This is a genomic window from Geomonas sp. RF6, from assembly GCF_021044625.1.
Classification (GTDB): domain Bacteria; phylum Desulfobacterota; class Desulfuromonadia; order Geobacterales; family Geobacteraceae; genus RF6.
This window is the reverse complement of the sequence record NZ_CP087999.1, coordinates 3,627,058-3,740,026: the sequence shown is the minus strand read 5'-3', so window position 1 is coordinate 3,740,026 and position 112,969 is coordinate 3,627,058. Positions and strand designations below refer to the sequence as shown.

Sequence of the window (112,969 nt, the reverse complement as noted above, 5' to 3'; positions counted from 1 at the left end):
TGTTGCACGTCATGACCCGCAGCAGGAGATCGCCAGGAGCGAGAGTGTACGGGTGGAGCGGGAGGCAAAGCCCCATGACGGGACCGATGACCCAGAGGAGGCACAGCAGCGGCAGCCAGATCCAGCGCCTGGCGACAAAGAGTGCTACGACGGTGAGGACGATCCCCGGCAGGAGCCACATGGCCTGGGGGAGGTAAAGATTGAGTGCGCCGAACCAGAAGCGGTCGGCGCCGAAGCGGTTGAGCACCGATATGGCGGCGAGGAGCGCTACATAGAGCAGAGAGAAGAAGATGAACCAGGAGAAACCCATTCCGTGACCTTTATGCTTCATCCTGGCCGCACTCCCATCGCATCTCCACCCACCCTACTTCCTGAGCGCCTTGATAACGAGGACGCGCAGCCTCCCCGGACCCGTGTTCTTCCAGCCGCGCATTACCTGGGCCGGCACCTCTACCGCGGCGTCCTGCGTGACCATCCTCCTTTCCCCTCCGACCTCCAGCTCCCCAGAGCCCTCCACCACGAAGAATACCACGTCAAAGGGATTGGCATGTACATCGAGCCCCTCCCCCGGCGCAAACTCGAGATGGATCAGCTCGAGGTCCTCACGGACGCAGAGCTTTCTCGCGTCGATGTTGATGGGGACCCTTTCTGCGGATCCGAGCTCCACGATCTTCATACTTCCCTCCTCTACTCATTGCGCCTTCATGCAGGCCATATATTGCATCATGCCATGGCAAATGCAAGAGCGTGTCACTCACAGCACCCTTTTCGCCCTGTATAAAGAACTCATAGTACGAAAAGACCCCCGGCGCAGTGAAGGCCGGGGGTCGGGATGGTACATCCGGGGAGCCTCCTCATACACGAGCTAGTCGAGAAGGATGTGGTCTCCACGGTTTTTGAGCTGATCCAGTTCAGGTACCACAGCAGCCATGTCCTTGAACCACTTCTCGTTGCTCTTGATGGCTGCCCTCAGATCAGAATACCAATTCAACTGCACCTGGTGACCGCAGTAGGTGCAGGTATCGGTTGCCGTATCGCCGGTCGGTATTGCCTCATAGATGGTGTAGTAACCACATGCGTGACATTTCTGCCGATGCAGAATCGGATCGATCTTTTTCTCGATAATCATGGTCTCTTCCCCTCGTCAGCGTGCTTTTGGTTGTCACCTTGACTGACCATATACCATTTTGTATGAGGCGACGTCAACCCGGCAGGCTCAGGGGCGAGCTCCCACATAGGACGCTGCCCTTGTCTTGTCGTCGCTGCTGACCAGATCCGTCACCGCAGCATTCTGGATCGTCAAGGCGACGCTGTTGTCCAGGAGCCCGTTGTCGGCCAGGTCGATGGAGTCGTAGATGAGCCTCCGTGCATAGAACGAGTTGTGGGTGTACGCCCCTCCTTCGCTCCAGAGGAGACGGAGGTTGAAGGCGGCGCCCATGAGATCGCTGCCTTTGTACGCTGCCGGGGAACCGGCTGCGTACAGGCTGTTCCAGGTCTTGTAGGCAGTCCCCGGGGCCTGCCCCCCCTCTTCCGCAACGGAGAAGAAGTAGGGGGCGCGGGAGGGATTGAAATGGATACCCTTTCCTGCGAGGACCCCTCTCAGCACCCGCAGCGAGGAGAGGTACTGCTGCTTCTTGCCGTCAAGCACCGCAGGGTTGTTCAGCGGGATCGGCCTCGTCGTGTTGTCGTGGCAGTAGGAACAGACGTCGTCGAAACCGGTGATTTTGGTGATGGTCCCCCCTGCACTGGAGACGGCAGAGAAGACGTGCGGCTTGGGCGTCCACATGTGGCACGTCACGCACGAGCCGGGGTTGCCGTCCCCGACGGACCAGTGGATGTAGTTCAAGGGGCCCGTGTAGCTGCGCCCGTTGAACTCGTACCCGCTCTTCGCGAAGAGTATGCCGGCAGCTCCCATCCCGTGGGGATCGATGAGGGGTGTGCTGTTCCAGAACTCCCCCTGGGCCCCTGCCGCGCTCACCAGGGCCTTCAGCGTCGACCCGGCTGCGGTGCCGCTGTGGCAGGCGATGCAGTTGTTGGAGGCGCCTGCGTCATACCCCATCGGCACCGCATTCAGCACGCGCCCGGCGCCCGCTCCGCTGAAGTTGTAGTAGGCGGTGACGGCGGGGATGTCGCGCCTGGAGTATGCCTCTGCGGTCACGTTGAGAGTGACAGGGTCGACCGTGTTGTACGACCTGAACGGGATGGGGTCGTGGCATGTCGAGCAGGCAATCATCTCTCTCGTCCGGTCGTCAGAGCTCCCCCATGCGTGGATGTCCTGGAAATTGGAAGTGACGTAGTTGATGTAGCCGGTTGTGGTATGGCACCTGACGCAATCCTTCGCCGCTGAGTTGGCGGGTGTTGCGGGAGCAGGGGTCCCCTCCAGCTTGAAGTCGTAACTCATGTACGCCGGCGCACGGCCGTCCCCCTTCCCGCTGCGAGCCCACTCTCTCGTCGCGTCGTAGATCTCGAAGGAGACGGTCCCGTCTCTGTCGACTTCGTTGTGGCACTGCGGGCACCCCAGGTTCTTGGTGATGTACTGGGCGCTGCTCGAATTGGAGAAGTGCGGACGGCTCGCATTGGACATGAAGGTGTGGGGGTTGTGGCACTCCCTGCAGTGGGGCGCCAGCACGGCGAGCGCATTCTGGTGGATGGCTCCGGCACCGAAGACCGAGCTGTGGCAGCTGGTGCAGATGTTGAAGTCGGCCTTGACGGAGTGGTCGGCATGGCAGCCGGCGCACCCCTGACTGTGCGGGGAGGAGGAAACTTCCGCCACGGCCGTAGCGTGGCACCCCTGGCAGGCATTTGCGGGGTTAGTGAGATAGGGGTGCCCAAGTGTGCCGTCGGGGTTGTGGCAGTTGGAGCAACTGACCCCTGCAGAGAGGTAATGGTCCGACTCCCGGAAGGCTCCCACCAGAGCACTGTCGCGGTTGGCGTGGCAGGAGGTGCAGACGCCTGAGTCGTAGGCGGACTGCGTCATGACGGTTATCTCCGGGGAGGTAGCGCTGCTTGTGGCACCGTGGGCGGAGGTGATGGTGACCTTCACCGAGTACGTCCCGGTGGCACTGGCGCTGAAGGTGGCAAGGGGGGAACTGCTCTGTCCCGCCGGGGAGATGGTGACTTTGGAGGCATCGCCGGAGGCGACGCTGAAGAGGTAGCTCAAGGGGGGGTCATTGGTGCTGGAGGCCGAGGCGTTGAGGGAGACGGAGGCTTCCACCGGTGCCGTCGTGGAGCCGACGACGATGTTTGCGCTCGCCCGGGGAATGAGAGCATAAGTCGCGCTGACTGTCTGGCTTGAGTTGGTGATGGTGTAGTTGTAGATGACAGGAAGGGCACTGCTGCCGCTCCACACGGTGGAGTTCCCGACTCTCAGCGAGGTAACGGTGTAGTCGGTATTGGGGCTCGCGCTGATCTTCACAACCGCGCCTGTTTTAAGCCCCGACAGCGACGTCTGGGAAATTGCACCGACAGTCGGAGCCGTCTGCTGTAGGGAAAGGGTTCCTCCCGCCGACTGGCTGGCGGTGACCGTATAGCTTGCGGAGGTGAAATAGGCGATCAGTGTGCGGGATGACCTCCCTCCCTGAGGCACGGTCACAGCGCCCCCAGCGGGCGGAGTGCCGAGAGAGGTCCCGTCGAGGGTGACGAGGGAGACGGAATAGCCGGAGGATGGGGTGACCGTGACGGTGGTGTCACCGGTGGGGACGTAAAAGTAACCGGTACCTGATGAGACAGTCTGCGTCCCCCACGTTATTTTCCCGGAAGGACTACCGATCTTCGCAGTGATGGTCCAGGCATTGGCCAATGCCGGAAAAGAAGACAGCAGCAAAAGTACAAGCAGTAGCTTTTTCATCATACCCTCCTCTTTTGGTTGAAACGACATCGCCACAAAACTTACACTTTAATAAAAACTAAAAAAGTAGAACATTCTGTGGGAAAAGCAACCAGAAAATCAGAGAGTACGGCAGAGAATTGAGCCGCAGTTAGCGGACTCAGGGAGAGGGTATAGGAACTCCTGAAGGACCAGAGGATCAGGAGCTCGGCGTAACGGCGGCGAGGCTTTCGAGGAAGGCGGGAACCTTCTTTTTGGAAACCTTGGCGAGCTTCCGCATCAGGTCGAAGGGAACCCTTTCGAGTCGATGTACACCCTTGAGCTCCTCGATGAAGGTGAGCCACAGGTGGGCCGTCATCTCCGCATCGGCGAGGGCGCGATGATGCACGCCGGTGGTTTTGAGCTTCTTGTAGCGGACCAGCGATTCCAGCGAGTGGCTCGGAGCATCGGGATAAAGGCGGCGCGAAAGGAGAAGGGAACAGGCGAACTCCTGCTTGCGCCGCAGGTTTATGCGGCACAGCTCGTTGTCGAGGAAGCGCCCGTCGAAGCTCGCGTTGTGGGCGACGAGGTGGTGGCTCTCCATGAAGGAGGCGAAGCGCGCCATGACCTCGGCGGCGGGGGGGGCGTCGGCGAGCATCTTGTTGGTGATGCCCGTGTAGTTTTCGATGAAGGGGGTGATTCTCATTCCCGGGTTCATCAGGCTCTGGAAGCGGTCCACGATGCGGTTGTCGCGGATCAGCACCGCCCCGATTTCTATGGCCCTGTCACCGCGATCCGGAGAGAGTCCCGTTGTTTCAAAGTCGAGAACGACGACCGAATAATTCCCCACAGCACTTCCCTGCCTTCATCGCAACCTCGCTCCCTTTCCAGAGGCGGGGTTGCGACAGTACCAGCAAGTCTGCGGAGAGGCAACAGCATTTTTCGGTCGATCCGGCTATTCCCGAGTAACTGTGTTTTCTGTCCCTCAATGGAGAAGGCGCGGAAAAGGGGGACGCAATCTGGCCAGAAGAGGAATTTCGGCTTAAACTAGGGATCGGAGAATTCATTATCTGAATCAGGAGGAGAGACTGTATGAAAGCCAACATTGTCGTGAAGTTCATCGCTGTATTTTCCACCGCCGCTTTCCTGGCCACCGGCTGCGCCACCGATCAGCAGGGACAGGGAGGGGAATTCGGATACAAGAAGACGACGATAGGTGCAGTCAGTGGCGGCGCAATCGGAGCAGGAATCGGCGCCCTGGCCGGAGGAAAGAGCCACCGCGGGCGCAATGCCGCGATCGGCGGGTTGAGCGGTGCCGTCGTGGGGGGCGCCGTCGGTTTATACATGGACAAGCAGGCGGCAAAGCTGAAGCAGCAAATGCCGGAAGCGGAAGTCGTGCGTGACGGCGACAAGGTGTACGTGGCGCTCCCGTCCGGGATCCTCTTTGATCTCGGCAAGGACGCACTGAAACCGGCGGCGAGAGATTCGCTGGCAAAGGCCGCTACCACCCTCAGGACCTCCGAGACCAACATCATCATCGAGGGTCACACCGACTCGACCGGCAACAACTCCATCAACCAGCCGCTGAGCGAGAGGCGTGCGAGGAACGTGATGAACTTCCTGGCAAGCAACGGAGTACCCGCCTCGAGGATGACCGCAGTAGGATACGGCTCGAGCCGCCCGGCGGTCCCGAACGACACGGAAGCCAACAGGGCGCTGAACCGCAGGGTGCAGCTGGAGATAAGCCCCAACGAGAGGCTGAAGGCGCAGGAAGGGAAAGGGACCGGGACAGGCAACAACTAGCGCAGTGGTAGAATGAAAAACTGCCGGGAACGCCTGCGGCTTATCCCGGCCTACGTTGAAATGTAGGCCGGAATAAGCGGCAGCGTTTCCGGCAGTCTATTTTCTCCCACCAAGACTTCCCTCCCAGCCTACCCCATCACCGCCACCCCCACCAGCCGACCGACGGCGAAGGTGGCACCCGCCGCTATCAAGCCGAACGCCACCTGACGCATTCCCGAATACCAGATCGAGCGACCGGTAAAGAGGGTGATCGCCGCGCCGATGGCGAAGAGCCCTACCGCACTGAAAGCCGCGCTGACGACTACCGCCGTCATTCCCTCCAGAAAGAGGAACGGTATGACAGGAACAATCGCGCCGACGGCAAAGAGAAGGAAAGAGGTAAAGGCCGCCTCCCAGGCGGACCCTCCCAATTCCTCCGGATCGACCCCAAGCTCCTCGCGCACGAGTGTGGTCAGCGCGTTCTCCCGGTCCGCCATGATGCGGGTGGCAAACTGACGAGCCACCGACTCCTCCATCCCCCGCGCCTGATAGATCAGCACCAGTTCCTCGATCTCTTCCTCCGGAGCGTTCTCTATCTCCTCCCGCTCTGTCTCGATGTGCTTCTGGTACAGCTCGCGCGAACTCTGCACCGAGATCCACTCCCCGAGCGCCATGGAGATTGCCCCGGCAAGGAGGCCGGCAAAGCCGGTGAGGAGAATGTTGCGGGCGGAGAGGGCCGCCCCCGCTACCCCCATGATCAGGTTGAAGTTGGAAAGGAGGCCGTCGCTCGCGCCAAGCACCGCCGCCCGCAGGGCGTTCCCCCCCGCCATTCTGTGGCGACCCTCGAGCTGCGCCACCGCGCTCCCTCCCAGCCCCGCAGCCGAGTTTTCCCCGATCTGGCGTAGCACGCGTGCGTGAGACTGCTCCGTGGGGATGAGGTCCGCGGCGTCCGCCTGCCCGGCGTAGTCGCTGGAAGCTGCGTTCTCCTTTGCCGTGAGGGTGGGAATGACGACCTGCGCGCCGAAGCGGCCGGCGAGCCAGGCGAGGATACGGGTCCGCGTTGTCGGGCGAAACGGCGGAACGGCGCCGCCGGCGACATCCAGCTTCTGTCCCCAGAGATCCGCATGCCCCTCCTCCGCTTCGGCGAGTCTGCGGTACACCTCCGCGAGATTCCCGTTCTCTTCCTTCTCCGCAAGAGTTCGGTAGAGAAAGGCGCTGTTCCTTTCCTCCTCCAGATTCTGAAGGTACCGCTTCCGCTCGGTGCTGGCATCGACACTATTCATGAACGCTCCTGTAAAGTGCAGGTACAGACGGTGAGGTTGCCAATGTCAGTGAGGCAACGCCCAATGACAGAGGAGGATATCCCAGCCAACGGGATGCGCAAGATTAGCACAGCCAAAGAGGGAACATCAAATTGTAAACGGGCAGAGATCAGACCTCAGGCGTGAAGCGTGCGGACAAAGCTGTCGATGACGCGGAATGTCTCCGCCGGCTTCTCTTCCTGCGGGTTGTGCCCGCAATCCTCCAGCACTTCGAGCCTCGAGCCGGGAATTGCCTGCACCAGCCTTTGCCCCTGCGAAAGAGGGACGATGTGGTCGTGCCTCCCCCACAGAAGGAGAACCGGAAGGCGCAGATCGCCATAACATCTGGTCAGCTCCTCGCAGTCGGGCGGAACAAGTTGACGGCAAGTCGCGACCAGCGCCCTTTTGGAGTCCCTGTCGCGATAGCAGGGGGCGTAGCGGCGCACGTGTTCCCGATCGACGAGGCGGGAGTCGTGGTAGGCAGCCCTCAGCCCCACCTTCACCCATATGTCAGGCGCGTAGAGGGCAACGAAAAGGGGGCCCGCCAACGGGAGCTGGAACACCTCCGCCATAAGGGGGAGACGCTGGATGAACCCCGGCCCTGCCATAACCACCATGGCGGGAAAAAGCCTCTCCCTCCCCTGCCGCATCGCCTCGATGGCGGCGACGAGAACGACCGCGCCGCCAAGGGAGTGCCCCACCGGAACGATCCCCGCCACACCCTCCCGCTCGATGAAATCGAGGAGCCTGTTGGCGTGCGCCTGGATGGAGTAGTCCGCGCCCCTCGGCTTGGAGGACTCGCCGGAGCCGAGGAGATCGACGAGATAGACGGTGTACTCTTCAGAGGGGAAAAGGGGAACAATGTCGATCCAGCATTCCGACCGGGCCGCCAGCCCGTGGAGGAGCAGGACGCGCTTTTCTCCGCTGCCGTAGACGCGGTAGCGCAGGATTTCGCGGGGGGAAAGGGTACATTCGCGAAGAGGTGCTTTCATAGGGGAAAGTGTATCATGACCGGAGAGTCTGCCGCAGGAGCCCGCGCCCGCTCCCGTGAGCGTGAGGAAGGAGACGGTGCGAATCTCGCGCCATCCATTGACGCGGACCAGCAAGAAGAGAGAGAATCTCTGAAACGAGACTCAGGAGGATCGCATGAGCGCAAACGATTTCGCCGTGGTGCACGACATGCCGTTGCCGTACCTGCTATCCCTCCCGGTGAAGTCGGGGGAAGCCGCAGCCCCCTTTCCGGTCTTCATATTTCTCCACGGGTATGAGGAAGGGCCGCCGATGGAACTGCGCGACGGGATCACCGCCCACGGCCCGTTGCGGCCCGGCAGCTCTCCCCTTGCCACCAGCGAATTCATCGTTGCAGCACCGCAGCTTCCTGCGCGGGGGGACCTCTGGCGCTTCGAGGCGGAGGCGGTCCGCGACATTGTCCACCAGATGCACACCCGCTACGGGGGAGATTTCCAGCGCACCTATCTTTCCGGTTTCAGCTTCGGAGGGAACGGCGTCTTCGACATCGCGCTGCGCCTTCCGGATCTGTGGGCGGCACTGTGGCCGGTGGACCCGACCCGTGTGCCGGAGTCGGATCCGGGGCTGCCTGTCTGGCTCTCCTCCGGCGACGCATCCCGGCCGCGCAGCAGGCAGTTCATCGCCCGCCTCCAGCTCGAAGAGCCGCACACACCATCGCAGCAGCGGGTGTACGCCGACGAGGGGCTCGACCACGTCGGGACCGCCACCTCGGCCTACCGCAATGACGGCATCTACCGTTGGCTCCTCTCTCAGCACCGCAAAGAGTGATGCGCCCTCCATACCTCGCATTCACGTACCACTTTAACGGAGGCGGCCGCCACCCCGCTGGAGCACAGGCTTCCCAGCCTGTAGCCGCGGCAAAAGCCGCGTCCTTTGTGGCGGCCCGCCGCCATCGCAGGCAAGATGCCTGCGCTCCAGCGCAACGGCCCACGGTGCCCTCACCCTACCTGTAGTGCTGTGGCCGCCGTCGCAGCAGCCGCCCGCGAGATGCTGCTTAAAGTCACGGTGGCCGCCGAACCCGCGCTGGAGCACAGGCTTCCCAGCCTGTAGCCGCGGCACGAGCCGCGTCCTTGGTGGCGGCTCCCGCCGCCATCGCAGGCAAGATGCCTGCGCTCCAGCGCAACGGCCCACGGTGCCCTCACCCTACCTGTAGTGCTGTGGCCGCCGTCATCGCAGCCGCCGGCGAGAGACTGCAATCCCGAAATTGCGCCCGCACCCGCCTTTTCCCCGCCATTCTCCTTTTCCCTAAAGATTCCGGTATCGAGCCCGAAGAGGATGATGCCGCCCCCCACCGTTGCTGCAACCGGTTCCAACTGCGCGGACACACTGATGTTCCCTGCCCAGAAGGGTGTAAATAATGACCTATCCTGCTTTATCGATAACCAAAATAACCACGCTGATCGCGGTTCTTCTCGCCTGCGTCATAGCGACGGTCCTCCCCGCCGGTTATTTTGCCGTCTCCTACGAGAACCTCGCCGGTCGTCTCGAAGCAGAAGCAGAGATGAACGGCAGAATGGTGAACCGCTTTTTGCGCGAGATCCCGGCCCTCGACCACTACTACTCCCTGCGCCTGCACGAGCTCCTCTCCCTCCGCCCGAAGCACGGTCCTCCCGAGATACGGCAGCTGCTCGACATGGACGGCAACGAGCTCGCCAGCACCGGCACAACTCTGACGCCGCCGCTATTGCAGCGCCATTACCTCATCATGGAGAAGGGAAAGCCGGTCGCGCGCCTCGAAATCAGCGCGAGCTACCGCGAGGTCCTCGTCGACTCGGCGGCCGTCGCGGCTCTCGGCATCATACTCGGCATCACCCTCTACCTCGGGATGCGCACCTTGCCGCTGAGAGCCGCGGCAAAGGCTGAGGAAGCCCTCACCGAGGCGAACGATTTCCTCTCGCAGGTCATGCAGAGCAGCACCAACGGGATCTTCGTCCTCGACACCCAGCTCGTGGTGATGATGGCGAACCCGCGCGCAGGCGAGCTTCTCGGTTTCGACGAGGAGGCGATGACAGGGCGCCCTTTCCTCGACCTGCTGCCGGAGAAAGAGGGGGCGCTGCTGGAGCCGCTGCGCAAGGTCCTGGAAGGTGAGGCGCCGATGGTGCACTTCGAGATGGAGGTGCAGTGCGATCTCCCGACGCCGACCGTGATATCGTGCGGCGCCGCGCCGGTCATCCGGGGAGACGCAGTGAGGAGCATCGTCATCTCCGCGGAGGACATCACGGAGCGCAAACTCGCCGAGGAGCACATCCTGCACATGGCCTACTTCGACGATCTTACCGGCCTCCCCAACAGGACCTTTTTCAGCGACCAGGTGGAGTCGGCGCTGGCCCTCGCCCAGCGAGCGACCGGGAAGGCGGCGATAATGCTCGTCGACCTCGACAACTTCAAGAGGATCAACGACACCCTGGGGCACCGCCTGGGGGATCAGGTCCTGAAGACCGTTTCCGAGCGGCTGAAGAGATCACTGCGCAAGTCCGACCTGCTGCACCGCCCCGGCGCGAGTGACGACGTGGAGATAGTGGCGCGCTTCGGCGGCGACGAGTTCACCATCCTTCTGGGAATTATCAAGGATGACAACGACCCCGCCATCGTCGCCCAGCGCGTCATCGAGGCGTTCGCCGAGCCGATGCCGCTGGAGGAGCACGAAGTCTTCGTCACCATGAGTATCGGCATAAGCATCTACCCGAAAGATGGCACGACGCTCGACATCCTCCTCAAGAATGCCGACACCGCCATGTACAAGGCGAAACTCGGGGGGAAGAATCGCTACCAGTTCTACCGCCATAGCATGAACGAGAACGCGCTGGCCCGTCTGACCCTGGAAAACGGCCTGCACAAGGCACTGGAACAGGGGGACTTCCTCCTGTACTACCAGCCGAAGATGCATCTTGCTTCCGGAGAGATCACCGGGGTCGAGGCGCTCCTGCGCTGGAAGCATCCGGAGATAGGGATGATTTCGCCGCAGGAGTTCATCCCCATTGCGGAGGAAAACGGACTGATCGTGCCGATAACGGAATGGGTGATCGCCGAGGCGTGCCGGCAGGTGAAGGCGTGGCAGACGGAGGGATATCCCCCGCTCGCAGTCGCCGTGAACATCTCCACCCACCTCTTCATGCAGGAGAACCTGGTCCGGATCGTCCAGAAAGCGCTGGAGGCGAGCGGACTTGAGCCGAAATACCTCGAGCTGGAAATAACCGAGAGCGTCATGTTGCAGGAGACCAGCCATACACTCGGGATTCTCGGCCGACTGCAGCAGATAGGGGTCTTCATCAGCATCGACGACTTCGGTACCGGCTACTCCTCCTTCAGCTATCTGAAGAAGTTGCCGGTCAACGCCATAAAGATCGACCGGTCGTTCATAAAGGACCTGTCGAACCACCGGGAGGACGTCGCCATCGTGAAGGCCATAATCGCCACCGGGCAGAGCCTCGGCCTGAAGGTGGTGGCGGAAGGGGTGGAGACTGTGGAGCAGCTGCATTTTCTGGCGGCGCAAGGGTGCGACGAGATGCAGGGGTTTCTCCTCAGCAAGCCGCTCCCTCCGGACCCGATCGCCGGGTTCGTCGCGCAGCGGCATATGCAGAAGGCAGGATAACGCTCACCTCCCGCTGCCACGTTTCGCCCTGATGTCCTATCACCTGCAGCGCTTCATTCCGGATCAACCGGGTGAGCGCATCGACCGCTGAAAGAGAAGGAGCTGAAGCCCACATGCTGGAAGGTAAGGCCGCCACCGGCCGCGACAACTATTTCGATCCCACCCTCGAACGGAAGGCGGTAAAGATCCTGCCGGGGGAATTCTTTGCCACCGCCGACGGCACCGCCATCACCACCCTTCTCGGCTCATGCGTCTCGGTTTGCCTCTATGACGTCACAAGTGGCGTCGGCGGGATGAATCACTTCATGCTCCCGGAGATCCTCGCAAACCAGGGCGCAACGCGCTGCGATCCGAAGAACTCCACCTGCAGCGAGGCATGCTCAACCCGCTACGGCGCGTGCGCCATGAAGCACCTGCTCGACTGGCTCTACAGTCTCGGAGCGCAGCAGTCGCGGCTCGAGGCAAAGGTGTTCGGGGCGGGGCGCGTAATGGCGGGAAAGAGCCACATCGGCGAACAGAATGCGGCCTTTGCCATCGGTTATCTGAGGGAAAGGAATATTCCGGTCAGGGCCACGGACCTCGGGGACCACTACCCGCGGAAGGTTTTTTTCCTCCCCGCCACCGGCACGGCATATGTGAAGAGGCTTCATCCGCAGGAGAGGGACTAAGGCTAAGCAAAGGCAAAGACAGAACCCACCGCAAAGACGCAAAGAGCGCAAAGAACTGCGCGCAAAGGAAAGGCTGAAAGAGAGATAGGGGCTACGGTCTATGCCGTATTGCCTGCCGTTTCCAGGGTCATCTCTCCCCGCATGTAAAAGAGCAGGCAGCGTGTATGTAATCTGCGAAATGTGCGTAATCTGCGGACAAGATTGCTTCTCTTTGCGGATTTTCCTTTGCGTCCTTTGCGCCTTTGCGGTGGGTGTTGGCAGTTGTCACTTGATCCACACCGTCTGCACGTTGGTAAACTCCCGGATGCCGTAACGCGACAGTTCCCGCCCGAACCCGGAGTCCTTTATCCCGCCGAACGGAAGGCGCGGGTCGCTCTTCACCATGCCGTTCACAAAGACAGCCCCCGCCTCGATCCGCGCAGCGAGTGCCTCCCCTTTCGCCGTGTCACGCGTCCATACAGAGCCGCCGAGACCAAAGGGGGTGTCGTTCGCCACCTCTATCGCTTCCTCGTCGTCCCGCACCGGAATGACGGAGGCGACGGGACCGAAGAGTTCCTCGTGGTACGCCCGCATCCCAGGGCGCACCCCGGAGAGGACCGTCGTCGGGTAGAAAAAGCCGTCCTTGTGCGGTATCATGCCGCCGAGTGCGAGCTCGGCGCCGTGCTGCACCGCGTCGAGCACCTGCTCATGCAACGCCTCGCGCAGGTCGCCGCGCGCCAGCGGCCCGACCTCCGTCCTCTCCTCCATCGGATCCCCCACCACGAGAGAAGCCATGGCCGTCCTGAAGCGATTGAGGAACGGGCCGTACACGCTCCTCTCCACGATGAAGCGCTTCGCCGCGATGCAGCTCTGTCCGGAGTTGAAGCACCGCGCCTTCGCCGCGATGCGCGCCGCGCTGTCCAGATCCGCGTCGTCGAGTACCACGAAAGGATCGCTCCCCCCTAGTTCCAGTACCGATTTCTTCAACAGCTCCCCTGCCCGCCTTGCCACATGCCGTCCGGCATCGCTGCTTCCGGTGAGTGAGACCGCGCGCACGAGAGGGTTTTCCAGCACCTCTTCCGCGTGGCTCGAGCTCACCAGGAGGGTGCGGAACACGTCCTCCGGAAATCCCGCGCGCACAAAGACCTGTTCTATGGCAAGCGCCGTAAGAGGCACGTTGGAAGAGTGCTTCAAAACCGCGGTATTTCCCGCCATGAGCGCCGGCGCGGCAAAACGGAACACCTGCCAGAAGGGGAAGTTCCACGGCATGATCGCCAGCACGACACCTAAGGGGCGAAAGGCGACATAGGCCGCGGAGCCGTCGCTGTTGGCGCTCTCCGGCGCCAGCATCGCCTCCGCATTCTCCGCGAAGTACTCGCACCCCCAGGCGCACTTCTCCACCTCATCGCGCCCCTGTCTTATCGGCTTTCCCATCTCCAGCGCCATGAGCTGGGCAAATTCGTCCCTGTTGTGGCGCAGCACCTCCGCCGCCCCCTTCATGACCGCCGCACGCTCCGCAAAAGAGGAGTTGCGCCATTCCAGCCACGCCTTGTGCACCTGCGAGACGACATGAGCCGTCTTTTCAGCGGTCCACTCCTCGAAAGTATCCAAAACCTTCCCCGTTGCAGGATTGATCGATTGAATCGCCATACCGAAAGTCTCCTATCCGACTAAAGCCCCCTTTACGCCTTCCTCCCCTTCTTTCCCTTCACCCACTTCAGCAGATCCTGGACCTCCAGCGCATTCAAGAGGTCCTTCTTTTCAAGCCACCCGCGCTGTGCGACTGAAATACCGTACGGCAGATGGTCAAACTGCAGCGCCGCGTGGGTGTCGCTGCTGATCGCCAGCCGTACCCCCAGCTCCTTCGCCCTGCGCACGTCGCGGTCGTTCAGGTCGAGGCGGAAGGGGTAGCTGCTGATCTCCAGAGCCGTCCCCGTTTCCCGTGCCACCCGGAGGACTTCCTCCATGTCCACCGGATACGGCTCCCGCTCGCCGATGAGCCTCCCCGTGGGGTGGGCTATTATGGCAACCCACGGATTCCTCATCGCCCCCACGAGTCGCGCGGTGTTCTGCTCTTTTGAGAGGTGAAAGCCGGTGTGCGCTGCGGCGACGACGAATTCGAGCTTTTGCAGCACCTCATCCGGATAGTCCAGGGTGCCGTCATCATGGATCTCCATCTCCGTCCCGCGCAGCACCGTCACCCCCGATTGAGTCTTGTTGAAGGAGGCGATCTCCTCCCCCTGCTCCATAAGCCGCTCGATGCTGAGACCACCGGTCACGGCCAGTCCTCTTGAATGGTCGGTGACCGCAATGTACGAAAGTCCCCGCGCCATGGCCGCAGCCGCCACGTCCGCTATGGTGTGGGAACCGTCGCTCCAGCGGGTGTGCACATGAAGGTCGCCCCTGAGATCCGAGAGGGTCACCAGCTGCGGCAGCGTCCCTGCGAGGGCAGCTTCCACCTCCCCCTGATCCTCGCGCAGCTCCGGCGGGATGAACGGCAGGTCGAGCAGGCGGTAGATATCCTCCTCGTTCTCGCCGCCGAGCCGGTGCACGCCGTCCTCCTGGAATACGCCGTACTCGTTTATGCGCAGCCCGCGCTTCACCGCCATTTCCCTCAGCCGCACGTTGTGCTGCTTGCTTCCGGTGAGGTAGGCAAGGGCCGCCCCGAAAGAGCTGGGATCGACCACGCGCAGGTCGACCTGCACCCCTTCATCGATCGTAACGCTGGAGCGTGTGGGGCCGCGCATCATGATCGTCTCGATCTGGGATAGATTGACGAAGACTTCCATCACGGCCGCGGGCACCGGGGCTGTCGCCACTATGTCTATGTCCCTGATCGTCTCCCTGCGGCGTCGGATGCTGCCGGCGATCTCGATGCGGTCCACCTGCGCCCGCTTCTGCAGCTCCTCCACCAGCGCACGAGCCGCCGGGAGCATTCTCCCGAGCGGGTAACGCTCCCGTCCCCGCTTGAGCGAACGGATGCCGTTGAGGATCTTTTCCTCCGTCCGTTGCTGGATGCCGCGGATCCCCGCCAGCCTGTGTTCGACGGCCGCCTTCTCCAGCTCCTCGATGGTGCTGATACCGAGCGTGTCGTAGAGGAGCTTCGCGGTCTTTGGGCCGAGGTCGGGAATGGCCAGCATGGAGTGGAGCCCCGCCGGCACCGTCGTCTTCAACTCCTCGAAGGCCGCGATCTTTCCGGTCTGCAGGTACTCCTCGATCTTCGCGGCGAGATCCGCCCCTACCCCCGGTATCTCCAGCAACTCCTTGCGGGAGAGGTTCTCCAGACTCTGCGAAATCCCCTCGAGGTTGAGAGCCGCCTTGCGGTACGCCCTGATTTTGAAGACATTGTCATCCTTGATCTCGAGGATGCTGGCCATTTCGGAAAAGATGCGGGCGATCTCGCGGTTTTTCATCGTCACCTCCGACACCGGCGGGGCGTCCCTCCCCCCTGGTAATTTTATCCCTTTCGGTATCGGCTCGTCGCGGAGGAAACGCAGGAGAGGGTAGGAGCTAATGCAGAGCTTTAGAGGTGTATAGAGAAGCGCCTGTTGCAGCAGATTTTTTTTGGCAAAAAATGCTTTACAGGAGCGGTGGGAGGGGTACAATAAAAATCAGCCTGTTTCCGAAAAGGTAACCTGGAAGAAATTCCAGCGACACAAAGCCAAGGACCCGAAAGTAAAACACAGGTGGCCTGGCTACCGAAGAAACAGGCGACATTTTAAAAAGGCCGCCCATTGAAAAATGGACGGCCTTTTCGTTTGGAACTTCTCTGGAGCGTCTGACTGGAAGTCCCCCCTCCCTCGACGGAAGGGGGACAGGGGGTGGGTGAAGCTGCCGCCGGGGTCGGTGGTGGCGCCTCCCCCCCCACCCTGTCCCTCCCCCGCAAGGGGGGAGGGGGCGCTCAAGGGTCCCGCCCAGTCCGCCCAGTCCGCCCAGTCCGCCCAGTCCGCCCAGTCCGCCCAGTCCGCCCAGTCCGCCCAGTCCGCCCAGTCCGCCCAGTCCGCCCAGTCCGCCCAGTCCGCCCAGTCCGCCCAGTCCGCCCAGTCCGCCCAGTCCGCCCAGTCCGCCCAGTCCGACCTGTCCGACCTGTCCGACCTGTCCGACCTCGTCCGACCTACAGGAGACAGGCTGCAGCGAGGAGGGCCGCCGAATTTGCGGCAGCCGCGCTCCAGAAGGTGACCTGAAAGGAGCGCTTGCTGCACTTGTGACGAAAAATCTGCTGCGCCAGCAGTGCCCCCGGCCATCCACCGGCAAACGCTATGATCTGCAGATACACCTCGGGAATGCGGCGCGCCCCCATCTTTGCCGCTACCTTGTCGACGCCATAGGCAACAACGGCAACTGCGCTTGCCGCGACATACAGGTGTACAACGCCGGTCGCCATCATCCCAGACGCTCCGCCACCGACGCCCTCAGACCCTCCTGAAGGGTGGGATAGCGCAACGTCACACCCAGCCGCTCGATCATTGCCGTGTTGTCCACGATCCGTGTCTCGCTGACGTAGGAGTACATGAGGGGAGAGAGCACCTGCCGCGCCTCGGTCAGCGAGACCTGCGGCTGGCGCGGTTCCCCGAGCGCGTCGGCGCAGGCGTTGAAATAGGCCGTGATGCTGCTCGGATTGCCATCACTGACATTGAAGATGTCGCCGTCACTCCCTTTTTCTGCGGCCGTCACGCATATCTGCGCGAGATCGTCCGCATGGATGCGGTTGCTGGGACCGGCATCCGCCTCCCTCAGGAGCGGCTGCCCCTGCCGTATCTGCATGAGCGGCAGCATCTCAGGTCCATAGATCCCGCTCACCCTGAGAATCACGAGCGCCGCACCGCTCGCAGCAGCATATCCGCGAAAAGCATCCTCCGCATCGAGACGGCGCTTCCCCATCGCCGACGGCGGGTCTGTGGGGGATGATTCAGTCACGACACCTCCACGGGTCTCACTGTAGACGGAAGTCGCAGAGATATAGACGATAGTCGCCGGCGGCGCGTCGGCCGAAATCAGCGCGGAGCAAAAATTGCGCGCGCGGGTATCGCTGAAACCTCCACCGGGAGGGGGGACGAAGTAGTAGAGGACGGTTCCCTCCATCTGCGGCAGGGTCAGATCCGAAGCCTCGTCGAAGCTGCACCTGTGGACGAGAAATCCGTCGTTCTCCAGCGCCGCCTGGTGCTCCGGCGAGCGCACCATGCACGTCACCGTCGCGCCCCTCTCTCTCCAAAGCCGCGCCACACGCGTCCCGATCCGGCCACATCCTGCGATGACTACCTGTTGCATAATCTCTCCTCTGGTCGAGCGTCTGCACCGACTATCCTCTTCCAAAACATGAAAGGAGATAATTGCTACTTTATGCGGCGCAGGTCAACCTTTTCGTAAGGGAGAGTGTTCTTTGGGGGGAGCTACGTGCTGTAGACAGGAGGTCACGCCCTCCCCTTGCCGGAAGTGCATGACGCCGTCTCGATTCAGGAATGGAGGAATGCGATGACGGAACTGAGGAAAAAGGTGGGATTCTCCGCGTGCACCCAATGCCCCGCATCCGGTACGGAGACGACGTAGGCAGCCGGGAAGAGGTGCTTTATCCGGGAGACATCCTCCTGCCTGATGTAGTTGGAGTTTTCCCCTTTCATAAAGAGCGTGGGGCCGTCGAAGGCGCGCCCGGCGGGAATGCCCTTCACCAGGTCGCCGTAGTTGCGGGCGATAGCTTTCAGGTTGAGGCGCCAGGCAAAGCGGCCCCTTTCGTCTGCTACCAGGTTCTTCAAAAGGAAGAGTCGCGTAGCCGAGTCCTTGATGGCAGAGGAGAGCGCATGGTCCACCTCTTTCCGCTCGGTGAAGCGCTCCGGGTGAAGGGATAGCATCGCCTCGAGGATCTCCCGGTGCTGGGGGTTGTACTCCTTCGGAGACATGTCCACCACCACCAGTTTTTCCACCAGCTCCGGCCACGTCACGCTGAATTGCATCGCCACCTTCCCCCCCATGGAGTGTCCAAGGAGAAATATCCGCGACAGCGACTGCTCCTCGACAAAGGCGTGAAGGTCTTCGGCCATGGTCGCGTAGTCGAAGTCGTCAGCGTGGGGCGATTTGCCGTGGTTGCGCAGGTCGAGCGCAAAGACCCGGTAGTGGCGACCCAGTTCCTTCCCGATGGTCCGCCAGTTCTCCAGCGAGCCGAAAAGGCCGTGCAGGATTACCAGCGGATGCCCTTCCCCGTACGTCTCGTAGTTCAGGCGCATCTGGCTCTTCTCCTGGTTTTCTTCAGTGATGGCGTCCGGCATAGATGAACCCGCCCGCCGTCGCGTACCCCAATTCTACGATGAAGCGCTTCTTTGTCATCCCCTGGCAATCGAGGATGACTTACTCCCTCGCCGCGACGCCCACCGGCTCAGCTTCAGAGACCGGAAGAGTTCCCGCGCCCTAATGTTGCAGATCCGCTTCCTGTGCCAGCTCGTGCACGATCTCCCGCAGGTGGTCGATATGGAACTGCACATGATAGTGGCCGAGCCCGCCGATCAATCCTTCCAGTGTCGGGTTCTCCCCCAGGGGTGAGTCTTTCAGCATCGGAATTCGGGCGGTGCGGTCAAGCTGCTCATCATCGAGCGTCGCAGCGAACTGCGCCATGGTGTCGTATTCCCTCTCCACCTCGACGAGGAGCTCGGCAAAGCTCATCTTTACCCGCCGCTCGGAATAAAAGGGGTTTTCAGCCTCCATCTCTATCGTTGGCATCTCGGTGTCGAGAAAGGCGCGCAGCGAGGGCATGTACCCTACTCCATCCGGACCTGCCATGTGCGAAAGGATCTCCTTTGGAGACCACCGTCCCGCGGGGGCGCGGGCGGCCATATCCTCGTCAACCTCCATGCAGACCTTCTTCAACAGCTCCATTTTCTGCCTGATTCCCTGGGATAGCTGATATCCGCTCATAGTTGGCATGTGATGCCACCTCCTTTTCCGCTGATCCTGCCCCCGAAGTCGGGGGGTGGAGCGCCTTGCAGACTGGCTTCACCTTCTCTAGTAACAATACCATCGCGGGAAGGGGTAACTGCAATGATGAAAGTGGGATCAGCTTCAAGGCGCGATAAAAAGCGGTGCTGCGGGGTGTGATAAACTTCTAGAAGTGCTGGGAATGCAGCACCTCAGGAGCCGGCATGACCGCAGCAAGATCAGATGACGAGGCCCACCCGCTCTCTGTTTCCCCGGAAGAGGAGCGAAAGATTGAGGAGGCGACCAGCATCGCCGCCATTGTTGTGCACGAGGCGGTCCGCAAGGAGGGTGAAGCGGAGCTTGGCCGCCCCTCCTCGGCTCTTGCCTGGTCCGGCCTCGCTGCGGGCCTCTCCATGGGGTTTTCCCTCGTCGGCGAGGGGATTCTGCACGCCCACCTCCCCGACCTCCCCTGGCGCCCGCTCATCGGAAAGTTCGGCTATACCATCGGCTTTCTCATCGTCATCCTCGGACGGCAGCAGCTCTTCACGGAGAACACGCTCACCGTCATCCTCCCCCTCTTGTATCGCAGAGATCGGAGCACTCTCTTCAACGTGATCAGGCTGTGGACTATCGTGCTCCTGGCCAATCTGCTCGGGGTGTGGCTGTTCACGCTGGGACTGCGTGAACCGGTCTTCGATCCTCACGTGCTGCAGAGTTTTGCCACCATCGGCCACGAAGCGATGGCTCCCGGCACGAGTGCAATCTTCTTCAAGGGGATTTTCGGCGGGTGGCTGATCGCCCTGATGGTGTGGCTCCTGCCGGGGGCGGACTCATCGCGCGTGGCGATCATCATAATCATCACCTACCTCGTGGGGCTTGGGAAGATGTCCCACATCATCTGCGGATCGGCGGAGACCCTTTACCTGGTGACGACAGGCGCCCTCCCCTTCGTGGAGTACCTTACGCACTACATGCTGCCGACCCTCGCCGGCAACGTCGTAGGCGGAGTCGCGCTCGTCGCCGCGTTGAACCATGCACAGGTCATCTCGGGCAAAAGAAAGGGGGGAAACGGCAACAACAAGTAGGTCCCCTCCACCCCCATTATTTCGAGGTGCCGATCCCCTTCTCCAGGAGAAAGTCGAGGAACGCCCGATTGGCACGGGAAAGGTATCCGTGCTTCTTCCACCCGATCAGCAGATCGAGATACAGCGGCGGGTCGAATGAAACACTCTGCAGTTCATCATCTTCCGCAATGACCATTTCCAGGAATACGGAAATCCCCAGCCCGTTCTGGACCAGCGGCTTTGCCAACGAGAAGAGGTTCGTCTCGAATGCGATCTTCGGCGTCACCCCGGCCTCCTTCAGCACCTCGAGAATGAGCTCCCGCAGGTAGTACCCCTCCTGGTACATGATAAGGGGCTCCGACGCCAGTTCGCGTGCCGTCAGGCTCTTCCTCGACGCCAACGGGTGCGACTTCGGCAGACAGATAATTACTTCTTCGCGTAACAGCCTTTGCATCTCCAGCGTCTCGGGAAAGCTCGCCCCGGCGATCACCCCGAGGTCGAGTTCCCCCTGCAGGATCATCTTCTGAATGCTGGAGGCACCCTCTCCCGAAACCGTGATGTTGAGCCCCGGGTAGCGGCCGATGAAGTCGCGGATGATCTGCGGGAAAAAGTATGCACTCAGCATCGGCGGGATCCCTATACGCACCTCCCCCTTCGCGACACCTCGCAACTCCTCCATCTCCGCCTCGGTCGCCGCCACCTCATCGAGGATCTTCTCCGCATGCCGCAGAAAGATGGCTCCTTCAGCAGTTAACTGTGCCCGCCTCTCCTGCCTGTTGAAGAGAACCAGATCGAGCTCATCCTCGAGCTTCTTCATCGCCATGCTCACCGCAGGTTGCGCCACATGCAGCCGTTCCGCCGCCTTGGTGAAGCTGCTTTGCCTGACGATCTCCACGAAAAATTGCAGTTGCCGAAGTTCCATCCCGCCCCCTATCATAACTACAGCTTATACTATACATAAATATTATATATTTTATTTATGGATGTGGCACTGGTATTGTTGAGGTCATCGGAAACTGGAAGCGCTTCTACAGTGGTGAAATCTTCAGCAAGGCAGGGGAAAAGAATGGGTAAGGTAGAAAAGGGGAGCCGCACCTTCCGGACGATAAACCTCGCGTTCTTCGCGGCAGGATTTGTTACCTTCGTGACGCTGTACGACGTGCAGCCGCTGCTGCCGGTCTTCTCCAAGGAGTACGGAGTGCCGGCGGCGCTGGCGAGCCTGCCCCTCTCTCTTTCGACGGCGGCACTCGCAGCAACCATGCTGGTCGCCGGGACCTTCTCTGAATGCTTCGGGCGCAAGCCGGTGATGGTCGCCTCCCTCTTCATCACCTCCATTCTGGCGCTCATCACCCCGCTCACGCAGAGCTTTCCCACCCTCCTCGGGGTGCGGCTGATACAGGGCGCCGTGCTGGCGGGACTTCCTGCCGTTGCGATGGCCTACCTCAGCGAAGAGGTGGCGCCCTCGTCACTTGCAGCCGCCATGGGACTGTACATCGGCGGAAATGCCGTCGGGGGGATGACCGGGCGTATCTTCACCGCTTCCGTCACCGACCTCTTCTCCTGGCGCGTCGCGATCGGCGCCATCGGCGTCATCTGCATCGGGCTCTCCTTTATCTTTGCCAGGAGCCTCCCCCCTTCCGTCCACTTCCGCCGCCAGACTTTCAAGGTCTCCTACCTTTTCACGTCCCTCTACAGGCACCTGCGCGACCCCGGGCTCCTCTGCCTGTACGGCATCGCCTTTCTCCTGACCGGCGGCTTCGTCACCATGTACAACTACATCACCTTCCGCCTCCTGGGGACGCCGTACCACTTCAGCCACACGACGGTGAGCTGGCTCTTCCTCGTCTACCTCATCGGTTCCTGGAGCTCCGCCTCGGCCGGCAAGGTCTCACGCCGTCTCGGCAGGGACAAGACCCTTGTCTTTGCCATCACGCTGATGGGTGTTGGCGCGACCATCACGCTGGCTCCGGAGGTCCCCGCCATGGTGTGCGGGATGGCCGTCTTCACCGCCGGCTTCTTTGCCGCCCACGCCACCGCCTCCAGCTGGGTCGGGAGCCGGGCAGCCACCGCCAAGGCGCAAGCCTCCTCCCTCTATCTCTGCTCCTACTACCTCGGCTCCAGCATCTCAGGGACGGTCGGCGGCGTCTTCTGGTCGACGGAGGGGTGGAGCGGCGTGGTCGCCCTGATTTGCAGCCTCGTTGCAGTAGGCGGCATCGTCGCCGCAGTCCTCTCACGGGTCGTGGCACGAGAGGAAGCTCCCCACGGTGAAGAGCCAGCGGGACTTGCGCTCCGTTCCGGCAACTGATCACGCAGCAAAAGGGGGACAGGCAACTTTTCCACGCGCCCGAAAGGCGGAAGGGGGACAGGCAACTTTTCTATGGAAAAGTAGCCAGTCCCCTTTTCCTCTGGCACCGGCTATGGGACGTCTCCCCTTGTCTTTCTCGCCCATCCGGCATATCATCCACTTTTCGTTGCGCCAGCGTACACTCCCCATGAACAGCAAGGAGCACTTCTGAAAATCTGGATCGATGCCGATGCCTGCCCGCGGGTGATCAAGGAGATCATCTTCCGCGCGTCCGAACGCCTGAAACTCCCCGTCCAGCTCGTGGCAAACAAGAGCCTGGCGAAGCACCACACCACTCTCATACAGTCAACTGTCGTAGCTGACGGTTTCGACGTGGCCGACGACTACATCGCCGAAAACGCCGCCGCGGACGACCTCGTCATCACCGCCGACATCCCCCTCGCCGCGCGGGTCGTCGCCAAGGGGGGTGTGGCTCTCGACCCTCGCGGCGAACTCTACACCGAAGAGAACGTGGGGGAGCGGCTCGCAATGCGCGACCTGATGGCGGAGTTGCGCGGCAACGGCCTCGTCACCGGCGGCCCGAGCCAGTTCTCCCTCACCGACCGCCAGCGCTTCGCATCCGCTCTGGACCGTCTTCTCACCCAAATGACCCGCGGCAAAGGACCACGTTAATGGCACTCCCCTCAACAGTTCACAAAGCTTCCATCCAGCTCTCCGACATCGACCGCGGCGTCTACGAATCCTTGCAGGCGACCGTGGCACGGCATCCCTCAGAAACGGCGGAGCGCCTGGTCGCGCGGCTCCTCGCCTACGCCATTTTTCACGAAGAAGGGGTGCAGTTCACCAAAGGGATCTGCGTGGGGGAGGAGCCGGATCTCTGGAGCAAGGAGGCTGACGGGCGGGTGCTGTCGTGGATCGAGGTGGGTGTGCCGGAGCCGGAAAGGGTGGCAAAGGCCGCGCGGCACGCAGGACGCGTAGCGCTTCTGGCCTGTGGCAACTCGCTGCCGCATTGGGAGCGGCATCACCTGCCGAAGCTCGTGGGCGTGGGGAATCTGACGGTCGCGACGGTCGAGCAGGCCTTCATCAACCGTCTCGCCGCCCTCGTGCAGCGTTCCATCAGCTGGGAGATAACCATAACAGAGGGTACTGTCTATCTCCAGATCGGCGGCGAGTCGCTGGAAACACCGATAGCAGTGCACTGCGGAGCTCGGTAGAAAAAGGGGAGTGCCCCCAATCCCCCCTGCCCCCCCTTCGCAAAGGGGGGAACGCGAGGTCTCGTGCGGCCGTTAGTGGCGCGGGGCAGAGGATTGTGTACTGTAGGCCGGAATAAGCAAAGCGTTTCCGGCATAATCTTGGCAGTTATGCGGAGGAAGACGCCCTCTTCAGGCTCCTACCCCTTCAGCATCGCCTCCAGCCGGTTCAGCCCTTCCGCAATATTCTCCATGGAGTTCGCATAGGAAAACCTGAGGTACCCTTCCCCCCCTTTGCCGAAGTCGATCCCGGGGGTGACGCCGACGTGCACCTTCTTGAGGATCTCGAACGCCAGCTTGTATGAGTCCTCCGAAATATGGCGGGCATTGGCAAAGACGTAGAAGGCGCCGGTCGGCTCCACAGGAATCCCGAAGCCGATCTCCCGCAGGCGGTCGATCATGAAGCGCCTCCTGCTGTCATAGATTCCCCGCATCCTCACCACGTCTGCCTGCGCTTCCTTCAGAGCTGCGATGCCGCCGATCTGCGCCACGGAGTTCGGAGCCAGGAAAAAATTCTGCTGCAGCTTCTGCAATGTCGGCACAAACGCCTTCGGCGCGATCAGGTAGCCGAGCCGCAACCCCGTCATGGCAAAAGCCTTGGAGAACCCGTTCAACACGAAGGCGCGGTCGGTGAATTCGAGCACCGTGTGCTCCTCCCCGACGTAATTCAGCCCATGATAGATCTCGTCCGAGATCGCCCACGGCCCCATGTTGCTGATGGCGCGCATCCGGTCCGCCGACAATACCGTGCCGGTCGGGTTGCACGGCGAGTTCATGAGGATCGCCTTCGTCCTGTCCGTTATCTTCTCGCGGATCGCCTCCGGCCGGTACTGGAAACCGTCCTCCTCGTATACCGGAACGGTCACCACCTTTCCGTCCAGAAATTTTATGAAGTTTGGGTAACAGGCATAGTGTGGGTCAGAGATGATAACCTCGGAACCTTTCTCGAGGATCATGGAGAACATGCTGAACATGGCAGGCGATGTCCCCGAGGTCACCACAACCTGCTCCGGATGCACCTGCACGCCGTAGGTGTTGTGGTAGTGCTCAGCAATCGCCTCCCGCAGCTCGATCATCCCCAGGCTGTGGGTATAGTGGGTGCGGCCGTCCTTCACCGCCTTGCAGATCGCCTCGCTTACGCACTCCGGCACGTCGAAGTCCGGCTCCCCCACCTCGAGATGGATCACCTTGTGGCCGGCCCTCTCCATGCTCTGGGCCTCTTCGAGCACATCCATAACGATGAAGGAAGTCAGTTCATCTACTCTGGTAGGAATCGTGGTAGGAATCATATTCACCCGTTACCTCTAAAGATTGAGACCCTGCACCGGCTGTGGTGACAGGGCCTTGTTGATTCTGCGGTTGCGCCGTTCCCGATCGGAAGCCCGGACTAACTCGGTCGCGACGCGGTCCCTCTGTCAGTGAGAATGGGGGCGCCGTGGCGCCAGTCGCGGTTCATGGAAAAGAGGGGCAAGAGCTGCTGGCTCCATACTCCGAATGAGCCGAGCCGCTTGTCCAGCGCGTAGGCATTCTCCCTGATCATTTCCTTCGACGGCACTCCGTCCTTCCGGGCCAGGATGACCCTGTTCACCTTGCGGAGACTGAAAAACCTGCCAAAGACAGACTCGTACGTCTCCGATTCCCGATCGTACAGCCGGCTGGAGGACCAGGTATTCGCGGCCAGCACACCTTCCGGCGTCAGTACGCTCTTCACCTCCGTCAGAAACTCCCGTGTCAGCAGGTGCTCCGGGATGTACTCCTGCTCGAAAGCATCGAGCATGACAATGTCGAAACTCTCACCCTCCCGCGCCGCGCGGCGCACGAAGGCCCGGCCGTCCTCCTCTGCAACGCGGACCCTGTCACTCACGCGGAAGCCGAAGTACCTCTGCGCCACGCGCACCACGGCAGGGTCGATCTCCACCGTATCGATCTCCGCTTCGGGAAATATGGCGGAAAGTGTCGTCGCCAGAGTCCCCCCTCCCAGCCCGATGATGAGGATCCTTCTCGGCTCCGGGTGCAGATACAACGCGGCAAGCATCATCTTCGTGTAATTGAAGACGAGGTGCCCGGGATCTTTCAGCGAAATGCAGGTCTGGCGCGGGGCGCGCTCACGCCCGAAACGGATGCACCTCTCCCCTTCGCTCTCGTACACGGTGATCTTGCGGTATATCGAGGGCTCCGTGTGCACGACCTTTTCTGGTCCTTTTGCGCGTCCGGGCGCTGCCATAAAATCTCCACCATGTGCTACTGCCGCCGGCTCCCTCCCCTGAAACAGCGGGAAAAGAGTACCTGGCAAAGGTTTCGCCACATCAAACGATGCACATGATCAAGTAACATACCTCCCCGACCAAAAGCAACCCATTCTGCTCCTGCGCCTCATGTCGGTCCGAAGGGCCGATAGAAGGCATACCAACCGTCGTTGGAAAAGGTCAATGCAGCACTGTTTCCCGTATCTTGGTACACTTATCATAGGCTCGGGTGTTCCTCTGTCCCGCAGAAAGGTACCTGCCGAGGTAAGCACCGGAGCAGCCATACGGGAGGAGGCACCGTCAAAGTGGACACCACCTGAGATGCCCCCCAAAGAAGGTATCAAGGAGGTTTAGTGATGGAAATGGACATGGAAAGAGACGATAGCAGCAGCATGACCGCGCTTATGGCATTTGTGATCGGAGCTGCCGCTGGTGTGGCGTTGGGGTTGTTGCTGGCGCCCAAGGCGGGTGAGGAGATGCGCCAGACGATCAAGGACGTCTCCAGGGACGCCATGGACAAAACGAGGGAGACGGCTGAGATGATGCAGGAGAAAGCCAGATCCATGATGAATCGCGGCAAATCCGCCGCCGAGGAAGGAATGGATATGGTGCGGGAAAAAGCTCAGGAATTTCGCGGGACCCGCGAGGAGCGGACCGAGAACATCGTCGATCCCTTCAGGAACAAGATGTAGAAACCGCGCTTGTGACCTGCTCAGCTAGACAACATCCACCTACCACTGCAGGCGGCGGGGTCCTCCCCCGCCGCCGTCGTATTTCAGGAGTCTTTCTGCGCGCCAATTCCTGACGACCCCCATCGTTGACCCATTCAAAGCCGGTAACTGTCGAATCCTCACCTCCAACCCAAGCCGGAGGGAGCACTAGATCTTCAGCCCGATAAGCGGCCAGATGAAGACGACCGAGGCCATGAAGAGGAGCCAGGAGATCGCCATGATCACCAGACCGGAGACGATGATGTCGCGGCTCTTCAGGTAGCCGGAGGCATAGGCGATGGCGGTGGCAGGGGTCCCCATCGGCAGGCAGTAGGCGAGACCGGCGGGGAGCGCGATGGAAAGGGTCATGACCTTCGGGTCCATCCCGGTGGTCTGGCAGAGTCCCATCCCCACCGGCATCAGTATGGCGACGACCGCCGCGTGGCTGATGCACTCGGTAAGGACGATGGCGACGAGGGAGATGATGGCGATCACGGCGAGGGGTGAGTCGTAATACCCCATCCCCTTCTTGACGATCCACACCGCTGCCCCCGTCTTCTCCAGTGCCGAGGCCAGAGCGATGGTGCCGCCGTACATGAGGATGATCCCCCAGTTGACGTACTCCTCGATCTTTTGCCAGGAGACCACCTTGAAGGTGAAGAGTGCCGCGGCGGCGAGGATTGCGATGGCGGCAAGTCCCGTCTTCTCGCCGAGGGTGATCCAGCAGCACACGGTGACGACCATGACGAGTGCCGTCAGCATCTCATCGTATCCCATCTTCCCCATTTCCAGCCTTTTGTGGTTCAGAAACTTCCTCCCCACCTCCACGTCGGTCAGGTCTGGGGGAAAGAACTTGAGGAGGATGATGAAGGCGATCACCAGGAGCGGGATGACGATCATGCACGCGGCAATAGTCCAATCGATGAAGGAGAAGTGAAGCCCTGTGGCCTCCTTCAGAAGGCTGGCGGCAAGGGGAGCGCGCGCCCCGCCGAGGAAGGTGGCGATACCACCGATGATGCACCCCCAGGCAAGCGACATGAAAAGGAGCCGGCCGAAGTTGCTCTTCCCCTTCTCCAGCTGCAGCGCGGTGGAGATCTCGGTCACGACCGGAAAGAGCATCGCCGCTACCGCATGCTCGCTCATGATGAAGGAGAGAAATGCCGAGAGGAGAAAGACGGTCAGCCCGAGGCTTGTCGGAGTCTTCCCGAACTTCGCGAGCATGGCGCGAGCGAGGCGCGCCGATATACCCGTCCCGGTCATGGCTGCAGCGAGGATGAAGGCGCCGAGAATGAAGAAGACCGCCTCGTTGCCGAACATGGAGTAGGTCTTCTTCGCGTCCATGATCCCCAGAAGGGGGAGCATGACCATGGAGAGAAGCGCCGTCACCGCGATCGGGAGGAGACCGGAGATCCAGAAAAAGATCGTAGCACCGAAGAGGACGAGGGAGCGGTACCCTTCCGGCGAAAGCCCCTGCGGCGGGGAGAGGCGCAGCAGGATGGCCACTACAACCGCGAGCGCCGCCATGACCTGGTAACGCGCGGTCTTGTCCAGAAGGATGAGCCACATCGGGCGGTTGTCTATCTTGAGGGGCTTGTCGAAGAGCTGATTTTGATCGTTGTTCATCTGCGTGACGTCTTTCCCTTCTTGCTGCACGGCGAGGGGCGGCACCCCGGCTGATTGGAGGGGCTTACAGCCCCGATGACGCGTACGACTCCTCTACCTGCTTCACCCTGAGAATCCGCCTCAGGTCGGAAGTGGCGAGGAGGCGCTTGTCGTCGACCATGTCGATGAAGCCGCGCATGGCACCGCGCCCCGAAACCCGCACGAAGGGGGTGGAAAGCAATACCAGCGGCAGCAGCGGCTTTATCAGGGCCTTCTTCCCTCTCCATCCGTGATGGAGATGGTCGAAGGTGGCGTACAGCTCTTCCGCCGGCATCTTCGCCGCCCCTGTGCAGAGCCTGACGAGCGGAACCACCCCGAGTGACAGGAGGGTATCGATCCCCGCCATCGTAGAGGTCACCGGCTCCTGTCCCACCGTCAGCGTCGAGGTTACCGACCAGCGGGGAAAGACCGAACGGGCGTGATTCAATGCCTCCAGACGCGTCTCCACCTCGGTGGAGCGGCCGTCCGCGAAGGAGGTAAGGGGGATATCGACAATGTCCACACCGGCGGCGTAGGCACGCTCGACCTGTTCAGCAGACGCCGCCCACGGGAGTCTTCCCATGAGGTGAGCGTTGAAGTTCTTTTTTATGACCCTGGCCAGGCTCTCCCCTTGCGGAAAGCGTTCGCTCCCCCCGAAGGTGAGATGAAAAAGAGAGGCGTTGCACTGGTAGTGGCTCTCGTACAGAGTTTCCAGCGTCTCCCGTTCGGGAAGGTTGCCGCCGACGAAGAAGACGCTGTCCTCCCGCCGCAACTCGTCGGGAGAAGGATCACGGGGATCCAGGGAGACGAGCTCCCGCAATTTGTTCTGGTCGATCTTCATTTCACTCTCTCATCCCGACGGTACATGATGGACGGTGATTGGATCTCACCCGTCCTCTAGTACTCTACCCAACAACTAGGGCATCCGGAAGATACTGAACAAAATCAAAACGGTCAAGAAAAATATATACATTGTCTACCTGAGTAGTAGACTAAAGGGCAACGGTAGCCGTTATGTAGGCTGGAATAAGCGCGAGCGTTTCCGGCACGCCGTCCGCGCCGACGCCAGGTACGCCTGAGGCTTCTGCCGCCCTACCTCATGGCTCTCCTGGATCCGCCCCCGGAGACGGAAAAGCCCCGGTAGCGTCTGCCACCGGGGCTTATTGTAACACTGCAGGAGAGGAAGGAGTTACTTCGCGTCCGTCATGTACCACGCCGCGTCCTCACCCATGCCGGCGACCAGCGACTCCACGGCCACCGCATAGGTGACCCAAGGGTTACGGTCGATGTACCGGTTCACCATGTAGGTGCCGATGACTTTACCGCTCCCGCCATCCTTTAGCCGACAGGTCGTCATCCCCCTCCCGGTCAAGGTCATCGCTATCCCCGGATCGATTAGAACCAGCTTCGGCTCCACAACCAGGGTCCTTGAATCCGCCTTTCCGCCGAAAAGGGCCTTGTCGAAGTAGGTGGTCTTGGGCAAGGTCTTGCTGAACCCGTCGTTAAAAAGCTTCGTATAGAAGGCTTTCGACTTCTTGAATGCCTCGATGTCTGTGCTGCTCATCTTGTCGAACGACACTTCGTCAAAGGAGAGCGGTTTTACCAAAACCTTTGTGTACGGGGCGAGCACCGTGTCCTTCTTCGGAGGGAACGTCGAGCATGCGGCAGTGGTGAGGGTGAGCAGTCCGGCAAGAAGCAGCGACAGCAGTTTCATAATTTTCTCCTTTGACAGAATTAACAAACGACCACCCAGTACAACAAAGCGTGCGTGATGTCAACCTTGTCTACACTGAGACACCATCCCCGCTGTCTTGCCATTTCTGGTCCGCAGAGTACGATTAGCATTGATTTCTTTTAATTTCCGGATCGGAGGGGGCGAATGAAACGGGGGATGCCATGGGGATCTTGCATCATGTGGCTACGCTGCGCCAGAGAGGAGGCCGTAACCCTCTCCCGGTCAAGAAGTCTCCGACGAAGAGTCACACACTACCGCTTTTTGTGCTCATCCTCCTTTCCTGCATCGTCGGGTGCTCCATCGGGAGCCACATCTTTTCGAGCAAAAAGGAGGTAAGGGAGACGCCGGGGACGTACGGGCTGCGCTACCAGGATGTGTGGTTCACGTCGGCAGACGGGGTACAACTCAATGGCTGGTACATCCCGGGGAAACCACAGGTCCCCCCCCTCCTCTTCTTCCACGGCAATGGCGGCAACCTCTCGGACAACGTGCCGTACGTCAGGCTGCTGCACGACCGCGGTTTCCCGATCTTCATCTTCGACTACCGCGGTTTTGGCAAAAGCCGCGGCAAGCCGCTCGGAGAAAACGACTTGTACAACGATGCTCGGGGAGCCCTCACTTTTCTCTCAACGATGGGGTGGCGCTACGAAAACACGATCTTCTACGGCCAGTCCATGGGGGGCGCGGTGGCGCTGCAAATGGCTCTGGAGAAGCAGCCCCGCGCGCTGGTGCTGGAAAGCTGCTTCACCACACTTTCCGACATCGTGAAACACCTCGCGCCGATCCCTTACTACGTTCTCTTCTGGTGGTGCTTCGACCTCGGCTTCGACAACGTCGCGAAGATCCAGCAAAACAGGGTGCCGGTCTTTGTCATTCACGGCACGAAGGATGCTGTTGCGCCGGTGGAGATGGGGCGGCGCCTCTATGCCAAGGCGCAGCAGCCGAAGATGTTGTACATCGTCCCGAACGGCAGGCACTGCGACGCGCAGGAGGTGGAAGCCACCTCCTACCTGCAGGCATGGTCGAAGTTCCTCGGGACGCTGCAGACAAGGACCGCAAGCCGGAAGTTGAGCAAGCGCTAAAGGGCACGGATGTTTGACTTTTCAGCAGCTTTGGGTCATGATAACTCGCCGCCCATGGAGGGCGCCCCTCCTCCAAATACCGTCCGGGCTGCTTGAAAAGGAAAGTCGATGATCTGTCCGTTGTCCCTCGCCCATTTCTTTGCACTGGGCGCGTTTCAGATCTTCACGCTGCTCATCTTCATCAATCCGCCCCTTTCCCCTCTGCCACTTTTGATCTTCCTCGCCCTCTGCATCGCGGCCCCCTTTTTCCCGCAATTCAGCTTCTTTTTGCCGATCACCAGCAAGGGGAAGAAAGACGGGCGCGGAGTCGCGCTGACTTTTGACGACGGCCCCGATCCCGCCACCACCCCCGCACTCCTGGAGCTTCTGGCACGGCACGGCGCAAAAGCCACCTTTTTCGTCACGGGGGTACGCGCCGAGCGCTATCCCGAGTTGATCCGCGCCATCCTCGACGGCGGGCACTCCATTGGAAACCACTCCTTCAACCACTCACCGTTCCTGATGCTGAAAGGGAGCGGCACGCTGCGGCGAGAGGTCGCCTCCGCACAGGAGGTCCTGAAAGGGTTCGGCGTCATCCCCCTGGCGTTTCGCCCGCCGGTCGGGATAACAAGTTCGCGGCTGTGGCGAGTTCTGCTGGAGCAGGGGATGTTCTGCGTCAACTTCAGCCTCCGCGCCTGCGACAGGGGAAACCGCCGGACGAAGGGGCTCGCGCGCAAACTCCTCGCCAAGGTGCGCCCGGGGGACATCGTCCTCCTGCACGACATTTCGCCGCGAGAGGGGGACGTGCCGTATCTGCTGGGGGAGTTCGAGGCGTTTTTGAATGGGGTGAATGCTAAGGGGCTGGAAATCCTCCCCCTCGCGCAACTGATCGGCAAGGAAGTCATGCAAGACGCTTCCGGAGCCGACCCGCATGCCGCAAAGCTCTTCTACGACGGCCTCGCGGCGACCTACGACGCCGAGCAGTTCGGCTCCGGCGTCTCCCTTTCCCGCACGACCGAGTGCCGCCTCTTCGAAGCACAGGTCCCAATCCTCTTCTCCGGCTGCGACCGCGTGCTGGAGATCGGCGCGGGCACCGGCATCTTCACCGTGCAGATCGCCAGAAACTGCCGCGAGGTGGTGGCGGCCGACATCTCCCGCAACATGCTCGATCTTCTGGAGCAGAAAGCGCAGAAAGAGGGGATCGAAAATATCCGGACCGTGCAGGGGGACGCGGAAAAGATGGAATTGCACGGCCCCTTCTCGCTCGCCTGCGCATTCTCGGCGCTGGAATACCTGACCGACCTCCCGGGATTCGTGAAGAAGATCGCCGCCGAGCTCGAGCCCGGTGGCGCCGTCTACTTCATCACCGCCAGAACCTCATTCTTCAGATTCTTCACCCAGATCGGAAACGCCATGCGGCAGGGGCTCTGGCTCAAGTCGCACTCCCGGCGGCAGATCGAGAAGATGCTGAAGGATGCCGGATTCGAGAAGATCTCCATATCTTCCCACCTCCTGAAGTGCGGGATCAACGGCGGTATGCTTCTGGAGGTCACAGCCCGCAAGCCGCTCGGGGATGCCGGCCGGAGGGAGAAGTGACCGAGTCGCATCCGGAGGTGCCGGCGCCGCGGACGCTCGTGGTGATACCGCTCTATAACCATTCCCAGACGGTGAGAGGGGTGGCCGAAAAGGCACTCGCCGCGGGTTTTCCTGTGCTGGTGGTGGACGACGGGAGCACAGACGCCGGTCTGGAGGTTGTGAAGGACCTGCCGGTGCAGCGACATCATCTGGCGGTAAATGCAGGGAAGGGAAGCGCGATCCTCGCCGCCGCAGCTGTCGCGGCCGAGCAGGGGTTCGAGGCGATATTGACCATCGACGCCGATGGCCAGCACGACCCTGCCGACGCCCGATTGCTCGTCGAGGCAGCTGCCGCGGACTGGCCGTCACTGGTCATCGGCGCGCGCCGGATGGATAAAGAGGATAATGTCCCCGCCTCGAGCCTCTTCGGCAGGGACTTCTCCAACTTCTGGGTCCGTCTCGAGTGTGGCCAAACCCTTCCCGACACCCAGAGCGGCTACCGGCTCTATCCAGTCGACTTCCTCGTCGGGGGTCGCTTTTTCTCCAGGCGCTACACCTTTGAGATAGAGGTGCTGGTGCGCGCGGCATGGGCGGGGCTGCCGATCAGTTCCGTCTCCGTCTCCGTGTATTATCCGCCGGGGGAGGAGCGCATATCCCACTTTGACAAGTTCAGGGACAACGTGCGCCTGACCTGCCTGCACACCTGCCTGGTGACCCGCTCCCTTCTCCCCTGGCCGCAGCGGCGGCTGTACCGCAAGTCGACCGGGACCGAGCTGCGGCCGAGCATCCTGCGACCGGTCGCGTTTTTCAAGGCGATCAGCAAGGAGCACTCGAGCCCCGCGCAGCTCGCCGCCGCCGCCTGGATCGGCATCTTTCTGGGCGCGCTGCCGATAATCCCTTTTGGGATCGCGGCGATCGTGTACACAGCCCACAAGATCCACCTCAACAAGGTCGCCGCCGTCGGCGCGAGCAACCTCTGCATCGCCCCCTTCGTGCCCCTTCTTTGTGTGGAGGTAGGGCACCTGTTGCTGTATGGTGCGCCGCTGGAAGATTTCAGCAAGCAGACACTCCTGTACGAGCTGCATCACCGGCTCCTCGAATGGCTGATAGGCTCACTCCTGATCGGCCCCCTCCTCGGCGCCCTCGGCGCAGCCCTCACGTATCTCGTAGTCAACTGGTTTAGAAAGAGAAAGAGCGGCAATCGCTGAAAAAGACTTCTTCCGTGATTATGCGGAGCATCGAAGATTTCCTCAGGCACTGCACGAGAAGTCGCGTTCACCCCTTCGCGCAAAGGTTCATCAGGGAATTCCGGGGGAGCGTCGGTACATTGCCAGGAAGCACTGCAGAAGGCCTAACGTTCCCCCCTTTGCGAAGGGGGGGCAGGGGGGATTTGATCTTCAAGTCTCCTCACCCGTTTAACAGCACGTCTCGGTCGTCGAACCGCGGTGCTGCGGCAGTCTAAAGATCAACGACACAGGCCCCACCACTTTTTTGCAAATTGCCCTGACCACAAACAGTTGCGCCGGTTTCAGGACGGTCCTCGCCAAGTCGCAAAGGGGGGGACGCGAGGCCTCGTGCGGCCCTTCATTGGAACATACTACGACCGAATTCTCGCATGAGCCTTCGCGGCGAAGGGGGAACGTTAGGCCATCTGCAGTGCTTCATGGCAATACTACTCATTCCTAAATGAACCTCAAAAAAAAGGGACAGGCTACTTTTTCCTCTTCAGAAAAGTAGCCTGCCCCCTTTTTACTGTGCGTGCAGGTGGACTAGAAGTAGCGTCCGGCCTGGAGGACGACCGCATTTACTCCGCGGTTTTCGTGGTAGAGATTCCCGTTGGAGATATGGTGCGTGCGCAGCGACATGAAGGGGTTCTTCCCGTCCTTCTGGGGCATCTCCACACCTACCCCGAGTATCGGATTGAAGTTGAAGTGCAGCCCCTGCCCCTGCACCCTGAACTGGGTGTAGATGATCCCGATCCCCCCCTCTATGTACGGGCGGAAGGTCGGATTCGGACGGAACCAAGGGTAGTACATGGCGAACATGTTCGCTGACACCATGGCATTGGCACTGGGCGTGATGGTACTGCCCGCTGCCCCTTCAATCTTGAAGCGCAGCTCCTTGCGCGCGGTGTTGCGCCAGATGCTCGCGTAGTCGTAGATAGCGAAGACTCGCGCCATGGCATAGGTAAGATCTTCCTGCGGATCGAACACATAGCCGTACTCCAGCGACACGCCGTGCTGGGTCGGCAGGCGCTCGTCGGCAGGGGCGGACTTCACCTCTCCAGCGACAGGCGCTGTCGGGGCCTCCGCGGCGGCAAACGATACGCCGGAAAGACAGACGAGACAAAGTGCAGTTGCAAGTCCTGCACGAAAAGGTGCCCTCAGCTTCATACACAGTTCCTTTCATCACATAACATTCCCGCCTCCTTGACGGAGACAGGGTACATCGTTCTGCTACAGCCGCGACATCTGGACCACCCCGCATCCCCCTGTCCCGGACTCCGTGACGGTGCAGATGTGACCTGCCTCTATCCCCTCTACCCCTCCGGCAGCACCTTTTCCTGCGACAAACCGCCCCTCTTTCAGCATCAGGGCAGCAATGGCGATATCAAACGCAGCTCCCGCCGGGGTACTGCCGTATATGCCGGCATACTCCCCAAGGCAGCGCCCTTCAGGGATGCCGCCACTTTTGCGGAACGATCCTTCCCCACTGCCTCTTACGATGAAGTACGGGTCACGGGCGGCAACGGATTGAGCACAGCTCCGGCCGATGAAGACGTCGTCGATGGCGCAATACCCGCCCTCCTCAGCTTCGTCCCGCCCCAGGAGGAAAAAGGCAGCCCCCTCACCCGGGATCGTCCTCCCCGCCGCACCGGTCTGACTCCTGCGATGCCAGAGGTAGCCAACGAGCTCAGAGATCTCATCAATCGCACCAAAGAGGACCTGGTCCACCCTCCCCTCCGCCAGCCACTGCCGCGCACTCGCAAGAGCCGAGGGAACGGACATATCGAACTGGCTTACGGTAAGGCTCGGCCCCTTCACCCCAAGCATCATGGTGATATAGGCCGCGGCGGCGTTGTGGACGGAGTTGGCAAAGTGAGTCGGCGAGGCGAGAGCGTCGCCGTCTGCGATCACCGAGTCGAGAAAGGAAAAGGTCGTGGTCGTCGCCCCATAGCCGCTGGCGATGACGAGGCCAAGGCGGCTGAGATCCTGCCCCAGCATCCGGCCATCCTGCAGCGCCAGAGAGGAGCCGAGGAGCGCGAGCTTTGAGTAGTGGTCGATGCGCCGCAGCGCTTTTTTCGCTACAAACTCTTCCAGGCGCGCGGTCGACGCCCGCAATGCCGGTATCTGCACCGGGCCGGAGCCGGTGGGGACGGTGAATTCCCCCGGCACGACGCTCCCCCCCTGCAACGCCGCGGAGAGGTCCGCCACACCGCACCCGAAGCCGCCCGCCACCCCTATTCCCCGCACGATCATGCGCATGGCGCCTCCTCCCCTTTTGCCAGGACGATGACGGAGTTGCTGCCGCCAAAAGCGAGGGATTCGGAGAGGGCGACTGAGCCGCCGATCTCGGCCGCTTCCGGAACGGGAGTCCCCCCCAGCTCGGGGTCGGGTGTCCTGAACCCGGCGTTCCCGGGGATGCGCCCGCGCTCCAGGCAGGCGACCGTGAAGACTGCTTCGATCGCTCCCGCAGCCCCCAGGGTGTGGCCGGTATATCCTTTCGTGGAGATAAAGGGGACGCCCGGCAGTACGTCCGCGAGGACGCGGCTCTCCACCCTGTCGTTATCGGGGGTGCCGGTGCCGTGCGCATTGACGAAGGCGATCTCGCCGGGAGCTGTGCCGCAGCAGCCAAGGGCTTCCGCCAGGGCACGGCGCAACCCGTCGCCGTCCGGCTTCGGTGCGGTGAGGTGGTGGGCGTCGCAGGCGGAGCCGTAGCCGATGAGGAAGGAGCGAGCCTTCTTCGAGCGCCGCGCCCGCACCACTTCCGATTCGAGGACGAGCATCCCCGCCCCTTCCCCGAGATTCAGCCCCTTCCGATCCCTGTCAAAAGGCCTGCAGGGGGAGTCGTCGGTGATCATGAGGGAGATAAAGCCGTTGTAGGTGATGCGGCCGAGCTCGTCGGCGCCGCCGGCGATGACGACGTCGCAGATGCCGCCGCGGATCCAGGAGGCGCCGATCCCCACGGCGTCGGTGCCGGAGGCGCAGGCGTTTACCACGGTCTGGCAGGGGCCGTCGAAGCCGAATTCCCCGGCAATGACTTCCGCAGGGTTGCTGCGCAAGATGCGCTCGATCGGCTCCAGGTCCGGGTCGATCCCGGCGCGGTACTCGCGGCAGAAGACCTCGTTGTTGAAGGCGCTCCCGACCGTCGTTCCGACGCAGACACCGACCCGCAACCTCTCGAGCTCCGCGGGCGCAAGTCTTGCGTCAGCGAGCGCCTCCCGTGCCGCGTGGACACCCAGCGCCGCCGTGCGCAGGATCTCGGGCGGCTCCTCGAATCCCGGTATCTCGAAGACCGGATAGGCGGTGGAGTGGCTGCTGGAATAACGGGTCGGCGGACGCGGGTCCCGCTCCCCACGGTAGAGCGTCTCCAGGCACTCGGGGACGCTGGCGCCTGCGGCGCAGATGCATCCGATCCCGGTGATGGCTACCTGCCAGGGGCGGCTCATGCGGAGAGGCGCGCCTCGATGTAGGCAGCAAGCGCGTTCACAGACTGGAAGGCGGCACGCCCTTCCTCCATGTCCTTTATCTCGACGCCGAAATGCTTCTGCACCAGCACCACCAGCTCTACCGCGTCGAGGGAGTCGAGCCCGAGCCCGTCGCCGAAGAGAGGCGCGTCGTCCTCGATCTCCTCGGGGGTCACCTCTTCGAGATTGAGGTCCTGCACCAGAATCTTTTTCAGCTTTTCCTTGGTATCCATGAGATCTCCTTGATCTGTATAATTGGTTGCTCGGTCCGACTGGTCCGACTGGTCCGACTGGTCAGACCAGTCCGACTGGTCCGACGGGTGCCCACATGTCGTAAAAATTGAAAAACTGGTACGGACGCTCCTCGACAAACTCCTCGAGGGCGCGCACAAACTCCTCGGCGTAGGGGCGATACGCCTCGCCGCGCCTCCCCAGCCCCTCCGGCACCCGCATCACGCGGGCCACCTGGAGACCATACTTCCCGCGAGCGACCGTGTGCGGGAAGATCACCGCCACCGGCGCTCCGGTGGCGGACCCCAGCATGTATGGGCTGAAGGGCACCTCTATCGGGTCGCCGAGGAAGGGGACCGAGAGGCAGCTCCTCTTCCCCCCCATCATCCGGTCCCCCATGATGCTCAGCACCTCCCCATTCTTCAGGACCTGCAGCATCTCCAGGGAACCGCCGAGTGCCGTCGCGGGGTCGATGAAGCGGTACGGCGCCTCCCCCCCTCCATGCTCGAAAAACTGCCGGTCGACGTCACCCTCTTCGCGGTGCATCACGAGGCTCACCGCGCTCCCCAGGTGCGAAAGGCTGGACATGGCGAGTTGCCAGCACCCCACATGCGCCGTCACCAGGATCAGCCCGCGCCCCTCGGCAAGGAGCGCCGCCAGCGCGGCGCGTGCCTCCAGACTGACGGAGAGGTACTGCGGCCCGAGTATCCCCAGCACCGCCCGGTCCACCAGTACCCGCCCGACGCCAAAGCTCATGCGGTAGCTCCCCCACCAAAGCCCGAGCGTCCCGTGCCTCGGAAACCTGCGCCTCAGGTAGTGCATGGAGCGGTTTCGCACCGAGGGTCGAAAGAGGGTGTAGTAGAGGACCACGAAGACGAGCAGGAAGTCTGCTGCCCACCGCCCGCCGAAGCGGATCAGCGTGTAAAAGACCCGGTGCTGCCAGTCGGCCCCGATGCTGCGGCTCGTCCACTTCTTCCCCGGCTGCTGTGCATTGCTAGCGGCCACCGGAAATCACCCCTCCGGCTCGAGATAGCGCTCGGTGTTGCGGGTGAACTTCAAAAAGCTCCCCATGTTGCCGATGAAGCGCTGCCAGCTGTGCGGCGAGCGCCACAGCATCGCCACGTACCCCCAGAGCACCTTCGGCCGCTTGAAGTGGTTGCGGTAGAACTCCTGGAAAAGCTCCTCCAGGCGCTCCCTCGTCATCCCCTTTGTCACGAAGAGAAAGTTCATGCAGTCCATCTGCTCCCAGTCCTCGTTGAACTCGCCGAGCTCGTGGATCCGGTCGTAGATCGGCGACCCGGGAAAAGGGGTGAACTTCGCCAGGTTGAAGTCGTCGATCGGGAGGGAGAAGACGTAGTCCATGCTGCGCCGGATGCTCTCTTCCGTTTCTCCCGGGAGCCCGATCATCAGGAGCCCCTTCGTGCGCATCCCGGCGTCCTTTATCATGCGGATCTTCCGGGCCAGGTGGTCCAGGTCGGCGTTCTGCCGGTGCTGGGCGAGGAGCTCCGGATCCCCCGTCTCGATCCCCAGGCTCATCATCCAGCACCCCGACCTCTTCATCAGCGCCAGAAGCTCCGGGTCGATGTGCTCCGCGCGCACCGCGCAGTTGTAGGTCATCCCCAGGGGGCGGTCGATCATGAGACGCGCGAACTCCTCCACCCTCTTGCGGTTGAAGGTGAACTGGTCGTCGTAGAAGTTTATGTGCCGCACCCCGAAGCGCTCCCTCAGGTAGCGCAGGTGCTCGTACAGGTAGCTTGCCGAGTTGTAGCGGAAGGAACGCCGGAAAACGGAGCGGTCGCAATAGCTGCACGAATAGGGGCAGCCGCGGCTGGAGATGCAGCTCGTATTCGGTGTCTTCGGGTAGTTGAAGATCGGCAGCATGTACGACGTGGGGAACCCTTCGAGCTTCTCGTACGCCGGGAAAGGGAGGTCGTCGAGCTCGAGGAGCTGATCGGGGTAGCCGGTGAAGCACCCCTCCGCCCCCCCGCCGGGACGATAGATGATCCCCTTCACCGAGGCCGGGTCATCGAGCCCCTTCTCCATGAGCTGCGCCATCGTCTCCTCCCCCTCCCCGATGACGGCGATGTCCATGCCGCGGAAGCGCGGGAAGAGCTCCTCCTTCAACGCAGAGACGTGGGGTCCCCCGAAGACGGTGGTGATCCCTGGGACGATGCTGCGCGCCATCTCGGCGATGCGTATCCCGTCCAGAAAGGAGGAGGTCGTGCAGCTCAGCCCCAGGAAGGCGGGACGCTCCGCCTTCAGGTAGTCGCAGATCGCCCGGTCGGAGTCGGGGCGGGCGTAGCAGTCGATGATGTCGGCGGACATGCCGCGCCTCTCCACGTAGGCCGCGATGCTGGCGAGACCCAAGGGGGGCATGATGTTCGCGAGGCGGGAGATGTCGTGCCCTGCCGCGTCGGACCGGTACCCCAGCGGGTGGACCAGCAGTATCTTCTTGTTGTTCAGCATAAAGCTAACTCCGATGCCGAAAACGTCCGGCTCCCTTCCTACGGCTGCGGGAATTTTATGAGCGTGTCCCAGAGAAGCCCGCGGTACCCGAAGCGGTGCATGATGGAGAGCCTCTTTTGCCCTTCCTCCGGCGGGAAGATCCGGTCGCGCCGGCCGCGGAACGCCTCGGTGATCGTCTCGTTCATGACGGCACCGTCGACTCCGGGTGAAAGGTAGTAGGCCGGCTCCAGCAGGGAGCCCCCCTCCGGGAGCACCCCCTCGCGCACCGCGCGGTCAAGAAGCTTCGTACCCGGGAGGACCCTGATCCCGGAGAAGGCGCATACCACTGTGTGCTCCAGGAGCTCCAGGTTTGCCACCCCCTCCGCCACTGTTTCCGGGGTCTCCCCCGGTCCGCCGAACATGACGAAGTGCGCGCACGGTAGCCGCTCTGCGACGCAGGCGCGGTTGACCTCCAGGGCGTCGGCAAAGGTGAATCCCTTTTCCAGCCCCTCTAGAGTCGTGTCGCACGCCGCGTCGGTGCCGAGCTCCACCGCATAGAGCCCTGCCCGCTTCATGAGGGCGATCTCCGTCCTGCCGATCCCGGCGGGGCGCATGTAGCAGCACCAGCGAAGCGAAACGCCGCGGGAGAGGATCTCTTCCACCACCTCCATGTAGCGCCCCTCGCTGTCGTTGAAGATGGAATCGGTGAAAAAGACCGTCTCCATCCCGTGGTCGACCTGGATGCGCACCAGGTCATCTACCACCGTCTTCGGGTCGCGATGGCGGTACCTCTTCCCCTCCAGCGTGGGATAGCTGCAGTAGACGCAGTCGTACGGGCAGCCACGCTTCGTCTGCAGGTTGATCATCCCGCTCTCCGCACGGTAGAACGCGATCAGCTCCTCCGAGTACAGAGGGGACGGCACCGCAGGCCCGCAGAGAAGCGACTCGTTTCGCACCAGCCTCGGCGCCGCAACTCCCTTTTTCAGATCGTCGACAAGGCGGCATATCAGGCGCTCCCCCTCGCCCACCACGCCGTAGTCCGCCCCGGTGTAGCGAAGGAGCTCCTCGGGGAGAATGGAAAAGGCGGCCCCTCCGATAATGACCGGTGCGCGCGATACGCTCCGGACCGCGCCTATAACGTCGCGGACCTCCTCCGCATAGCCGGTCACGCTCAGGGAGTCGCAGTTGTCCAGGTTGCGCATGGAGACGCAGACAAAGTCGGGATTCCATTCCTTCAGCCGCTCGCAAAGGAGTTCCCGCGACTCTCCCGCGACGAGCATGTCGAACTGTTGTACCTCGTGCCCCGCCGCCGAAAGCGCTGCGGAAATGGCGGCCAACCCCAAGGGGTACACCGGGTACGGCTCGCGGGTCACGTTGGTGGAGATGAGGAATATACGTCTCAAGGGGTTACCGTTTCCTTTCTTTCCGGTCCACGTCTCAGAGCCAGCGCACCCCTTACCAGATCAAAAAAGGATGAAACCGGCGCACCGTCGAAAGAGACCGTGCCGTCCATACCGAGGGAAACTTTCCCGTACCCCTCCTCCTGCGGCTCTTCCGCCGAAAGGAGGATGAAAGCAGCCCCCGGCTGCAGCGGGAGGCTCTTTTCCATCCCCTCCGGCACCGGCAGGTCGCAGATTCCGGCAAGAGCCGTCCCGGCATCCCCTATCGCCATTTCTTCCAGGGCGAGTCGCAATGGGGTCACCCCCCCACCCTCCCCTTCGTTTACCGCCATGAGAGAGCCGGTGAGCCCAAACTGCAGCGCCGCCTCGCCGAGGAAGCAGTTCGCCAGCGTAAAGGCAAAGAGATTCGGGCTCGCCAGCGCTCCCCCCTCAAGGAGGACGGTCTGGAAGTACTCGCTGTCGGTGGCAAGACACCCAAGGACGGTGGCGGCGAAGACGGAGACCGGGCGCTTCTCGCTCCACTTCTCCAGCCCGGCGTCGCGCAATGCGAGGGCAACGGCGGCAAGGCCGAGCTTTGAATACTCCGACTGCCGCCCGAAGCGCTGGTTCGGCTCGTCGAAGACATCTTTGCGCGAGAGGCGGGGAAGCTCTCCGCTTCCGGGGAGAAAGTCACTTCCCCCTTTCCCCATGCCGATCCCGCCGGAGGTTACCCAGCCGATCCCGGTGATAAACGCCTCCATTACGGCTCCTCCCTGCGCAGCACGACTGCCGCATTGACGCCGCCGAAGCCGGAGTTGGTGCTCAAAAGATAGCTCCCGGCGATGGGGCGCGCGGTGGCGCCAACCATTTCCTCCCCACCCGCCTCCGGCTCGAGAAGCCCGGTCGTCGGCGGCAGGAGTCGCTCCTGCAGGCACCGGACTCCGAGTGCGATCTCGATCCCCCCGGCGGCACCGAGGGTGTGCCCTATCGCGCCCTTCACCGAGTGGACCGGGAGGGTGCGCTCTCCGAAGAGGGCGCGGAAGGCGGTGAGCTCCATCTGGTCGTTGTACACCGTTCCGGTGCCGTGGGCACTGACCGCTGCGACATCTCCCGCCCCGATAGAGGCACGGCACAGCGTCTGCTGCACGGTCTGGATGAGCCCGCAGGCGTCGCGCGCGGGGGCAGTGATATGCGTCGCGTCATTCGCGGCACCCCACCCCGCCACGGTGGCAAGGACCGGGAGTCCCTCGGCAGCGGCCCGCTCCCGGCTGGTAAGGAGGAGAACAGCCCCCCCTTCGCCGAGGGAGAGCCCCCTGCGGCTGCGGTCAAAGGGACGGCAGCGCTCCGGGTCGAGCGCCTGGAGCGCCGAGAAGCCGGAGAAGACAAACTCGCTCACGAGATCCATGCACACAACCAGCACCGCCTCGGCGCGACCGGCCGCAATAAGCGCTGCGGCGCGCGCCACGGCAAGGGTGGAGGAGGCGCAGGCGGCGTTTATGTTCATCCCCGGGTCGGAGAGCCCCAGCCGCGCGGCAAGCCATTCCAGCACACCTTTGGTGGCGAGCGATGCCGCATCCGGAGCCGCGCCGTCGCGCAGCGACTCCAGCACGTCGATCGACCCCTTCGTGGTGGCGGTGACAAGGAGGGCATCGCGGGGGACCTCGCCAAAGCCGTCCAGGAGCATCTCCAGGAGCGGGTAGAGCAACGAGGCGGCGGCGCCGCGCTCCAGCCCCTCGATCCAGGAGGCGCTGGAGGAGAGGTAGCGCCCGGTGGCGAAGCGCTCCACGGGGCGTACCGCGGTCGCGCCGCAAAGAGAGCCCTCCCAGAGGGCGTCCACCCCGGCGCCGAACCCTGTCAGCACACCCGTCTTGCAGATGCACACTTCCCTCATGAAAGCTCCCCCGCCTGCCAGCGGTCGAGGAAGTCCCTGATGAAGGGGGGCGGGATGAGGAGGACATTCTGCTCCGTGTCGACCATCATCTGCACCGTGTACCCCGTCGTCGTCACCTCACCCTCACCGTTTCTGATGATGAACTCGAAGTTCAGGCGAGCCGCCGGGGTCCAGTGCAGGATCCCCTCTATGGTGAACGGTTCCGGGAAAGAGAGGGGACGGAAATAGTCCACGTGCATCTTCTTGATGGGGGTCAGGAAGCCGTTCCGGTAGCAGTCGAGATAGCCGACGCCGTACTTCGCGCCGAAGGCGACCCGGGCGTCCTCGAAAAAGCTGGGGTAGCGGCCGTGCCACACGATGGCGAGAGGGTCGACCTCCTCGAAGCGGACCTGCCGCTCCACGGTCACGCTCAGCGAAGGGGGCGCCCCCTCCTGCTTCGGGAAATAGTGCTTGCTCATGCCACACTCTCCACCGGGTGCAGCTCCAGGAGAAAGGCGGCGGCGGTCTTCCCCTCCACCGAGAGCTGCGCGTCGTACAGGGCCTTCCCGCGCACGGTGCGCGGCCGGCAGGAGACCGCCACTTCCTGGTTCGGCCGCACCGGATTCATGAACTTCGCGTCCTCCACGGCCACCAGGCGCTGCTTCGCGCCGAGATGCTCACCCATGAGGGAGACCACCGTCAGTATCTCCACGACCGCGGGGAGGATGGGAAATTGCGGAAAGTGCCCCGCAAAGCCGGCGAAGTCGTCGCTGAAAAGGTAGCTGCGGCTGACGGTTTCTTCCTCCACCGTCAGCGGGCCGAGCGCCGATTGCCCTATCTGTTGCACGATCTTACTCATCGGTCTTTTCCACGCTTTCTATCCAGAGTGTGAGGCGGTAGCCAGCCTCGGAGTCATCGAGCACGATGCCTGTGGGGACCGGTATCCCCTGCAGCCGTTCGTACTGGTAGTAGCGGACCCGCCACGATTCCCCTCCCCCCTTCGAGCTCTTCTCGAGGAGCTGCGCCTCGGGGCCGCCGAGGAGGAAGCGGAGCATTTTGTCCCCTTCACTCCGGGTGAGCTCGTAGCTGTCGGAACCGGTCTTCAACCGGTCGGAGGGGAGCGGCTCCGGGGAGAGGAAGATGCGCCTCACCGAGGTGCCGACCGCATCGGCGAACCCGGGGTACTTCGCGAGATCCGGGATGATCGAATGGGGAGTCGTCTTCTCCCGGTCCACCGAGATGTCGTACAGCTTCACCCCGAGGTCGTTCATCCCCACCAGCCGCGCGGTCTTCCGGACCGGGTCGAGCTTCATGATGCCGTCCAGTGGGACCTTCATGCCGCGCAGCTCGAAGAGCGCCGACTGGCGAAGGAGAAGCGTGTCGCGCCCCTTCGTCCAGAGCCCCGCCGCGAGCTCGGCCGCGCTCTTTTGCACCGTCGGGACGGCGGGGGTCTCCCTGAAGGGGACCGAGCCGCAACCGGCGACAAAAAGGAGAAGTGCCAGTACCAGCCGCTTCATGACTCCTCCTCCCGGCACAGAGCCGGAATCACCAGGAGCGCCGCGGGGATCCCGGTCCCGATCCCCAGAAGGACCGTCATCCCGATCGAGTGCATCGAGGGGTGGCGGGCAAGAGCCAGCGCCCCGAGCCCGGCAAGGGTGGTAAGCCCGGAGACGAGGACGGCGCGGTCCGCCGCATGGGTGGAGCCTTCCGTGAGCCGGCAGACGGTGAAGATCCCGTAGTCCACGCAGAGCCCGATGATGAGGATCGTCGCCGCGATGTTGAAGATGTTGAACTCCATCCCGAGCATCCCCATGATCCCGAGGGAGCACACGAGCCCGGTGACCACCGGCACGAGCACCAGTGCGATCCGGCGCGGGTTGCGGAAGATGATCGCCACCAGCGCGAAAACCAGTATGCAGGTGATGGTGAGGTAGCGGGTGAAGTCGTGCACGATGGCGCCGCTCATCTGGGTGGCAAAGCGGGTCTGCGACACCAGCCGCACCCCCGGGATCCCCTTCAGCTCTTCGCTGAGGCTCGCTATCGCCTCCGGCGTGTCGGGGACCATGGTAAGGACCCTCACGCCCCCCGGGGAGCGCACGATCAGGGAATTCACCAGCTCCTCCATCCCCGCGGCGCGCATCCCCTCTTCCGTGGCGGCGGGGGGAGGAGTACTCAGCCTCTCCAGGAACGGCTTGAATGCGTCGCCGGAGAAGCCGAGTGCCTCCCCTTCCCTGCCGAGATCGGCGGCAAGGCGCGCGGCGCGCCCATCCTTCCAGTAGGAGATCCAGCGCTGCCGGTTCTCCTCCTGAAGGGCGGAACTCGGCAGGAGGGGCGCGATACTCACCAGCTCACCCGGGGCGAAGCGCTTGCCGAGCCGCGCGAAGAGCCTGTCGTTCACCGCGAGAGCGGCATCGAGATCGGGCCCCTCTGCAAAGACGAGCGCCTTCCCCCGCACATCCCCCCAGGTCTTCGCGACCTGATCCTCGGCTTCTTTCAGCTCCGACGTCACCATGCTGACCGCGCTCAACTTTCCGTTGAAGCGCACCTTCGTCGTCTGCCAGCCGCAGAGGAGAAGGATCCCGAGCCATACACCGATCACCAGGCGGCGCGGCAGGCGCGGCATGAGATCGAGCCGGGCGGCAGGGACGGCAGCTTGCGGCAGCGGCTTTACGAGGTGCGGCAGCACCACCAGCGAGATCGCCACGGAGGCGACGATGCCGATCATGGAGTATATCGCGAGCTCCCGCTGCCCGGGGAGCGCCGAGATCATCATTACGCCAAAGGAGAGGAGCGTCGCCGCGGCGCCAAAAAGAACGGGGCGCGCCACCTCGCCGGTGATGGTGCCGATATCCTTCCCCCCCTGCCGGCAGGAGAAGTAGATGAGCATGGCGTATTCGTCGGCGATCCCCAGCAGGACTCCGCCAAAGCCCAAGGTAAGCGCGTAGACGTTGCTGTCGAGGCACGCCATGACGCCGGATGCGATCACGAGGATCGAGCTCGGCACCAGAAAGACAAAGACCGCACTCAGGGAGCGCAGGAAGAAGAAGTAGATCCCCAGCACCGCCACCGAGGTGACGGTGAGGATGAGGGCGAGGTCCCCTTTTATGGTGTCCGCGTTCACCAGCGTGTAGCGGTGCCCGGAGATCACCGTCGCGCTCACCCCCTGCGGGAGGCTCTTCGCGACCCCCTGCCTGATCCGCTCCAGGAGTTTTCGGGAGCCGTCCGAATCGGTCATCGATACGGTGGAGTCGAGGACCACGAGGGCGTTCTTCCCGTCGGCGCTCATGAAGTGGTTATCGACCAGCCGCAGGTGCGGGATCATGTTCAGGAAGCGCATCTTCTCCATGGCGACCGCCGAGAAAGAGAGCGGGTCGTTCTGGATGCTCCCCTTCAGGGCCCACCCCTCCGGGGAGAGGAGCGACTCATAGCTCGCGCGCAGGCGTTTCTGCACCTCCGCCCCCGTGCTCATCGTCCCGAGACGGGAGAGCTCTTCCTCCCCTGCGAGGCTCCCCAAGGTCGATCCGAGCCAGCGGAAGAGGCCCCCTGCTGCGCTGTCGGGACCGGTCGTCACCTTGGAGACTCCGGCGCCCGCCAGCGAGGCGGCGAGACGGTCGGCGGCGGCCGAAAGGGTCGCGGGGTCGGTCCCCTCTCCTCCACTCAGGGTAATCACCACCTTCCGGGTGAAGGGGGCGAGCTGCAGGAGCTCGAAGTCCTTGGCGACGCTGGAGCCGTCGTCCGGGAGCATCGCGGCGATGTCCTCCTCGATGTGCAGCCTGGTGGAGGCAAGGGTGGCGAGGATCACCAGCAGGATCGTGGTGCCAAAGAGCGCGCGGCGCCGGGTCGCCAGGAAGCGGTACAGGCGCTCGAAGATCGTGCAGGAGGGAACCGGCATCTAGAAGAGGTCCGCCTTCAGCGGCTTGTTAACCGCCGTGTTCACGAACTTTATCCGGGTGAAGTCGCCGTCCTGCTCGTGCACCTCGACTGTGCGCACGTAGCGGCCGTCGGGGCTGAAGCTCACCAGGAGATAGCGCAGGAAACCGGCGGTCGTCGCGGAGGTAGGCTCCAGGCGCAGCGACACCGGCGCATCGTCCAGAACAGTTATGCGGTACTCCTTCTGGATGCGCGCAAAGTCCGCCTGCGCCCAGGAAAGGAGCTGATCCGCCACGAGCTTCATGACCGGCTCCTGGCTTATCTGGAACGACTCGGTGCGGCCGGTGTGCGCGTGCCACCGCCTCCCCTTGTCCCCCTTCAGGACGAACCCGGAGGCGACAGGCGCGGTGATTTCCCAGCGCAGCTGGTCCGGCTTGTTGAAGTTGAAGCGCCCCTTGGAGGAGACGACCGTCTTGAACATGCTCAGGTGCTTTTCCTGCACAAAATCGCTCGAAAGGGTGCGCACGCCGCTGGCGGTGCGCTGCAGCTGCTGAAAGACGCTCTCGGGCGGTGCCTGCGCGGCACCGGTCACCTGCGCGCCGATGGAAAAGATGAAGAAGAACGTTGCAGCAATTGCGATGAAGAGGTATCTCATGCCTTACCCCCTGCGCCCTCGGTGATCCAGAGCTTTATGGTTCCCGACGCGATCGCCTCCCCTTCCCGCTCGATCTCCCCCTCGGCGACGGCGAACCCCTCGAAGGTTCCGATCGTCCTTATGTGCACGAGAAGCCGGTCCCCAGCGCACGCCTGCCCTGAGATCCTGAAGCGCTTCACCCCCACGAGGAACCCCTCGGAGATCGCCTTGCCGCGGGAGAGGTCGTCGTACCCCTTTATGACCGCATACCCCTGCGCGAGAAGCTCGACGAGGGCAACTTCGTGCAGTTCACCGGCGCCGTTCACGAGGACGGAACCCGCTTCGGGTGTCGCTTCGACGGTCCCGGCGAGTTCGCCGTAGGTCAAAAGTGTCTCCACGAGCCGCATCGGCGGGCGGTGCGGAATGAAGGTTTCGGCAGGCATCGGCAGGGTGAGATCGATCATGCGTAGAGCTCCGCGTGGCTCCCTGCGGGGGGCGCGTCCGACGGCGCCTCACAGAGGTAGGGGGAAAGGTCGTCGAAGATCTGGCTGGAGAAGAGGAGCTTTCTGAACTTCACCAGGTCGTCGTGAAAGACCCTCTTGTTGTCGTACACGGAGAAGTGCGCGTTGAGGATGCGGTAGATCCTCCCGGTCCCGGTGCCGAGGCGCTCCGCGTTGCGGAAGGAGAGCGCCTGCAGGTCGGCGAGCACCTCAAGGGTGAGGATGTGCTTCGCGTTACTGACCGAGCGGAATGCCTTGCGTGCCGCCACAGTTCCCATGCTGACCACGTCCTGATTCGAGGCGTTGCAGGAGATGGAGTTCGTGCTCACCGGGTTTGCCAGTTGCCTGTTCTCCGCGGTAGTCGAGGTCGCGAGGTACTGCGCCCCCATGAACCCCATGGTGAGGCCGGGGGTGCCGGGGATGAGGAATTCCGGGAGCCCCTCGTTGAGGGAGCGGTCCAGGAACTTGTTGATGCGCCGCTCCGAGAGGGTGCACAGGGTGGCAATCGCCATGCAGAGGGTGTCCATGGCAAAGCCGACGCTCTGGCCGTGGAAGTTCCCGCCGTGAATGATCTTCTTTTTCTCCGGAATGATGATGGGGTTGTCGTTGGAGGAGTTCGCCTCCGTCTCGATCACCGTGGTGGCGTAGGAGATCGCCTCGAGCACCGGCGCGAGGATCTGCGGCGTGCAGCGGATGGAGTACACGTCCTGCACGTTGATCGTCGTCTCGTACACCGGCCCTTCCGTTTCGTGGCTACGGATGAGCTCGTGCATGTCTTTTCTGAGCGTGATGTTTCCGGAGCCGGCGTAGAGGCTGCGCACCGTCTCCGCGACCTTCAGCTGCCCTGCGTGCGGCTTCACGAGGTGCAGGTCCTCGTCGAAGGCGTCGTCGATGCCGCCGAATATCTCGAGCGCGAAGGCGCCGGTGACGCACCCCAAGCGGTACAGCTTCTTGGCGCCGAAAAGGGCGAAGGCGGCGAGCGCCGTCATGGCGCTCGTGCCGTTCATGAGGGCGATCCCCTCCTTGAAGGAGAGGCGCATGGGGGTGATGCCAAGGCGCTGGAAGAGTGCTGCGGTGTCGTGCAACTCCCCCTGATAATAGGCCTTCCCCTCGCCGATGATGGTGAGGGCGAGGTGCGCGAGGTGGATGAGGTCGCCGGAGGCGCCGACGCTGCCGCACTCGGGGATGTAGCTGGCGATCCCGGTATTGATGAGGTTCTGCATGAAGTGGAGGAGCTCGAGGCGCACACCGCTGAATCCCTTCACCAGGGTGTTCAGGCGGACCGCCATGACCGCGGTGGCGACGTACGGCTTCAGCGGATCGCCGAGCCCGGCCGCGTGGCTGCGGATCAGGTTTACCTGGAGCGCCTCGATCTCGGCGTCCTCGATAATCTTGTTGCACATCGGGCCAAAGGAAGTGTTGACGCCGTAGATGATGCGGCGCGCGGCCACCTCCTCCTCGAGAAAGCCGCGGCTGGCGCGGCAGCGCTCCAGAGCGGCGGGCTCCAGCGCGACCTTCTTGTCGCCGACGCCGATGGCAACTATATCTTCAACTGTAAGGTCGTAGCCGTTGAGGACCACGACGGGAATTTCAGTCATAGTGATTTCCTTTGTCGTCTTTCCTCCCCCTCCCTCGACGGGAGGGGGCTGGGGGGTGGGTGAAGCTGCCATCACCGATGCAGGTGGCCTCTTCCCCCGCCCCCTGTCCCCCGCCCGCAAGGGGTGGGGGTATCCGTAGGCCGGGATAAGCCGCAGGCGTTCCCGGCACACTTGCGGCGGTCCAGCTTGTGCCGGAAACGCTCCGCTTATTCCGGCCTACATTGACGCAGCCTCCCCAGCGTCCCCTCCCTTTCAAGGGGAGGGCCAGGGTGGGGATGGGGTTCCCCCGGGCCTACAACACGCGGGTCAGGCTTCGCATATTCACATCTGCGCACCTAATCGCAAAATGCAAAGCCTGACCCCGGCGGTTCAGCGTGTGCCGGAAACGCTCCGCTTATTCCGGCCTACATTGCAACGCGCCTCCCCAGCGTCCCCTCCCTTTCAAGGGGAGGGACAGGGTGGGGATGGGGTTCCCCGGGCCTACAACGTGCTGCGGGGTCAGGCTTCGCATGTTCACATTTCCGCACCGAATCGCAAAATGCAAAGCCTGACCCCGGCGGTTCATATACATCCCGGCGCAGCGTCCCGACGTTCCCCTACACCCGATAATCGAAAAAGGTCACCGGCTTCTGCTTCACGTCCTGCACCGTCTTCTTCTGCACCTCTTCCGGCGAGGCCACCACGACCTCCGGCTTCACCCTGATGGTCGCGGAGATCCGGTCGGCGACGTACGCCGCGGAGAGGGTGGAGTCCTGCGCCCCCACCACCACCCGGATCCGGTCCGACAGCTCGAATTCGCTGTGCGCCTCGATGTAGTAGCCGCGGATCCCCTCGATCTCCTGCAAAACGGAGAAGATCGCAGGGGGATACACCGTGGTGCCGCGATACTTCAGCATCTGCGCCTTTCGCCCCAAGACGGGCCCCAGGCGGTGCGTGTTCCGGCCGCAAACGCAAGGCTCGGTGTGCAGCTTCGCGATGTCACCGGTGCGGAAGCGCAAAAGGGGCATCCCCGTGACGCCCAAGGGGGTGGCTACGACTTCGCCGAATTCCCCCGGCGGCACCGCTCGTCCTTCCTCGTCCACCACTTCCACCACCATGAGGTCGGGGTGCAGATGCCCCCCGAGACCGGCTGGGCAGTCGGTGAAGGAGGTGGCCATCTCGGTGCTGGCGTACGTCCCGAAGATCTGCGCTCCCCAGATCGCGGCAACCCTTTCTCCGAGCGCCGAGAGGGAGAAATCCTGCCTGCGCACCGGCTCACCGATGCACACGATCTTTCTCACACCGAGCCGCGCCGGGTCGAGCCCCCCCTGCTGCAGCCTCTCGCCGAGCGCCAGGAGAAGGGAGGGGACACCCACGATCCCGCTCGGGGCGCAATTTTTCACCAGTTCCATGAGAAGCGGAATGTTGCTGGAGCCCCCCCTCAAAACGGTGGCGCCGAGAGCCGTGAGCCCCAGAAAATAGGCAAGCCCCGCCATGAAGCAGCGATCCACCGCAGCCACCACGAGGACCCGGTCGTCGGCGGTGAACCCCGCCCCACGGAAGGAGATCTCCTCGTTGTAAGCCAGGCGCTTCAGGTCCTGTGCGCTCTGCAGCATCGCCACCGCCTTCCCCGTCGTCCCGGAGGTGAGGCAGAGATCGACCATCGCCCCTTCCCCGAGCGCCAGAAAATCGGCGTGGCACTCCTCCAGATCTCTCTTGGCGGTAAAGGGGAGGCGAACGAGATCGGCGCTCGTCCGAATATCCGCAGGGGTCACCCCGGCTCCGTCAAAGGTGCGGCGGTAGAAAGCGGAACGGGTGTAGGCGTACTCCACATGCCGGCGCAGGAGCTCGTCCTGGCGTCGAGCGATCGTCTCCGCGTCGCTGCGAGCGAGCTCTGCACCCTTTACCGCACAAAATTCCCTCCCCGGCATCAGGACCTCTCTCCCCGCATCTCGGCAAGACCGCGAGCCATGACCTCGGCGAGGTGCCTGCGCAGCCCGAGGTGCCCCATCGGACCGGGGAAGGTCTTCGGGTCGACGGGAGGGAGCGCCTTCAGGCGGACCTTCGCGGGGTGGAGCAGGTAATGTTTCGGGGGAAGGAGGGTGTCGGTCCCGGTGATGCACAACGGAACGATGGGGATGCCGGTCTCGGAGGCGAGGCGGAAGGCGCCGGAGTGGAACTGCTGCAGCTTCCCGTTCCTGCTGCGGTGCCCCTCCGGGAAGAAGAGAACGGCGCCGCGGCTGCCGAAGGTCTCCTTGCAGGTGCCGATGACCTCATCCCACGGGGTGCTCTCGACGTCGAGGTAGCGGGCGAGCCGCATGAAGAAGGTGTACCAGTACATCTTGAAGGGCCACGCCCCCACCGCGAAGACGATGTCGCGGGAGGGAAGCTCCGCCATGAAGTAGCTGTCGAAGAAGGAGAGGTGGTTCACCACGAGGATGCAGGGGTAGGAGATCTCCTCCAGCCCCTCTCCCGTGAAGGAGACGAAGGGGGAGAGGATCAGCACCACCCCGTGCCCGTGGATCCCGATCAGGGTGCGTACAACCCGTCCCCAGTCCCAGCGCGTGAAGAGCTTCAGAAGGACGAGGCAAAAGGGAGCCGCCGCGATCCCCAGCGCAGTCCAGAGTATCATCATCGGGAAGAAGAAGAGGTTCAGCAGAAGCACCTCGATCCCTCCCCCTCTTCGCGCCCCGCACTGCGACAAAGGTATGGACACGTCCTGCATCCTTTACCCCTTCAGCTGCGCTTTCTTCGCTATCACGAAGCTGTGGATGTCGCCGAGGGTGCGGATCTGCCTGATCGCCTCCTCCTCGCGGATCTTCATTCCGAAGGCGGTCTCAAGGACGATAACCAGGTCGACGACGTCGAGACTGTCCAGTCCCATGTCGTCGAACAGTGCGGTCTCCGGGGTCATTTTCTCCTCCGGGTACTCGAACTCCGTGGCGAGGGAACTGTTGATGAGGGAAACGATCTCTTGGTCGGTCATCTATGATATCTCCTGAGGATTATTGATGAGTTTACGCCCCCGAGGGCGAAGTTGTTTTTCAGTACCACTTCGAGCTTCTTCTCTTCCACCTGCTGCAGGTGACGCACTCCGGCGCAGCGCGGGTCGACCTTTTCCAGGTTGCGGGTCGGTATGAGCTTTCCCTGCCGCATCATCTCGAGGCAGCCGGCAAGCTCCAGCGTCCCGCTCGCCGCCATGGTGTGCCCGAGGTGCCCCTTCAGGCTGCTGACCGGAGTATCACCGCCTACGACACGGGCGATCGCCTCGCATTCCGCTATGTCGCCAAGCTCGGTGCCGGTGGCGTGGGCATTGACGTAGTCGACCTCCCCCGGGTCGATCCCGGCATCGGCGAGCGCCTCCCGCATGCAGGCGCTGATGGCGTCCGGATTGGGATTGGCGATGCTTGCCGGGTCGGAATTGGTGGCAAAACCCGCGACCTCCGCGAGGATCTCCGCTCCGCGGGCGAGCGCCGAGTCGAGGGATTCGAGGAGCAGGATGCCGCTCCCTTCGCCGCAGACGATGCCGTCCCGGTCGAGGTCGAAGGGGCGCGGCGTGCTGGTGGGGGAATCGTTGAAGCGGCTGGAGGCGGCGTTCATGATGTCGAAGGTGCCGGAGGTGAGCGGATGGAACTCGTCCGCACCGCCGCAGAAGACGAAGTCCTGCCTGCCGAGCGCGATCATCTCCGCGCCGTACCCCACCGCCTGGCAACTCGTGGAGCACGCCGCCGACGGTGCGAGGATGCGGCCGGTGACGCCGAGGGCCTGGGCGACGTTGGAGGCGCAGCTGTGGTTTATGATGTGGAAGAAGATGGTGGACTTCATCCGCTCCAGACTATGGTCGATGCCGTAGTCGCGGAAGAATTCCTCCATCGTCCCCGCCGAGCCGGTGGTGGAGCCGATGCACACCCCGAGTCTACCGGAGCAGAAGCTTTCCTCCGGGATTCCCGCCATGGCGGCGGCGTCCTGGCAGGCAAGGGTGGCAAAGACCGACATGCTGGACATGGAGCGGCGAAACTTGCGCGGGATCTCCATCGGGTCGACGCCGGTGACCAGCGCTGCAACCCGCGTGCGCATGGCGCCGATCTCGGCAAGACTTGGTGCGGCAACGACTCCGCTCTTCCCCTCGAGAAGTCCCGCCATGAGGGCGTCGACGCCGCGACCGAGCGGGGAGATCGCCCCTATTCCCGTTATGACAACGCGTCTTAGCTGCATCCCTTTATATCCTTTCTCAAGCGGTCATGCCCGAGGATGCTGCCGCAGGCGAGCAACCCGGAGAGGACCGCACCGAGGAGCCCCGGGGCGACGACACCCTGCCCCGCGAGGAAGAGCCCGCTCACCCGGGTGACAGGGTGCGGGTTGTACTGACCGACCATGTGCTTCACGCCGTAGAGCCCCCCGCCGGGGTTGCTGCAGTAGTCCCGGATGGTGAGAGGGGTCGATCCCTCGAAGTGCTCTATCGTCGCGGCAAGCTCCGGGAATTCCCGCTCGATGCGCCCTCGCATCCTCTCGAGGAGCTCACTCTTGAAGGCGCCGTACTCCTGCGGGCGCCTGCCGAGGCTGCTCTCCCCCCAACGCTCCGTCTCGCCGGCCTTTGCCGGGAAGATCGCCAGGAACCCCGCGGGGTCGCTGCCTCCATTGCGGTAGGCGGCACTCAGATACAGGGGCCCGTCCTCGATCCCTCTCGCGCCGAGGTGCTCCAGCGCCTCCGGGTCGGGGAGGAGGAAGCGGTTGCACCCCGCGAGGGCGGGAACGGAATCGTTGCAGGTCGCGAAGGCGATGCAGGCGGAAACCGTCTCCTCCAGCATCTCCAGCCTTTTGCGGTAGGCGGGGCGGAAGGCGCCGTGCGGTGCGATATGGAGGAGCATCCGGGGGTGCACCGTGGAGATGCACGCCTTTGCCGCGAGGACCTCGCCGCTGTCGAGCCGCACCCCGCTCACCTCGCCACCGGGGGAGACGCAGATCTCGGAAACGCCGCAACCGGTGCGGCACTCCACCCCGAGAGTCTCAAGGCGTGCGTCGAAGACGCGGGCGAGGCTCACGCCGCCGCCGCGGATGCCGCGGGCGGACTCGTAGTAGCCGCCAACGATGCTCGCGTGCTGGGCAAAGGAGATCTCGCTGCGCGACACGCCGTACAAGAGGGTGTGCATGGAGAGGACGCTCTTTAGAAGCCGGTTCTCCGTGAGGGCGTCCAGCACATCGGAAAGGGACGGACCGATGACGCGCTGCAGCATGTTCCCCGAGTCGATCTCCGCATCGAGATTGAGATACGGCATCTCCCGGCACACCGCCGCCACCATCTCGAGGTAGCGCTCCACCGCTCCCCGCTCCGCCGGGAAGGCTTCGGAGAGGGCCTCGCGGAGACGGTCGTAGCCGGCGGGGACCGCAAACTGGAACCTTTCGGAGGCACAGTGGAAGATATCGAATCCCTCGTCGGAAAAGGGGAAGGTGGCGATACCGTCCAGCACCCCGAGGTAGCGCAGGAAGAGGTCGAGCGGCTCTCCCGGGGCAAGCCCCCCTGCGTAGTGGAAGCCGGTGTCGAAATGGACCCCTCTGCGGGAGAAGCCGCGCAGGACCGGCGCGCTCACCTGCGCCTTTTCCAGGAGGGCCACCTGGTAGCCGTGCTGCGCGAGGGTGATCGCCGAGGTGATCCCGGAGATCCCCGCGCCGATGACTATGCAGTCGTACATCAAGCGCCGAACCCCAGGACGAGGCAGGAATTGGTGCCTCCGAAACCGGCCGAGTTGCAAAGGACATGCTCCGGCGCCCGGTCGATGCGTTGCGCTGCGATGTTGAGCTTTGCCGAGAACTCGTCCGGCTCGGTGAAGTTCAGGTTCGGGGCAATGAACCCGTCGCGCGCCATGATGGCGCAGTAGACGACCTGGGAGGCGCCGGACATCCAGAGCTCGTGGCCGGTCATCGACTTGAGAGACGAGACCGGCGGGGTCTTCGCGCCGAAAAAGGCGGCAATGTTGCGAGCCTCCGCTGCGTCCCCCGCCGGAGTGGAGGTGGCGTGGGCGCAGAGGTAGTCGATGTCGGCGGCCTTGATGCCGGAGCGGGAGACCGCGTCGTGCATCGCCCGCTGCAGTCCGTCCTCGCTCGGAACGGAGAGATGCGCCCCGTCGGAGGAGAATCCGTACCCCTTCACCTCCCCGAGGATCGTCGCGCCGCGCGATACCGCGAGGTCGTAGCGCTCGAGAATCACCACAGCGGCGCCGCCGCTCGGCACGAGCCCGTCGCGACCGGCGTCGAAGGGGCGCGAGGCGGCCGCGGGATCGTCAGCCCTGATGGAGAAGGCGCCGAGGGCGTCGAAGGAGCACATCGACTCCCAGTTCAGCTCCTGCGCGCCACCGCAGATGATCCTCTCCTGCCGTCCGAAGGCAATCAGGTCCGCCGCCTGGCCGACCGCGTGCCCGCCGCTGGAGCAGGCGGAGCTGATGGTCCAGCAGGCGCCGCCGGTCTTTAGGAGCGTGTTGAGGTTCATGGTGATGCAGGAGGTCATGGAGCGAAAGACGTGGCCGGAGCCGATCAGCTTCGTCTCCCCGCGCTCGCGGAGGAGGTCGACCTGCTCGATGGCGGCGATGCAGCTGGAGTCGCAGCCGAATATCAGCCCCGTCCGGGGGTTCTCGATTTCGGCCGGTGCGAGGCCGGACATGGCGAGCGCCTCCAGGGCCGCGGCATGGGCCTGGACGGCGAAGTCCGGCATGGTCTTCACCTGCTTTTTGGAAAGGTGCGCCCGCGGATCGAAGCCGCTGATGGCACCGGTCAGGGCGCTTCTGAAACCGAGTTTCTCGCGCTCCGGATCGTGGACTATTCCGGACTTCCCGGCGCGCAGCGATTCTGCCACCGCATCAACCGTGTTGCCGAGGCAGGAGACGATACCGATACCGGTTATTGCTACTCTGTGCACAGGACCTCGCAGTAAGTGGTGCGATCAAAAAAAATGCCGTGGAATGATCCAAGGCTTTTACCGTCCGCCCTCCCGAAAGGGAAGGCCCGACCGCAGGGCGGTCAGGCTCAGTGCTACATGTACGCTCCGCCATTTACGGAGATGACCTGCCCGGTCACATACGAGGCCTTGTCGGAGGCGAGGAAGCCCACGACCTCCGCCACCTCGTTCGCTTTTCCGACCCGCCCCATGGGGATGACGGGGAGGATCCGGTCCATCGGGAGCTCGCTTGTCATGTCCGTCTCGATGAAACCGGGGGAAACGGTATTCACCAGGACCTTGCGCTTCGCCGTTTCTGCCGCGAGCGCCTTCGTGGCGCCGATCAGCCCCGCTTTTGCCGCGGAGTAGTTCACCTGCCCCGGCACGCCGCTCTGCCCCGAGGTGGAGGCGATATTGATGATCCTGCCGCTCCTTCTTTTCAGCATCCCCGGGAGGAGGAGCCTCGTCACGTAAAAGAAGCCGTCCAGGTGCACGGAGAGGACGTCCTTCCACTCCGAGTCCCCCATCCACACCATGAGGGTGTCCTTCGCAAACCCCGCGTTGTTTACCAGTACGTGCGGAATCTCATTCTCCAGGAGGGGGGAGAGCGTCGCCTTTACGGCGGCGACGTCGGAGACGTCGAAGCAAAGGAGGGTGCAGGAGCGTCCGAGGGCGGTTATCTCGTCGCGCACGGCAGCGGCCGCCTCGTGATTGGAGCGGTAATTCAGCCAGATGTCGTACCCTTCGCGTGCCAGGACAATGGCTGTGGCTGCTCCGATTCCCTTGCTTGCTCCGGTGACCAGAGCTATCTTTTTTTCTTCCATAGAACTAGATCAGCCCCTAAGAGAGTGAATAATCATAAATATTATAAAAAATTACTCTTCTTGAAAAATCGCCATCTTATTTATACTAAAAATCATCCAGTGAGGCAAGGGTTATGACCTGCAGGTCCTGCGTGTGAAAGAACCAATGTCGGAAGGAGGGACTTCTCTTGAAGAAAATCGTGCTGGCAGCTGTCGCCATTCTCACTTCGATGGCAATAACTTCTTATCCTCATGCTCGTGAGGCTTCACCAAAGACGGTCCGGGCCGTGGTCGATGCCGACGGAGTACAGCGGGTCGCGGTGACGGGGGGAAGCTACTTCTTCGCGCCGGAGCGCATCATCGTGAAGGTGAACATGCCGGTGGAGCTCCTGGTGAAGAAGGAACCGGGGGTGGTGCCGCACGACATGGTGGTGAAGGCACCCGAGGCGGGGATCGACTTCGCGGTGAAGTTGGGGGACGAGCCAAAGACCGTCCGCTTCACCCCCACGAAAGCGGGGAGCTACCCGATCTACTGCAGCAAGAAGCTCCTCTTCCTGGAGAGCCATCGGGACAAGGGGATGGAAGGGATGCTGGAGGTGGAGAAGTAACGGAGTGGGAGTTTATGTAAAAAGGAAGGGCACCTGGTGACGTCCAGGTGCCCTTCCCTACGGGTATTTCGGATGGGTCCCTACTTCCCCTTCAGGAGCGCGACGCACTTGTCGAACTGGTACTCCTTCGCGTAGTCGATCGCCCTCTTCCCATTCCTGTCCGTTACGCTCGAGTCCGCCTTCTTCTTCAAAAGGGCGGCGACGGCATCGTCATGTCCATAGGCGGCTGCGAGGATGAGAGCGGTCGTCCCGGGGAGGTATCTGCCGTACTCCGCTTCCGTCTTTATGTTCGGATCTGCCCCGTGCTCTAGCAGGTACTGGGTGACCGGGTAGTTGCCGTAATAGACCGCCCACATGAGCGCCGTCCATCCCCACTTGTCGATCTCGTTAACGTTCTCACCCTTCTTCTCCACCCGCTCCTTCACAAGATCCAGATCCCCATCGACCGCGGCGCGGGACAGTTTGGTACCAGCGCAGGCGACCTGGGCTGCCATAAGAACTATAAAGAGCGCTGCAAAAAGACATTTCTTCATCGGTCCCCCCCTTGTTCTGTTATAAAACCTCCCGCAGACGCCGCAGCGCCACCTCGTGAGGATTTGCCGACGAGAGTTATTGCATTTTAACTAAACCATGTCAACCCCTTTCAGAAGCGGAGTGTCGCAATCGGCCCTTCCGGTGACAACGGTCACTGAACATATGCACATTTCGTCGTATAAAGGCGGCACCAAGGAGCAGTCGCTCCCGCAAAACGCCACAAGGTAGACGACAATACTAAACCACCTGCGAGGGTGGGACGGAAAGCCTACAGGGTCTCCCAGAGACAGCCGGGTCGCCGAAATATCAGGACAGATATTCGCGTGCACCCGGCTTTTTTTGTGTCGTGCGGAGAACGGAGTGTCCGGGCGCTGCGGGGGAACTGCCGCCTGCATTGACAAGAAACGGAGGGTCACCCCATGAAACAACTTTCCACACCTGCCGGTCCGCAAAGGGCCGGGCTCGCTTCGCTCCTCTTCTGCCTCGTCCTCTCCCTCCTTCTCGCCTGCGCCCCGTCGCACGCGGCACAGACCACCATCGCCTGGGACGCAGCCGCCTCCGGCGCGGTCGCCGGCTACAAGGTCTACTACGGCACCTCGAGCGGCTCCTACAGCAGGAGCATCGACGTCGGCAACGTCACGAGCTGCACAATTCCCTCTCTCACCGACGGCCAGACCTACTACTTCAACGTGACCTCCTACGACGCCAGCGGCCGCCAGAGCGGCTACGCGAACGAGATCAGCAAAACCTTCCCACTGTCCCAGTACCTCCTGACGGTAGCCAAAAGCGGCACCGGCTCCGGCACGGTCTCCGGCGGCGCCATAAGCTGCGGCACAGCCTGCTCGGCCCTTCTGCAATCCGGCACCGGGGCAACCCTCAGCGCGGTCGCGGCGTCCGGCTCGTCCTTTTCCGGATGGTCCGGGGGCGGATGCTCCGGAACAGGCCCCTGCACGGTAACCGTCAATGCCGCGACAACTGTAACGGCGACCTTCACCAAGAGCTACAGCATCACGGCCACGGCAGGGGCAAACGGCGCCGTGAAGGCGGTCAACAACAGCGCGGTCAGCCAATACACCGACGGCACGTCCACCACGAGCATCGTTTCGGTCCCCGCCGGCGCCAGCCAGAGCTTCTCCATCGTCCCGGCGGGCGGCTACCGCGTCGCGGGGGTGACGGTCGACGGCGCCGCTGTCGGGGCGGTTACGACCTATACCTTCTCCAACGTCGGCGCAGCTCACACCATCGCTGCGACCTTCGCGCCCGCAGCGGCCCTCACCGTGACGGCAAGCGCGGGAAGCGGCGGCAGCATCTCCCCCGCCGGGACCTCCACCGTCTCCGCGGGGGGGAGCATCACCTACACAATGGTGCCGAGGACGGGATATCACGTGACCGGTGTGAAGGTCGACGGCGTCTCCGTCGGCGCAGTGGGCCGCTACACCTTCAGCAACGTCACCGCCAGCCACACGATCAGCGCCACCTTCGGCATCAACTCCTACACCATCGCCGCTTCCGCGGGGACCGGCGGCGCCATCTCTCCGCAGGGGAACGTGAAGGTGAACCATGGCTACGGCAGGGCCTTCACCATCACCCCGGGCACCAACTATGTCATCTCCAGCGTCGTCGTCGACGGCGTTTCCGTCGGAGCGCGGACCTCGTATACCTTCACCAATGTGACGTCCAACCACACTATCAGGGCAAACTTCACATTGAAATAGCCAGCACCGGGCGGCACAGTTGGTAAACTTACCGTGTGCTGTACTGGCCATAGCTAATAGAGGAGATGACAATGAATAAATTATTCAAAAATATTTTCCTGCCCTTCTTTTTATTCATCAGTATGGCAGCACAGGCGAGTCCGTCATGGTCAGCAGTCTACTATGTGGATTCAGTAACCGGCATGGACTATAACAGCGGCACATCTTCATCACCGTGGAAAACCGTGGCAAAGGTCAATTCCACGAGGTTTCAGCCCGGGGATCAGATCCTCTTCAAAAGAGGGGGAATGTGGCGGGAGATGCTCAGCGTCTCCTCCTCCGGCGTGAGCGGCGCCCCCATCACCTACAGCGCCTACGGCAGCGGAGAGCCTCCGGTTTTCAACGGCGCCAACCACGTCACCGGGTGGACCGCGCATTCCGGGCAGATCTACCGGAAATCGTACGCCGCCGCACCGGGTATGGTCTGGTTCAACGGCGACTTCGGCACCCGCGTCTCATCCCTTGCAAGTCTCTCCGGAGCTAACCGGTGGTACTGGAGTGCCGGAGTCCTGTACGTCTACTCCGCAACCGACCCTGACGGCGCCTCGATCGAGGCGCAGGCGCGGGGAGCGAGCGTCTACACCAACGGAAAGAGCTATGTCACCTTCGACGGACTGAAGGGGATCCACAGCCCCCTCGCCTTCGACCTGGAGGCGGGGACCGGCTTGACGGTGCAAAATTGCGTCGCGGACGAAGTCGGCACCGCCATGGCGACCTTCACCACTCCGTATGTGGTATTCCAGAAAAACGTCATCACCCGCTGTCATTTTCTCCCCGGCGGGGTCGACGGCGGCGGGATCGCCCTTTCCGTCGGGGACAACGCCCACGCCACCATCGCCAACAACAGCATCTCCTACACCGACGCCTACGGCATCGGGATCGTGCTGGACAACGTCACCGGGGGGAGCGTCTACGGCAACGTTATCCACCACACCGGGCAGAACCTTGCCGCGCTGGAAAACTACGGCATCGACGTCTGGGGGAAGAACTTCGACGTCTCGCAAAACGAGATCTACTCCCACGGCAGGAAAGCGGGGGACCACGCCCTCTACATCGCCAACCTGAACAACAGCGCCTCGTACAACTACATCCACGACAACTTCGAGATGGGGATCAGCGTGGAGACGACGAGCGCCGCAGGGAAAACGAATCTCGCCTACAACATCGTGAGCGGGAACGGTTCCGACGGGATCAGGCTGCAGGGGTACTCCGGTGCCAACGTCTATAACAACGTCCTGTACGGCAACAACAGGACCGACGGGCTCGCCCAGCTCACCTGCGTGGCGGCCACGCCGGTGGTGATACGGAACAACGTCTTTGCAAGGGGGGCCACCGGGGAGCTGCGCATAAACGAGGCGGCCGCGAGCGCCACCCTCAGCAACAACCTGTACTATCACCCCGCGGGGGGCGCCTTTCTGTACTGGAAGGCGGACTACTACGCCTGGGCGAACTGGGGGAGCGTTTCCGGCGAGCGAAACGCCTACTACGGCGACCCGCTCTTTGCCGTTCCCGGCTCCGACTTCCACCCGCTGCAGGGCTCTCCGCTCCTCGGGCGCGGCATCTATGTGGGGCTCAGCAAGGACTTCGACGGCAATCCCGTCCCTGGGACCCCCGCGATAGGGGCGTACGAGTACCAGACGGAGCCGTCTCCCCCCACGAACCTGCGCTTCATGCAGTAGAGGGATTGTGAATTCTTGAGAGAATGCCGGCTGACTCCTGTCCCCCGCTTCGCAAGCGTTCATTCGGAATCCGGGGGCGCGTGAGTACATTGCCACGAAGCACTGCAGAAGGCCTAACGTTCCCCCCTTTGCGAAGGGGGGGCAGGGGGGATTTGATCTTCAAGTCTCCTCCAGAACCGCAGCCCGGTACATCTCGGTCGTCGAACCACTGTGCTGTGGCAGTCTGAAGATCAACGACATCCCCCCCCACTTTTTTGCAAAGAGGAATTAGTTGCTTGTTGCGCACTTTGCAGGACCGTCCTGGCCAAGTCAAATCCCCCCTGTCCCCCCTTCGCAAAGGGGGGGACGCGAGGCCTCGTGCCGCCCTTCGTTGGAACATACTACGGCTTCCCCGGAATTCTGCGCCTGCTCCTTTAAGGGCGCAGCAAACGCTGGGCGCGGAACTACCGGAAGAACCAGATAAAGGATCCTGCAAGGGGGTGCCTCAGTGGCACCCCCTTCTTATTTCTTCCTGGAAAAGGGTCGCTTTGACGTTGTGAGTGATCTTCAGGTCGGGAATGAGAGAGCGCAGCGGGTAGAGACAGGAAACGGCGGCCTTCAGGTACGGCTGGTACTGCACGTTGAGGCGGCAGAAATGGCGCTCGAACCCGAAGCGCAGCAGGAATTCCTGCATATTGGTGTCGTGGGCGATGGCGCGCTCGCCGTTGCTGACCGGCAAACCCTCCCCTGCCACGTACTCGGTGAGAACCGTGTCCATCAGGGCAAGCCAGGGGTAGCACGACAGGTAATCCGGATCGAACCTCCCTTCGGTGACGGAAACGGCGCAACCGTCTTCCACCGTGCAGATGAGGTAGCCGACGAGCCGCCCCTTCACACGCACCCCCCAGCCGTGGAAAAGGGACTCGTCCTCAGACAGGATGAAGAGGCGGGAGCGGAACTCCTCCTCCCCTTCCGGGGTCGCGTTTTTGAAGCGTTCAAAAGCCTTCAGGTATGAGGGGTACGCTTCCTCGGCGAGAGTCGCTATGGGAAGACGCTCCACGCGGCACTTCTTGTAGCCTCTTCTTATGTTGTGCCGCGTGTTCCCCGATACCCGCTCGATGGAGTAGTCGCGGCACACCATCCACCACCAGCCGTTCTCTTTCGCCGAAGGCTCGCTGCTCCAGCGCAGGAAATACGCACCGGACTCGGCAAGGAGGCGGCCGGCGGTCCCGGCATCGACATCGACAAAGGTGGGAACGAGGGAGGCGGGGATGAGAGCGCCCCGGTACGACATCCAGCGCACCCCCGCCCCCCGGTACAGCGGCGTCCCGATCCTTTCCAGGTGATCGGCATAATGCATTCTTTTCTCCTCCCTGGGGTCAGGCTTTGCATTTGGTGATTTGGTGCTTTAGCGGAATACCCAAATGCAAAGCCTGACCCCGGCCCCGTGACTCATCCCTCTGCCTCTGCACTACCAACTTTCTCGCGCCAGTACGTCAGCAGGTCGCGGATACTCTCCTGGAGAGAGATCTCCGCCCTCCACCCCGTCTCCCGCTGGGCCCTCGCGGGATCGCCGTAGATGCGGGAGACCTCCCGCTCGGCCACGAGAGCGGGGTCCTGCACCACCCGCACCGGGACGCGCGCCCGGTCCAGGAGCTCCGCGAGGATGGAGCCGATCAGCAGCGGCCGGCCGGAACAGAGGTTGTACACGCTCCCCCCTCTCCCCCTCTCGCAAAGCTCCACGAGACCGCGCGCGGCATCCCGAACGTCCAGGAAGTCCCGCTCCCCCGAAAGGTTCCCGACGCAGAGCTCGGCGCTCTTCGCGCCGCTCTCGATCTGCGCGATCTGCCGGGCAAAGGCCCCCGCCACCTGGGAGGGGGGCTCCCCCGGCCCCAGAAGGTTGAAGCAGCGGGTGCGCACCACCGGGAGGGCGTGACGCAGATGATACTGCTGCACGAGGAGTGACTGCGCGGCCTTGCTGAGCCCGTACGGCGACAGGGGTGCCAACGGCTGTCTCTCCGTCACCGGCAACTCCGCCTCCGAAACCGGACCGTACTCGGAGGCGGACCCTGCAACCACGACTCCTTCGACGCGCTCCCCGGCGCGCACCAGCGCCTCCAGGAGGTTCCTCGTCCCCATCACGTTCGTGGCGACGAGTTCCTCCAGGGAAGCGCCTGGCATAAGTGCCGCCAGGTGGTACACGAATTGCGGCCGGACCTCCTTTACGACCTGCAGGACGCTCTCCGCATCGAGGAGATCCGCCTCGATCCAGGCAGCAGCGACGGTGGACCTCGCGCGGGAGGAGCGGGGACGAGTCACCCCCACCACCTCGTGCCCCCGCGCCCCCAGAACCGCCACCAGGTGCCGCCCCACGAACCCTCCGGCCCCGGTCACCAGCGCCCGCGGGCTCACGCCGCCCTCATCCGCGCGGCGGGGGGGAAGGCGGGACAGAATTCCTGGCGCCTGGCCTCGAAGATCTCCGCGGCCTCGTGGTAGTCCTCCGGGCGCCCGATGTCGAGCCAGCGCCCCTGGAAGCGGTAGGCGACCGACTTCTCTCCCGCCTCCACGAGCTTCAGGATCAGTTCCGGGAGGTCGAGCCGCACCCCCTCCGGCACATAGGAGAGGACGCGCGGGTCGAACATGTAGATCCCCATGCTCACCCAGTGTTTCAGGGTCGGCTTCTCCAGGTAGCCGGAAACGAGATTCTCTTCGTCCGTTTCCACGATCCCCAGGTCGATCTTCACCGTCTTCTCGTAAAGGCCGATGGAGGCGATGCCGTCGTGGGAGCGATGGAAGCGGGCAAGCCCCGAGAAGTCGACCGTGGTGAGGAGATCGCCGTTCATGACCAGGAACGGCTCGTCCAGATCCTTTATGAGCCCCAGCGGTCCCGCAGTCCCGAGGGGCTCGCGCTCGCGGGAGTAGGTTATCTTGAGGCCGAAGCGGGCGCCGTCGCCGAAGAAGGTCTCGATCAGCTCGGCCAGATGCCCCACGGCCATCGTCACCTCGGTGAAGCCGTGGTGGGCCAGCTGGCGCACCACGATCTCCAGGATCGGCATGCCGCCGATCGGCATCAGCGGTTTTGGGAAAACCATCGTATAGGGGGCAAGACGCGTTCCGCGTCCTCCTGCCAGAATAGTTGCTCGCATAGCTCACCTCATACCTCGTACTGACCGACCCGGTAGTTCCCCAGGTTGTCGCGCACCCAGTCGACCACCTTGTTGAGCCCCTCGTCGAGCGAGACGCGGGGCTGCCATCCAAAGAGTTCCAGCGCCAGGGCGTTATTTGCCAGCAGGCGGTTCACCTCGCTCTCCGCTGGGCGCACCCGCTGCCGGTCGAGGACCACGTCGACCTCGCGCCCGACGATCCCCGCGAGCTTTTCCGCGAGCCCTCCGATGCTGATCTCCGCTCCGGAGCCGACATTGACCGCGCGGCCGACCGCGGCGTCGCAGCGGGCGATGCGCACGAAGCCGTCCACCGTGTCGCTCACGAAGGTGTAGTCGCGGGTGGGGGTCAGATTCCCCAGCCGCAGCTCCCCCCCCGACAGGAGCTGGCTCGTGATGGTCGGGATCACCGCGCGCCCGGACTGGCGCGGCCCGAAGGTGTTGAAGGGGCGCAGCGTGGCGACCGGGAGGGAAAAGGCGGCGTGGAAGCTCTCGCACAGCTTGTCCGCCGCGATCTTGCTCGCGGAGTACGGCGACTGCCCCTGCAGCGGGTGCTTTTCATCGATGGGGGCGTAGCGGGCGGTGCCGTACACCTCGCTCGTCGAGGTATGCACCATACGCTCGACTCCAGAGTCGCGGCACGCCTCCAGTACGTTCAGGGTGCCGATGACGTTCGTGTCCACCACCTCCCTCGGGTGGAGGTAGGAGTACGGGATGGCGATGAGCGCGCCGAGATGGAAGACGACCCGGCACCCCTGCACCGCCTTGCGCACCGCGTCGGAGTCGCGCAGGTCGCCGGCGACCGTTTCCACCTCCCGCCGCACCTGCGAATCGAGAAGGCGCAGCATCCCCGCGTCGCCGCGGGAGTTGTAGCGCACAAAGGCCCTCACCTTTCCCCCCTCCCGGACGAGCCGTTCAACCAGGTGACTCCCGATGAATCCCCCCGCTCCTGTTACCAAGACGTGTTCTCCCTGATACATTTTTTTCTCCCTGAAAGTTTTCTACCCCTCGCGGGGCGCGCACCCCCTCCCTGCAGGGGCGGTCGTGGCGGAGAGCTCGGGGCGGAAACCGGCGAGGCTCCCCGCTCCGTAGCTTGTATGCAATAGCGGATAAATCAGCAGAAGCGCCGGGAAGTACCGCCACCCCTGCCGCTGCGCCGTGAGCGCGCTGAAAACGAAGTCGAGTGAAAGGTACGCGCCGGAGATCCCGAGGAAGGCGAGCCGCGCCTCCTGGAGCCACGGGGACGCCAGGAGGGTGACGACGAGCGCCGCCACGAAGAGTGCCGGGACGAAATGCCTCGGCGACGCCGCCCGCAAGGTCCTCGCCAGGGGGTAGCCGTTGGCGAAGGCCTGCCCCATCATCCTCTTCAAGGTCGGGCGGCTGAAGTAGCGGGTGCAGATGTCCGGCGCGAGATAAAAGTTTCCGCCGAGGGCGCGGATGCGGCTGTGCAGCTCGAGGTCCGCGGAGCGCAGCCGGCTCTCGTCGAAGCCCCCCGCCGCCTGCACGAGCTTTCTGCGGTAGGCGCCGTAGGGGACGGTGTCTACATAGCACCCGCTGGAGCGCGGGGGGTCCGAGTGGCGAAAGCGGGCGTTGCCGACGCCAAAGGGGGTACTGAGGGCATGGGCGATGGCGCAGCCGAGATACCCCTCCCCGGTGGTGCGGATCAATCCGCCGACACACGCAGCGCCGGTCCTTTTCAGGTAGGCTACATGCCTGGTGATGTGGTCGTGCTGCACCGTGGCGTGCCCGTCCACAAAGGCCCAGATCTCGCCGCGGGCCTGCTGCAGCGCGATATTGAGCCCGGCAGGATACGAGCACCCGGGGCGTTCGATGAGCCTCATGTTGGTGCACTGCGATAGAAAGTGCCGCACGATCTCCATCGTGCCGTCGGTGGAGCCGCCATCCACGATGACGATTTCGAGGCGCTCCTGCGGGTAGTCCTGCCGCTTCAGCGCCTCCAGACACCCCGCGATGTGCTCAGCCTCGTCGCGGACGACGACGGCGATGCTCACGGTCGGAAGCGCGTCGTATTCCGCTTGCAGCTCTTTGTTTCCAGTCATGGTTTCTCCTTCTGGTACCCCCCTCGGGAGGGGGAGTGGGTGGAAAAAGTTCGGCTCTTTCGTGCAGCCCGAGATCTCGTCCGGGCAAGAGTCAGCGGGAAATTATCGAGTGAGCGACGGAGCCGAGGATCCGCTTGTCCTCACGGCTTAGAAGCACGCTAAAGACGAAGATCAGGTACCCCGAAAGGAGCGTGAGGCAGAGAAGGTGCGGGCCGAGGTGGCCGCGCGCCAGGAGAAAGAAAACGATCGCCGCGCATGCGCCCCCCGCCGCCATGCCGAACCACTTCCAGTCGATCCTGATCCGCACGATCCGCGCCAGCAGGGCGAGCGCAGCGCCGTAGCCGCAGAGCTGCGCCAGGGCGAGGGCCGCCGCGGCTCCGGCGATCCCGAAGCGGGGGATCAGCAAAACGTTCAGCAGGAGGTTCAGGACGCAGATCGAGGAGTCGATCTTCAGGCTCACCTCCGGCCGCCCTATCCCGGAAAAGAGGGAGCCGACCGGGACGAGGGTGGAGCCCCCGAGCACGCGCGGGACGAGGAGTATGCACAGCGGCAGATACCCGTCGAGGTAAGCGCGGCCGAAGACGAGCGCTATGATCTCCCTGCCGAAAAAGAGGGTCCCGAGCCCCACGGGGAAGAGCACGCACGCGGAGTACTTCATGACCTTGTCCACCATGCTCTGGAGCGACTCCTGGTCGTTGCCTGCCCAATAGGCGGAGCTCGCCGGGTACGACACCTTCTGGATCGCGCTCGGGATGATCAGGAGAAGCGCGCTTATCGAGGCCGCGCTGGAGTAGACCCCGACCTGGCTCGCGGAGAGGAAGTAGCCGACGAGGAGCACGTCCGCCCGGTTCACCAGCTCGCTCACAGCGTTGGAGCCGAAGATCCTGCTCCCGAAGCGGCAGAGTCTGCGTATCGCGGGGAAGAAGCGGGAAAGGCCCCCCGCCAGGTGCCGGCGCGCCGCGATCCCACCGTACAGAGCGCCCGCTCCCGCGGAGAGGACCATCCCCCACACAGCCCCCTCCACACCGTATCCGGCGATGACGAGGGTCCAGGAGAAAAGGACCATGGAGGCGCTGCGCACAAAGACAAGGCAGGCATAACTCCTCATATTTCTCAGCCCGTTGAAAAGCCCGAGGAGCGTCTCGGTGAAGCAGCTGAACGGTAGCCCCCACCCGAGGAGGGCGATCAGCCCCGAGAGCTGCGGCATCCGGTACAACCGCGCGATCGGCTCTGCCAGCAACTGGAGGGAAAGACCGGCTACCGCGCCGAGAAGCGCTGCTCCCGCGAGCGCGCACGACGGAGGTACGCTCTCTTCCCCCGGGCGCTCCCCCCGGGCGACATACCTCGTGAGGGCCATGGGGATGCCAAAGCCCGCCACGATCGCGCTCACCCCCTGCAGGTTGATCATCATGTTCAGCACCCCGAACCCCGCCGGCTCGAGCCAGCGTGCCAGAAGTATCCTCAAAACGACCGCCGTCGCCGTCAGCATGAGAAGGCTCAGAAGACTCCAGTTCACGTCGACGAGGAACTTCTTGCCGCGCTCCGAGAGCGGTTGCGCTACGTTTCGGGACATGGCTTCTCTTCCAGTGCTGCGCGCATGGCGTCCTCGATCTTGCGGATGCGCACCTCCCAGCTCAGGTGTAGCCGGATGTAGCTGCGCGCCTTCTGGGCCCGCTCCGACAGTTCCCCGCGATGCTCCCAGGCGTGCAGCACCCCCTCCATGATCGCCCGCGGCTCGGCGCACGGCAGGATGTAGCCGGCGGCGGTCTCCCTGATGATGCGGGAGACGATCGTCATCTCGGAGGCTATGGTCCAGCGCCCGGCGGCGAGGTACTCCATGATCTTCAGGGAGCTCCCCCAGCCGCGGGTGCCCGGCTCGGAAGTGTACGGGGCGAGCGCGACGTCAAAGCAGCTCAGATACTTCGGGACCTCGTGGTGCTCGACCCACCCGGTCAGGGAGACCATGTCGCCGAGCCCCTCCCGCTCGATGAGCTCCTCCACCGTCGCGCGCTCCGCGCCGTCCCCGACCAGCAGAAGCTTCACCTCGCGGGCGACGGCCGGGAATTCCTTTTTCAGGAGGGCGAAGGCCTCGATTATGTTCACCACCCCGAGCCAGCGGTTGAACATCCCCACGAAGCCGAAGACCATCCCCTTCCCCCCCCTCGCCCTCTCCCGGAAGAGGGGGTCGGCGGCCCCCTCGCTGCCGAAGAGGCTCAGATCGATGCCGTTTGGTATCGTCAGCACCTTCTCCTTCTCCACCCCGGGGGACTGCGCAACGAGCAGGGAAAGCTCGTCGCTCACGGTGATGATCCGGTCGGAGAGGAGATAGTTCAGCTTCTCCACCGCAAGGAGGACGGGGAGGAGGAATTTCGGCACACCCCACTCGTTCACCAGGGTCTGCTCATAGGAGCCGTGCACGTCGGCGATGTAGCTGATCCGCAAGATCGTGCACAGAACCGGGAGGACGACCGTGTTTATCCCGAAGCGGGAGAAGACGACGTCAGGGCGCCACCCCCGCCGCACCAGCCGCAGGAGTTCCACCCCGGCGCGCACGTCCTGGAGGAGCTTCTGCACCAGCCACCCCTCCCCTGCCGGCCTCAGGTACACCGCGGGAAAGGGGAAGGAGCGCTTCTCTCCAGCCGAGGCGGGGGAAAAGAGGACCACCTCGTGCCCCTCTGCCGAGAGCTTCCTCGCCAGGGTCTCCACGTTCACGCGGGAGCCGAGGGCGCCGTTCATGTTGATGACGGTGTAGATAAGTATTCTCATGCTCCCTCCCTCCACTTTGCCGGCGTCCCCCCGCCTGCCGCGTTTCCTTCCTTTTTCACCATCCGGTGCATCGCCGCGAGGAGCGCGAGAAAGAGCCAGAGATAGGACCAGATGGTGTACAGGTACTTGAACCCCATTCCCAGGTTGCTGCTGATCAGGAAGGAGCCGCAAAGGGCCGCGGCGATCCCGAGCGACAGCGCCCTGACAAAGGGGGTGCCCCTCCTCTGGTTGGTGAAGGCGAAAACAAGGGCCTCCACGAAGATCCACCCGAGGATGACGATGCCGGCGAGCCCGGTCTCCGCCCCGAAGGAGAGGTAGACGTTGTGCACCCCGTAGAGCTGGCTCACCGCCCCCCGAAAGCCACTGTAGCGCGGGGCGTTCTCGTAGAAGCTGTTCAGCCCCACCCCGAAGACCGGGCGGTCGGCTATGATCTCCTTCGCGATGACGGTGTAGCTGCCGCGTGCCTCCATCGAATGGTTCATGTAGCTCGCCTCCAGCCGCGGGAGCGCCATCCAGGCGAAGAAGGCCATGAGGACGAGGAAGACGGCGGCAAAGGAGAGAAGCTGCACCCGCCTGGCGCGCTCCCTCAGAAAGGCCCAGGGCCAGAGGATCAGCACCGCGAGAAAAAGGACCGCGATACTGGTGCGCGAGGCGGTGAAGACGACGGAGATCATCCCGAGAACGAAGAGGGGCCAGGCAAGGAGCGTCAGCGCCCGGCCGGCGGCGAAGAAGATGAAGGAGATCGCCAGCGGGATCATGAGCTCGAAAAAAACCGCCGTGCCGGTGATCCCGAGCGTGCCGCCGATCCTTCTCATGGTGAAGAGTTCAGCCTCCTCCATCTCGGCGTTCTGGAAGTGGTTGAAGGGCATCGTGCCGCCAAGATACATGTAGATGATGGAAAGGGCCTGGGCCGCCAGGGTGAATAAGAGTGTGTAGCAGACGATCTTCACCTCCGTCTCGTCCCGCAGGTTGCGGCTCAGGTAGAAGTACAGAAGCGTCACCTTCACGATCCGCAGGAGGTCTGCAAAGCCAAGGAGCGTCCCCCCGGCGGCGACGACGGAGACGAGGCACCAGAGAAGGAGCGCGAGGACCGCGCAGTCGAGCCGGCTTATCCCCTTCACTCCGCCATCCCCCTTCGAGGTTCCCCAGGAGGCGAGAAGGAGCATGAGCCAGACGTCGGAGAGGAAGAATTCTCCCAGCCCCTGGGAGCCGCCGTGATGGCCGGCGTAGACCTCGCCAACGTAGAAGGAGCGCCCGACGCAAAAGCTTAAGATCATCAGGATCATCTGCGCCCGCGTCCGGTCCGGGCACCACAGGGTCGCCGGGAAGAGGAAGAGGACGAGGACGGTGAAAATGGAGAGGTCCTTCTGCAACTCCAGCGCCGCGAGCGCCGCGGCTCCGACGGCGATACCGATGGCAGCGCAGGCCGGGAGACCGAAGCGCTCGGCTGGTCGTGCGGCAGGATAGCTCATGTTGTCCCCCTGCACCCCGCGAGGGGGACCAGGAGCCTGCGGTACTCCACTTCCATCTCCTCCATCGCCACCAGCAGATCCCCCTTCTCCTCCATGAGGCGACGGTTCAATTGCCCCATAGCCTTCATGGCGGGGGGATCCGCCAGGGTCTCCACCAGGCACTCCGCCAGCTGCTCGTGCCCCCTCGGGGGAAAGAGCCTGCCGTTCCAGCGATCGACGATCCACTCGCCGACGCCGGGGATCTCGCTCACCGCCACCGGCTTCCCGCACGCCATCGCCTCCATGGTAGAGCAGGCAAAGACGTCGGAAAGGGAGGTGGAGACGAAGAGGTGGGCGAGGTTGAGATAGCGCGCGATCTCCGGCACGTTCCCCACGAAGCGCACCGCGCCGGCGACGCCGAGTCCCCTCGCCAGGGCCTCGAGCTCCTCTTTCAGCGTCCCGGAGCCGACGACGACGAAGCGGGCCTCCGGAATCCCCCGCAGCACCCGGGGTATGGCGAGGATGAGGGTATCCACGCTGTACACCGGCTGCAAGGCGCGGGTGCTGACGACGATCTTTTGCTCCGGGAGGAGGTCGAGTCGCCGCATCAGTTCCGGGTCCTGGGGACGCGGGCGGAAGAGCTGCAGATCCGTCCCGTACGGCAGCATGCGCACCGCGCCTGCGCGCCCGCCGTCGCAGGCGAGCTTTTGCGCGGCGTGCTCGGAGCCGGTGTGGATGAGGTCCGCGCGGCGCAGCACGTACCGGTAGATGCTCCGGTGCAGCAGGCTGCGCCCCGGATCGAGGTAGAGATCGCTTCCCATGGCAAAGACCATGAGGGGGTGGAATCCGCTCAGGGCGCCGTAGAGTCCGCAGTCGGTCAGGTAGAGACAGTGCACGATGTCGGGGGCAAAGGCGCGTATGATACCGCGCGTCTTCCTGAGCGCCGCGAGCTGCGCCGAGGCGAAGGAGAGGGAAAGCTTGCGGCCGGTAGCGAGCGGGCCCACGTAGTGGACCTTCACCCCCCTCCCCTCCATCCCCCTCAGCGCCTTCTCCCCCGGATCAGTGACCGAGACCACTTCTATCTCGTGCCCCCTCGCGGCGAAGTGCTGCACGATCCGCTGCGGGTGGACGTTGTTCACGTCCGCGATGTAGCAAAGCTTCATCACGCCCCTCCCGTCCTCTGGAGCGGCGCCCGCCGCAACCCCCAATCGCCGGGGACCGCTTTCCGCTCTTCCGGGCGCGCCGGGGATTTGGCCAGCACTTCCCGCAGGGTCTCCACCACGCGCCGGACCTCGTCGGCGGTGAGGCGGTTGTGCAGCGGGAGCGCTACCGTGCGCCTGGCGATCCCTTCAGTGATCGGGAAGTCGCCGGGGCGGTAGCCGAAGCTCTGCTGATAGAAGGGCTGCAGGTGGATCGGCGGGAAGTAGTTGCTGCAGCCGATCCCCCGGCGGGTCAGTTCCTTCAGCACCCACTCCCTGTCAGGCTCCGGGCTCCCCTTCAGCGCCACGACGTAGACAAACCAGCTGCGCACGGCACCCGGAACAGTTGCGGGGACGGCCACCAGACCGTCCAGGAGGGAGTTGTACAGCCTCGCCACCATGTCCCTCTTGCGCAGGATCTCCTCGATCCTCGACAGCTGTGCTATCCCCAGTGCGCAGTTCAGGTCGCTCAGGCGGTAGTTGTAGCCGAGCCAGCGGTGCGCGAGCCACCCCCCTCCGGCGTCGCGCCCCTGGTTTCTGAGGCTCCTGCAAAGGAGCGCCACCCCCGGGTCACGGGTCACGAGCATCCCCCCCTCCCCGGTGGTCATCTGCTTGTTCGGGTAGAAGGCGAAGATCCCTATCTCCCCCACGGACCCCGCCTTTTTCCCCTGGCACTCGGCGCCGATCGCTTCGCAGGCGTCCTCGATTATGTGCAGGCGGTATTTCGCGGCGATCGCGGCGAGACGCTCCATGTCGCAGGGGTGCCCGAAAACGTGCACCGCGAGGATCGCCTTTACCTGACGCCCGCTCTTTCTGTGCAGCACCCTGCCGGTCCCCCACTCGGTGGCGCACTCCGTCCCCAGGAACTCTTCCACCCGCTCAGGCGCGATGTTGTAGGTGACCGGCTCGATGTCCACGAAGATCGGGAGCGCCCTCTCGAAGAGGATGCAGTTGGCAGAGGAGATGAAGCTGAAGGGGGTGGTGATCACCGCGTCCTTCTCTCCAATCCCCAGGCTCTTCACGGCGAGGTGCAGCGCCGCCGTCCCGCTGCTTACCGCCACGGCGTGCTCCACCCCGAGGTAGCCGGCAAAGGCCTCCTCGAATTCCCGAAGCTTCGGCCCGAGGCTCAGGTGAGGGGTCTGGAGGACCCGGACGACTGCGTCGATCTCCTTCCCGGTTATGTCCGGAGAGGAAAGAGGTATCTTCAGTTCCTTTTCCATTCTCAATTCCTTTGCCGCGCGCCTAGGGGGCGCACAGCAGGTAGAGGCTCCATCCGGCGATGCTCCCTGCGAAGGAAAGCCCGTAGCCGACGGCGGCGACCTGCCTCTGGGTCAGTCCCCGTCTCAGCAGCCTGTCGTAGAAGTGCTCCCGGTCCCCGATGAAGAGGCTCCGCCCCCCCCGGACCCTGCGCACGATGGCCCACCCGGTGTCAAAGACCGGGACCGAGACGATGGCAAGGGAAGCGAAAAGCGGTGCCACGGAAGGCCCGGAAGAGACGGATATCGCCAGCACCGCGAGGAGAAAGCCGATGAGTGTGCTCCCGTTGTCCCCGAGAAAGATCCGGGCGGGGTGGACGTTGTAGGGGAGAAAGCCGAGAAGCGCCCCGAGAAGCGCCGCCGCCACGACCCCGTACGGATTCTGCTGGAGCATGAAGAGCCCGAGAAACCCGAGGGAGGAGACGGACGCGACGCCGGAGGCGAGGCCGTCCATCCCGTCGAGGAGGTTCAGCGCGTTGATGAGTCCCACCACCACGACGACGGTGCAGGCGACGTTCAGCGCCTCCCCCGGAAGACTCCCGATCCTTACCCCGCCAAGGGAGAGGGCGACCCCCACCATGAGGTGCCCCAGGAAGCGGATCCCGGGGGAAAGCTCGTGCAGGTCGTCTACTACTCCGAGGACGACGAGGAAGAGGGCGCACCCCGCGATGACCGCGAGCCCCCTCGGCGCCCCCCCCTCCCTCACGAAGAGGGGGAGGAGCGCCCCGGCGAGCGCGAGAAATACCGCACACCCGCCGATCACCGGCATGGCGCCGCGGTGTATCTTCAGCCCCTCGGCATCGGGGGAGTCGCAAAGCCCCTTCTTCCTGGCGAGGAGGACGGCGGCGGGAGTCAGGATAAAGGCGGCGACGACTCCGAGAGCGAAGGAGGAAAAAACACCGGGAGCGCCTAGCATCGTCCCTCCCGTGCCTCGGGGAGGACGGTCCCCTCCTGCGGCGTGTACTCGGGGACGATCTCCCGCAGCATCCTGCGGATCGCCCCGCCGTCCATCCTGATGGCCGCCTCCTGCAGCTGCGCCACCTGCCTCTCAAGACGGCGCCTGCTGAAAAAGCTCGTGCCGTTTCTGGTGCTCTCCAAAACGAGGATCTTCTGGTGCATGGTGCGCACGATGTCCTCTCCCTCGCAGATGCACTCCTCGTAGAGCTTCTCCCCCTCGCGGAGTCCGGTGAGGACGATCTCGATATCGTGCTCCGGATCCTTCCCTGAGAGGCGGATCAGCTCCTTCGCCATCTCCAGGATCTTCACCGGCTCCCCCATGTCGAGCACGAAGATCTCACCGCCGTTTCCCAGCCCCCCTGCCTGGAGGACGAGTTGGGCCGCCTCGTTGATGGTCATGAAGTAGCGGGTCACCTCCGGATGGGTCACGGTCACCGGCCCGCCATGCTCGATCTGGCGCCTGAAGAGGGGGACGACGGAGCCGGAGGAGCCGACCACGTTTCCGAAGCGCACCGCCACCAGACGGGTGCCGCCGCCGCTGTGGCTCTCCAGGAGCATCTCGGTAACCCTCTTGCTCGCCCCCATGACGTTCGTCGGGCGGACCGCCTTGTCGGTGGAGACGAGCACGAAGCGCTTCGCCCCGTGCCGCACCGCGGCCTCCATCACGACCTGGCTCCCCACGATATTGTTAAATACCGCCTCCCAGGGATTGAGCTCCATCATGGGGACGTGCTTGTACGCCGCGGCGTGGAACACGACCTCCGGGAGGTGCGCCTTGAAGATCTCGTTTATCAGCCGGTGGTTCTGCACCTTGCACAGGAACGGCCGGTACGAGTGGAAGTTCATCTGGTGCTGCAGATCCATCTGCAGCGAGTAGAGGTTCTCCTCGCTGGCGTCCACCAGCACCAGGAGGCGCGGCGAGAAGCGTACGAGCTGGCGGCAGAGCTCCGACCCTATGGAACCGCCACAGCCGGTGACAAGGACGGTGCGCCCGGTGACGTACTCCGAGATCCCCCCGGCGTCGAGCTCGACGTGGGGGCGCCCCAGGAGGTCGTGGTAGTCCACCTCCCGCAAGGCGGAGATGCTGATCTTCCCGTCGATGATCTCGCCGATCCCCGGCAGCGTCTTGTACGGCACGCCGCAGCGCTCGCACGCCGCGCCGATCCTTTCCATCTGGACCGCGGTGGCGGTGGGGATGGCGATGACGATCTCGTCGAGGGTGATGTGAGCCGCGATCGTCTCGAGGCTCGCCACGTCCCCGAGTACCTCTATGCCGTGCACCGTGGAGCCTATCTTTGCCGGGTCGTCGTCCACAAATCCCACCGGGTGGTAGCTCAGCTCCCGGTTTCTCAGCATCTCGCGGACGATGATGTCGCCGGCGTCCCCCGCCCCGACCACGAGGACCCTCTTCCCGGTCCGGCCGGCAACAGGAGCGAGCTCCCGGCAGAAGCGGACCGCGAAGCGGCTCCCCCCGAGGAGGACGACGATCAGGAGCCAATCGATGAGAAAAATCGAGCGCGGGTACCCTGCGAAGCCGTTCGCCATGTAGAAGACGAGGACCACCAGAAGGGAGCTCGCCGAGGCCGCTTTTATTATGGAAAGGAGCTCGTTCATGCTGGCGAAGCGCCAGACGCCGCGGTACAGGCCGAAGTACCAGTTGCTCGCCATCCTGCAGAGGATCACCACCGGGCAGCTTGAAAGGATGGTGTAGAGTGTGCGGGCGGAGAGCTCCATCTCGAAACGGATCAGGAACGCAAGGTAATAGGAGAAGGCCACCAGTACGATGTCGCCGGCGATGGCGGCGCGCCTTCTCTTTCGTGAATCCGCCATGACGGCGCGGAAGATTTCCCATACTTCTGCCATTTCAAAACCCCCTTTTGCCCCTCCTTTCCTGAGGCTCATCCGGGAATTCCGGGGAGAGTCGGTCGGACCTCCCCTCCCCCCTTGCGGGGGAGGGACAGGGTGGGGGGGAAGGTACCACCACTTCAGCCAGATAGCAGCTTCACCCACCCCCTGTCCCCCTCCCGTCAAGGGAGGGGAACCTTTCTGACGCTGGCTCCCAGGGATTCGCAGATGAGCCGTTCCTGAGAGAGAAGCGTGTAGCGGCACAAGCGGCCCGGTTACAGCCTCCGGTAGAGAAAGTCCGGTATGTGGTGCCGGCGCTTGTTAAAGATCATGCCGAGCACCCTGCCGCCGTTTCGCTCCGTCTGCTCCTTCAGCGCAAGTGCCACGGGCCAGCGGGTGCGGTCGGCTTCAAAGACGAGGATGACGCCGTCCACCTCCCCGGAAAGCGCCAGGGTGTCGGGAGAGTTCCCCACCGGGGAGGAGTCGATCAGGATGTAGTGAAAGGACCCCTTCAGCTCGTCGAGGAAGTTCGTCACCGCCGGGATTTCGAGGGTGACGGCCGGCTGAAGCGACGCGGGGGAGAGAAAGAGGGTCGAGGTTCCGACCTGGTGGCATGCCTTCTCGGCGCACCCTCCGCTTTGCACGACGTCGATCCAGCTCTCCCCCTGCACCAGGTCGAAATGCAGGTGCTGGGTCGGGTTGTGATGCGCGGCGTCCAGTATCAGGACGCTCTTCCCCAGCCGCTCGGCAGCGGTCCTCGCAAAGATGCGGACGACCGTGGAAACCCCTGCTCCTTCGTGAGAACCGATGAACTGGAGCGTTTTCTGCGGACGGTCGGGAAGGAGGTTCTCCACGCTGCGGTACAGGGTGAACATCTCCTGCTGCAGCAATTTTTCTCCACCCGCGTCGCGTAACGGTGAAGGGGTGGGAATGGTTTCCGCGGCAACCTCGCCGCGGTACAGGAAGAGAAAGCCCCCTTTTTCCTCGCCTGCTGCGGGTTCAGCCCTCTTCAGTGCCTGCTTCATCTTCGTCATCTCTGCCCCTTTTTTGGATCTCGGAAAGTCAGCCTGCCAGCTCCCCCCTTCCCTTAGGCGGGTTCATCCGGGAACTCCGGGGGATGGTCGCTACAAGGATCCGGGTGCCAGCGCGCTGGAGCGCAGGCATCTTGCCTGCGATGGCGGCGCAGCCGCCACACACCGCGCGGCTGGCGCCGCGGCTACAGGCTGGGAAGCCTGTGCTCCAGCGCGCCGCCAGCGTCCCCTCAACGCCTCCCCCCGCAAAGGGTGACGGGACCGGCGCTCAGGATATATCTCTGCAGGGTCGCCAGTTCTCCCCGGTGTAGGTGATCGTCGCCAGGAGCGGGATGCCGAGCTTTTCCGCGGCGTCCTCCGGAAAGGAGAAGCTCTGGGAGGTGTACTCGGAGAAGAAGGCGAGTCCGAGGGCGCAGATCCCCCCCAGCATGACTGCCAGGACCAAATTCAGCGCCTTCTTCGGCTTCACCGGCTTCGACGGCACCGTCGCCTTCTGGATCACGCTGATGTCGGCGAGCTGCAGCCTGTTCATGTTGTCGGAGATCCTCGCCGCCTCTGTCCGGTCCCGATACGCCTGGTAGTTCTTCTCATCGACCGCCCGCTCCCGCTTCAGCCTCTGGGTCTCCTTCTCGTTCAGGTCGAGGGCGCGGATCTCCTGGTCCACCTGCGCAAGCTGCTGCCCCAGCGCCGCCGCCCTCGCCGACTGCGAGCTCAGCTCGGACTGCGCCTTCATGAGCTCTATCTCCACATGCTGGTACACCGCGTTCCCCGTCTTCACCTTGCTGCTTATGTCCGCCTCCTGCTCGCGCATAAAGCCCTGCACCATGCGGATGTCGTTGCGCACCTCCTCCACCAGCGGGTTCTTCTCCGTGTACTTCTTCAGGAGCTCCCGTTCCTTCAGCTGCAGCGCGAGAAGGTTGCTCTTCGCCTGCACGATGATGCTGTCCCGCTCGGAATTGGTGTAGAGCCCGCTCTTGCTGGACACACCGTGCATCTGTCCGGAGAGTGTCCCGATCTTTCGCTTCAGCTCCTGGACCGCGTCCTGCGCGTACTTCCAGGAGGTATCGAGATCGGTCCTTTGCTTCAAAAGGAGAGTGCGCTGCTCGTCGAGGGAGAAGACGCTGTTTTTCCTTTTGAAGTCCTGGAGGGTGTTCTCCGACTGGCTGAGCTTCTGCTCGTACATCGCGAGCTGCTGCTCCAGGAAGGCGGACTTCGGATCGCTGAAGACCTGGAGGTGCTTTTCGGTGTAGTACTGCACGAGAAGGTTCACCCCTCTCGCGGCGACCCGGGGATCCTTGTGCCGGAAGGACACGAGGATCACGTTAGACTTCTTTATCCCCTCCACGTTGAGCCCCCTCCTGAAAGAGGCGATCGCCTCCTCGCTCGGGGGAGCTGCCGCCGGGCCCGCGGAAAGTTGCGGATCGAGGTGCTCCGCCCTGAGCTGGACGATGACCTTCCTGATGAGGTCTGGCTGAGTCAGGATCTCGATCTCGGAGTTGATGAGCTCCTCCTGGTTTAGCGACATGATCGCCTTGTTGTCGCCGACGCCGGGGTTGTTCAGGTACTCACGGCCGATCTTCACCAGAACGCTCGACTTCCCCTCGTAGATGGGGGAGCGGAAGAAGGTGACGATCATGACTGTGCCGACGACGGCAAGAAGGACCGTCAGCATTTGCCACTTGTGCTTGAAAAGGACGGTCAGCAGCTCCCTGAGGCTGCGGGTATGGCTGTGCTGGCAGATGGAGCTTTTTTCCATGACGGCACTCTCTCCTGCGTAACGCTTCACTTCTGAAAGTGGCTTGGGCGGTGGTTTAGCCGCCGAGATAGGGGCGAAACCGACCTGAGAGGGGGTCCGCCTCGATGAAATTGACGCGAGACATGCGGGGTAACCCCGCCGTCGGACCAATTATCGCTGACGACATGGAGGGGGGGTATGACCCAAACTATTGATAATCTTGAACCTGCAGGGTGGTTTTTAGTCGCACCGGGGTATTAATACCTTTGGGTGCAGCGGGAGAGGGAGACAGGTGGAAAGGGGACTCCCGTCGGGCTCGGGGCTCGGGTACCCGGTGCTGCGTGGACAGGTTGACGGTGGTGGATTTGGTGGCGTTCGGGAGGGGTGGATCGTTGCGGGACTGTCCCAGTTGCGGTCAGAGGAGGTCCGGGCATTTTTCGCCGGCGCTGACGAGCTGCGACATGAGCTGATGCCTGGTGGAGACGTTGAACTTCTTGAAGATGCGACTCAGGTGGGACTTCACGGTCTGCTCGCTGATGCACAAGAGGTCGGCGATCTCCTTGTTCTTTTTGCCAAAGCTCACCTGCTCCAGGATTTCCTGCTCGCGGGCGCTGACCTTCTTCAGCTTGTTTGTTTGGAAAACGCTCCCGGCAGTGAAGAGGACAGACTTGAGGCTGCTGTTGTCTATCCAGATCTGCCCTTCGTAGACGAGTTTCAGAGCCTTTTTCGCCAGCTCCGCATCTGCGTCTGTGGAGAGGATGCCGGCGGGCTTGTGCAGGAGAAAGAGGGTGATGACGTCGTCCTGCGGCAGACCGGTGTCGAGGAGGATCAGCTTTGCCTCAGGCCATGGCAGGTCGCTGCCGAGGTTCCTGGAATCGATGATGATGACGTCGGGGGTGAAGGCTGCCTGTAGCGCACCATCGTCGATGCGAAAGACGTCTTCTGCATCTTCAGCTTCGAGAAGAGCCCTGAGAGCCTCAGCTATGAGGCGACTCTCAAGTTTTATCAGTATGTTCATTTTTTTTATTGCCCCGTGGCGGGTAACTCTCCACGCCGCCCCTGCACTGGTGCGACTATCTCTGCGACTGCGTCGGCTGCAGCGACTGCGTCGAAAAATTAACATATGCCAATAAAATTTAAGCTGTAACGGCGCGAAGTGTCAAGGGAACCGGCGCCTTCCGCCCCCCTCCCCCGCATTTCCAGGCACAAAAAAGCCCCGGGGGCGGCCCGGGCTCTCAATGCGTCACTGATCATATTTCGCGATCTCCTGCTACTTCTCCTCGTACCCGTCGGAGAGGGTCTGCAGGAAGGCGACGAGCGCCGCCACCTCTGCAGAGGTGAGCTTCAGGTCCCCGAGGTCGTTGGTGTCGATATTCTCGGCCACCTCCGGGGGGGGGAAGCACGACGGCTCTCCGGAAGGGAGCAGGGGCGGGTTCGCCACGTTGCACTGCGGCAGCACGTCCCTCAGGTTGTAGAAGTCGATGATGTCATCGAGGCTCTTGAAGTACCCGTTGTGCGCGTATGCCTTGATGAAGTCGGAGGAGATCCTCTTGTCGACGTTGCGCAGGGTCGGCGTCCTCTGCTTCCCCATGTTTTCGGCTGCAAATGCAGTGAAGTCCCTGGCAGCGCCGCTGCTGTCGGTCATCCCTGCTGTTTTGGCGAGGAAGCCCCCGAGCCCCTTGTCGATCCATTCCACGCCGTCAGGATTCCACTTCGGCGGCATACCGTCGAAGGGGTTGGCCGGGTTCTTCGGCACGCCGAGGTTGTGGTACCGGAAGTCTGTGAAAAGCGGGAAGCGGCTGCCGTGCATCGGCTGGAGAAAATGGCAGCTCGAGCAGTTCCCCTTCGTGTTGAAAATCACCAGCCCCTGCAGCTCGAGGTCGCTCAGGCCGCGATTGGCGAACCTGCTCTTGTTCATGCTGTTGATCATCCGTACCGGCGGCCTCAGCGTCTCGGTATTCTTCCAAAAGATGTCGAACCTGGAGCTGAACGGGCTTACCTCCGCCGACCGCTCGTAGGCCGCGATGGAGCGGGCGATCCTCTCGTAGGTGCCGTTAACGTCCTTCACGCAGTCAAGCGATCCCGCTCCCCACACCTCCTCAAAGAGCGGCGCGTATTCCGTCCTCATCACATTGAGGCACACGTGCTTCGCGTTCGGATTGTTCTGCTCCAGCGGATTGAGGAACGGTCCCATGGCCTGCTCCGCGACCGGATCGCCGAGGGTCCAGCCTGTAGCACGCCCATCCCAGAAAATGCCGCCGACAAAGGAACCGGGCTCCATGCCGCCCATGCCGCCCCCCATTCCTCCACCCACGCCGCCTCCCATGCTGCCACACATACCCATGTCGCCGATCCCGCCACACTGGTGCAGGATCGGGGTGAACCCGGCATACGCAGAGGTAGGGGGCTTGCGGTTGCCGAACCGGGTGTGAACCACCCCCTCGTACACCGCTCCGCCTGCGTTAAGTGCCGCATCGGGACCGGTCCAGCCGACGGCGGGGTCGTGACACTCGGCGCACGACTGTCCCGGCGGGTTGGAGAGTGACGGGTCAAAGAAAAGCTTCTTGCCAAGAGTCTCCAGCGGGGAGAGTTCCACGGCACCTGCTGTTACAGCAAGAAGAAGCAGCGGCACGACTGCCAGTAATCCTTTCGCCTTCATGGTTCCTCCTCGGATGCAAGTGCGTCTTGCGATCCTGTTGTAGTGGATGCGGCATGACTCCATCCGCGTGCCTCTCTCAACTAACGGAGGCCCCCTGCTTCGACAGACAGGGAGAAGGGTATCGGGACAGCAGCATACGAAAAAATGTTCCACTATCAGGTGAAGCTTCTCGATGCTCTTTACCATTAGGTACCTCGTGCAGGAAGGAAAGCGCCGCTTTGAGAGGGTGCCTCGCCACGCACAAGGTAGCACGCACCGTGCCCACAGAGTTGAGGCAACGGATGCGGAATCTGGACTGTGAGGAGGTGAGGTGATGCGCTGCAGATGGCAGGAAAAAGAGGGGGAATCAAGCGGAACACGCGGTAAAGAAGCTCCGGAACCAGGAGGTCGGCAAGATATGCTGCGGCGGTACGTTTACAGGTTGTAAAAGTGTTGAACAGGCAGACGGCACTGCCACAGGGATCGGGCTCTAACGGTTAAACAAAAAGTACGCACCTTCGGCTCCTTTTATTCGGGCACAATATCATGTTTCCTCTGCTGGAGTTCAAGAACAAGTACGGGTCAGATCTGTCCACCACGGCCGAAGCCCATGAATTTCGTGGCGAAACGGAGCGTCACATCCCGAAGCTCCTCGGTGAGAAGGGCAAGGGTCTTGCCGGCAATCTCCGGCGGCACGCCACCGTAAAACGCCTCGGCGATACTGCCGGTGATGCAGGCAAGGGTGTCGGAATCCCCTCCCAGGGAAATGGCGAGCCGGATCGCGCTTTCAAAGTCGCTGGAATCAAGAAAGGCGATGATCGCCTCGGGAACCGTCCCCTGGCAGGAGACGTCGAAGCGGTACGCGGGGCGGATCATCTCGCAGGTGCGGGAAAGGTCGTAGCGGAAGGTGGCGGAGATATGCCTCCTGATCTCCTCCCTTGAACTGCCGCTGCGTGCCAGAAAGATCGCGGAGGCCGTGGCCTGTGCCCCTTTTACCCCTTCGGGATGGCTGTGGGTGATGACAGTACATGCTTCGGCGCAGGCAAGCACCTCCTCCAGCGAATCGAATGCCCATGCCACAGGGCTGATCCTCATGGCCGCCCCGTTGCCCCAGCTGTTGTACGCCCCGTCGATATGGCCGGTGGCCCACCGGCGAAAGGTCCCCCCGTACCCCGCATCCGGGTAGCGATGGTAGTACGCGCGCAGGAGTGTCTCGTAGCCCTTGCCGCTGAGGAGCGCATCCGCCAGCGCGACGGTGAGTACCGAGTCATCGGTGAAGCGGCATGCATCCCCGAAGAGAGGAAAGTCGGTCGTCTTTATGTTCTGCCACTCGTAGATGGAGCCTATGATGTCCCCGGTCAACGCGCCGATCATCGATCCCCCCCTTTTTCCGGAATACAGCGATTGTAGCACCCGTACCGCCCCCCCCAATGCTCTTTCTGCGCCGCCTGTGTGGGCTCTCAACTCCCGATTGCCAAAAAGTGACAGGTCACTATAGTTTTATCTGGTCCAATGGCTCCACGCTCCGGAGACTCGATGGCTGCGTACCTCGTCACCGTCTTTCTCAGTTCGTTTCTCCTCTTTCAGGTCGAGCCCCTGATCGGGAGGTACATCCTGCCGTGGTTCGGGGGGAGCCCCGCCGTGTGGACGACCTGCATGCTCTTCTTCCAGGCCATGCTCCTCATCGGCTACGGCTATGCACATGCAGTCACCACGGCGCTCCCGAAAAAGCAGAGTATCACCCACCTCGTCCTCCTTTTTGCAGCTCTTCCCTTTTTGCCGATCGCCCCGTCGGCGGCTCTGTGGAAGAAGGTCTCGGCAGACTTTCCGGCCTGGGAGATCCTGTTGCTGCTGCTGGCCAACATCGGGGTGCCTTATCTCGTCCTTTCCGCTACCGCTCCTCTCCTGCAGCACTGGTTCGTGCGCGACTATCCCGAAAAATCCCCGTACCGCCTTTACGCACTTTCCAATGCCGCCTCACTCCTGGCGCTGGTAACGTACCCTTTCGTGGTGGAGCCACACCTTGCGCTTCGCGAGCAGGTATCTGTCTGGAGCTGGGCCTTCTTCGTTTTCGTCCTGTGCTGCGCCTGGTGCGCCGCGCGCCACCTCTCCCCTCCGGCCGCCGGGGCGGAAAGGGGAGAGGTGAACGCCGAAGACCCGGCACATGAGCGGGGCGCCCTTTCTGAAAGTGACGCCTCGGTTCCGGCAGGATTGATCGTTCTATGGCTCATGCTCTCCGCCTGCGGCTCGGCCGCGCTTCTTGCCACCACGAACCAGATCTGCCAGGAGGTGGCGGTCGTCCCCTTTCTGTGGATCGCCCCCCTCACCCTCTACCTGACCACCTTCATCATCTGCTTCAACAGCGACCGCGCGTACCATCGCACCTGGTGGGGAGTCCTTTTTGTCGGCTCCGCCATCCCCGCCTGCGCCGTCCTGCACGCCAGGGTCGGCACACCGTTGCCGGTCCAGCTCCTCGTCTTCCTGGGAGCCCTCTTCGCCTGCTGCATGGCCTGCCACGGTGAGCTCGCCCGGTCGCGCCCGCACGCGGAGAAGCTCACGGCATACTATCTCATCATGTCCGCCGGCGGGGTCATCGGCGGCATCTTTGTCGCCCTCCTCGCCCCCGTTGCTTTCGACGGCTTCTGGGAGCTCCCGATCGTATTTACGGTATCTGCCGCGGTGCTGGCCTGCGCGTACCGTCGCGAGGGGATTCTGAGCCGCTCACGCCCTTGGCGCACCGCCTGCGCCGCAGCCGTCGTCCTCGCCTTTGCCGGCTTCACCGCATACCACCTTTCGGTTCTCGACAGCGGCACCGTGGCGCACAGCCGAAGCTTCTACGGCGTTCTCAGGGTCGTCACCTGGAGCGACCGCCGCGGTCCGGTGCGTCTTCTGCTGAACGGCAGAGTCTCCCACGGCTTCCAGTACACCGATGCAGCGCTCCGGACCACTCCCACCAGCTACTACACACCCTCAAGCGGCGCGGGGCTCGCCCTGCGCTATCATCCGAACCGTCGCCGGGGCGCCGCTTCACGCTCCCTCCGGGTCGGGGTCATCGGCCTTGGCACCGGGACGCTGGCGGCATACGGGAAGGGTGGCGACACCTTCCGCTTCTACGAGATCAACAACGACGTCATAGCCTTTGCCGACAGGCACTTCACCTTCCTGCGCGACTCCGGGGCGAAGGTGGAAACGGTCCCCGGCGACGCGCGCATCGTGCTGGAGTCGGAACTTGCCGGCGCGGGGGGGCAGGAGTTCGACGTACTGCTGGTCGACGCCTTCACGAGCGACTCCATTCCGGTCCACCTCCTGACCCGCGAGTGTGTGGAGATCTACCGCCGCCATCTGAAGAGGGACGGACTGCTCCTGATCCACGTGACGAACCACTTCCTCGATCTGGTTCCGGTGGTAGTGACGCATGCACGGCAGATGGGCCTTCAGGCTGTAAAGGTGAACTCATGGAAGGATGATGCGGGGGGGCTGGAGGCGACCTGGATGATAGTGACCGCTAACCGGGAATTCCTGGAGCAGGAAGAAGTAATCTCCAGGATCGCCGCGCGCGGGGGTGAAAAGAGACTCACGAGAGAATGGACCGACGACTTCGTGAGCCTGTGGCAGATTTTGAAATGGTGACGCCGGGTCAATAACGCGGGGTCAGGCTTTGCATTTTGGGATTTGCGAATCTATAGCGAGATGCAAAGCCTCACCCCGCTCTCTTTACCGAATGAGCCCCCGATCAACCGAATGTTGCCGCCGGAAGAAGCCTCCCGGCGGTGGTTCCACAGCATTCCAGGCAATGAGTTGCCTGATGGTGCCGAAGACCCGGATGCATGGTGTGGCTTTGCATTTGCCGATTCCAGACGAATCCCCAAATGCAAAGCCTGACCCCGCTCGTCTTCAGACCCCGATTAGGCGAATGCCGCCGCTTGCGGCGGTGGTTTCGCCACCTCCCGAGAAAAAGGCCCTGATGGTGTTGATGATGCGGCTTACCTCATCTTCCCGCAGCTCGGGGTATATCGGTAGGGAGAGGACTTCGTCCGCGGCGCGCTGAGCTCCCACGCTGGCCGACCCTTCCGTGCGAAGCGGTGCCACCCGGTCCAGCGGCGTGGGGTAATGCACCATCGTCTCGATTCCCTCCTTCCGGAGAAATTCCCGGAGCGCCCCTCTTTCTCCGGAACGGATGACAAACTTGTGCCAGTTGTGCGTGGAGCCGGGGCGGCGCTTCGGCAACCCCACCCCCGGAATCCCTGCCAGCCCCTCCAGGTAGCGTGCCGCGACCTCTTCCCGCTTCTTGATCCAATCCCCCAGCAGATCGACCTTCAGGCTGAGAAGCGAAGCGTGCTCCGAGGGCATCTGGCTGTTGTACCCCACCATCTCGAACGCCCCGCTTTTCATATTCTTCCCGTGGTACCTCAGGGGGGTGGCTGTGGCTGCAATGTCGGGGGAGTCGGTGAGGAGCATCCCGCCGCTGCCGAAGGCACCTATCACTTTCGTCGGGTCGAAGCTGATGCAGCTCGCATCCCCCATGCTTCCCGCTCTCCTCCCGGCAAAGGAGCTGCCGAACGATTGCGCGGCATCTTCTATGACGCGAAGGCCATGGGTGGAGGCAAAGCGCTCGACCTCGTTCATGTCGAGGCACTGCCCGAAAAGATGGACCGCGATCAGACACCTGGTCCGCGGCGTCACCCTCGACGCCGCATCGCGCAGATCCATCATGTAGTAATGGGGATCTATATCCACAAAGACGGGAACCGCCCCCACCCTCGCTATGCACGATGCGGAGGCGATGAAGGAGAAGGCGGTCACCAGCACCTCATCCCCCTCCCCCACCCCGCAGGCTGTGAGGGCAAAGGCCAGGGCGTCCGTGCAACTCCCGAGCGCCACCCCGTACCTCCTCCCGCATAGGGAGGCGACCTTTTCCTCCAGCTCAGTAACCGGCTCTCCCTGCAAAACCTTCCCACTCGCCAGCACCAGCTCGATACGGGTCATGATCTCCTGCCGGTGCGCTGCAAACTGGCGGTCCAGTGCGAAGAAGGGTATGGGCGTCATAGGCATTCTCCACGAAAAACCGGTGGTACTTCTCGATCCCGGACTCCAGGTCGTATCGGGGGACCTATCCGAGGAGGGTGCGGGCATTGGTAATGTCGAGGGCGCCGCGGACCGGCAGGCGCCGGTCCGGCTGCCGGTACTCGATTTCCGTTCCCGGTACGAGGTCCGCGACGATTTGTGCCGCCTCCGAAAGGGTACGCCCTTCTCCCCTGGCGATGTTGAAGACATGCGAGGAGGCTTCCGGGGCAAAGGTCGCGCGGGTGATCCCCTGCGCCACGTCCTCCACAAAGGTGAAGTCGAAACGGAGATCTGCTCCCTTCACGACGATCGGCTTGCCGTCAAGGGCGTTTCTCAGGAAGTTCGCCAGCACGTGGTCGTTGCCGTCGGACGGGCCGTAGATCGCGGTCGGCCGCACGATGGCGTAGTCTATCCCGTACAGCGGACAGAAGGTCCGGGTAATGACCTCGGTGCAGTACTTGTACGCGCCGTAGATCTCCTTCGGCGCCTTCGGGTGCTCCTCGTCGGCGGGCGCATACACGAAGTCGCCATAGACCATGCTGGAGGAAATATGCACGTACCTCTGCAGATCGGGGAGGTCCTTGATGCACATCAGCGTGTTGTTCGTGCCGCGCACGATCGCTCGGAAAGCCTCCTCCGGCGCCTCCATGGAAGTGGGCGCCGGCGGCACGGCGGCGAGGTGGATGACGTAGTCCGGGTTGAAGGCAAAGAGGGTATCGCGCAGCAGCACCGCTTACCACGTGGGAGCCGACGAAACCCATACCACCAGTCACGAATACTCTACTCATGTGGGGACTCCTTTTGCTGCCACAGAATAGTACCCGTCTCGGATGATTAATCAGAAGACGTTATCGCCGCGGGTGTGCAAGTCGAAAGATCGAGGTGTTCCATATCGAAAGATAGAGGCGCTCCGACGCCGGGGGGGGGGGGGCGATCCGCCCTCCTCTTCGCCGAAAAATCAAGTGGTTGCAGCATGAAAAAAAGCCGTAAAGGCTCACTTTGTTATAATGTTCCTTAGGCGTTACCACGAGGTGTCTCATATGAAACCACAATTGCTGATCATCGTCCTTGCCGCAGTTTTGTGGGGGGACACCTCGACCTTCGGCGCAACTGCACTCCCGATAGGCGTCGTGAAGTCCGCCGCAGGAAAGGTCCTCGTCATGAGAGGGGGGAGCGCGATCGGGGTTTCACAGAACGACAAACTGTACCGCGGAGATGTGGTGGAGACCGCCTCCGACGGCAAAGCCGGACTGGTCCTCGAGGATGATACGATGATCTCGCTCGGCCCGAGGAGCAGGATCGCCATCGAGGAGTTCATTTTTCACCCGGAGCAGGGAAGGCTCTCTCTCGTTACCAGGATCTTCCGGGGCACGGTGTCCTTCATATCCGGAAGAATTGCGAAGCTCGCCCCCAGCCTCGTACAGATCATGACACCGCAGGGCACCGTCGGCGTCCGCGGGACGCATGTCCTCATCAGGGTCGGCTGATACAGAAAAAGGTCGCGCCTCACGGGGCGCCGCACAGGATTGGGTGATCCATGCGCACGATCATACCGGGCACACTGCTGTTTCTTCTGGTCCTCCTCACCTGCAGTTGCGCCCAAAACACCCTCGTGGCTCTCGTCCCCGATCCCGCCGGGGGGACCGGGAGGCTGACGGTGACCAACAAGGGGGGAAGGGTCGCCATCGATGCCCCGTACCGGGCGACGACTGTAGCCGACGAAGCGCATGCGCCATCGGCGCCTCTCCCAGTCAAAAAGGATCGTCTGGAGAAGATGTTTTCCGAAGCTCTCTCCATGGAGCCGCCGCGGCCGCTCCACTTCCTCCTCCACTTCAGGGAAGATACGGACCTCGCCCCGGAGTCGGTGCAGCTCCTCCCCCAGATTGTCGCAGCCATCGGTGACCGACGCTCCGGCTTCATCTCCATCGTCGGACATTCCGACACGCTGGGGACGAAGGAGTACAACCTCGATCTGGCGCATAAAAGGGCGGTGACGGTAGAACAGCTCCTGGTCGGCCGCGGGGTCGACCCGAAGACCATCACCATGACATGGTACGGCGAGAAGGGGCTCCTGATCCCTACCGGGGACGACGTGTGGGAGCAGAAGAACCGCGCAACGGAGGTCGTCGTCAGATAATGGGATGAGTCGATATGCCGGAACCGTTCTACAGCAAAGGGCGCATCACCAGGTTCCTGCTCCTTGTCGCCCTCCTGGTAACTGCCCTCACCAGCGTCGTGTACCTGGCCCGCCCCTCCTTTATCGTCCCCACCGAAAACAGGACCACTGACCTGATCATGCTCCTGGCCGATGCCCAGCCGTCGCAGGAATCCGTCGAGATCGTGGACATCGATGAAAGCAGCCTCGAACGGTACGGGCAATGGCCCTGGTCCCGTGCGCTCCTGGCGCAACTTCTGGACAAGCTGGAGGGAGCGGGAGCCCGCACGATCGCACTGGATATCATCCTCGCGGAAACGGAGCGGAATTCACCGCTGCGCCAGGGGGAAATCCAGGCGCCCAGCCATGAACTCCGCGCCTCCACCACCATCTCCCCCGGAAACGATCAGACACTGGCGAACACCCTGGCAAAGGGGCATACCGTCCTCGGCTACGAGTTCCTCTTCGACAGGGGGGAGGTAACTCCGGGGCGGTGCGAGCTGCACCCTCCCCCCATCGTCTGGGTCAAATCGCCGAAACTGTTCGGGAGGAAGCCTGAGCTTTTCCAGGCTGACGACGTCGTGTGCAACCATCCCCTCTTCTCCGGTGCGGTAAAGCGGTCCGGCTTTCTCAATGCCGCGCCCGATTCCGACGGCATCCTGCGTCGCGTGCCGATGCTCATCAAGTACGGGGAGCACATCTATCCCTCTCTGGAGCTGGCGGCGCTGATGCAGTACCAGGGGAGCCGCCAGCTCGAGATCGTGCAGAGGGGAAGCAGCGACAGCATGACCCTCAAGGTCGGGTCGAGATCGATCAGGGTGGACAGCCAGGGGAACATGATCGTGCGCTTCCACGCGCGGAGCGCCCCCCGCCCGAGCATTTCTGCCGAGGCGCTGCTGCGGGATGAAATCCCACCGGAAACGCTCCGGAAAAAAATCGTGGTAGTCGGCTCGTCGGCCGCGGGACTGGAGCCGACGTATCAGACCTTTGCGGGAAAAATCCGCACCCATGTTGAGATCCACGCCCAGGTGCTGGACAACCTGTTAAGCGGGCGGCAACCGGTTCGCACCAGCAACTTCTTGCTGTGGGAGATCCTCGTGGGGGCGATCGCCGCGGCAGGGACCGCCCTTGCCGTCGCAAATTCCGGCGTTATCGCGAGCGGCTCCATCTCGCTGGCGATACTCATGGCGACCTGGCTCGGCATGGGGTTCATCTTCGAAGAGGAGGGATATCTATTCTCGCCGTTGCTGCCGACCGTCCTCATTATCCTCAACTTTGCCACCCTCACCATCGCGAAGGGGTGGAAGGTAGAGCTCGTGGCGCGGAAGGTGGCTGACCGCGCCCTTGTTCTCCTGAAGGAGAGCGAAAAGAACCTGGCCTCCATCATAAAGGCGGTGCCGGACATCATTTTCAGCCTCGACCGCTCCTGCAACTTCCTTTTTATAAGCGATGCGGTCGAGCGCTACGGGGTCGCCGCGAAGGCCCTGCTGGGGCGGGAGATACTCCCCTTCATCAGGAAGTCGCACCGCGACCGGTTTCTGCGCACGGTGGCCGACGCCTTCCGGGAGGGGGCCGGCAACATCGAGTTTCAGGCGGTGCGCATGAAGAGCCGTCAGGTGTGGTTCGACACCCACATGGTCCCCCTGCGCGACGATGCAGGAGCGATAGTCGCACTGCTGGGCATCGCCCGCGACGTGACGGAGAAGAAGGAGACGGAGCAGGCGCTCGCGGAGAAGCAGCACGAGCTCGAGGAGCTGAACGCCGATCTGGAGGCGCGCATAGAGGAGGCAATCGGCGACATGCGGCAAAAGGACCAGATCCTCATACTCCAGGGGCGTCAGGCGGCGATGGGTGAGATGATCAGCAACATCGCGCACCAGTGGAGACAGCCACTGAACACATTGGGACTTGTTGTGCAGGAGTTACTGATCATCCATGGCACCGAGTTCAGCCGGGAGCGCCTGAAGGGGACCGTCGACCAGGCGATGGGCATTATCATGCACATGTCGAAGACGATCGACGACTTCAGAAACTATTTCATGAGGGACAAGGAAAAGAAGCTTTTCAACGTGGTTGAATCGGTACAGAAGACCCTGTCGCTGATCGACCCGACCTTGAAGAGCATGGGGATCGAGGTGGAGCTCCTCGCACCCGCGGAGTGCCTGATCCCGGGTTACCCGAACGAGTATTGCCAGGTCCTGCTGAACATTCTTCTGAACAGTCGCGACGCCTTCGAAAACTCGCCGCCGCGGGGGCGGCTCATCAGGATCACCGTCAGCGAGGAGAAGGGGCACTGCATCGTGACCATCTCGGACAACGCCGGGGGGATAGCAGCAGAAGTTCTTCCGAAGATCTTCGACCCGTACTTTACCACCAAGGGGCCTGACATGGGGACGGGGATCGGGCTTTATATGGCGAAGACGATCATAGAAAAGAACATGGGAGGAAGCCTGACGGCGCGCAATGCCGGTGACGGCGCCGAATTCAGGATCGCCGTGTGAAGGGTGCCAGCGCCTTTAGCGCAAAGACTATGGCGGCTCAGGCCGCCAGCCAAGCTAGCTGTATAGCTCTAGTCCCACCTGAATCTGATACAGTCTCACCGTTATCTGTTTGTGCAGAAGCTGTTCTTGCGTGCCGAGGACACATTGATAGAATTACATTAGCTGTTGCAAGAACTGCAGGTGCGAGGCTGAAAACGCTCCGCATCCCAACTTGTACAAATACCTTCTGTTCCCGGTACGCAGTAGAGGGTCGCACATACAATGAAACGGATCGTAGCCACCCTCATAGTAGCAATCTATCTTCTTTTGCCTCCGCTTTGCCTTGCAAGCGTTGACAATGTCTCGTGGACCTCGTCGACCACCTACTCTCTCGCAGAATACTCTGATACAGAGAAAGTCGGCGACGTCGATACCGACAGCTACGATGGCTGCTGTGCGGAACACTGCCCGTCCGGATACACCGTTTCCCACCCCCACAGTACGACGGCAACTCCCAAGGTCGCCGCGTCCCTCTGTCCGCAGTCTCCCTTCAAAGACATTTTCATACCCCCCCGATTCTCCGCCTGATCTCCCGCTAGTCCAGACCAGCAAGATTCGCAACAGGCACCGATCTGCGGGTGCGCAGACCTCATGACGGTTTCAGGAGTGTCGGCACCACAGATCGGCACAGAATCACGAGGTATGACTACAATGAGTTTCGAGATCAGAGAGGTAGGCAGTAAAGAAGAGGGAAAGTGGGATGAGTTCGTCCTGGCACATCCCGAAGGAACCATCTACCACCACTCGGCATGGCGGAAGGTGCTGGAGACGACCTACGGGTACCGTCCCCTTTACCTGGCCCTTGCGCACAGCCGCTCCGGAGAGTTTCACGGCGTGTATCCATCGATGCTGGTGCAGAGCAGGTTGACCGGAAATCGACTGGTATCGCTCCCTTTCACGTCCTATTCTCCGCCGCTGATGCCGGCGGCAGCCATCGCGGAGGTGGTGCACCACAACCTGAAGAACCATCCGGAAATAGAGTACTTCGAACTGAAGTCCAGGGACCCTTTGCCGGAAACGCCCGAGTTCCTGGTGCATCACAACGGGTACGTTACCCACCTTCTCGACCTCACTATCGGGGAATCAGGGCTTTTGCGGGCGTTCCACCCGACGAGCATTCGCCAGCGCATCCGCAGGGCCGAGAAAAACGGGTTCAGGCTGCGCCTCGCGAACTCCGTCGAGGACCTCAAAAGCTTCTACGCACTGCACATAAACATCAGGAGAAAGCACGGATTGCCTCCGCACCCGTTCAAATTCTTCTGCACCATGTATCAGGAACTGGTTCCCAAAAACCTCCTCTTCGTCCCGTTGCTGGAGTACCAGGGAAAGGTCGTGGCCGGCGCCTTCACTCTCAGGTTCAAGGAGACCTTCACCTACGAGTACAGCGCAACCGACGAAAACTACCTGCACCTATCCAGCAACCAGGCGCTGATCTGGGAGGTCATGAAGATCGGCCTCAGCGAGGGTGCCGCCTGCTTTGACTTCGGCAGGTCGTCCCTCGACAACCCGACCCTCATCGAGTTCAAGGAGCGGTGGGGGGCGAAGCGGCATCCGTTGTCCTACTACTACTATCCGAAGATGGGGAAAGTCGGCACCGAGGGAAGCCTCGGGCGGCGCCTGCTCAACCGCGCCAATCGCATCATGCCGAAGGCTTTGCTGCAGATGGAAGGGGAATGGCTCTACCGTCACCTCGGGTGAAGGGGAAGCTCCGGGTTGCGGAGATACGGGGAGGGGCGACACGGTCCCCCTCCCCTACTTCATGGTGTGCTCGAAGAGGATCTTGAACCCTATGGCAAGGAGGATGAGTCCGCCGCAGATCTCGACCCGCTTCCCCCACATCTCCCCCAGTCTGCGCCCGAGAAGCATCCCGGCTACCGTGAGGACTCCGGCAACGAGACCGATGACGACTGCAGGGCGCCAGATATCCACGTCGAGCATGGCAAGGGTAAGTCCGACGGCCAGTGCGTCGATGCTCGTCGCCACCGCGAGCATCACCATCGTCACCCCCCGCGTCGGATCGGGAGCGGTCTTTTCCTCCTCGTCCTGGTGAAAAGCCCCCCACAGCATCTTTCCCCCCACAAATCCGAGGAGGAAGAAGGCAATCCAGTGATCGTAGTCGGAGATCGACTTTTGTACCGTGAGGCCCGCCAGCCATCCCAGAATCGGCATCAGCAGCTGGAAAAGACCAAAATGGAAGCCGAAGCGGAAAAGGTGCCTGCCGGTAAGTGGATCGAGAACGGCGCCGGCGGCCAGGGCAACGGCGAATGCGTCCATGGCCAGGGCGACCGCTATGCCAAAGATGGTAAACCAGTCCATTTGCGCACCAACCGCTGAACTGCGCGTTCCTTTTCCAGCGAGAACTACTCGCTTTTAGACCCGAGCTTGCGGGTCCAGTCAACCAGAGCAACGAGCAACTGGCTTATCTTTTCACGTGAGTGCTGATCGGTCAGGTTCCCCTCCAGATCGAACTTGCTCCCTGCGGTGGCGATCATCACCTCGGGCTGGTTCAGGGGATACATGTTCAAAAAGACGCAGCACTGCCGCAGATGATACTGCGCGCGGGCGGTTCCAAGCATCCCGATGGAGGCCCCCATGATGCCCACCGGTTTCCCGTCCCACGCATTGTCGCCGTAGGGGCGCGAACCCCAGTCGATGGCGTTTTTCAGTACCCCCGGGATGGAGTAGTTGTACTCGGGGGTCACGAAAAGGATGGCGTCCGCGGCCCTTGTCCGTTGTTTCAGCTCCAGCACCTTCACCGGCGGGCGCTGCTCCAGATCCTCGCTAAAGGGGGGGATGTCGGAGATATCAAAGACCTCCAGGAGAGCATCCTGCGGCGCCAGTGAGAGCGCGGCCTGCAGCGCTGCCCTGTTGTACGATCCCTGCCGCAGGCTCCCTGCGATTCCCAAAATCCTGATCTTGCCGTGCATCGAACACCTCCGTTTTTTATTTCGTCGCGCACTGTCCAGACGAATTATTAAAAGTGTACGGCGGTGAGGCCGCTTCACAAACGCTCATGGCAGTGGCGGGAGAAAATCCTTTATGCCGGCGCCCTCCCTGCCGATAGGGATAAGTCGCGGCTCCTCACGTTCACCCGTTGACGCGCCGCACACGCGATCACGCTCCAACGAGAAAGGGCAGCAATGGAAGGGAATACAGCAAGCTGCGACGACACCCGCAGCTTTGTCGCCGGAAAGCAGTGCGAGCTTGTCAACGCCAACACGGTGCTGTCGCAGATTTCCACCATCATCATCGGCGCCCTCTTCGCCGGGATCCTGTACCGGTGCACAGAGCGGAGGGAGATCTGGATCTGGCTTGCGTTCCTCGTTGCCACAGCTGCCGCACGCCTGCTCCTCTTCCGCATCTATCGCAGACGCGCCGTCACGGGTGACACCGACCGCAGGTGGCTCCGTTACAACTTCATCGCCGTCGCCACAGCCGGCATCGTCTGGGCATTCGGCACCTTTGTCTTTTTCAACCAGGAGGACCCCATCGCCGGGTTCTTCATCGCCATGATCGTCGCCGGCATCGTCTCCGGCGCACTTCCCACTCTTGCCTCCCACTATCCGACCTTTTGCGTCTTCGCGGCCCCCACCCTCTTTTGCTTTTCGCTGCGCACCATCCTCGCCGGGAGGGCGGAATACTATGTCCTTACCATTCTGACGATTCTCTTCGCCGCGGTCATCCTCTCCAGTGCGCGATACTTCAACCGCATTCTGATGGACACCCTCCTTCTCAACCGCGAGAACGAGTCGCTCGTCGAGCGACTGAAAGAGGAGAGAAACGCCGCGCAAGCCGCTGCCCGCGCAAAGAGCACCTTCCTGGCGAACATGAGCCACGAAATCCGCACCCCGATGAACGGGATCATCGGCATGACCGATCTGTGCCTGACGACGAAAGTCGACCCGGAGCAGCACGGGTACCTCACCGCCGTGAAGAGCTCGGCACAGGATCTCCTCGCCATCATCAACGACATCCTCGACTTCTCCAAGATCGAGGCGGGAAAGGTCGTGCTGGTCGACGAGCCGTTCCCGCTGCGCGCGAGCCTCACGAAGACATTGCAGGCGGTGTCGGTGCGCGGAGCGGAGAAAGGGGTGGCTGTCCTTTTCGATCCGGCGCCGGATGTACCGGATTTGGTGACAGGCGACGTCGGACGGCTGCGCCAGGTACTCATAAACCTCGTCGGCAACGCGATCAAGTTCACCGCCGGTGGCGAGGTCGTAGTCACTGTGCGCGTTGTGGAAAAGGGGATGAACGATTGTCTCCTCTCCTTCGCGGTAAAGGATACCGGGATCGGCATCGCGCGCGAGAAGCTCGCTGTCATCTTCCACCCCTTTGAGCAGGGGGACCTCTCCACGACGAAATCGTATGGAGGTACAGGCCTTGGCCTTGCCATCTCGAAGGATCTGGTCGAATCGCTCGGCGGGCACCTCGAGGTGGAAAGCGAGCTCGGAAAGGGGAGCACTTTCACCTTCACCGCCCGGTTTGCCATCGAGGATGCGGTAGAGCCTGCAGATGCCGCACCGTCCCTGCAGGGGCGCACCGCTCTTGTGGTGGAGCCGCACCCGGTCAGCCGCGGGACAGCTTGTCAGGAGAGTTCCGAGAAAAGGGCACTCTCTCTGCTCATCGCTGAGGATGTGCCGATCAACCAGGCCCTCATCGAGACAATTCTGTCGCGGCAAGGGCACCAGGTAACGATTGCCGGAAATGGCGAAGAAGCCGTCAGGACGTGGCGCGAGGCTCCGGACCGGTTCGACCTCATCTTCATGGATGTCCAGATGCCGGTGATGGATGGTCTTGAGGCCACGAGGCAGATTCGTGGAGTGGAAAGGTCGGAGGGGGGGCACGTCCCGATTGTCGCCATGACGGCGTATGCCATGAAGGAAGACAGGGAGAAGTGCCGCGAGGCAGGGATGGATGACTACATCAGCAAACCGTTCAAGCTGGAGGATATCCTCTCGGTTCTGGAGCGGCAGATCGCTGTAGGGCCGGGTGTGGTGGCGGCAACGAAGCAGCAGTAATCACATCTTCCGGTAAAGCACCCCCTGAGCGAGACCGCCGAGGAACGAAATCCGCTTTACCAGCGCGATCCGTTCGCCGCACCCCTCGCGCATGACGGAGGGGAGGGCGCGGCGCAGGAAATCGCTTGCTTCCTCCTCCTCAACGAGGAGTAAGATCCGCAGCAGCGCCCGCCCCGTTGCGGAAGGGGGCCGGTCCAGTTCGCCGACCAGGAGATGCCCCCCCGGCTTCAGAATCCGCAATGCCTCCTTCAGGGAGTCTATTCTGTCCTCATGCGCCATTTCGTGGAGGACGAGAAAGAAGATCACCGAGTCGAACGACTGGTCCGGGAAGGGCAAGGGCGCTCCCGCCCCCTCGACAAGCCGCACCTCCGGAGAGTTCGCGCGGGAGAGCTTTCGTTCGGCCCGGGCGAGCATCTCCCGTGACGGATCTATCCCCACCACCGTGCCGTTTCTCCCGACCCGGCTCGCCGCCATCAGCGTCACCGTTCCGGTGCCGCATCCGACCTCCAGCAGATGGTCTCCCTCCCGGACAGGAAGGAGATCCAGCACCCTTTCCCGCACCCCCCTTTCCCCCCCGAGGAGGACGCCGAGCGCCTTCACTCCAGCGTCGTAGTACGGCGCGATGACCCTGAATCTCTCGTAGCTCTTCCCTTTCATCTCTCTCCTTCTTTCCCCGGATTTTCGCCATCACCCGTTCATCTTGGTAAGAACAAAGGAAAGGAGAAAGCCGGCAGTGGTGACAAGACCCACGACTGCACCTCCCTCTTCGTATGCCTCCGGCATCATCGTGCTGGCCAGCATGGTCAGGATGGCACCTGCGGCAAAGGCCTGTATCCCCCCCGTTATATTCCCTGAAACGCCGGCGAGAAGCCAGTAGCCGATGAGTGAGCTCGCCGCGGAGACGAGGACGACGAGGCTCCACACGGTGAGGATGAAGGTGCGGGTGTGTCCTGCCTTCTGCATACCGGAGGCAGACGAGAGGGACTCCGGGATGTTGCTCAGAAATACCGCCACAACCATCACCACCCCCACCTTCCCGCCTCGCAGCAGGCTTACCCCGATGGCGATCGACTCGGGGATCCCGTCCATGAGGGCGCCGAGGAGGATGGCAGTGGACGAGCCTCCTTTCTGTTGCCCCTGCGAGCGTTTCCGGTGTTTCCCCCCTCCCCTTTCCACAATCTGGTCTCCCAGGTAAAAAAGGAGCGCGCCGAGCGTAAGGCCGACGGAGGCGGCATCGAAGCCACCCTGCCGGTATGCCTCGTCCATCAGCTCGAAGGCCACCGATGAGACGAGGACACCTGCCCCCATCGCCATGATGATGGCGATAACGCGTCTGGAGGCTGGTAAAAAGAGCCCGGCGAGCGCTCCCACCAGAAGGGAGATCCCGCCTACGAACCCCCAGAAACCCGCGGCCATCGCACCGTTTAACATACGAAGTCTCCCTTGAAAGGTTGCGCCGGAGCAAGGCAGGAAGCAGCTGCACTAAGCTGCTGGAATAAAGGCTTTTTTGCAATTATAGCCGTTGCGGACCCCGTTGCTGTTCATGGAGAGACCTGGCAGCAGATGATGACCTGGAACAATGAGGGTATTCTTGGTTATATCTGCATCGGCTTCATTCAGAGGAAAAGGTGGAAGCATCGTGATTGAGACTCGCCATCCAGAGAAGGAATGGCTGTACCGGCTGCTGCGAGGCGGGATCCGTTACCGTCTGTTTTTGCTCGTCTTTCTGATAATGCTCCCCTTCGCTGCCCTTCTCGGCTACATGTACTATGAGCGCTACGAAATCAGACGGACCCACGCACTGCAGTCGGAGCTCGAGGTCGCGCGCGGCCTCGCCGTGTCATTCAGTAACTACCTCAATGGCATCCGCAAGCAAAGTGTCGCCCTCGGTCACGCCATAATCTCAACTCCCGGATCGGAAGAGACTATAACAGCGACGCTACTGACAGGTACAGCCCGGCTCTCCCCGGGGGTACGCAACATCTGCTGGCTCAGCCCGGAAGGCGTTGTGCAGGCTTCCAGCGAGAAGACGCTGGTGGGAAGGGACCTTTCGGACCGGGCGTCTTTCAGAAAAGCCATCACCGGCAGCGACCTTGCCATCAGCGACATCGCACCCACAGGCGCGGTAACTGCGCGGCCGACACTGACGGTTTCGGTTCCGATCCGCGACAACGCCGGAAGGCTCGCTGGCGTTGTCATGACGGCGATCGAGCCCGCACGGCTGAAGGAGTTCGCACTTACCCAGAAGCGACCCGAGGGGGGCGCTCTCGCGGTCTTTGACACGAGGGGGGTCCTGGTCTTTCACAGCCTGCTGCAGAACCCCACCTGGGAGGAGAGGGTCTCCTGGAAAAGGGGGGACAAAATTCTGTCCCGGGCCCTCGTCACCCAGAAGGAGCAGGCAGGCATCCAGCGTATCACTCATCTGCAGAATTCAAAATGGGTGTCGGCGCGCGTCCCGATACCGCCCATCGGCTGGATCGTCGGCGCCGGGCACCCGGTCGATATCGCCTTCGAAGAGGTACGGACAGGGATGATAGGCGACGCGCTTCTCGGTACCGCAGTATTTCTGCTCGCGTTTTGCGTGGCGGCGCTTCTAGGGCGCAGTATCAGCCGTCCCCTCCTGGCCCTTGAGAGGGACGCCCTTCTGATGGGAGAAGGCAGCACCGTGACCGTAGAGGACCCGCTGGCGCCGGTCGAGGTGCAGAAGCTGCGGGAGAGCTTGGTGGACATGTCGGGCGCCCTGCTGCGGCGTTCCAGGGAGTTGCAGGAAAGTGAAATCTCGCTGCGCACCGTTTTTGACAACGTCTACGACGGCATCGTCATTCACGACGAGATGGGGCGCATCATCGACGTCAACAAGCGCTGGCTGGAAATGATGCGCGTCAGCCGGGATCAGGTGCCTACCCTGACCATTGCCGACGCGTCCGCGCATCCGCCCCCCCTCATGGAGCTGACGCCCATGTGGCGCAGGGTCCTCTCCGGGGAGACGATGATGTTCGAATGGGCCGCCCGCCGTCCCGGGGACGGAGCAGAGTTTGACAGCGAGATATTCCTTTGCAGCATCCGCTTCAACGGCAAGGACCTCGTCATGGCCAACATCCGCGACATCTCCGAGCGGAAGCGGATCGCCGCCGAACTGCAGCGCTCGAGGGACGAGCTCGAGATCAGGGTACAGGAACGGACTGCCGATCTTGCCAGGGCGTTTGCCGACCTGGAGGCGGAGACGGAGCTGAGGGTTGCGGCCGTCGAGGAGTTGCGGGTGAAGGAGCAACTGGTGATCCAGCAGAGCAGGCTCGCGGCGATGGGCGAGATGATGGGAAAGATCGCCCACCACTGGCGCCAGCCACTCAACGTCATCGGGCTCATGGTCCAGGACATGCTGCTCTCGGCCCAGGTGGAGACACTCACCGTGCAGGAAATCGAGGAGAGCACCGACCGCATCATGTCCATCCTCGATCGACTCTCCAAAAGCATCGACGACTTCCAGAACCTTTTCAGCCCGGACACGAGAAAATCGGTTTTCTGGGCACAGGAGGTAGTCGAGACCGCGCTCTCCCTGCTCCGGGCCGATCTGGAGGATATCGAGGTGCAGGTCGAGGACAACTGCCAGCGCGGCTGCACTGTGGATGGCTTCAGGAATCAATACCTGCAGGTCGTATTGAACATCATCACGAACGCGCGCGAGACGCTGCAGGACCGCAAGGTAGCTGACCCCGCCATCCGCATAACGATTGCACGCGAGGGTGAGCGCACCGTCGTCTCCATTTCCGACAACGGAGGGGGGATCAACGCGGAGATCAGGGAGAGGATATTTGATCCGTACTTCTCCACGAAGGCACCCGAGAAGGCAACAGGGATCGGGCTCTTTATGGCGAAGACCATCATAGAGAAGAACATGGGCGGCACCCTCACCGCGCGAAACAGAAACTCCGGCGCCGAATTCTCCATCGTCGTCTGAACCCCGCCACAGCCCCGTCACTCCCCCGCCCGCTGCAGCCGGGTTCTTCAAAAAGTCGGGCTATCGCTTCTGTCAAGGGATCAATTCCGGGGGAGCGTGGGGCCCTTGCCACGAAGCACTGCAGAAGGCCCAACGTTCCCCCCTTTGCGAAGGGGGGGCAGGGGGGATTTGATCTTCAAGTCTCCAGAACCGCAGCCCGTTTAACAGTACATCTCGGTCGTCGAACCGCAGTGCTGCGGCAATCCAAAGATCAACGACATAGGCACCACCACTTCTTTTCAAAGTGGCATCGAAGAAAGTGCTTGAGATCACAGCAGTTGCGACTTTGCAGGACGGTGCTGGCCAAGTCAAATCCCCCCTGTCCCCCCTTCGCAAAGGGGGGGACGCGAGGCCTCGTGCGCCCCTTCATTGGAACATACTACGGCTTCCCCGGAATTCTCGGATGAGCCTTTGCAAAGGGGGGAACGTTAGGCCTTCTGCAGTGCTTCGTGGCAACGTACCCACGCTCCCCGGAAATTCCCGAATGAACCTTCATTGTCCTCCGTCCCGCCGCCGGAGAGAAGGGTTGTGCAAAAGCCCCTGAGATGCTATTGTCCGGCATTTGAAGCGACGGCACCTGTTGCTTCCCTACATCAATAACAAGAGGAAATTGCAATGCCATCTAGTCGTTTTGTGGTGACGGTAATCGGTCTGGACAGAGTGGGTATCGTGGCGGGAATCACCCGTGTCATGGCAGAACACAGCGTCAACATAGCGGACATCAGGCAGACCATCATGGACGACCTTTTCACCATGATCATGCTCGCCGAGGTGAAGTCCGAGAACTTCGACCTCGCCCTCTTCCAGCAGGCGATGACTGCCATCGGCGAGGAGCTCGGGGTGCAGGTGATAGTGCAGCATGAAGACATTTTCCGCTTCATGCACAGGATCTAGGGGGCAATAGATGGTGTTACATCCGAACGAGATCCTGGAAACGATAAAGATGGTGACCAACGAGAACCTGGACATCAGGACGGTCACCATGGGCATCAACCTTCTCGGTTGCAGCCATCCCGACATCGACACGCTGAACCGCAACATCTACGACCGCATCATGCGCTGCGCCGACAAGCTGGTCAGCACCACGAAGGACGTCCAGAACCTCTACGGCATCCCGATCATCAACCAGCGCATCTCCGTCACCCCCATCGCGATCGTCGCCGAGAGCTGCGGCGCCGACGACCTCGTCTCCGTCGCGGAAACGCTCGACAGGGCAGCGCGCGACACCGGGATCGATTTCATCGGCGGGTTCAGCGCGCTGGTGCAGAAAGGGATGACGCCGGGGGACCTGAAACTCATAAACTCCATCCCGCAGGCGCTCGCGATCACCAAAAAGGTCTGCTCGTCGGTGAACGTGGCAACCACGAAGGCCGGCATCAATATGGACGCCGTAGCCCTCATGGGGCGCGTCATCAAGGAAGCGGCGGAGCTCACCCGTGACAGCGGCGGACTTGGCTGCGCCAAGCTCGTGGTATTTGCCAATGCCCCCGAGGACAACCCTTTCATGGCCGGCGCCTTCCACGGCGTGGGCGAGCCGGACTGCGTCATCAACGTCGGGGTCAGCGGCCCCGGTGTCGTCAACTCCGCGGTGCGCGCGCTGGAGAATCCCTCCCTTGGCGATATCTCCGAGTGCATCAAGAAGACCGCCTTCAAGATCACCCGCATGGGGGAAATGGTCGGCAAGGAAGTCGCCCGCAGGCTGAACGCGCAGTTTGGCGTGCTCGACCTCTCCCTCGCGCCGACGCCGGCAGTAGGCGACAGCGTCGCCGCGATCCTCGAGGCGATGGGGCTGGAAAGCTGCGGCACCCACGGCACCACCGCCGCGCTGGCACTTCTGAACGACGCAGTCAAAAAAGGGGGCGCCATGGCCTCCTCCTCCGTCGGCGGCTTGAGCGGCGCCTTCATCCCGGTGAGCGAGGACGAGGGGATGATCAAGGCGGTGCAGCGCGGCTCCCTCACGCTGGACAAGCTGGAGGCGATGACCTGCGTCTGCTCGGTTGGCCTCGATATGATTGCTGTCCCCGGCGACACCTCGGCATCCACCATCTCGGCAATCATCGCAGACGAAATGGCGATCGGCATGATCAACAAAAAGACCACCGCCGTGCGCATCATCCCCGCGCCGGGAATGGAGGTAGGCGACATGGTGGAATTCGGCGGGCTCTTGGGCAGCGCCCCGATCATGCCCGTGCACCCCTTCAGCTCGGAGACCTTCATCGCCCGCGGCGGCAGGATTCCCGCACCGATCCAGTCCCTCACCAACTGATTCTTCGCGGGCACCGGAGTTGCCACGACCGGTGCCCGCCCCTTCCCCTTCAAAAATTCCTTTCCTAACTGATCCATCCCCACTATAGTCGCGAAAGCTTTTTTATCAGGAGGCCGCCGTGAAACGGTTCAGCTTGCTTTCGGCAATGATTCTTTTGCTCTTCACCTCCATCTGCGCGCACGCCGCCACGAAAGTTGTGCGTGTCGCCGACAACGCAGCGGTCGACCTCGGCAAAGTGGTGGAAGATCTCGGCCGCTCCGATGTCGTCTTCATCGGCGACACCCACGACGATACCGAGGTCCATCGAAACCAGCTGGAGATCATCCGGTCCCTGCATCAGAGAAACCGGGATCTGGCCATCGGGGTCGAGATGTTCACGACCGACAGCCAGCGGGATCTGGACGACTGGGTCAGCGGGAAAGTCGCGGAGAAGGACTTTATCGAGGTGTACGCCAAAAACTGGTCCTACGACTGGCGCCTGTACCGGGACATCTTCATCTATGCCCGTGACAACAGGATCCCTCTGATCGCGCTGAACGTGCCGAAGCCGATCATGTCGAAGGTGGTGAGGCAGGGGGCAAAGGCGCTGGAAGATTCCGACAGGAAGGAGTTGCCGCCGGGTCCTGCATGGACATTGCATCCGCGTCAGGCGCAGTATCTGAAGCTGATACGGCAACAGGCATTCGGCAACGCGCCGGTGCGCTTCCCCGTCGCCAACTTTGACGAGGCGCAGGCGCTTCGAAACGACGCGATGGCGTATAATGTCGTGAAGTTCAGGAAGAAGGACCCGAAGAGGAAGGTCGTCGTGATCGCCGGGACGTGGCATGCCATCAAGAACGGCGCGCCGGAAAGCCTGAAGAAATACGGGAGCTGCAGCTACAAGGTCGTGCTTCCGGACCTGCCGGAATTCACCTGGCTGAAGCCGACGGCGGAGGACGTCGATTACCTGATGCCGCGAGTCGAGTAGCGCGAAGTCTATGGCGGCTGCGCCGCCAGGACAGGCAAGATGCCTATCCTCCAGTGTGACTCCGGCGTCTTCGGTGAATCGCTTTCAGTGCCACGGCAACTGCCTCGGTCCCCGCCGACCAAAGAGCAACCCGCGCTGGAGCACAGGCTTCCTAGCTTGTGAGGCGGCGCCAGCCGCTAGTCCCTTTGGCGCCCCTTTACCTGCACAATGACCAAGGAGAGCCAATGTCCAACGCAACAGCGGAAACCTCAACTTTGGCAAGCGAGCGCCATCCGGGCGGGCTGATGAACGCCGATCCCCTTCCCCTTGCAGGTGACGTTGTATCCGCATCCCTGATCGCCACGGTCTCCCGGGAGGATACCTCCCTCCTCTACGCAAACGTCAACCTTCCACTCATTCCGGCTTTCGACGTGGAGATTTATAAGATTTCTTACTTCACCACTGACGAGCAGGGGGCCCTGGTAAATGCCTCTGGCGCGCTGGTGGTGCCCACGGATCTGGGCCATCCCGCACCGCTCGTGAGCTACCAGCACGGAACCACCACCCTCAGTTGGGACGTCGCGTCGACCGCCCCTGCAGCCGGCCAGCAGTATCGACGCATCGACGCGCTCCTTTTCGGGAGTGCCGGCTACGTCACCGCCCTCCCCGACTACCTCGGCTATGGCGACACAGCCCACCGGTTCCACCCCTATCTCCATGCGGCAACACTGGCGAGTTCGGTCGTAGATCTCCTGAAAGGCGCGAGGAGCTTCTGTGCCGCGCACAACATCACATTGAGCGGCAAGCTCTTTCTCGCCGGCTACTCCGAAGGGGGGTACGCCACCATGGCCGCCACGAAGGCGATCCAGGAAAATCACCCCGACCTCTCCATAACCGCGTCCGCCCCGATGGCCGGGCCATACGATCTTTCCACCAGCCTGCAGGAAATCCTCAGAACCGACAGCTATCCCGGCGCCGGTTACCTCGCGTTCGCCTTCTGGGCCTACGACAAGGTGTACTCCCTGAACCTCCTGGACCAGGTCATCCTCCCCTCTTTCGCATCCCAGCTCGACGCCATCTTTGACGGCAGCCGAAGATTGGTGGAAGACGACGTGCCGGTTCTGCCAAACGAAATACCGGCGCTTTTTCACAGAGACTTCCTCGCGGAGTTTGTCGGGAACGGTTGCGAACGGTTGAAGTCGAGGATCCGGGAAAACGACCTGCACAACTGGGCTCCGGCCGTCCCGCTGCGCCTGATCCACAGCCGCAGCGACGACATCGTGCACTTCCACAACTCCCTCACCGCCTACCGAAACTTCAGTACCGGCGGCGGAAACGTCGTCGACCTTCTCGAACCTCCTTCGGAAGGGAGTCACAGCGAATGCAGCCTCCCGTCGCTCCTGCAGGCGAAAGCGTGGTTCGACACGCTGATCTAGCGGCTGGCACAGCCCCCCGGTGCCAGCTAAAGAAAAACCCTGTAGTCCACGTGCAATACCTCTGCTAGCCTCTTCGCCGTATCCTTTCCAATGACGCGCTTGCCATTCTCCATCTCCGAAATGTGTCTCTGAGGAATGTTAGACGCCTGTGCAACTTGTACCTGAGTAAGCCCCTCTCGTGTCCTTGCTCCCTTCAGCATGGTGCCGCTCTTGTTGCCTTCCACTTCAGGAAATACGCTCCTCCACTCAACAGAAGTATCATCAGCGGTTTCAAGCCCGATTCGCTCAGCAAACCGTCTTAACCTTACGATTTTCTCCGGCGGGCCGGTAAATCTGGCGACAGCCTTAGGCGTATCAGCTCCAACCGAAGATGCTCGGCTCTTGCCACTTTCAGTACGGCGCTTTTTCGTGCGTTCCAACATATGTGACCTCCACCAGCCGGATCTGGCCGTCCACCACTTCCCATACGGCAACGTACGTGGGCTTCCCCTTTTTCAAATGGCAATGATGCCGAGTCTTTGAAAGTTTCCCGTAGTTGGGCCAGTTGCCCCTCACAGGTCCATCAGTCTCAATCTCGTGCGCCAGGAGCGCAAGGACAGCCCTTAGCTTCTTCGGCAACGTTGCAGCCTGCTTTTCCGCCTGTCGGGTGAATTTGACGGTCCATGGCATGCAAAGCTTTATACCATAATTTAGTATAAAACAAAAGCCAACTGACTGAAGTACACGAGACAGGGGGGAACAACCGGCGTTGCAGCATGGCGACAGATCAATCCTCTGCTAACATGTGTGTTGTTCTTTTTTATACGCGTGGAGGGATCCGGTATGTCCAATGTCATAGACGATGCCGCTGTTTCCATAATCAGGGCGCCGCTCGTCACGCCGTTTCGCATCGCGACGGGGCAGCACGATGAGTTGGCCAACGTCTTTATCCGCCTGAGAAGCAGTGATGGGGCATGCGGCTATGGTGAGGCGGCGGTCGCGACGCACATCACGGGCGAAACGGTGGAGGCCACCATGGCGAGCCTGCAGAGTGCGACCGCGGCCCTGAAGGGGCGCTCGGTCGATGCGCCGGAGGATCTCTGTCGTGAGTTTGCTCCAGCCTTTGCCGGCAACCATGCCGGGCTGGCAGCGCTGGAGATGGCGGTGCTCGATCTCTCCGCCCGCATTCGCGGCATTCCCCTTTACCGACTGTTCCCTCCCGCTGTGGCGCAGGCGCCGGTACTCTCCTTTGCCACCGACATCACGGTTGTCATAGGCTCCGCTGAAGAAGCCCGTGCCACTGCGACTCAGTTCGCCTCCCGGGGATTCGAGGCGTTCAAGATAAAGATTGGGAAGGATGAGGAACTGGACCTGAGCCGCGTCCTGGCGGTGCGGGAGGTTGCACCGGAGAGTACGCTGATTCTCGATGCGAATATGGGATTCACCGGAGAGAGGATGCTGGACTTTCTGGACAGGCTCGACCGCCACGGCGCACGCCCCGTGCTCCTCGAGCAGCCGGTGCCAAAGCACGACTGGGACGGGCTTACGGCGATAACGGCGGCGCTTCAGGGGAGCGGCACACTCGTCTGTGCCGATGAAAGCGTCGGCTCCCTCGCTGATGCCAGGCGGGCCATCGATAGGAACGCCGTCAGCGCCATCAACATCAAGTCGATGAAAAGCGGCCTCATCGAGGGTGCCGAGATCGCGCGCCTTGCTGCTGCAAATGGCATCCCCCTCATGCTGGGTGCGATGATGGAGAGCGCGGTATCGATCACCGCCTCCGCCCACTTCGCGGCCAGCCTCGGCTGCTTCGACTTCATCGACCTCGACACGACCTTCTTCATCAAGGGAGAGCTCTCACACTCGCCGTACCTCGACGACAGCGGCAGATTCGATCTCTCCGCCGCCGCCCCCGGGATCGGCGTGGCAGTACCCTTCCACTGATCGTGGGTCAAAAACCAACGGGGTCAGGTCTTGAAATATAAGGTTTGAAGTCCTCTTCCCCCGATAGCCATTCCGCTATCACCACCACAAAAGGGAGCGAACAATGCGCCGAAACATCGTCTTTACCCTCACCGGCCCCGACAGGGTCGGCCTCGTGGAATCGGTAACAAAGCTGCTTCTGGCGCACAGCGCAAATGTGGAGTCAAGCCGCATGGCGCGCCTGGGAGGGGAGTTCGCCATGCTCGCGCTGGTGTCGCTCCCTGCAGAGAAGCTTCCTCAGATTGACAGGGATCTCGATGCCCTCACCGCCAACGGGTACAAGGTCACCACTACCCCCACGGAGCCGGGGTACTCGGCAACGCCACGGGGATGGCGGGCATTCCAGATCGAGGTGGAAGGGGCGGACCACGAAGGGATCATCCACGAGGTCGCCCGCTACCTCTCGGAACGAGGCATCAACATTGAGTCTATGGAGACAGGTGTCACGCCGGCGCCGATCACCGGCACGCCGCTTTTCAACATGACCGCCATCGTCGCAGTGCCGCCGGCGCTTGCGGACCGCTCCTGGGAGGTCGCCCTTCAGGAGGCGGGGAACCATCTCAACGTGGATATCACGCTCTCGCCGGTGACGAAGTGACGGGCGTATCGGGCTCAATTGTAAGCCGGAATAAGCGGTAGCGTTTCCGGCATTCGCTGCCGCGCGGCTGCGTCTGTGGTGGACTGCCGGGAACGCCTTCGGCTTATCCCGGCCTACATGCTACATGCCCCTCGAAAACTAAAAAATGGCGGGAGCTTCTCAACTCCCGCCATTTTCACTATTGACTACAGCGTGGACCAGTCGGAACTTCCGCCATCTCTCTCCCTGATCCAGTTCTCCAGCTTTTCCAGCCCCGACTTCAAATCATCCCGGTGCCTGCGGTATTCATCCGGCGCCATGGTGAGAAGCCGGATGTTGAAGTCGTCCTTGAGCTTCTCCAGGTACTCCCGTGAGGTCTCCGCCCCGGCCGGCACTTGGGAAAGGGGGGCTTGCTGCCGCAGAACCTCTGCCGCAGTACGCATTTTTCCTGCATAGAGCGTCCGGCTTTTGGTGTCGAGCACCAGCATGTCCTTCGCGGAGTGGTCGTCGTAGCCAAAGCAGTAACGGGAGATAACATCCGGCTCAAGACTCCAGTGCCATGTAAGCCACGCCTGCCAGTTCCCGGCCTGCACCCCCTCCCCTGCACTGACGAAGAGACAGCCACACTGGTAGTAAAAGCCGACCCACCTGCGGGGGCCCGTGTAGCCGAAGAGCGTCTCGAAGAGCTCGGCCGGCGGCGGTTTCATGGTTAACTTGTCGAGCTTTGACAGCTGAAAAGGGATAAGGCCCATCGTTTGCACCTCTGCCCCGTGTTGGGGGATCTTTCCAGCTATAACTCGGCTTTTTTGCGAGATACTTTAATCCCTCCCGCCCCTTCAGTCAGCGATCAGTCACTCAGAGGAAAGCCCTGCAGAAACAGCTGCCGCCGACGCAGTGTGTACAATAGCAACTCCAGCGTGTATAAGTATCCTAGTCACCCACCTCCGACACGACGAGCAGACACCCCGATGTGCGGCGCCTCCCGAGGCCCGGCGAAGCCCCATAAAAGCCGGAAACACCAGACATTCGCCCACTTCCCACCCACCGCAGCACCCCCTCCCGCCACTGGCGCACTATTTGCACACTGATCGCGTCGCACTCCCTGCGTTCAATGTAAATGTTCCGTCTATTTCCACACCGCGTTAAAGTATTGGAGGTAATCGCTCATGTGTCGTATTGGAGCCATCAAAAGTCTGAACTATGTGCACCCGAGCCGGGCCCTGCAGCTGATGAATTCACAGCAGAAGGGGCACGACAATTCCGGGTTCGCCGTGGTCATGCAGGACCTGGGGGGGGTCTTCAAGGATTACAAGGAATTTCCCACCATCTCCCTCGCCTGCACCGATGAGGGGCTGAAAGCAGCCGAGGCTATCCTCGACGCCATCGGTTTTCGCCAGGTTTTCGAGTGGGTACCCAAGACCACCAGAAAGCCGGGGATGGACATCCAGGCCCTTCCCAACTACGTGTTCCGGACTTTCGATTACCCGGAAAATTTCAAGAACGCATCGAAGCGGGAGAAGGAAGACCTGCTCACCAATACGCGCCTGAAGATCCGCACCGTCATGGAGCCGAACGAGGCAGGTTTCGTCTACTCCTTCTGGCCCGACGTGGTGACTCTGAAGGAGATCGGCGACCCGCGCGACATCGGCACCTTCTTCGGCCTCTGGGAGGCGGATGAGTCCTTCACCGCGAAGGTCATCACCACCCAGTGCCGCCAGAACACCAACTACGCCATCGTGCGCTACGCGGCGCACCCCTTCTTCCTGCAGGGGTACACCGCGCTCGCCAACGGCGAGAACACCTTCTACCAGAAGAACAAGGAGTTCCAGGCAAGCCTCAACCCCGCCTACCGCGGCTTCGAGTCCGACTCCCAGTGCTTCCTGTACACGCTGCACTACATGCACCGCGAGCTGGGGTGGCCGCTCAACTACTACAAGCACATCATCACCCCGCTGCCGTTCGACGAGGTGCAGGAGCGCCCGGACCGCGACCAGCTCTTCGCCATCAGGCAGTCGCTGGCGCACCTGGAGATCAACGGCCCGAACACCATCATCGGCACCCTTCCGGACCACACCATGTTCGTCTGCTGCGACGCCAAGAAGCTGCGCCCGATCGTGGTAGGACACACCGCCGACACCGTCGTCCTCTCCTCCGAGGTCTGCGGCATCAACGAGATCCTTCCGGAGCGTAACTGGGAGCAGGACATCTACCCGAACGAGCGTGAAATAGTAGTCATCGGCAACAACCTGGAGGTCCAGAGATGGAAACAGTAAAGATAAACGATATCGCCTGCAATGATCTGCCCTGGAAGGTGGTGTACGACACCGAGCGCTGCACCATGTGCGGCTCCTGCGTCGCCGCCTGCACCTTCGGCGCCATCAAGCCGAAGGTGGAGCGCCGCCGCAAAGCATTCTCCGACACCAACACTCCGGAGCCGAAGATCAACTTCGCCGCTACTCCGGTCATCAGCCAGTCGAACGCGCTGAACAACTACTGCCGCGGCTGCGGCGTCTGTGAGAGGGTCTGCCCGAACAACGCGATCCGCTCCGAGCGCAACCCCGACTCCCGCTTCAACGTGGTGTACCAGTCCACCACCGCCTCCGGGCCGAAGCGCGGCGGGCGCAACAACCTCGAAGTGCAGATGCGCACCCTCGACACGCTGCGCGTCGGCCGCATCTCCCAGATGACCGACCCGAGCCTCGACGCCCAGCGCCACAGCTTCGACTGCCTGGCGCCGCTCGGCCGCATCCTCCCCGCCGACAAGCTCCCCCTCACCCTCATGCCGGGGGGCGAGCTGGTGCAAAACGGCCACACCCCGCCGGTGCGCTGGATCTACCCGGTCATCATCGGCGACATGTCCATCGGCGCGCTCTCCTGGAGGATGTGGGAAGCGGTGGCGATGGCGGTTGCCTACCTGAACGAGGAGTGCGGCCTTCCGGTGCGCATGTGCTCCGGCGAAGGGGGGATGCCGGTGCGCCTCCTGAAGAGCAAGTACCTGAAATACATGATCCTGCAGATCGCCTCCGGCCACTTCGGCTGGAACCGCATCATCAAGGCGATGCCGCACATGGTCGAGGATCCGGCCGGCGTGCTCATCAAGATCGGTCAGGGCGCGAAGCCGGGTGACGGCGGTCTCCTCATGGCTGCGAAGGTCGCCTCCCACATCCAGGCGATCCGCGGCGTGCCGAAGGCCGACCTCCTCTCCCCGCCGAACCACCAGGGTCTCTACTCCATCGAGGAGAGCGTCCAGAAGATGTTCCTCTCCTTCAACGCCGCCTTCGGGTTCCGCGTCCCGGTCGCCATAAAGACCGCGGCGAGCGCGACCTCCGTCTCGGTGTTCAACAACCTGGTGCGCGACCCGTACAACATCGTCGGCGGCTACTTCATCGACGGCATCGACGGCGGCACCGGCGCGGCCCACGACATCTCCCTCGACCACACCGGTCACCCGGTGGTCTCCAAGCTGCGCGACTGCTACCTCGCTGCCGTGGCTCAGGGTCGCCAGGGGCAGATTCCGCTCTGGGCAGCGGGGGGCCTCGGCAAGACCGGGAACCTCGCAGCAGACGCTTTCAAGATGTTCTGCCTGGGCGCTAACGGCGTCTTCTCCGGGAAGCTTATCCTGCAGATCGCAGGGTGCGTCGGCAACGACAACGGCCGCTGCAACGCCTGCAACACCGGTCTGTGCCCTGCCGGCATCACCACGCAGGACCCGACCCTGGTGCGGCGTCTCAACCCGGAGAAGGTGGCCGAGAACCTGGTGAACTACTTCCTGGGCATGGACCAGGAACTGCGCAAGCTCATGGCACCTATCGGCAACTCTTCACTGCCCGTCGGCCGTTCCGACTGCCTCGTCTCCACCAACAAGGAAGTGGCGGACCGTCTGCAGGTCCAGTATGTCTGCTAAGGAGGATATTTAAATGGCAGCCTTTATCTCAGGCTTTGATGATCAGAACAAACGTATTTCCACTCAGCAGCTGCTGCAGAAGATTTCCGCCGCCCTCGAGGGGGGCGAGACCGAGTTCGAGATCCTCGCCTCGGGCCAGTACGCCATCGGCGGCCCCCTCTGGTCGAAGGAAGGGAAGCCCCTGAAGTTCACCATCAAGAACCCGGGGCAGCGCGTCGGCGCCTTCGGTCTCGAAGGGACCGAGATCGTGGTAGACGGTCCCGCCCCCGCAGACGTCGGCTGGCTCAACGCCGGCGCCACCCTCACCCTCAAGGGTGACGGCGGCGACACCACCGGCCACTGTGCCGCCAGCGGCAAGATCTACGTCGGCGGCCGCGCCGGTACCCGTACCGGCAGCCTCATGAAGCACGACCCCGCCTACGACGTCCCGGAGCTGTGGATCCTGAAGAACACCGGCTCCTTCCCCTTTGAATTCATGGGGGGGGGCATTGCAGTCGTCTGCGGCTACGACTCGGAAGAGTTCGACTCCGTGGTCGGCGACCGCGCCTGCATGGGGATGGTCGGCGGCACGATCTACGTGCGCGGCCCGGTGAAAGGGATCTCCAAGGACGTGTGGATGCTCGAGCTGGACGACGCGGACAGGGAGTTCCTGAGCTCCAACATGCCGGTCTTCCTCGGCAAGATCGACCGTCCGCAGCTCCTCGCCGAGCTCACCGACTTCTCGCAGTGGAAGAAGATCGTCGCCAAGACCTATGAGGAGCGTAAAGCGGTAGCCCGCCTCTCCATGAAAGAGTTCCGCACCCAGAAATGGGTGGAGGGCGGCATCTTCGGCGACGTCGTCACCGACGACTACGCGAAGGTCGCCGGGCTGGTAAACACCG

At 62.5% G+C, this 112,969-nt stretch carries 102 protein-coding genes and 2 riboswitches (2 of these 104 running past the window's edge); of the genes, 32 read left to right on the top strand and 70 right to left on the bottom strand.

Features of this window, described 5'->3' with window-relative positions:
• From LPW11_RS16080 to LPW11_RS16060, 5 genes are all read right to left on the bottom strand, one after another.
• Positions 1 to 331, bottom strand: the 5' portion of a protein-coding gene (locus LPW11_RS16080; RefSeq protein ID WP_230994890.1) for an endonuclease/exonuclease/phosphatase family protein. The gene continues 746 nt to the left of window position 1, outside the view; the window shows 331 of its 1,077 coding nt (coding positions 1-331); the start codon lies at positions 329 to 331; the stop codon falls past the left edge of the window.
• Positions 332 to 364: 33 nt separating this feature from the next.
• Positions 365 to 676 carry a cupin domain-containing protein gene (locus LPW11_RS16075; RefSeq protein WP_230994889.1) on the bottom strand — a complete coding sequence of 104 codons (312 nt, stop codon included), beginning with the start codon at positions 674 to 676 and terminating at the stop codon, positions 365 to 367.
• A 189-nt stretch (positions 677 to 865) separates the two neighbouring features.
• The gene (locus LPW11_RS16070; protein ID WP_230994888.1) at positions 866 to 1,129 is read right to left on the bottom strand and encodes a hypothetical protein; all 264 of its coding nucleotides are present in this window, start codon (positions 1,127 to 1,129) and stop codon (positions 866 to 868) included.
• A gap of 87 nt (positions 1,130 to 1,216) precedes the next feature.
• On the bottom strand, positions 1,217 to 3,847 hold the full coding sequence (locus LPW11_RS16065) for a hypothetical protein (protein ID WP_230994887.1): 2,631 nt from the start codon (positions 3,845 to 3,847) through the stop codon (positions 1,217 to 1,219).
• A 178-nt stretch (positions 3,848 to 4,025) separates the two neighbouring features.
• On the bottom strand, positions 4,026 to 4,655 hold the full coding sequence (locus LPW11_RS16060; protein ID WP_230994886.1) for a 3'-5' exonuclease: 630 nt from the start codon (positions 4,653 to 4,655) through the stop codon (positions 4,026 to 4,028).
• 242 nt (positions 4,656 to 4,897) lie between these two features.
• Here LPW11_RS16060 and LPW11_RS16055 point away from each other — a divergent pair, with 242 nt between their 5' ends.
• On the top strand, positions 4,898 to 5,608 hold the full coding sequence (locus LPW11_RS16055) for an OmpA family protein (RefSeq protein ID WP_230994885.1): 711 nt from the start codon (positions 4,898 to 4,900) through the stop codon (positions 5,606 to 5,608).
• Positions 5,609 to 5,736: 128 nt separating this feature from the next.
• On the opposite strand, the gene LPW11_RS16050 is transcribed toward LPW11_RS16055, so the two are convergent.
• Both LPW11_RS16050 and LPW11_RS16045 read right to left on the bottom strand, forming a co-directional pair.
• Entirely contained in the window at positions 5,737 to 6,870 is a 1,134-nt protein-coding gene (locus LPW11_RS16050; RefSeq protein WP_230994884.1) for a VIT1/CCC1 transporter family protein, read from the bottom strand.
• 155 nt (positions 6,871 to 7,025) lie between these two features.
• Complete coding sequence (locus LPW11_RS16045) at positions 7,026 to 7,880, bottom strand: alpha/beta fold hydrolase (protein ID WP_230994883.1); 855 nt, start codon at positions 7,878 to 7,880, stop codon at positions 7,026 to 7,028.
• 154 nt (positions 7,881 to 8,034) lie between these two features.
• On the opposite strand from LPW11_RS16045, the gene LPW11_RS16040 reads away from it, so the two are divergent.
• Positions 8,035 to 8,685: a hypothetical protein gene (locus LPW11_RS16040; protein WP_230994882.1), complete on the top strand. Its 651-nt coding sequence runs from the start codon at positions 8,035 to 8,037 to the stop codon at positions 8,683 to 8,685.
• A gap of 170 nt (positions 8,686 to 8,855) precedes the next feature.
• On the opposite strand, the gene LPW11_RS16035 is transcribed toward LPW11_RS16040, so the two are convergent.
• On the bottom strand, positions 8,856 to 9,242 hold the full coding sequence (locus tag LPW11_RS16035) for a hypothetical protein (protein WP_230994881.1): 387 nt from the start codon (positions 9,240 to 9,242) through the stop codon (positions 8,856 to 8,858).
• A gap of 32 nt (positions 9,243 to 9,274) precedes the next feature.
• On the opposite strand from LPW11_RS16035, the gene LPW11_RS16030 reads away from it, so the two are divergent.
• Positions 9,275 to 11,509: a putative bifunctional diguanylate cyclase/phosphodiesterase gene (locus tag LPW11_RS16030; protein WP_230994880.1), complete on the top strand. Its 2,235-nt coding sequence runs from the start codon at positions 9,275 to 9,277 to the stop codon at positions 11,507 to 11,509.
• 113 nt (positions 11,510 to 11,622) lie between these two features.
• A complete protein-coding gene (locus LPW11_RS16025; protein ID WP_230994879.1) occupies positions 11,623 to 12,177 on the top strand; it encodes a histidine kinase in 555 nt (184 codons plus the stop codon).
• Positions 12,178 to 12,441: 264 nt separating this feature from the next.
• Here the strand turns inward: LPW11_RS16025 and LPW11_RS16020 are convergent, their stop codons facing one another.
• From LPW11_RS16020 to LPW11_RS15995, 6 genes are all read right to left on the bottom strand, one after another.
• A complete protein-coding gene (locus tag LPW11_RS16020; protein WP_230994878.1) occupies positions 12,442 to 13,806 on the bottom strand; it encodes an NAD-dependent succinate-semialdehyde dehydrogenase in 1,365 nt (454 codons plus the stop codon).
• 32 nt (positions 13,807 to 13,838) lie between these two features.
• Positions 13,839 to 15,569, bottom strand: a complete 1,731-nt coding sequence (gene polX / locus LPW11_RS16015; protein WP_230994877.1) for a DNA polymerase/3'-5' exonuclease PolX — start codon at positions 15,567 to 15,569, stop codon at positions 13,839 to 13,841.
• Between the two features lie 206 nt (positions 15,570 to 15,775).
• Positions 15,776 to 15,859: riboswitch (cyclic di-GMP riboswitch) on the top strand.
• A 411-nt stretch (positions 15,860 to 16,270) separates the two neighbouring features.
• The gene (locus LPW11_RS16010; RefSeq protein ID WP_230994876.1) at positions 16,271 to 16,543 is read right to left on the bottom strand and encodes a DUF1294 domain-containing protein; all 273 of its coding nucleotides are present in this window, start codon (positions 16,541 to 16,543) and stop codon (positions 16,271 to 16,273) included.
• On the bottom strand, positions 16,540 to 17,424 hold the full coding sequence (locus LPW11_RS16005) for an NAD-dependent epimerase/dehydratase family protein (protein ID WP_230994875.1): 885 nt from the start codon (positions 17,422 to 17,424) through the stop codon (positions 16,540 to 16,542). Before LPW11_RS16005 ends, LPW11_RS16010 begins: the two co-directional genes overlap by 4 nt.
• A 185-nt stretch (positions 17,425 to 17,609) precedes the next feature.
• On the bottom strand, positions 17,610 to 18,416 hold the full coding sequence (locus LPW11_RS16000) for an alpha/beta fold hydrolase (protein ID WP_230994874.1): 807 nt from the start codon (positions 18,414 to 18,416) through the stop codon (positions 17,610 to 17,612).
• 139 nt (positions 18,417 to 18,555) lie between these two features.
• On the bottom strand, positions 18,556 to 19,068 hold the full coding sequence (locus tag LPW11_RS15995; protein WP_230994873.1) for a DinB family protein: 513 nt from the start codon (positions 19,066 to 19,068) through the stop codon (positions 18,556 to 18,558).
• A 215-nt stretch (positions 19,069 to 19,283) separates the two neighbouring features.
• Between LPW11_RS15995 and LPW11_RS15990 the strand changes: the two genes are divergently transcribed.
• Positions 19,284 to 20,144, top strand: a complete 861-nt coding sequence (locus LPW11_RS15990; RefSeq protein WP_230994872.1) for a formate/nitrite transporter family protein — start codon at positions 19,284 to 19,286, stop codon at positions 20,142 to 20,144.
• A gap of 16 nt (positions 20,145 to 20,160) precedes the next feature.
• Here LPW11_RS15990 and LPW11_RS15985 read toward each other — a convergent pair whose 3' ends face one another.
• Positions 20,161 to 21,045, bottom strand: a complete 885-nt coding sequence (locus LPW11_RS15985; RefSeq protein WP_230994871.1) for a LysR family transcriptional regulator — start codon at positions 21,043 to 21,045, stop codon at positions 20,161 to 20,163.
• 144 nt (positions 21,046 to 21,189) lie between these two features.
• On the opposite strand from LPW11_RS15985, the gene LPW11_RS15980 reads away from it, so the two are divergent.
• From LPW11_RS15980 to LPW11_RS15970, 3 genes are all read left to right on the top strand, one after another.
• On the top strand, positions 21,190 to 22,428 hold the full coding sequence (locus LPW11_RS15980; protein WP_230994870.1) for an MFS transporter: 1,239 nt from the start codon (positions 21,190 to 21,192) through the stop codon (positions 22,426 to 22,428).
• Positions 22,429 to 22,635: 207 nt separating this feature from the next.
• On the top strand, positions 22,636 to 23,100 hold the full coding sequence (locus tag LPW11_RS15975; protein WP_230998306.1) for a YaiI/YqxD family protein: 465 nt from the start codon (positions 22,636 to 22,638) through the stop codon (positions 23,098 to 23,100).
• Positions 23,100 to 23,642 (top strand): YaeQ family protein, encoded by a 543-nt coding sequence (locus LPW11_RS15970; RefSeq protein WP_230994869.1) that lies wholly within the window; start codon positions 23,100 to 23,102, stop codon positions 23,640 to 23,642. The genes LPW11_RS15975 and LPW11_RS15970 overlap by 1 nt, the downstream gene beginning before the upstream one ends.
• Positions 23,643 to 23,818: 176 nt before the next feature.
• On the opposite strand, the gene LPW11_RS15965 is transcribed toward LPW11_RS15970, so the two are convergent.
• Both LPW11_RS15965 and LPW11_RS15960 read right to left on the bottom strand, forming a co-directional pair.
• Positions 23,819 to 24,967, bottom strand: coding sequence for a pyridoxal phosphate-dependent aminotransferase (locus LPW11_RS15965; RefSeq protein WP_230998305.1), 1,149 nt, complete (start codon positions 24,965 to 24,967; stop codon positions 23,819 to 23,821).
• A 98-nt stretch (positions 24,968 to 25,065) separates the two neighbouring features.
• Positions 25,066 to 25,902, bottom strand: coding sequence for a spermidine synthase (locus LPW11_RS15960; protein WP_230994868.1), 837 nt, complete (start codon positions 25,900 to 25,902; stop codon positions 25,066 to 25,068).
• A gap of 390 nt (positions 25,903 to 26,292) precedes the next feature.
• On the opposite strand from LPW11_RS15960, the gene LPW11_RS15955 reads away from it, so the two are divergent.
• Positions 26,293 to 26,616 carry a YtxH domain-containing protein gene (locus LPW11_RS15955; protein WP_230994867.1) on the top strand — a complete coding sequence of 108 codons (324 nt, stop codon included), beginning with the start codon at positions 26,293 to 26,295 and terminating at the stop codon, positions 26,614 to 26,616.
• A gap of 186 nt (positions 26,617 to 26,802) precedes the next feature.
• Here the strand turns inward: LPW11_RS15955 and LPW11_RS15950 are convergent, their stop codons facing one another.
• From LPW11_RS15950 to LPW11_RS15940, 3 genes are all read right to left on the bottom strand, one after another.
• Entirely contained in the window at positions 26,803 to 28,257 is a 1,455-nt protein-coding gene (locus LPW11_RS15950) for an SLC13 family permease (protein WP_230994866.1), read from the bottom strand.
• Between the two features lie 64 nt (positions 28,258 to 28,321).
• Positions 28,322 to 29,116 (bottom strand): hypothetical protein, encoded by a 795-nt coding sequence (locus tag LPW11_RS15945; protein ID WP_230994865.1) that lies wholly within the window; start codon positions 29,114 to 29,116, stop codon positions 28,322 to 28,324.
• Between the two features lie 348 nt (positions 29,117 to 29,464).
• Positions 29,465 to 29,989 (bottom strand): hypothetical protein, encoded by a 525-nt coding sequence (locus tag LPW11_RS15940; protein WP_230994864.1) that lies wholly within the window; start codon positions 29,987 to 29,989, stop codon positions 29,465 to 29,467.
• Positions 29,990 to 30,171: 182 nt separating this feature from the next.
• On the opposite strand from LPW11_RS15940, the gene LPW11_RS15935 reads away from it, so the two are divergent.
• The 3 genes from LPW11_RS15935 (at position 30,172) to LPW11_RS15925 (ending at position 33,854) form a co-directional block, all read left to right on the top strand.
• Positions 30,172 to 31,092, top strand: a complete 921-nt coding sequence (locus LPW11_RS15935; RefSeq protein ID WP_230994863.1) for an alpha/beta hydrolase — start codon at positions 30,172 to 30,174, stop codon at positions 31,090 to 31,092.
• A 108-nt stretch (positions 31,093 to 31,200) separates the two neighbouring features.
• Positions 31,201 to 32,667, top strand: coding sequence for a polysaccharide deacetylase family protein (locus LPW11_RS15930; RefSeq protein ID WP_230994862.1), 1,467 nt, complete (start codon positions 31,201 to 31,203; stop codon positions 32,665 to 32,667).
• Positions 32,664 to 33,854: a DUF2062 domain-containing protein gene (locus tag LPW11_RS15925; RefSeq protein ID WP_230994861.1), complete on the top strand. Its 1,191-nt coding sequence runs from the start codon at positions 32,664 to 32,666 to the stop codon at positions 33,852 to 33,854. Before LPW11_RS15930 ends, LPW11_RS15925 begins: the two co-directional genes overlap by 4 nt.
• Before the next feature lie 561 nt (positions 33,855 to 34,415).
• Here the strand turns inward: LPW11_RS15925 and LPW11_RS15920 are convergent.
• From LPW11_RS15920 to fabG, 23 genes are all read right to left on the bottom strand, one after another.
• Complete coding sequence (locus LPW11_RS15920) at positions 34,416 to 35,039, bottom strand: acyloxyacyl hydrolase (RefSeq protein ID WP_230994860.1); 624 nt, start codon at positions 35,037 to 35,039, stop codon at positions 34,416 to 34,418.
• 63 nt (positions 35,040 to 35,102) lie between these two features.
• Positions 35,103 to 36,131, bottom strand: coding sequence for a beta-ketoacyl synthase chain length factor (locus LPW11_RS15915; protein WP_230994859.1), 1,029 nt, complete (start codon positions 36,129 to 36,131; stop codon positions 35,103 to 35,105).
• The gene (locus LPW11_RS15910) at positions 36,122 to 37,315 is read right to left on the bottom strand and encodes a beta-ketoacyl-[acyl-carrier-protein] synthase family protein (protein ID WP_230994858.1); all 1,194 of its coding nucleotides are present in this window, start codon (positions 37,313 to 37,315) and stop codon (positions 36,122 to 36,124) included. Before LPW11_RS15910 ends, LPW11_RS15915 begins: the two co-directional genes overlap by 10 nt.
• On the bottom strand, positions 37,312 to 37,566 hold the full coding sequence (locus LPW11_RS15905; protein ID WP_230994857.1) for a phosphopantetheine-binding protein: 255 nt from the start codon (positions 37,564 to 37,566) through the stop codon (positions 37,312 to 37,314). The genes LPW11_RS15910 and LPW11_RS15905 overlap by 4 nt, the downstream gene beginning before the upstream one ends.
• A gap of 61 nt (positions 37,567 to 37,627) precedes the next feature.
• Positions 37,628 to 38,569, bottom strand: coding sequence for a lysophospholipid acyltransferase family protein (locus tag LPW11_RS15900; RefSeq protein WP_230994856.1), 942 nt, complete (start codon positions 38,567 to 38,569; stop codon positions 37,628 to 37,630).
• 6 nt (positions 38,570 to 38,575) lie between these two features.
• The gene (locus LPW11_RS15895; protein ID WP_230994855.1) at positions 38,576 to 40,030 is read right to left on the bottom strand and encodes a B12-binding domain-containing radical SAM protein; all 1,455 of its coding nucleotides are present in this window, start codon (positions 40,028 to 40,030) and stop codon (positions 38,576 to 38,578) included.
• Positions 40,031 to 40,068: 38 nt separating this feature from the next.
• Positions 40,069 to 41,412, bottom strand: coding sequence for a lipid biosynthesis B12-binding/radical SAM protein (locus tag LPW11_RS15890; protein WP_230994854.1), 1,344 nt, complete (start codon positions 41,410 to 41,412; stop codon positions 40,069 to 40,071).
• A complete protein-coding gene (locus LPW11_RS15885; RefSeq protein WP_230994853.1) occupies positions 41,409 to 42,149 on the bottom strand; it encodes a beta-ketoacyl synthase N-terminal-like domain-containing protein in 741 nt (246 codons plus the stop codon). Before LPW11_RS15885 ends, LPW11_RS15890 begins: the two co-directional genes overlap by 4 nt.
• The gene (locus LPW11_RS15880) at positions 42,149 to 43,279 is read right to left on the bottom strand and encodes a beta-ketoacyl synthase N-terminal-like domain-containing protein (RefSeq protein ID WP_230994852.1); all 1,131 of its coding nucleotides are present in this window, start codon (positions 43,277 to 43,279) and stop codon (positions 42,149 to 42,151) included. Before LPW11_RS15880 ends, LPW11_RS15885 begins: the two co-directional genes overlap by 1 nt.
• Positions 43,276 to 43,737, bottom strand: coding sequence for an acyl-CoA thioesterase (locus tag LPW11_RS15875; protein ID WP_230994851.1), 462 nt, complete (start codon positions 43,735 to 43,737; stop codon positions 43,276 to 43,278). The genes LPW11_RS15880 and LPW11_RS15875 overlap by 4 nt, the downstream gene beginning before the upstream one ends.
• Positions 43,734 to 44,117, bottom strand: coding sequence for a hypothetical protein (locus LPW11_RS15870; protein WP_230994850.1), 384 nt, complete (start codon positions 44,115 to 44,117; stop codon positions 43,734 to 43,736). The genes LPW11_RS15875 and LPW11_RS15870 overlap by 4 nt, the downstream gene beginning before the upstream one ends.
• Positions 44,110 to 44,775 carry a DUF3261 domain-containing protein gene (locus LPW11_RS15865; RefSeq protein WP_230994849.1) on the bottom strand — a complete coding sequence of 222 codons (666 nt, stop codon included), beginning with the start codon at positions 44,773 to 44,775 and terminating at the stop codon, positions 44,110 to 44,112. The genes LPW11_RS15870 and LPW11_RS15865 overlap by 8 nt, the downstream gene beginning before the upstream one ends.
• Positions 44,772 to 47,150, bottom strand: coding sequence for an MMPL family transporter (locus LPW11_RS15860; protein WP_230994848.1), 2,379 nt, complete (start codon positions 47,148 to 47,150; stop codon positions 44,772 to 44,774). Before LPW11_RS15860 ends, LPW11_RS15865 begins: the two co-directional genes overlap by 4 nt.
• Complete coding sequence (locus LPW11_RS15855; protein ID WP_230994847.1) at positions 47,151 to 47,783, bottom strand: LolA family protein; 633 nt, start codon at positions 47,781 to 47,783, stop codon at positions 47,151 to 47,153. It abuts the gene before it with no gap.
• Positions 47,780 to 48,226, bottom strand: a complete 447-nt coding sequence (locus LPW11_RS15850; protein ID WP_230994846.1) for a hypothetical protein — start codon at positions 48,224 to 48,226, stop codon at positions 47,780 to 47,782. The genes LPW11_RS15855 and LPW11_RS15850 overlap by 4 nt, the downstream gene beginning before the upstream one ends.
• Positions 48,223 to 49,860 (bottom strand): HAL/PAL/TAL family ammonia-lyase, encoded by a 1,638-nt coding sequence (locus tag LPW11_RS15845; RefSeq protein ID WP_230994845.1) that lies wholly within the window; start codon positions 49,858 to 49,860, stop codon positions 48,223 to 48,225. The genes LPW11_RS15850 and LPW11_RS15845 overlap by 4 nt, the downstream gene beginning before the upstream one ends.
• A gap of 596 nt (positions 49,861 to 50,456) precedes the next feature.
• Positions 50,457 to 51,770 (bottom strand): phenylacetate--CoA ligase family protein, encoded by a 1,314-nt coding sequence (locus tag LPW11_RS15840; RefSeq protein WP_230994844.1) that lies wholly within the window; start codon positions 51,768 to 51,770, stop codon positions 50,457 to 50,459.
• Entirely contained in the window at positions 51,770 to 52,555 is a 786-nt protein-coding gene (locus LPW11_RS15835) for a lysophospholipid acyltransferase family protein (RefSeq protein WP_230994843.1), read from the bottom strand. Before LPW11_RS15835 ends, LPW11_RS15840 begins: the two co-directional genes overlap by 1 nt.
• Positions 52,556 to 52,567: 12 nt before the next feature.
• Positions 52,568 to 52,825, bottom strand: a complete 258-nt coding sequence (locus LPW11_RS15830) for an acyl carrier protein (RefSeq protein WP_230994842.1) — start codon at positions 52,823 to 52,825, stop codon at positions 52,568 to 52,570.
• On the bottom strand, positions 52,822 to 54,054 hold the full coding sequence (locus tag LPW11_RS15825) for a beta-ketoacyl-[acyl-carrier-protein] synthase family protein (RefSeq protein WP_230994841.1): 1,233 nt from the start codon (positions 54,052 to 54,054) through the stop codon (positions 52,822 to 52,824). The genes LPW11_RS15830 and LPW11_RS15825 overlap by 4 nt, the downstream gene beginning before the upstream one ends.
• Positions 54,045 to 55,529, bottom strand: a complete 1,485-nt coding sequence (locus LPW11_RS15820) for a phytoene desaturase family protein (protein WP_230994840.1) — start codon at positions 55,527 to 55,529, stop codon at positions 54,045 to 54,047. The genes LPW11_RS15825 and LPW11_RS15820 overlap by 10 nt, the downstream gene beginning before the upstream one ends.
• A complete protein-coding gene (locus LPW11_RS15815; protein ID WP_230994839.1) occupies positions 55,529 to 56,749 on the bottom strand; it encodes a beta-ketoacyl-[acyl-carrier-protein] synthase family protein in 1,221 nt (406 codons plus the stop codon). Before LPW11_RS15815 ends, LPW11_RS15820 begins: the two co-directional genes overlap by 1 nt.
• A 113-nt stretch (positions 56,750 to 56,862) precedes the next feature.
• Positions 56,863 to 57,591: a 3-oxoacyl-ACP reductase FabG gene (gene fabG / locus LPW11_RS15810; protein WP_230994838.1), complete on the bottom strand. Its 729-nt coding sequence runs from the start codon at positions 57,589 to 57,591 to the stop codon at positions 56,863 to 56,865.
• Between the two features lie 167 nt (positions 57,592 to 57,758).
• Between fabG and LPW11_RS15805 the strand changes: the two genes are divergently transcribed.
• On the top strand, positions 57,759 to 58,178 hold the full coding sequence (locus LPW11_RS15805; RefSeq protein WP_230994837.1) for a cupredoxin domain-containing protein: 420 nt from the start codon (positions 57,759 to 57,761) through the stop codon (positions 58,176 to 58,178).
• A gap of 80 nt (positions 58,179 to 58,258) precedes the next feature.
• Here LPW11_RS15805 and LPW11_RS15800 read toward each other — a convergent pair whose 3' ends face one another.
• A complete protein-coding gene (locus tag LPW11_RS15800) occupies positions 58,259 to 58,711 on the bottom strand; it encodes an ankyrin repeat domain-containing protein (RefSeq protein ID WP_230994836.1) in 453 nt (150 codons plus the stop codon).
• A gap of 227 nt (positions 58,712 to 58,938) precedes the next feature.
• A riboswitch (cyclic di-GMP riboswitch) is annotated at positions 58,939 to 59,015 on the top strand.
• A 116-nt stretch (positions 59,016 to 59,131) separates the two neighbouring features.
• Between LPW11_RS15800 and LPW11_RS15795 the strand changes: the two genes are divergently transcribed.
• Positions 59,132 to 60,427, top strand: coding sequence for an InlB B-repeat-containing protein (locus LPW11_RS15795; protein ID WP_230994835.1), 1,296 nt, complete (start codon positions 59,132 to 59,134; stop codon positions 60,425 to 60,427).
• Between the two features lie 287 nt (positions 60,428 to 60,714).
• A complete protein-coding gene (locus tag LPW11_RS15790) occupies positions 60,715 to 62,145 on the top strand; it encodes a right-handed parallel beta-helix repeat-containing protein (RefSeq protein WP_230994834.1) in 1,431 nt (476 codons plus the stop codon).
• 484 nt (positions 62,146 to 62,629) lie between these two features.
• Here the strand turns inward: LPW11_RS15790 and LPW11_RS15785 are convergent, their stop codons facing one another.
• The 17 genes from LPW11_RS15785 to LPW11_RS15705 all read right to left on the bottom strand — a co-directional run bounded on the left by LPW11_RS15785 (position 62,630) and on the right by LPW11_RS15705 (position 83,597).
• Positions 62,630 to 63,484 carry a hypothetical protein gene (locus LPW11_RS15785; protein ID WP_230994833.1) on the bottom strand — a complete coding sequence of 285 codons (855 nt, stop codon included), beginning with the start codon at positions 63,482 to 63,484 and terminating at the stop codon, positions 62,630 to 62,632.
• Between the two features lie 92 nt (positions 63,485 to 63,576).
• On the bottom strand, positions 63,577 to 64,536 hold the full coding sequence (locus LPW11_RS15780; RefSeq protein WP_230994832.1) for a GDP-mannose 4,6-dehydratase: 960 nt from the start codon (positions 64,534 to 64,536) through the stop codon (positions 63,577 to 63,579).
• Positions 64,533 to 65,270 carry a nucleotidyltransferase family protein gene (locus tag LPW11_RS15775; protein ID WP_230994831.1) on the bottom strand — a complete coding sequence of 246 codons (738 nt, stop codon included), beginning with the start codon at positions 65,268 to 65,270 and terminating at the stop codon, positions 64,533 to 64,535. The genes LPW11_RS15780 and LPW11_RS15775 overlap by 4 nt, the downstream gene beginning before the upstream one ends.
• Positions 65,271 to 65,278: 8 nt before the next feature.
• The gene (locus LPW11_RS15770; protein ID WP_230994830.1) at positions 65,279 to 66,265 is read right to left on the bottom strand and encodes an SDR family NAD(P)-dependent oxidoreductase; all 987 of its coding nucleotides are present in this window, start codon (positions 66,263 to 66,265) and stop codon (positions 65,279 to 65,281) included.
• A 21-nt stretch (positions 66,266 to 66,286) separates the two neighbouring features.
• On the bottom strand, positions 66,287 to 67,345 hold the full coding sequence (locus LPW11_RS15765) for a glycosyltransferase family 2 protein (protein ID WP_230994829.1): 1,059 nt from the start codon (positions 67,343 to 67,345) through the stop codon (positions 66,287 to 66,289).
• Positions 67,346 to 67,436: 91 nt separating this feature from the next.
• Positions 67,437 to 68,918 (bottom strand): flippase, encoded by a 1,482-nt coding sequence (locus LPW11_RS15760; RefSeq protein WP_230994828.1) that lies wholly within the window; start codon positions 68,916 to 68,918, stop codon positions 67,437 to 67,439.
• Positions 68,903 to 70,111 (bottom strand): glycosyltransferase family 4 protein, encoded by a 1,209-nt coding sequence (locus tag LPW11_RS15755; protein ID WP_230994827.1) that lies wholly within the window; start codon positions 70,109 to 70,111, stop codon positions 68,903 to 68,905. Before LPW11_RS15755 ends, LPW11_RS15760 begins: the two co-directional genes overlap by 16 nt.
• The gene (locus LPW11_RS15750; protein WP_230994826.1) at positions 70,108 to 71,583 is read right to left on the bottom strand and encodes an O-antigen ligase family protein; all 1,476 of its coding nucleotides are present in this window, start codon (positions 71,581 to 71,583) and stop codon (positions 70,108 to 70,110) included. Before LPW11_RS15750 ends, LPW11_RS15755 begins: the two co-directional genes overlap by 4 nt.
• Positions 71,580 to 72,725, bottom strand: a complete 1,146-nt coding sequence (locus LPW11_RS15745; protein WP_230994825.1) for a glycosyltransferase family 4 protein — start codon at positions 72,723 to 72,725, stop codon at positions 71,580 to 71,582. Before LPW11_RS15745 ends, LPW11_RS15750 begins: the two co-directional genes overlap by 4 nt.
• Positions 72,725 to 73,981, bottom strand: coding sequence for a DegT/DnrJ/EryC1/StrS family aminotransferase (locus LPW11_RS15740; protein ID WP_230994824.1), 1,257 nt, complete (start codon positions 73,979 to 73,981; stop codon positions 72,725 to 72,727). Before LPW11_RS15740 ends, LPW11_RS15745 begins: the two co-directional genes overlap by 1 nt.
• Positions 73,982 to 74,003: 22 nt before the next feature.
• A complete protein-coding gene (locus LPW11_RS15735; protein WP_230994823.1) occupies positions 74,004 to 74,933 on the bottom strand; it encodes an MraY family glycosyltransferase in 930 nt (309 codons plus the stop codon).
• The gene (locus tag LPW11_RS15730; protein WP_230994822.1) at positions 74,927 to 76,837 is read right to left on the bottom strand and encodes a nucleoside-diphosphate sugar epimerase/dehydratase; all 1,911 of its coding nucleotides are present in this window, start codon (positions 76,835 to 76,837) and stop codon (positions 74,927 to 74,929) included. The genes LPW11_RS15735 and LPW11_RS15730 overlap by 7 nt, the downstream gene beginning before the upstream one ends.
• A 257-nt stretch (positions 76,838 to 77,094) precedes the next feature.
• The gene (locus tag LPW11_RS15725) at positions 77,095 to 77,853 is read right to left on the bottom strand and encodes a CpsD/CapB family tyrosine-protein kinase (RefSeq protein WP_230994821.1); all 759 of its coding nucleotides are present in this window, start codon (positions 77,851 to 77,853) and stop codon (positions 77,095 to 77,097) included.
• Positions 77,854 to 78,118: 265 nt separating this feature from the next.
• Entirely contained in the window at positions 78,119 to 79,606 is a 1,488-nt protein-coding gene (locus tag LPW11_RS15720) for a GumC family protein (RefSeq protein ID WP_230994820.1), read from the bottom strand.
• A 394-nt stretch (positions 79,607 to 80,000) separates the two neighbouring features.
• Positions 80,001 to 80,603: a response regulator transcription factor gene (locus LPW11_RS15715; protein ID WP_230994819.1), complete on the bottom strand. Its 603-nt coding sequence runs from the start codon at positions 80,601 to 80,603 to the stop codon at positions 80,001 to 80,003.
• A 252-nt stretch (positions 80,604 to 80,855) separates the two neighbouring features.
• Positions 80,856 to 82,244, bottom strand: a complete 1,389-nt coding sequence (locus tag LPW11_RS15710) for a cytochrome-c peroxidase (protein WP_230994818.1) — start codon at positions 82,242 to 82,244, stop codon at positions 80,856 to 80,858.
• Positions 82,245 to 82,805: 561 nt separating this feature from the next.
• A complete protein-coding gene (locus tag LPW11_RS15705; protein WP_230994817.1) occupies positions 82,806 to 83,597 on the bottom strand; it encodes an ADP-ribosylglycohydrolase family protein in 792 nt (263 codons plus the stop codon).
• Between the two features lie 162 nt (positions 83,598 to 83,759).
• On the opposite strand from LPW11_RS15705, the gene LPW11_RS15700 reads away from it, so the two are divergent.
• Positions 83,760 to 85,853 carry a fused MFS/spermidine synthase gene (locus tag LPW11_RS15700; protein WP_230994816.1) on the top strand — a complete coding sequence of 698 codons (2,094 nt, stop codon included), beginning with the start codon at positions 83,760 to 83,762 and terminating at the stop codon, positions 85,851 to 85,853.
• 264 nt (positions 85,854 to 86,117) lie between these two features.
• On the opposite strand, the gene LPW11_RS15695 is transcribed toward LPW11_RS15700, so the two are convergent.
• A complete protein-coding gene (locus tag LPW11_RS15695) occupies positions 86,118 to 87,269 on the bottom strand; it encodes a DegT/DnrJ/EryC1/StrS family aminotransferase (protein ID WP_230994815.1) in 1,152 nt (383 codons plus the stop codon).
• A 64-nt stretch (positions 87,270 to 87,333) separates the two neighbouring features.
• The gene (locus LPW11_RS15690) at positions 87,334 to 88,017 is read right to left on the bottom strand and encodes an NAD-dependent epimerase/dehydratase family protein (protein WP_230994814.1); all 684 of its coding nucleotides are present in this window, start codon (positions 88,015 to 88,017) and stop codon (positions 87,334 to 87,336) included.
• 310 nt (positions 88,018 to 88,327) lie between these two features.
• Between LPW11_RS15690 and LPW11_RS15685 the strand changes: the two genes are divergently transcribed.
• The 5 genes from LPW11_RS15685 to LPW11_RS15665 all read left to right on the top strand — a co-directional run bounded on the left by LPW11_RS15685 (position 88,328) and on the right by LPW11_RS15665 (position 93,680).
• Positions 88,328 to 88,774, top strand: a complete 447-nt coding sequence (locus LPW11_RS15685; RefSeq protein ID WP_230994813.1) for a FecR family protein — start codon at positions 88,328 to 88,330, stop codon at positions 88,772 to 88,774.
• Between the two features lie 50 nt (positions 88,775 to 88,824).
• Positions 88,825 to 89,424, top strand: a complete 600-nt coding sequence (locus LPW11_RS15680) for an OmpA family protein (RefSeq protein ID WP_230994812.1) — start codon at positions 88,825 to 88,827, stop codon at positions 89,422 to 89,424.
• Between the two features lie 14 nt (positions 89,425 to 89,438).
• Complete coding sequence (locus LPW11_RS15675) at positions 89,439 to 91,943, top strand: CHASE2 domain-containing protein (RefSeq protein WP_230994811.1); 2,505 nt, start codon at positions 89,439 to 89,441, stop codon at positions 91,941 to 91,943.
• A gap of 261 nt (positions 91,944 to 92,204) precedes the next feature.
• On the top strand, positions 92,205 to 92,510 hold the full coding sequence (locus LPW11_RS15670; RefSeq protein ID WP_230994810.1) for a hypothetical protein: 306 nt from the start codon (positions 92,205 to 92,207) through the stop codon (positions 92,508 to 92,510).
• A 123-nt stretch (positions 92,511 to 92,633) separates the two neighbouring features.
• A complete protein-coding gene (locus tag LPW11_RS15665; RefSeq protein ID WP_230994809.1) occupies positions 92,634 to 93,680 on the top strand; it encodes a GNAT family N-acetyltransferase in 1,047 nt (348 codons plus the stop codon).
• A gap of 54 nt (positions 93,681 to 93,734) precedes the next feature.
• Here LPW11_RS15665 and LPW11_RS15660 read toward each other — a convergent pair whose 3' ends face one another.
• Entirely contained in the window at positions 93,735 to 94,298 is a 564-nt protein-coding gene (locus LPW11_RS15660; RefSeq protein WP_230994808.1) for a manganese efflux pump MntP, read from the bottom strand.
• 44 nt (positions 94,299 to 94,342) lie between these two features.
• The gene (locus LPW11_RS15655; RefSeq protein ID WP_230994807.1) at positions 94,343 to 94,909 is read right to left on the bottom strand and encodes an NADPH-dependent FMN reductase; all 567 of its coding nucleotides are present in this window, start codon (positions 94,907 to 94,909) and stop codon (positions 94,343 to 94,345) included.
• Between the two features lie 213 nt (positions 94,910 to 95,122).
• Here LPW11_RS15655 and LPW11_RS15650 point away from each other — a divergent pair, with 213 nt between their 5' ends.
• Positions 95,123 to 97,000 carry a response regulator gene (locus LPW11_RS15650; protein ID WP_230994806.1) on the top strand — a complete coding sequence of 626 codons (1,878 nt, stop codon included), beginning with the start codon at positions 95,123 to 95,125 and terminating at the stop codon, positions 96,998 to 97,000.
• Here the strand turns inward: LPW11_RS15650 and LPW11_RS15645 are convergent, their stop codons facing one another.
• Positions 97,001 to 97,657, bottom strand: coding sequence for a class I SAM-dependent methyltransferase (locus LPW11_RS15645; RefSeq protein ID WP_230994805.1), 657 nt, complete (start codon positions 97,655 to 97,657; stop codon positions 97,001 to 97,003).
• Positions 97,658 to 97,687: 30 nt separating this feature from the next.
• Positions 97,688 to 98,431: a ZIP family metal transporter gene (locus tag LPW11_RS15640; RefSeq protein ID WP_230994804.1), complete on the bottom strand. Its 744-nt coding sequence runs from the start codon at positions 98,429 to 98,431 to the stop codon at positions 97,688 to 97,690.
• Between the two features lie 208 nt (positions 98,432 to 98,639).
• Between LPW11_RS15640 and LPW11_RS15635 the strand changes: the two genes are divergently transcribed.
• The 5 genes from LPW11_RS15635 to LPW11_RS15615 all read left to right on the top strand — a co-directional run bounded on the left by LPW11_RS15635 (position 98,640) and on the right by LPW11_RS15615 (position 105,645).
• Positions 98,640 to 100,958 carry a cache domain-containing protein gene (locus tag LPW11_RS15635; RefSeq protein ID WP_230994803.1) on the top strand — a complete coding sequence of 773 codons (2,319 nt, stop codon included), beginning with the start codon at positions 98,640 to 98,642 and terminating at the stop codon, positions 100,956 to 100,958.
• Between the two features lie 654 nt (positions 100,959 to 101,612).
• Positions 101,613 to 101,891, top strand: coding sequence for an ACT domain-containing protein (locus LPW11_RS15630; RefSeq protein ID WP_230994802.1), 279 nt, complete (start codon positions 101,613 to 101,615; stop codon positions 101,889 to 101,891).
• 10 nt (positions 101,892 to 101,901) lie between these two features.
• Positions 101,902 to 103,263: a PFL family protein gene (locus LPW11_RS15625; RefSeq protein WP_230994801.1), complete on the top strand. Its 1,362-nt coding sequence runs from the start codon at positions 101,902 to 101,904 to the stop codon at positions 103,261 to 103,263.
• A 118-nt stretch (positions 103,264 to 103,381) separates the two neighbouring features.
• A complete protein-coding gene (locus LPW11_RS15620; RefSeq protein ID WP_230994800.1) occupies positions 103,382 to 104,230 on the top strand; it encodes a ChaN family lipoprotein in 849 nt (282 codons plus the stop codon).
• A 224-nt stretch (positions 104,231 to 104,454) separates the two neighbouring features.
• Complete coding sequence (locus LPW11_RS15615; protein WP_230994799.1) at positions 104,455 to 105,645, top strand: lipase family protein; 1,191 nt, start codon at positions 104,455 to 104,457, stop codon at positions 105,643 to 105,645.
• 26 nt (positions 105,646 to 105,671) lie between these two features.
• Here the strand turns inward: LPW11_RS15615 and LPW11_RS15610 are convergent, their stop codons facing one another.
• Both LPW11_RS15610 and LPW11_RS15605 read right to left on the bottom strand, forming a co-directional pair.
• A complete protein-coding gene (locus LPW11_RS15610) occupies positions 105,672 to 106,067 on the bottom strand; it encodes a helix-turn-helix domain-containing protein (protein WP_230994798.1) in 396 nt (131 codons plus the stop codon).
• Entirely contained in the window at positions 106,036 to 106,314 is a 279-nt protein-coding gene (locus tag LPW11_RS15605; RefSeq protein WP_230994797.1) for a type II toxin-antitoxin system RelE family toxin, read from the bottom strand. Before LPW11_RS15605 ends, LPW11_RS15610 begins: the two co-directional genes overlap by 32 nt.
• A 153-nt stretch (positions 106,315 to 106,467) precedes the next feature.
• Here LPW11_RS15605 and LPW11_RS15600 point away from each other — a divergent pair, with 153 nt between their 5' ends.
• Entirely contained in the window at positions 106,468 to 107,568 is a 1,101-nt protein-coding gene (locus tag LPW11_RS15600) for a dipeptide epimerase (RefSeq protein WP_230994796.1), read from the top strand.
• A 103-nt stretch (positions 107,569 to 107,671) separates the two neighbouring features.
• Positions 107,672 to 108,205 (top strand): glycine cleavage system protein R, encoded by a 534-nt coding sequence (locus LPW11_RS15595; RefSeq protein WP_230994795.1) that lies wholly within the window; start codon positions 107,672 to 107,674, stop codon positions 108,203 to 108,205.
• 185 nt (positions 108,206 to 108,390) lie between these two features.
• On the opposite strand, the gene LPW11_RS15590 is transcribed toward LPW11_RS15595, so the two are convergent.
• On the bottom strand, positions 108,391 to 108,891 hold the full coding sequence (locus tag LPW11_RS15590) for a hypothetical protein (RefSeq protein ID WP_230994794.1): 501 nt from the start codon (positions 108,889 to 108,891) through the stop codon (positions 108,391 to 108,393).
• Positions 108,892 to 109,350: 459 nt separating this feature from the next.
• Between LPW11_RS15590 and LPW11_RS15585 the strand changes: the two genes are divergently transcribed.
• The 3 genes in view from LPW11_RS15585 to LPW11_RS15575 are tightly spaced (at most 13 nt apart) and all read left to right on the top strand, a layout consistent with a single transcriptional unit that may run on beyond the window.
• On the top strand, positions 109,351 to 110,457 hold the full coding sequence (locus LPW11_RS15585) for a class II glutamine amidotransferase (protein WP_230994793.1): 1,107 nt from the start codon (positions 109,351 to 109,353) through the stop codon (positions 110,455 to 110,457).
• Positions 110,445 to 112,088 carry a glutamate synthase-related protein gene (locus LPW11_RS15580; protein WP_230994792.1) on the top strand — a complete coding sequence of 548 codons (1,644 nt, stop codon included), beginning with the start codon at positions 110,445 to 110,447 and terminating at the stop codon, positions 112,086 to 112,088. Before LPW11_RS15585 ends, LPW11_RS15580 begins: the two co-directional genes overlap by 13 nt.
• A 13-nt stretch (positions 112,089 to 112,101) precedes the next feature.
• Positions 112,102 to 112,969 carry the 5' portion of an FAD-dependent oxidoreductase gene (locus LPW11_RS15575; protein ID WP_230994791.1) on the top strand. Its footprint extends 1,448 nt past the window's final position, so 868 of the gene's 2,316 nt are visible here — the first part of the coding sequence; it begins with the start codon at positions 112,102 to 112,104; its stop codon lies beyond the right edge, outside the window.

Excerpts from the sequence above, each read along its gene's own strand:
- LPW11_RS16075 (WP_230994889.1), bottom strand. The coding sequence starts at position 676 with ATGAAGATCGTGGAGCTCGGATCCGCAGAAAGGGTCCCCATCAACATC.
- LPW11_RS16070 (WP_230994888.1), bottom strand. The coding sequence starts at position 1,129 with ATGATTATCGAGAAAAAGATCGATCCGATTCTGCATCGGCAGAAATGT.
- LPW11_RS16065 (WP_230994887.1), bottom strand. The coding sequence starts at position 3,847 with ATGAAAAAGCTACTGCTTGTACTTTTGCTGCTGTCTTCTTTTCCGGCA.
- LPW11_RS16055 (WP_230994885.1), top strand. The coding sequence starts at position 4,898 with ATGAAAGCCAACATTGTCGTGAAGTTCATCGCTGTATTTTCCACCGCC.
- LPW11_RS16050 (WP_230994884.1), bottom strand. The coding sequence starts at position 6,870 with ATGAATAGTGTCGATGCCAGCACCGAGCGGAAGCGGTACCTTCAGAAT.
- LPW11_RS16045 (WP_230994883.1), bottom strand. The coding sequence starts at position 7,880 with ATGAAAGCACCTCTTCGCGAATGTACCCTTTCCCCCCGCGAAATCCTG.
- LPW11_RS16040 (WP_230994882.1), top strand. The coding sequence starts at position 8,035 with ATGAGCGCAAACGATTTCGCCGTGGTGCACGACATGCCGTTGCCGTAC.
- LPW11_RS16030 (WP_230994880.1), top strand. The coding sequence starts at position 9,275 with ATGACCTATCCTGCTTTATCGATAACCAAAATAACCACGCTGATCGCG.
- LPW11_RS16025 (WP_230994879.1), top strand. The coding sequence starts at position 11,623 with ATGCTGGAAGGTAAGGCCGCCACCGGCCGCGACAACTATTTCGATCCC.
- LPW11_RS16020 (WP_230994878.1), bottom strand. The coding sequence starts at position 13,806 with ATGGCGATTCAATCGATCAATCCTGCAACGGGGAAGGTTTTGGATACT.
- polX (WP_230994877.1), bottom strand. The coding sequence starts at position 15,569 with ATGAAAAACCGCGAGATCGCCCGCATCTTTTCCGAAATGGCCAGCATC.
- LPW11_RS16010 (WP_230994876.1), bottom strand. The coding sequence starts at position 16,543 with ATGATGGCGACCGGCGTTGTACACCTGTATGTCGCGGCAAGCGCAGTT.
- LPW11_RS16005 (WP_230994875.1), bottom strand. The coding sequence starts at position 17,424 with ATGCAACAGGTAGTCATCGCAGGATGTGGCCGGATCGGGACGCGTGTG.
- LPW11_RS16000 (WP_230994874.1), bottom strand. The coding sequence starts at position 18,416 with ATGCCGGACGCCATCACTGAAGAAAACCAGGAGAAGAGCCAGATGCGC.
- LPW11_RS15995 (WP_230994873.1), bottom strand. The coding sequence starts at position 19,068 with ATGCCAACTATGAGCGGATATCAGCTATCCCAGGGAATCAGGCAGAAA.
- LPW11_RS15990 (WP_230994872.1), top strand. The coding sequence starts at position 19,284 with ATGACCGCAGCAAGATCAGATGACGAGGCCCACCCGCTCTCTGTTTCC.
- LPW11_RS15985 (WP_230994871.1), bottom strand. The coding sequence starts at position 21,045 with ATGGAACTTCGGCAACTGCAATTTTTCGTGGAGATCGTCAGGCAAAGC.
- LPW11_RS15980 (WP_230994870.1), top strand. The coding sequence starts at position 21,190 with ATGGGTAAGGTAGAAAAGGGGAGCCGCACCTTCCGGACGATAAACCTC.
- LPW11_RS15970 (WP_230994869.1), top strand. The coding sequence starts at position 23,100 with ATGGCACTCCCCTCAACAGTTCACAAAGCTTCCATCCAGCTCTCCGAC.
- LPW11_RS15965 (WP_230998305.1), bottom strand. The coding sequence starts at position 24,967 with ATGATTCCTACCACGATTCCTACCAGAGTAGATGAACTGACTTCCTTC.
- LPW11_RS15960 (WP_230994868.1), bottom strand. The coding sequence starts at position 25,902 with ATGGCAGCGCCCGGACGCGCAAAAGGACCAGAAAAGGTCGTGCACACG.
- LPW11_RS15955 (WP_230994867.1), top strand. The coding sequence starts at position 26,293 with ATGGAAAGAGACGATAGCAGCAGCATGACCGCGCTTATGGCATTTGTG.
- LPW11_RS15950 (WP_230994866.1), bottom strand. The coding sequence starts at position 28,257 with ATGAACAACGATCAAAATCAGCTCTTCGACAAGCCCCTCAAGATAGAC.
- LPW11_RS15945 (WP_230994865.1), bottom strand. The coding sequence starts at position 29,116 with ATGAAGATCGACCAGAACAAATTGCGGGAGCTCGTCTCCCTGGATCCC.
- LPW11_RS15940 (WP_230994864.1), bottom strand. The coding sequence starts at position 29,989 with ATGAAACTGCTGTCGCTGCTTCTTGCCGGACTGCTCACCCTCACCACT.
- LPW11_RS15935 (WP_230994863.1), top strand. The coding sequence starts at position 30,172 with ATGGGGATCTTGCATCATGTGGCTACGCTGCGCCAGAGAGGAGGCCGT.
- LPW11_RS15930 (WP_230994862.1), top strand. The coding sequence starts at position 31,201 with ATGATCTGTCCGTTGTCCCTCGCCCATTTCTTTGCACTGGGCGCGTTT.
- LPW11_RS15920 (WP_230994860.1), bottom strand. The coding sequence starts at position 35,039 with ATGAAGCTGAGGGCACCTTTTCGTGCAGGACTTGCAACTGCACTTTGT.
- LPW11_RS15915 (WP_230994859.1), bottom strand. The coding sequence starts at position 36,131 with ATGCGCATGATCGTGCGGGGAATAGGGGTGGCGGGCGGCTTCGGGTGC.
- LPW11_RS15910 (WP_230994858.1), bottom strand. The coding sequence starts at position 37,315 with ATGAGCCGCCCCTGGCAGGTAGCCATCACCGGGATCGGATGCATCTGC.
- LPW11_RS15905 (WP_230994857.1), bottom strand. The coding sequence starts at position 37,566 with ATGGATACCAAGGAAAAGCTGAAAAAGATTCTGGTGCAGGACCTCAAT.
- LPW11_RS15895 (WP_230994855.1), bottom strand. The coding sequence starts at position 40,030 with ATGCTGAACAACAAGAAGATACTGCTGGTCCACCCGCTGGGGTACCGG.
- LPW11_RS15885 (WP_230994853.1), bottom strand. The coding sequence starts at position 42,149 with ATGGAGGCGTTTATCACCGGGATCGGCTGGGTAACCTCCGGCGGGATC.
- LPW11_RS15880 (WP_230994852.1), bottom strand. The coding sequence starts at position 43,279 with ATGAGGGAAGTGTGCATCTGCAAGACGGGTGTGCTGACAGGGTTCGGC.
- LPW11_RS15875 (WP_230994851.1), bottom strand. The coding sequence starts at position 43,737 with ATGAGCAAGCACTATTTCCCGAAGCAGGAGGGGGCGCCCCCTTCGCTG.
- LPW11_RS15870 (WP_230994850.1), bottom strand. The coding sequence starts at position 44,117 with ATGAGTAAGATCGTGCAACAGATAGGGCAATCGGCGCTCGGCCCGCTG.
- LPW11_RS15865 (WP_230994849.1), bottom strand. The coding sequence starts at position 44,775 with ATGAAGCGGCTGGTACTGGCACTTCTCCTTTTTGTCGCCGGTTGCGGC.
- LPW11_RS15860 (WP_230994848.1), bottom strand. The coding sequence starts at position 47,150 with ATGCCGGTTCCCTCCTGCACGATCTTCGAGCGCCTGTACCGCTTCCTG.
- LPW11_RS15855 (WP_230994847.1), bottom strand. The coding sequence starts at position 47,783 with ATGAGATACCTCTTCATCGCAATTGCTGCAACGTTCTTCTTCATCTTT.
- LPW11_RS15850 (WP_230994846.1), bottom strand. The coding sequence starts at position 48,226 with ATGATCGATCTCACCCTGCCGATGCCTGCCGAAACCTTCATTCCGCAC.
- LPW11_RS15845 (WP_230994845.1), bottom strand. The coding sequence starts at position 49,860 with ATGACTGAAATTCCCGTCGTGGTCCTCAACGGCTACGACCTTACAGTT.
- LPW11_RS15840 (WP_230994844.1), bottom strand. The coding sequence starts at position 51,770 with ATGCCGGGGAGGGAATTTTGTGCGGTAAAGGGTGCAGAGCTCGCTCGC.
- LPW11_RS15830 (WP_230994842.1), bottom strand. The coding sequence starts at position 52,825 with ATGACCGACCAAGAGATCGTTTCCCTCATCAACAGTTCCCTCGCCACG.
- LPW11_RS15825 (WP_230994841.1), bottom strand. The coding sequence starts at position 54,054 with ATGCAGCTAAGACGCGTTGTCATAACGGGAATAGGGGCGATCTCCCCG.
- LPW11_RS15820 (WP_230994840.1), bottom strand. The coding sequence starts at position 55,529 with ATGTACGACTGCATAGTCATCGGCGCGGGGATCTCCGGGATCACCTCG.
- fabG (WP_230994838.1), bottom strand. The coding sequence starts at position 57,591 with ATGGAAGAAAAAAAGATAGCTCTGGTCACCGGAGCAAGCAAGGGAATC.
- LPW11_RS15800 (WP_230994836.1), bottom strand. The coding sequence starts at position 58,711 with ATGAAGAAATGTCTTTTTGCAGCGCTCTTTATAGTTCTTATGGCAGCC.
- LPW11_RS15795 (WP_230994835.1), top strand. The coding sequence starts at position 59,132 with ATGAAACAACTTTCCACACCTGCCGGTCCGCAAAGGGCCGGGCTCGCT.
- LPW11_RS15790 (WP_230994834.1), top strand. The coding sequence starts at position 60,715 with ATGTGGCGGGAGATGCTCAGCGTCTCCTCCTCCGGCGTGAGCGGCGCC.
- LPW11_RS15785 (WP_230994833.1), bottom strand. The coding sequence starts at position 63,484 with ATGCATTATGCCGATCACCTGGAAAGGATCGGGACGCCGCTGTACCGG.
- LPW11_RS15775 (WP_230994831.1), bottom strand. The coding sequence starts at position 65,270 with ATGCGAGCAACTATTCTGGCAGGAGGACGCGGAACGCGTCTTGCCCCC.
- LPW11_RS15770 (WP_230994830.1), bottom strand. The coding sequence starts at position 66,265 with ATGTATCAGGGAGAACACGTCTTGGTAACAGGAGCGGGGGGATTCATC.
- LPW11_RS15765 (WP_230994829.1), bottom strand. The coding sequence starts at position 67,345 with ATGACTGGAAACAAAGAGCTGCAAGCGGAATACGACGCGCTTCCGACC.
- LPW11_RS15760 (WP_230994828.1), bottom strand. The coding sequence starts at position 68,918 with ATGTCCCGAAACGTAGCGCAACCGCTCTCGGAGCGCGGCAAGAAGTTC.
- LPW11_RS15755 (WP_230994827.1), bottom strand. The coding sequence starts at position 70,111 with ATGAGAATACTTATCTACACCGTCATCAACATGAACGGCGCCCTCGGC.
- LPW11_RS15750 (WP_230994826.1), bottom strand. The coding sequence starts at position 71,583 with ATGAGCTATCCTGCCGCACGACCAGCCGAGCGCTTCGGTCTCCCGGCC.
- LPW11_RS15745 (WP_230994825.1), bottom strand. The coding sequence starts at position 72,725 with ATGAAGCTTTGCTACATCGCGGACGTGAACAACGTCCACCCGCAGCGG.
- LPW11_RS15740 (WP_230994824.1), bottom strand. The coding sequence starts at position 73,981 with ATGGAAAAGGAACTGAAGATACCTCTTTCCTCTCCGGACATAACCGGG.
- LPW11_RS15735 (WP_230994823.1), bottom strand. The coding sequence starts at position 74,933 with ATGCTAGGCGCTCCCGGTGTTTTTTCCTCCTTCGCTCTCGGAGTCGTC.
- LPW11_RS15730 (WP_230994822.1), bottom strand. The coding sequence starts at position 76,837 with ATGGCAGAAGTATGGGAAATCTTCCGCGCCGTCATGGCGGATTCACGA.
- LPW11_RS15725 (WP_230994821.1), bottom strand. The coding sequence starts at position 77,853 with ATGACGAAGATGAAGCAGGCACTGAAGAGGGCTGAACCCGCAGCAGGC.
- LPW11_RS15720 (WP_230994820.1), bottom strand. The coding sequence starts at position 79,606 with ATGGAAAAAAGCTCCATCTGCCAGCACAGCCATACCCGCAGCCTCAGG.
- LPW11_RS15715 (WP_230994819.1), bottom strand. The coding sequence starts at position 80,603 with ATGAACATACTGATAAAACTTGAGAGTCGCCTCATAGCTGAGGCTCTC.
- LPW11_RS15710 (WP_230994818.1), bottom strand. The coding sequence starts at position 82,244 with ATGAAGGCGAAAGGATTACTGGCAGTCGTGCCGCTGCTTCTTCTTGCT.
- LPW11_RS15705 (WP_230994817.1), bottom strand. The coding sequence starts at position 83,597 with ATGATCGGCGCGTTGACCGGGGACATCATAGGCTCCATCTACGAGTGG.
- LPW11_RS15700 (WP_230994816.1), top strand. The coding sequence starts at position 83,760 with ATGGCTGCGTACCTCGTCACCGTCTTTCTCAGTTCGTTTCTCCTCTTT.
- LPW11_RS15695 (WP_230994815.1), bottom strand. The coding sequence starts at position 87,269 with ATGACGCCCATACCCTTCTTCGCACTGGACCGCCAGTTTGCAGCGCAC.
- LPW11_RS15685 (WP_230994813.1), top strand. The coding sequence starts at position 88,328 with ATGAAACCACAATTGCTGATCATCGTCCTTGCCGCAGTTTTGTGGGGG.
- LPW11_RS15680 (WP_230994812.1), top strand. The coding sequence starts at position 88,825 with ATGCGCACGATCATACCGGGCACACTGCTGTTTCTTCTGGTCCTCCTC.
- LPW11_RS15675 (WP_230994811.1), top strand. The coding sequence starts at position 89,439 with ATGCCGGAACCGTTCTACAGCAAAGGGCGCATCACCAGGTTCCTGCTC.
- LPW11_RS15670 (WP_230994810.1), top strand. The coding sequence starts at position 92,205 with ATGAAACGGATCGTAGCCACCCTCATAGTAGCAATCTATCTTCTTTTG.
- LPW11_RS15665 (WP_230994809.1), top strand. The coding sequence starts at position 92,634 with ATGAGTTTCGAGATCAGAGAGGTAGGCAGTAAAGAAGAGGGAAAGTGG.
- LPW11_RS15660 (WP_230994808.1), bottom strand. The coding sequence starts at position 94,298 with ATGGACTGGTTTACCATCTTTGGCATAGCGGTCGCCCTGGCCATGGAC.
- LPW11_RS15655 (WP_230994807.1), bottom strand. The coding sequence starts at position 94,909 with ATGCACGGCAAGATCAGGATTTTGGGAATCGCAGGGAGCCTGCGGCAG.
- LPW11_RS15650 (WP_230994806.1), top strand. The coding sequence starts at position 95,123 with ATGGAAGGGAATACAGCAAGCTGCGACGACACCCGCAGCTTTGTCGCC.
- LPW11_RS15645 (WP_230994805.1), bottom strand. The coding sequence starts at position 97,657 with ATGAAAGGGAAGAGCTACGAGAGATTCAGGGTCATCGCGCCGTACTAC.
- LPW11_RS15640 (WP_230994804.1), bottom strand. The coding sequence starts at position 98,431 with ATGTTAAACGGTGCGATGGCCGCGGGTTTCTGGGGGTTCGTAGGCGGG.
- LPW11_RS15630 (WP_230994802.1), top strand. The coding sequence starts at position 101,613 with ATGCCATCTAGTCGTTTTGTGGTGACGGTAATCGGTCTGGACAGAGTG.
- LPW11_RS15625 (WP_230994801.1), top strand. The coding sequence starts at position 101,902 with ATGGTGTTACATCCGAACGAGATCCTGGAAACGATAAAGATGGTGACC.
- LPW11_RS15615 (WP_230994799.1), top strand. The coding sequence starts at position 104,455 with ATGTCCAACGCAACAGCGGAAACCTCAACTTTGGCAAGCGAGCGCCAT.
- LPW11_RS15610 (WP_230994798.1), bottom strand. The coding sequence starts at position 106,067 with ATGTTGGAACGCACGAAAAAGCGCCGTACTGAAAGTGGCAAGAGCCGA.
- LPW11_RS15605 (WP_230994797.1), bottom strand. The coding sequence starts at position 106,314 with ATGCCATGGACCGTCAAATTCACCCGACAGGCGGAAAAGCAGGCTGCA.
- LPW11_RS15600 (WP_230994796.1), top strand. The coding sequence starts at position 106,468 with ATGTCCAATGTCATAGACGATGCCGCTGTTTCCATAATCAGGGCGCCG.
- LPW11_RS15595 (WP_230994795.1), top strand. The coding sequence starts at position 107,672 with ATGCGCCGAAACATCGTCTTTACCCTCACCGGCCCCGACAGGGTCGGC.
- LPW11_RS15590 (WP_230994794.1), bottom strand. The coding sequence starts at position 108,891 with ATGAAACCGCCGCCGGCCGAGCTCTTCGAGACGCTCTTCGGCTACACG.
- LPW11_RS15585 (WP_230994793.1), top strand. The coding sequence starts at position 109,351 with ATGTGTCGTATTGGAGCCATCAAAAGTCTGAACTATGTGCACCCGAGC.
- LPW11_RS15580 (WP_230994792.1), top strand. The coding sequence starts at position 110,445 with ATGGAAACAGTAAAGATAAACGATATCGCCTGCAATGATCTGCCCTGG.